At 38.1% G+C, this 115,343-nt stretch carries 114 protein-coding genes, 1 tRNA gene, 2 pseudogenes, 2 riboswitches and 1 other annotated feature (2 of these 120 cut by a window edge); of the genes and pseudogenes, 92 read left to right on the top strand and 25 right to left on the bottom strand.

The genetic code is table 11. The features are described from left to right. From selA to add, 5 genes are all read left to right on the top strand, one after another. Positions 1-747: the 3' portion of an L-seryl-tRNA(Sec) selenium transferase gene (selA, locus tag F3D3_RS06600; protein WP_069872324.1), read on the top strand. It extends 684 nt beyond the left edge of the window; the window shows 747 of its 1,431 coding nt (coding positions 685-1,431); its start codon lies beyond the left edge, outside the window; its stop codon occupies positions 745-747. Between the two features lie 2 nt (positions 748-749). Further along, positions 750-2,645 (top strand): selenocysteine-specific translation elongation factor, encoded by a 1,896-nt coding sequence (gene selB / locus F3D3_RS06595; protein WP_069872322.1) that lies wholly within the window; start codon positions 750-752, stop codon positions 2,643-2,645. 92 nt (positions 2,646-2,737) lie between these two features. Continuing rightward, positions 2,738-2,834: transfer RNA gene (locus F3D3_RS24065), tRNA-Sec, on the top strand. A gap of 67 nt (positions 2,835-2,901) precedes the next feature. Continuing rightward, positions 2,902-3,109 (top strand) — a binding site (T-box leader). 181 nt (positions 3,110-3,290) lie between these two features. Further along, positions 3,291-4,739: a proline--tRNA ligase gene (gene proS / locus F3D3_RS06590; RefSeq protein WP_069872320.1), complete on the top strand. Its 1,449-nt coding sequence runs from the start codon at positions 3,291-3,293 to the stop codon at positions 4,737-4,739. Positions 4,740-4,803: 64 nt separating this feature from the next. Then, positions 4,804-4,903: riboswitch (purine riboswitch) on the top strand. A 40-nt stretch (positions 4,904-4,943) separates the two neighbouring features. Then, positions 4,944-5,939 carry an adenosine deaminase gene (gene add, locus F3D3_RS06585; RefSeq protein WP_069872318.1) on the top strand — a complete coding sequence of 332 codons (996 nt, stop codon included), beginning with the start codon at positions 4,944-4,946 and terminating at the stop codon, positions 5,937-5,939. Here add and F3D3_RS06580 read toward each other — a convergent pair. The 3 genes and pseudogenes from F3D3_RS06580 to F3D3_RS25165 all read right to left on the bottom strand — a co-directional run. Then, positions 5,923-6,312, bottom strand: coding sequence for an aminomethyltransferase beta-barrel domain-containing protein (locus F3D3_RS06580; protein ID WP_069872317.1), 390 nt, complete (start codon positions 6,310-6,312; stop codon positions 5,923-5,925). The two genes, add and F3D3_RS06580, sit on opposite strands and share 17 nt — an antisense overlap. A gap of 117 nt (positions 6,313-6,429) precedes the next feature. Beyond that, positions 6,430-7,476, bottom strand: coding sequence for a YhcG family protein (locus F3D3_RS06575; protein ID WP_069872315.1), 1,047 nt, complete (start codon positions 7,474-7,476; stop codon positions 6,430-6,432). Positions 7,477-8,084: 608 nt separating this feature from the next. Further along, positions 8,085-8,252, bottom strand: a pseudogene (locus F3D3_RS25165) (asparagine synthase-related protein); the annotation flags it as partial. Between the two features lie 346 nt (positions 8,253-8,598). Here F3D3_RS25165 and F3D3_RS25160 point away from each other — a divergent pair. The 3 genes from F3D3_RS25160 to F3D3_RS06560 all read left to right on the top strand — a co-directional run bounded on the left by F3D3_RS25160 (position 8,599) and on the right by F3D3_RS06560 (position 9,721). Then, positions 8,599-8,853: a polymorphic toxin type 44 domain-containing protein gene (locus tag F3D3_RS25160; RefSeq protein ID WP_084388866.1), complete on the top strand. Its 255-nt coding sequence runs from the start codon at positions 8,599-8,601 to the stop codon at positions 8,851-8,853. Positions 8,854-8,982: 129 nt separating this feature from the next. Next, on the top strand, positions 8,983-9,342 hold the full coding sequence (locus F3D3_RS06565) for a DUF5412 family protein (protein WP_207645352.1): 360 nt from the start codon (positions 8,983-8,985) through the stop codon (positions 9,340-9,342). A gap of 187 nt (positions 9,343-9,529) precedes the next feature. After that, positions 9,530-9,721, top strand: a complete 192-nt coding sequence (locus F3D3_RS06560) for a hypothetical protein (protein ID WP_069872311.1) — start codon at positions 9,530-9,532, stop codon at positions 9,719-9,721. On the opposite strand, the gene mnmA is transcribed toward F3D3_RS06560, so the two are convergent. Beyond that, positions 9,705-10,766, bottom strand: coding sequence for a tRNA 2-thiouridine(34) synthase MnmA (gene mnmA, locus F3D3_RS06555; protein ID WP_255364380.1), 1,062 nt, complete (start codon positions 10,764-10,766; stop codon positions 9,705-9,707). The genes F3D3_RS06560 and mnmA overlap by 17 nt on opposite strands. 467 nt (positions 10,767-11,233) lie before the next feature. Between mnmA and F3D3_RS25155 the strand changes: the two genes are divergently transcribed. Together F3D3_RS25155 and F3D3_RS06550 are read left to right on the top strand one after the other, a co-directional pair. Then, positions 11,234-11,488: a polymorphic toxin type 44 domain-containing protein gene (locus tag F3D3_RS25155; RefSeq protein WP_084388865.1), complete on the top strand. Its 255-nt coding sequence runs from the start codon at positions 11,234-11,236 to the stop codon at positions 11,486-11,488. A 129-nt stretch (positions 11,489-11,617) separates the two neighbouring features. Beyond that, positions 11,618-11,977 (top strand): DUF5412 family protein, encoded by a 360-nt coding sequence (locus F3D3_RS06550; RefSeq protein ID WP_207645352.1) that lies wholly within the window; start codon positions 11,618-11,620, stop codon positions 11,975-11,977. Positions 11,978-12,110: 133 nt separating this feature from the next. Here the strand turns inward: F3D3_RS06550 and F3D3_RS06545 are convergent, their stop codons facing one another. Then, positions 12,111-12,989, bottom strand: a complete 879-nt coding sequence (locus tag F3D3_RS06545; RefSeq protein ID WP_069872305.1) for a DegV family protein — start codon at positions 12,987-12,989, stop codon at positions 12,111-12,113. Between the two features lie 83 nt (positions 12,990-13,072). Next, entirely contained in the window at positions 13,073-13,597 is a 525-nt protein-coding gene (locus F3D3_RS06540; RefSeq protein WP_069872303.1) for a CDP-alcohol phosphatidyltransferase family protein, read from the bottom strand. A 118-nt stretch (positions 13,598-13,715) separates the two neighbouring features. Between F3D3_RS06540 and F3D3_RS06535 the strand changes: the two genes are divergently transcribed. Next, positions 13,716-15,137, top strand: coding sequence for an NAD(P)/FAD-dependent oxidoreductase (locus F3D3_RS06535; RefSeq protein WP_069872302.1), 1,422 nt, complete (start codon positions 13,716-13,718; stop codon positions 15,135-15,137). Here the strand turns inward: F3D3_RS06535 and lipA are convergent. Further along, positions 15,134-16,027, bottom strand: a complete 894-nt coding sequence (lipA, locus tag F3D3_RS06530; protein ID WP_069872300.1) for a lipoyl synthase — start codon at positions 16,025-16,027, stop codon at positions 15,134-15,136. The genes F3D3_RS06535 and lipA overlap by 4 nt on opposite strands. A gap of 170 nt (positions 16,028-16,197) precedes the next feature. On the opposite strand from lipA, the gene F3D3_RS06525 reads away from it, so the two are divergent. The 4 genes from F3D3_RS06525 (at position 16,198) to F3D3_RS06510 (ending at position 19,415) form a co-directional block, all read left to right on the top strand. Further along, entirely contained in the window at positions 16,198-16,998 is an 801-nt protein-coding gene (locus F3D3_RS06525; protein ID WP_069872298.1) for a transporter substrate-binding domain-containing protein, read from the top strand. 93 nt (positions 16,999-17,091) lie between these two features. Next, positions 17,092-17,844 (top strand): amino acid ABC transporter permease, encoded by a 753-nt coding sequence (locus tag F3D3_RS06520; protein WP_069872297.1) that lies wholly within the window; start codon positions 17,092-17,094, stop codon positions 17,842-17,844. After that, positions 17,841-18,572, top strand: coding sequence for an amino acid ABC transporter ATP-binding protein (locus F3D3_RS06515; RefSeq protein ID WP_069872295.1), 732 nt, complete (start codon positions 17,841-17,843; stop codon positions 18,570-18,572). Before F3D3_RS06520 ends, F3D3_RS06515 begins: the two co-directional genes overlap by 4 nt. Before the next feature lie 99 nt (positions 18,573-18,671). Next, a complete protein-coding gene (locus F3D3_RS06510; RefSeq protein WP_069872293.1) occupies positions 18,672-19,415 on the top strand; it encodes a transposase in 744 nt (247 codons plus the stop codon). 256 nt (positions 19,416-19,671) lie between these two features. On the opposite strand, the gene F3D3_RS06505 is transcribed toward F3D3_RS06510, so the two are convergent. Then, positions 19,672-21,096 carry a transposase gene (locus tag F3D3_RS06505; RefSeq protein WP_069871022.1) on the bottom strand — a complete coding sequence of 475 codons (1,425 nt, stop codon included), beginning with the start codon at positions 21,094-21,096 and terminating at the stop codon, positions 19,672-19,674. 163 nt (positions 21,097-21,259) lie between these two features. Between F3D3_RS06505 and F3D3_RS06500 the strand changes: the two genes are divergently transcribed. Then, the gene (locus F3D3_RS06500; RefSeq protein WP_069872292.1) at positions 21,260-21,520 is read left to right on the top strand and encodes a GlsB/YeaQ/YmgE family stress response membrane protein; all 261 of its coding nucleotides are present in this window, start codon (positions 21,260-21,262) and stop codon (positions 21,518-21,520) included. Between the two features lie 42 nt (positions 21,521-21,562). On the opposite strand, the gene F3D3_RS23280 is transcribed toward F3D3_RS06500, so the two are convergent. Together F3D3_RS23280 and F3D3_RS06490 are read right to left on the bottom strand one after the other, a co-directional pair. Then, the gene (locus F3D3_RS23280) at positions 21,563-21,988 is read right to left on the bottom strand and encodes a hypothetical protein (RefSeq protein WP_084388863.1); all 426 of its coding nucleotides are present in this window, start codon (positions 21,986-21,988) and stop codon (positions 21,563-21,565) included. Further along, positions 21,985-22,245, bottom strand: a complete 261-nt coding sequence (locus F3D3_RS06490; RefSeq protein WP_069872290.1) for a hypothetical protein — start codon at positions 22,243-22,245, stop codon at positions 21,985-21,987. Before F3D3_RS06490 ends, F3D3_RS23280 begins: the two co-directional genes overlap by 4 nt. A 544-nt stretch (positions 22,246-22,789) precedes the next feature. Between F3D3_RS06490 and F3D3_RS06485 the strand changes: the two genes are divergently transcribed. The 12 genes from F3D3_RS06485 (at position 22,790) to F3D3_RS06430 (ending at position 31,663) form a co-directional block, all read left to right on the top strand. Continuing rightward, on the top strand, positions 22,790-23,332 hold the full coding sequence (locus F3D3_RS06485; RefSeq protein WP_242877097.1) for a transposase: 543 nt from the start codon (positions 22,790-22,792) through the stop codon (positions 23,330-23,332). A 52-nt stretch (positions 23,333-23,384) separates the two neighbouring features. Further along, positions 23,385-23,672, top strand: coding sequence for a DUF5946 family protein (locus F3D3_RS24055; RefSeq protein WP_069872288.1), 288 nt, complete (start codon positions 23,385-23,387; stop codon positions 23,670-23,672). A gap of 203 nt (positions 23,673-23,875) precedes the next feature. Then, entirely contained in the window at positions 23,876-24,265 is a 390-nt protein-coding gene (locus F3D3_RS06475; protein WP_069872287.1) for a VOC family protein, read from the top strand. A 16-nt stretch (positions 24,266-24,281) separates the two neighbouring features. Then, positions 24,282-24,860 carry a recombinase family protein gene (locus F3D3_RS06470; protein ID WP_069872284.1) on the top strand — a complete coding sequence of 193 codons (579 nt, stop codon included), beginning with the start codon at positions 24,282-24,284 and terminating at the stop codon, positions 24,858-24,860. Between the two features lie 72 nt (positions 24,861-24,932). Further along, on the top strand, positions 24,933-25,238 hold the full coding sequence (locus tag F3D3_RS06465) for a helix-turn-helix domain-containing protein (protein ID WP_069872283.1): 306 nt from the start codon (positions 24,933-24,935) through the stop codon (positions 25,236-25,238). Beyond that, complete coding sequence (locus F3D3_RS06460) at positions 25,238-26,359, top strand: ATP/GTP-binding protein (RefSeq protein WP_069872281.1); 1,122 nt, start codon at positions 25,238-25,240, stop codon at positions 26,357-26,359. The genes F3D3_RS06465 and F3D3_RS06460 overlap by 1 nt, the downstream gene beginning before the upstream one ends. Then, positions 26,356-27,081 carry a DUF3226 domain-containing protein gene (locus tag F3D3_RS06455; protein ID WP_069872279.1) on the top strand — a complete coding sequence of 242 codons (726 nt, stop codon included), beginning with the start codon at positions 26,356-26,358 and terminating at the stop codon, positions 27,079-27,081. Before F3D3_RS06460 ends, F3D3_RS06455 begins: the two co-directional genes overlap by 4 nt. 43 nt (positions 27,082-27,124) lie before the next feature. After that, entirely contained in the window at positions 27,125-27,583 is a 459-nt protein-coding gene (locus F3D3_RS24585; protein ID WP_242877096.1) for a DUF1801 domain-containing protein, read from the top strand. A gap of 265 nt (positions 27,584-27,848) precedes the next feature. Then, positions 27,849-28,541 carry an iron-sulfur cluster assembly scaffold protein gene (locus tag F3D3_RS06445; RefSeq protein WP_069872277.1) on the top strand — a complete coding sequence of 231 codons (693 nt, stop codon included), beginning with the start codon at positions 27,849-27,851 and terminating at the stop codon, positions 28,539-28,541. A gap of 11 nt (positions 28,542-28,552) precedes the next feature. Continuing rightward, positions 28,553-29,554, top strand: a complete 1,002-nt coding sequence (locus F3D3_RS06440) for a GGGtGRT protein (protein ID WP_069872276.1) — start codon at positions 28,553-28,555, stop codon at positions 29,552-29,554. Positions 29,555-29,766: 212 nt separating this feature from the next. Further along, on the top strand, positions 29,767-31,506 hold the full coding sequence (locus F3D3_RS06435) for a transposase (protein ID WP_069872274.1): 1,740 nt from the start codon (positions 29,767-29,769) through the stop codon (positions 31,504-31,506). Further along, positions 31,484-31,663, top strand: coding sequence for a hypothetical protein (locus tag F3D3_RS06430; protein WP_069872273.1), 180 nt, complete (start codon positions 31,484-31,486; stop codon positions 31,661-31,663). Before F3D3_RS06435 ends, F3D3_RS06430 begins: the two co-directional genes overlap by 23 nt. 200 nt (positions 31,664-31,863) lie before the next feature. Here F3D3_RS06430 and F3D3_RS06425 read toward each other — a convergent pair whose 3' ends face one another. Further along, entirely contained in the window at positions 31,864-32,316 is a 453-nt protein-coding gene (locus F3D3_RS06425) for a hypothetical protein (RefSeq protein WP_069872271.1), read from the bottom strand. Between the two features lie 205 nt (positions 32,317-32,521). On the opposite strand from F3D3_RS06425, the gene F3D3_RS06420 reads away from it, so the two are divergent. From F3D3_RS06420 to F3D3_RS06405, 3 genes are all read left to right on the top strand, one after another. Beyond that, positions 32,522-33,154, top strand: coding sequence for a hypothetical protein (locus F3D3_RS06420; RefSeq protein WP_084388862.1), 633 nt, complete (start codon positions 32,522-32,524; stop codon positions 33,152-33,154). Continuing rightward, positions 33,145-34,059: a nucleotidyl transferase AbiEii/AbiGii toxin family protein gene (locus tag F3D3_RS06415; protein ID WP_242877095.1), complete on the top strand. Its 915-nt coding sequence runs from the start codon at positions 33,145-33,147 to the stop codon at positions 34,057-34,059. Before F3D3_RS06420 ends, F3D3_RS06415 begins: the two co-directional genes overlap by 10 nt. A 520-nt stretch (positions 34,060-34,579) precedes the next feature. Continuing rightward, on the top strand, positions 34,580-34,816 hold the full coding sequence (locus F3D3_RS06405) for a hypothetical protein (RefSeq protein WP_069872268.1): 237 nt from the start codon (positions 34,580-34,582) through the stop codon (positions 34,814-34,816). Positions 34,817-35,311: 495 nt separating this feature from the next. Here the strand turns inward: F3D3_RS06405 and mgtE are convergent, their stop codons facing one another. Then, positions 35,312-36,358 carry a magnesium transporter gene (gene mgtE, locus F3D3_RS06400; RefSeq protein WP_255364379.1) on the bottom strand — a complete coding sequence of 349 codons (1,047 nt, stop codon included), beginning with the start codon at positions 36,356-36,358 and terminating at the stop codon, positions 35,312-35,314. A 75-nt stretch (positions 36,359-36,433) separates the two neighbouring features. Here mgtE and F3D3_RS23270 point away from each other — a divergent pair. The 4 genes from F3D3_RS23270 to F3D3_RS25150 all read left to right on the top strand — a co-directional run bounded on the left by F3D3_RS23270 (position 36,434) and on the right by F3D3_RS25150 (position 40,736). After that, positions 36,434-37,482, top strand: a protein-coding gene (locus F3D3_RS23270; protein WP_242877094.1) for an IS630 family transposase whose coding sequence is annotated in 2 segments (ribosomal slippage) — positions 36,434-36,943 and positions 36,946-37,482 — 1,047 coding nt in all. Because the reading frame shifts where the segments join, the coding sequence is not laid out codon by codon here. 1,247 nt (positions 37,483-38,729) lie between these two features. After that, positions 38,730-39,575 (top strand): site-specific integrase, encoded by an 846-nt coding sequence (locus F3D3_RS06385; protein WP_069872265.1) that lies wholly within the window; start codon positions 38,730-38,732, stop codon positions 39,573-39,575. Further along, positions 39,568-40,443, top strand: coding sequence for a transposase zinc-binding domain-containing protein (locus F3D3_RS06380; RefSeq protein ID WP_069872263.1), 876 nt, complete (start codon positions 39,568-39,570; stop codon positions 40,441-40,443). Before F3D3_RS06385 ends, F3D3_RS06380 begins: the two co-directional genes overlap by 8 nt. Then, positions 40,347-40,736: a transposase gene (locus F3D3_RS25150; protein ID WP_374700067.1), complete on the top strand. Its 390-nt coding sequence runs from the start codon at positions 40,347-40,349 to the stop codon at positions 40,734-40,736. The genes F3D3_RS06380 and F3D3_RS25150 overlap by 97 nt, the downstream gene beginning before the upstream one ends. Positions 40,737-41,014: 278 nt before the next feature. On the opposite strand, the gene F3D3_RS06370 is transcribed toward F3D3_RS25150, so the two are convergent. Next, complete coding sequence (locus F3D3_RS06370) at positions 41,015-42,157, bottom strand: hypothetical protein (protein ID WP_139132038.1); 1,143 nt, start codon at positions 42,155-42,157, stop codon at positions 41,015-41,017. A gap of 76 nt (positions 42,158-42,233) precedes the next feature. Next, positions 42,234-42,356, bottom strand: a complete 123-nt coding sequence (locus F3D3_RS24900) for a hypothetical protein (RefSeq protein ID WP_255364377.1) — start codon at positions 42,354-42,356, stop codon at positions 42,234-42,236. A gap of 189 nt (positions 42,357-42,545) precedes the next feature. Between F3D3_RS24900 and F3D3_RS06365 the strand changes: the two genes are divergently transcribed. From F3D3_RS06365 to F3D3_RS24050, 3 genes are all read left to right on the top strand, one after another. Beyond that, the gene (locus F3D3_RS06365; RefSeq protein WP_242877093.1) at positions 42,546-44,078 is read left to right on the top strand and encodes a SulP family inorganic anion transporter; all 1,533 of its coding nucleotides are present in this window, start codon (positions 42,546-42,548) and stop codon (positions 44,076-44,078) included. A 133-nt stretch (positions 44,079-44,211) separates the two neighbouring features. Then, a complete protein-coding gene (locus F3D3_RS06360) occupies positions 44,212-45,555 on the top strand; it encodes a PLP-dependent aminotransferase family protein (RefSeq protein WP_069872258.1) in 1,344 nt (447 codons plus the stop codon). Positions 45,556-45,710: 155 nt separating this feature from the next. Next, positions 45,711-45,956, top strand: a complete 246-nt coding sequence (locus F3D3_RS24050) for a hypothetical protein (protein ID WP_207645351.1) — start codon at positions 45,711-45,713, stop codon at positions 45,954-45,956. Here the strand turns inward: F3D3_RS24050 and F3D3_RS06355 are convergent. Further along, positions 45,915-47,312: a 6-phospho-beta-glucosidase gene (locus F3D3_RS06355; RefSeq protein ID WP_069872256.1), complete on the bottom strand. Its 1,398-nt coding sequence runs from the start codon at positions 47,310-47,312 to the stop codon at positions 45,915-45,917. The genes F3D3_RS24050 and F3D3_RS06355 overlap by 42 nt on opposite strands. 268 nt (positions 47,313-47,580) lie before the next feature. Between F3D3_RS06355 and F3D3_RS06350 the strand changes: the two genes are divergently transcribed. Then, positions 47,581-48,771, top strand: coding sequence for an HD-GYP domain-containing protein (locus tag F3D3_RS06350; RefSeq protein ID WP_069872254.1), 1,191 nt, complete (start codon positions 47,581-47,583; stop codon positions 48,769-48,771). A 78-nt stretch (positions 48,772-48,849) separates the two neighbouring features. Here F3D3_RS06350 and F3D3_RS06345 read toward each other — a convergent pair whose 3' ends face one another. Then, the gene (locus tag F3D3_RS06345; protein ID WP_069872252.1) at positions 48,850-49,362 is read right to left on the bottom strand and encodes a methyl-accepting chemotaxis protein; all 513 of its coding nucleotides are present in this window, start codon (positions 49,360-49,362) and stop codon (positions 48,850-48,852) included. Further along, positions 49,331-49,606 (bottom strand): hypothetical protein, encoded by a 276-nt coding sequence (locus F3D3_RS24045; RefSeq protein WP_069872250.1) that lies wholly within the window; start codon positions 49,604-49,606, stop codon positions 49,331-49,333. The genes F3D3_RS06345 and F3D3_RS24045 overlap by 32 nt, the downstream gene beginning before the upstream one ends. A 220-nt stretch (positions 49,607-49,826) precedes the next feature. On the opposite strand from F3D3_RS24045, the gene F3D3_RS06335 reads away from it, so the two are divergent. The 17 genes and pseudogenes from F3D3_RS06335 (at position 49,827) to F3D3_RS06260 (ending at position 61,810) form a co-directional block, all read left to right on the top strand. Next, positions 49,827-50,129 (top strand): DUF2089 family protein, encoded by a 303-nt coding sequence (locus tag F3D3_RS06335; protein ID WP_069872248.1) that lies wholly within the window; start codon positions 49,827-49,829, stop codon positions 50,127-50,129. A gap of 1 nt (position 50,130) precedes the next feature. Then, positions 50,131-50,532 carry a hypothetical protein gene (locus tag F3D3_RS06330; RefSeq protein ID WP_069872246.1) on the top strand — a complete coding sequence of 134 codons (402 nt, stop codon included), beginning with the start codon at positions 50,131-50,133 and terminating at the stop codon, positions 50,530-50,532. Between the two features lie 146 nt (positions 50,533-50,678). Beyond that, positions 50,679-51,998, top strand: a complete 1,320-nt coding sequence (locus tag F3D3_RS06325; RefSeq protein WP_069872245.1) for a serpin family protein — start codon at positions 50,679-50,681, stop codon at positions 51,996-51,998. A 75-nt stretch (positions 51,999-52,073) separates the two neighbouring features. Then, positions 52,074-52,973: a YafY family protein gene (locus F3D3_RS06320; RefSeq protein WP_069872550.1), complete on the top strand. Its 900-nt coding sequence runs from the start codon at positions 52,074-52,076 to the stop codon at positions 52,971-52,973. 98 nt (positions 52,974-53,071) lie between these two features. After that, positions 53,072-53,527 (top strand): GyrI-like domain-containing protein, encoded by a 456-nt coding sequence (locus F3D3_RS06315; protein WP_069872243.1) that lies wholly within the window; start codon positions 53,072-53,074, stop codon positions 53,525-53,527. Between the two features lie 258 nt (positions 53,528-53,785). Beyond that, positions 53,786-54,784, top strand: coding sequence for a 2-hydroxyacyl-CoA dehydratase (locus tag F3D3_RS06310; protein WP_069872241.1), 999 nt, complete (start codon positions 53,786-53,788; stop codon positions 54,782-54,784). Continuing rightward, positions 54,781-55,575, top strand: a complete 795-nt coding sequence (locus tag F3D3_RS06305; RefSeq protein ID WP_069872239.1) for an acyl-CoA dehydratase activase — start codon at positions 54,781-54,783, stop codon at positions 55,573-55,575. Before F3D3_RS06310 ends, F3D3_RS06305 begins: the two co-directional genes overlap by 4 nt. Then, a complete protein-coding gene (locus tag F3D3_RS06300; protein ID WP_069872237.1) occupies positions 55,562-55,990 on the top strand; it encodes a 6-carboxytetrahydropterin synthase in 429 nt (142 codons plus the stop codon). Before F3D3_RS06305 ends, F3D3_RS06300 begins: the two co-directional genes overlap by 14 nt. Further along, on the top strand, positions 55,987-56,655 hold the full coding sequence (gene queE, locus F3D3_RS06295) for a putative 7-carboxy-7-deazaguanine synthase QueE (RefSeq protein WP_069872235.1): 669 nt from the start codon (positions 55,987-55,989) through the stop codon (positions 56,653-56,655). Before F3D3_RS06300 ends, queE begins: the two co-directional genes overlap by 4 nt. A 1-nt stretch (position 56,656) precedes the next feature. Then, on the top strand, positions 56,657-57,238 hold the full coding sequence (gene folE, locus F3D3_RS06290; protein ID WP_069872233.1) for a GTP cyclohydrolase I: 582 nt from the start codon (positions 56,657-56,659) through the stop codon (positions 57,236-57,238). Between the two features lie 32 nt (positions 57,239-57,270). Then, positions 57,271-57,936 carry a 7-cyano-7-deazaguanine synthase QueC gene (gene queC / locus F3D3_RS06285; RefSeq protein WP_069872231.1) on the top strand — a complete coding sequence of 222 codons (666 nt, stop codon included), beginning with the start codon at positions 57,271-57,273 and terminating at the stop codon, positions 57,934-57,936. Positions 57,937-57,972: 36 nt separating this feature from the next. Continuing rightward, positions 57,973-58,119, top strand: a pseudogene (locus F3D3_RS25145) (GNAT family N-acetyltransferase); the annotation flags it as partial. Between the two features lie 26 nt (positions 58,120-58,145). Then, a complete protein-coding gene (locus F3D3_RS25140) occupies positions 58,146-58,274 on the top strand; it encodes a YoaP domain-containing protein (protein WP_374700066.1) in 129 nt (42 codons plus the stop codon). A gap of 125 nt (positions 58,275-58,399) precedes the next feature. Then, positions 58,400-59,071 carry a response regulator transcription factor gene (locus tag F3D3_RS06275; RefSeq protein WP_069872227.1) on the top strand — a complete coding sequence of 224 codons (672 nt, stop codon included), beginning with the start codon at positions 58,400-58,402 and terminating at the stop codon, positions 59,069-59,071. A 92-nt stretch (positions 59,072-59,163) separates the two neighbouring features. Further along, the gene (locus F3D3_RS06270; protein WP_069872225.1) at positions 59,164-60,069 is read left to right on the top strand and encodes an ABC transporter ATP-binding protein; all 906 of its coding nucleotides are present in this window, start codon (positions 59,164-59,166) and stop codon (positions 60,067-60,069) included. Between the two features lies 1 nt (position 60,070). Next, a complete protein-coding gene (locus tag F3D3_RS06265) occupies positions 60,071-60,901 on the top strand; it encodes an ABC transporter permease (protein ID WP_069872223.1) in 831 nt (276 codons plus the stop codon). 9 nt (positions 60,902-60,910) lie between these two features. Next, positions 60,911-61,810, top strand: a complete 900-nt coding sequence (locus F3D3_RS06260; protein ID WP_069872222.1) for a sensor histidine kinase KdpD — start codon at positions 60,911-60,913, stop codon at positions 61,808-61,810. Positions 61,811-61,892: 82 nt separating this feature from the next. Here the strand turns inward: F3D3_RS06260 and F3D3_RS06255 are convergent, their stop codons facing one another. Beyond that, positions 61,893-63,761 (bottom strand): carboxylesterase family protein, encoded by a 1,869-nt coding sequence (locus F3D3_RS06255; protein WP_084388859.1) that lies wholly within the window; start codon positions 63,759-63,761, stop codon positions 61,893-61,895. Between the two features lie 430 nt (positions 63,762-64,191). On the opposite strand from F3D3_RS06255, the gene F3D3_RS06250 reads away from it, so the two are divergent. Next, positions 64,192-65,046: a sulfide/dihydroorotate dehydrogenase-like FAD/NAD-binding protein gene (locus tag F3D3_RS06250; RefSeq protein ID WP_069872546.1), complete on the top strand. Its 855-nt coding sequence runs from the start codon at positions 64,192-64,194 to the stop codon at positions 65,044-65,046. Beyond that, positions 65,036-66,415, top strand: a complete 1,380-nt coding sequence (gltA, locus tag F3D3_RS06245) for an NADPH-dependent glutamate synthase (protein WP_069872221.1) — start codon at positions 65,036-65,038, stop codon at positions 66,413-66,415. The genes F3D3_RS06250 and gltA overlap by 11 nt, the downstream gene beginning before the upstream one ends. A gap of 95 nt (positions 66,416-66,510) precedes the next feature. Here the strand turns inward: gltA and F3D3_RS06240 are convergent, their stop codons facing one another. Beyond that, positions 66,511-67,167, bottom strand: coding sequence for a DMT family transporter (locus tag F3D3_RS06240; protein ID WP_069872219.1), 657 nt, complete (start codon positions 67,165-67,167; stop codon positions 66,511-66,513). Positions 67,168-67,280: 113 nt separating this feature from the next. On the opposite strand from F3D3_RS06240, the gene F3D3_RS06235 reads away from it, so the two are divergent. The 13 genes from F3D3_RS06235 to F3D3_RS06180 all read left to right on the top strand — a co-directional run bounded on the left by F3D3_RS06235 (position 67,281) and on the right by F3D3_RS06180 (position 78,302). Beyond that, a complete protein-coding gene (locus tag F3D3_RS06235; protein WP_069872218.1) occupies positions 67,281-68,681 on the top strand; it encodes a PLP-dependent aminotransferase family protein in 1,401 nt (466 codons plus the stop codon). Positions 68,682-68,789: 108 nt separating this feature from the next. After that, a riboswitch (TPP riboswitch) is annotated at positions 68,790-68,894 on the top strand. 104 nt (positions 68,895-68,998) lie between these two features. Continuing rightward, positions 68,999-69,193, top strand: coding sequence for a sulfur carrier protein ThiS (thiS, locus tag F3D3_RS06230; protein ID WP_069872216.1), 195 nt, complete (start codon positions 68,999-69,001; stop codon positions 69,191-69,193). 5 nt (positions 69,194-69,198) lie between these two features. Then, a complete protein-coding gene (gene thiF, locus F3D3_RS06225) occupies positions 69,199-69,831 on the top strand; it encodes a sulfur carrier protein ThiS adenylyltransferase ThiF (RefSeq protein WP_069872214.1) in 633 nt (210 codons plus the stop codon). A 28-nt stretch (positions 69,832-69,859) separates the two neighbouring features. Beyond that, positions 69,860-70,633 (top strand): thiazole synthase, encoded by a 774-nt coding sequence (locus F3D3_RS06220; RefSeq protein WP_069872212.1) that lies wholly within the window; start codon positions 69,860-69,862, stop codon positions 70,631-70,633. After that, positions 70,630-71,805, top strand: a complete 1,176-nt coding sequence (thiH, locus tag F3D3_RS06215) for a 2-iminoacetate synthase ThiH (RefSeq protein WP_069872211.1) — start codon at positions 70,630-70,632, stop codon at positions 71,803-71,805. Before F3D3_RS06220 ends, thiH begins: the two co-directional genes overlap by 4 nt. Further along, complete coding sequence (locus tag F3D3_RS06210) at positions 71,799-72,410, top strand: thiamine phosphate synthase (RefSeq protein WP_069872209.1); 612 nt, start codon at positions 71,799-71,801, stop codon at positions 72,408-72,410. Before thiH ends, F3D3_RS06210 begins: the two co-directional genes overlap by 7 nt. 8 nt (positions 72,411-72,418) lie before the next feature. Further along, the gene (locus F3D3_RS06205) at positions 72,419-73,903 is read left to right on the top strand and encodes a PLP-dependent aminotransferase family protein (RefSeq protein ID WP_069872207.1); all 1,485 of its coding nucleotides are present in this window, start codon (positions 72,419-72,421) and stop codon (positions 73,901-73,903) included. A 200-nt stretch (positions 73,904-74,103) separates the two neighbouring features. Further along, complete coding sequence (locus tag F3D3_RS24040) at positions 74,104-74,298, top strand: hypothetical protein (RefSeq protein WP_175438314.1); 195 nt, start codon at positions 74,104-74,106, stop codon at positions 74,296-74,298. After that, a complete protein-coding gene (locus tag F3D3_RS06200; protein ID WP_069872205.1) occupies positions 74,234-74,476 on the top strand; it encodes a hypothetical protein in 243 nt (80 codons plus the stop codon). The genes F3D3_RS24040 and F3D3_RS06200 overlap by 65 nt, the downstream gene beginning before the upstream one ends. Next, entirely contained in the window at positions 74,476-75,600 is a 1,125-nt protein-coding gene (locus F3D3_RS06195; protein WP_069872204.1) for an aminotransferase, read from the top strand. The genes F3D3_RS06200 and F3D3_RS06195 overlap by 1 nt, the downstream gene beginning before the upstream one ends. A 51-nt stretch (positions 75,601-75,651) precedes the next feature. Further along, positions 75,652-75,909 (top strand): hypothetical protein, encoded by a 258-nt coding sequence (locus F3D3_RS06190; protein ID WP_069872202.1) that lies wholly within the window; start codon positions 75,652-75,654, stop codon positions 75,907-75,909. 287 nt (positions 75,910-76,196) lie between these two features. Beyond that, the gene (locus F3D3_RS06185) at positions 76,197-76,664 is read left to right on the top strand and encodes a hypothetical protein (RefSeq protein WP_069872200.1); all 468 of its coding nucleotides are present in this window, start codon (positions 76,197-76,199) and stop codon (positions 76,662-76,664) included. A gap of 171 nt (positions 76,665-76,835) precedes the next feature. Further along, a complete protein-coding gene (locus tag F3D3_RS06180; RefSeq protein WP_084388858.1) occupies positions 76,836-78,302 on the top strand; it encodes a DEAD/DEAH box helicase in 1,467 nt (488 codons plus the stop codon). 128 nt (positions 78,303-78,430) lie between these two features. On the opposite strand, the gene F3D3_RS06175 is transcribed toward F3D3_RS06180, so the two are convergent. Further along, positions 78,431-79,360, bottom strand: a complete 930-nt coding sequence (locus F3D3_RS06175) for a metal ABC transporter solute-binding protein, Zn/Mn family (protein ID WP_069872198.1) — start codon at positions 79,358-79,360, stop codon at positions 78,431-78,433. Between the two features lie 107 nt (positions 79,361-79,467). Between F3D3_RS06175 and F3D3_RS06170 the strand changes: the two genes are divergently transcribed. The 6 genes from F3D3_RS06170 to F3D3_RS06145 are packed head-to-tail and all read left to right on the top strand — an operon-like array spanning position 79,468 to position 84,882. Next, a complete protein-coding gene (locus tag F3D3_RS06170) occupies positions 79,468-80,151 on the top strand; it encodes a metal ABC transporter ATP-binding protein (protein ID WP_069872197.1) in 684 nt (227 codons plus the stop codon). After that, positions 80,138-80,944 (top strand): metal ABC transporter permease, encoded by an 807-nt coding sequence (locus tag F3D3_RS06165; RefSeq protein ID WP_069872195.1) that lies wholly within the window; start codon positions 80,138-80,140, stop codon positions 80,942-80,944. The genes F3D3_RS06170 and F3D3_RS06165 overlap by 14 nt, the downstream gene beginning before the upstream one ends. Positions 80,945-80,989: 45 nt before the next feature. Continuing rightward, entirely contained in the window at positions 80,990-81,430 is a 441-nt protein-coding gene (locus tag F3D3_RS06160; protein WP_069872193.1) for a Fur family transcriptional regulator, read from the top strand. A 4-nt stretch (positions 81,431-81,434) separates the two neighbouring features. Then, positions 81,435-82,406: a GTP-binding protein gene (locus F3D3_RS06155; RefSeq protein WP_069872191.1), complete on the top strand. Its 972-nt coding sequence runs from the start codon at positions 81,435-81,437 to the stop codon at positions 82,404-82,406. 11 nt (positions 82,407-82,417) lie between these two features. Next, the gene (locus F3D3_RS06150; RefSeq protein ID WP_069872189.1) at positions 82,418-84,010 is read left to right on the top strand and encodes a permease; all 1,593 of its coding nucleotides are present in this window, start codon (positions 82,418-82,420) and stop codon (positions 84,008-84,010) included. An 11-nt stretch (positions 84,011-84,021) separates the two neighbouring features. Further along, positions 84,022-84,882 (top strand): TIGR03943 family protein, encoded by an 861-nt coding sequence (locus F3D3_RS06145; RefSeq protein ID WP_069872187.1) that lies wholly within the window; start codon positions 84,022-84,024, stop codon positions 84,880-84,882. Between the two features lie 10 nt (positions 84,883-84,892). Here the strand turns inward: F3D3_RS06145 and F3D3_RS06140 are convergent, their stop codons facing one another. Then, positions 84,893-85,774, bottom strand: coding sequence for an AraC family transcriptional regulator (locus F3D3_RS06140; protein WP_069872185.1), 882 nt, complete (start codon positions 85,772-85,774; stop codon positions 84,893-84,895). A 273-nt stretch (positions 85,775-86,047) separates the two neighbouring features. On the opposite strand from F3D3_RS06140, the gene F3D3_RS06135 reads away from it, so the two are divergent. From F3D3_RS06135 to F3D3_RS06095, 9 genes are all read left to right on the top strand, one after another. Continuing rightward, positions 86,048-88,057 carry an ABC transporter substrate-binding protein gene (locus F3D3_RS06135; RefSeq protein ID WP_069872183.1) on the top strand — a complete coding sequence of 670 codons (2,010 nt, stop codon included), beginning with the start codon at positions 86,048-86,050 and terminating at the stop codon, positions 88,055-88,057. Between the two features lie 133 nt (positions 88,058-88,190). Further along, entirely contained in the window at positions 88,191-89,186 is a 996-nt protein-coding gene (locus F3D3_RS06130; protein WP_069872181.1) for an ABC transporter permease, read from the top strand. Positions 89,187-89,189: 3 nt separating this feature from the next. Further along, on the top strand, positions 89,190-90,314 hold the full coding sequence (locus tag F3D3_RS06125) for an ABC transporter permease (protein WP_069872180.1): 1,125 nt from the start codon (positions 89,190-89,192) through the stop codon (positions 90,312-90,314). Positions 90,315-90,349: 35 nt separating this feature from the next. After that, entirely contained in the window at positions 90,350-91,366 is a 1,017-nt protein-coding gene (locus F3D3_RS06120; RefSeq protein ID WP_069872178.1) for an ABC transporter ATP-binding protein, read from the top strand. Next, positions 91,359-92,378, top strand: coding sequence for an ABC transporter ATP-binding protein (locus tag F3D3_RS06115; protein WP_069872176.1), 1,020 nt, complete (start codon positions 91,359-91,361; stop codon positions 92,376-92,378). The genes F3D3_RS06120 and F3D3_RS06115 overlap by 8 nt, the downstream gene beginning before the upstream one ends. A 9-nt stretch (positions 92,379-92,387) precedes the next feature. Further along, positions 92,388-92,918, top strand: a complete 531-nt coding sequence (locus F3D3_RS06110; RefSeq protein ID WP_069872175.1) for an HAD family hydrolase — start codon at positions 92,388-92,390, stop codon at positions 92,916-92,918. 16 nt (positions 92,919-92,934) lie between these two features. After that, positions 92,935-94,032, top strand: a complete 1,098-nt coding sequence (locus F3D3_RS06105) for a glycoside hydrolase family 105 protein (RefSeq protein ID WP_069872173.1) — start codon at positions 92,935-92,937, stop codon at positions 94,030-94,032. A 9-nt stretch (positions 94,033-94,041) separates the two neighbouring features. After that, positions 94,042-97,059, top strand: a complete 3,018-nt coding sequence (locus tag F3D3_RS06100) for a glycoside hydrolase family 38 C-terminal domain-containing protein (RefSeq protein ID WP_069872171.1) — start codon at positions 94,042-94,044, stop codon at positions 97,057-97,059. An 83-nt stretch (positions 97,060-97,142) separates the two neighbouring features. Further along, a complete protein-coding gene (locus F3D3_RS06095) occupies positions 97,143-98,804 on the top strand; it encodes a hypothetical protein (RefSeq protein ID WP_069872169.1) in 1,662 nt (553 codons plus the stop codon). Positions 98,805-98,845: 41 nt separating this feature from the next. Here the strand turns inward: F3D3_RS06095 and F3D3_RS06090 are convergent, their stop codons facing one another. From F3D3_RS06090 to F3D3_RS06075, 4 genes are read right to left on the bottom strand one after another with little or no spacing between them, the layout of a single operon-like run. Continuing rightward, the gene (locus F3D3_RS06090; protein ID WP_069872167.1) at positions 98,846-100,600 is read right to left on the bottom strand and encodes a type I restriction-modification system subunit M; all 1,755 of its coding nucleotides are present in this window, start codon (positions 100,598-100,600) and stop codon (positions 98,846-98,848) included. Between the two features lie 9 nt (positions 100,601-100,609). Beyond that, positions 100,610-101,728: an AAA family ATPase gene (locus F3D3_RS06085; RefSeq protein WP_069872165.1), complete on the bottom strand. Its 1,119-nt coding sequence runs from the start codon at positions 101,726-101,728 to the stop codon at positions 100,610-100,612. After that, positions 101,725-103,005 (bottom strand): restriction endonuclease subunit S, encoded by a 1,281-nt coding sequence (locus F3D3_RS06080; RefSeq protein WP_069872164.1) that lies wholly within the window; start codon positions 103,003-103,005, stop codon positions 101,725-101,727. The genes F3D3_RS06085 and F3D3_RS06080 overlap by 4 nt, the downstream gene beginning before the upstream one ends. Further along, positions 102,998-106,003: a type I restriction endonuclease subunit R gene (locus F3D3_RS06075; RefSeq protein ID WP_069872162.1), complete on the bottom strand. Its 3,006-nt coding sequence runs from the start codon at positions 106,001-106,003 to the stop codon at positions 102,998-103,000. The genes F3D3_RS06080 and F3D3_RS06075 overlap by 8 nt, the downstream gene beginning before the upstream one ends. Positions 106,004-106,452: 449 nt before the next feature. Between F3D3_RS06075 and F3D3_RS06070 the strand changes: the two genes are divergently transcribed. The 6 genes from F3D3_RS06070 to argH all read left to right on the top strand — a co-directional run. Then, complete coding sequence (locus tag F3D3_RS06070; protein WP_242877103.1) at positions 106,453-108,177, top strand: ABC transporter ATP-binding protein; 1,725 nt, start codon at positions 106,453-106,455, stop codon at positions 108,175-108,177. Further along, a complete protein-coding gene (locus F3D3_RS06065) occupies positions 108,161-109,945 on the top strand; it encodes an ABC transporter ATP-binding protein (RefSeq protein ID WP_175438312.1) in 1,785 nt (594 codons plus the stop codon). Before F3D3_RS06070 ends, F3D3_RS06065 begins: the two co-directional genes overlap by 17 nt. Positions 109,946-110,099: 154 nt before the next feature. Further along, entirely contained in the window at positions 110,100-111,149 is a 1,050-nt protein-coding gene (gene rsmH / locus F3D3_RS06060) for a 16S rRNA (cytosine(1402)-N(4))-methyltransferase RsmH (RefSeq protein WP_069872157.1), read from the top strand. Between the two features lie 64 nt (positions 111,150-111,213). Continuing rightward, positions 111,214-113,319, top strand: coding sequence for a sigma-54-dependent Fis family transcriptional regulator (locus F3D3_RS06055; protein ID WP_069872156.1), 2,106 nt, complete (start codon positions 111,214-111,216; stop codon positions 113,317-113,319). 177 nt (positions 113,320-113,496) lie between these two features. Beyond that, complete coding sequence (locus tag F3D3_RS06050) at positions 113,497-115,056, top strand: Na+/H+ antiporter NhaC family protein (protein WP_069872154.1); 1,560 nt, start codon at positions 113,497-113,499, stop codon at positions 115,054-115,056. A 50-nt stretch (positions 115,057-115,106) separates the two neighbouring features. Continuing rightward, on the top strand, positions 115,107-115,343 hold the 5' end (the start) of the coding sequence (gene argH, locus F3D3_RS06045) for an argininosuccinate lyase (RefSeq protein ID WP_069872152.1). 1,140 nt of this gene lie beyond the right edge of the window; 237 of the gene's 1,377 nt are visible here — the first part of the coding sequence; the start codon lies at positions 115,107-115,109; its stop codon lies beyond the right edge, outside the window.

The following is a 115,343-nucleotide window of genomic DNA, read 5'->3' as shown; positions in this document are numbered from 1 at the left end:
GCGCTCTTAAAAGTGCACACTAGCAATTATCGCATCTTAGGGTTTACAGAAGAAGTGGCTTTAGATGAATTGGCGGTGCTGGGGAGAACGTATGATATTCCCGTTATTCATGATCTGGGAAGTGGTGCTTTAATTGATTTTGCCAAATTTGGGATTGAAGGCGAGATGACGGTTCGCGATAGTGTGGCTTCTGGCGCGGATATCATCTGTTTTAGTGGGGATAAACTCTTAGGGGGACCACAAGCGGGCATCATTATTGGCAAAAAATCATTCATCGAAAAAATGAAGCTCAATCCGTTAACAAGAGCTTTTAGAGTAGATAAATTGACTTTGGCGGCACTTGAGGCAACGCTTAGACTTTATTTTGACACAGAAAAAGTGATGACTCAGATTCCATTACTTGCGATGATGACGCTGCCAATAGAAGTGATTCGAGAAAAAGCAACGCGATTGTGCACTTTGTGCTCAGATCAAAATGAAATGTGTCATATCTCTCTTGAAGAAGGCAATTCTCAGGTGGGGGGAGGCTCTATGCCTCTTCAGGAGTTGCCAACAGTGCTTGTTAAGCTCAAACCTATGGACCTTTCCGTAAAGCAATTGGAAATCGCTTTGAGGCAAGCTCAAACGCCAATTATCGTCAGAATTCAAAAGGATCATATACTATTGGATGTCAGAACGATTGATGCGCACGATTTTGAATATATATCAAATGAAATCAAATGGATTTTAAAAAACCAAGAGGTATAGATGTGAAAAATATCATTATCGGAACGGCAGGTCATATAGATCATGGTAAAACAGCTTTAATACGTGCACTCACTGGCATTGAGACGGATCGATTGAAAGAAGAGAAAAAGAGGGGCATTACTATAGATTTAGGATTTGCCTACTTGGATTTGACTGATGGTGAACGCGCTGGAATTATAGATGTTCCTGGTCATGAAAAATTCATAAAAAATATGCTCGCGGGCGTCGGCGGCATTGACATGGTTTTATTGGTAATTGCCGCTGATGAGGGCATCATGCCTCAAACACAGGAGCACTTGAATATTCTTTCTATTTTACAGATTAAAAAGGGCATTATCGTTTTGACAAAGAGGGACTTGGTGGATGAAGATTGGCTCGAAATGATTCAAGGGGATATCCGAACTTATGTGACAGGCACCTTTTTAGAGGATGCCCCTATTGTACCTGTATCTGCAATAAAGGGCATCGGTATAGATACCTTAAAGCAAGAAATCAATAAAATGACTCGCGAGATCAGGCCAAAGGATATAAGCGCATCGGTTCGAATTCCGATAGACCGGGTTTTCACTGTGGATGGATTTGGAACGGTTATTACAGGCACGCAGGTAGAAGGTACTTTAACAGTGGGAGATGTTTTGAGCATTTACCCTTATAAGAAACTTTCAAAGATCAAAAACATTCAAATGCATGGTAAAAATGTTGAGAAATCCTATGCAGGTCAAAGGGTTGCCGTCAATTTAGCCAATGTGAAAACAAGTGAGATTCACAGAGGGGATGTCCTTGCGAAACCAGATTCCATGTATGTGACGATGTTGCTTGATGTCAAATTGAGTTTACTTCACGATATGCCCAGAGCACTTAAAAACAGGGCGCGTATTAGATTTCACCATGGTACAGGCGAAGTAATCGGACGTGTAATTTTACTTGAAAACGAAACGCTAAAAGAGGGCGAGCACACGTACGCACAACTTAGACTAGAAGAAGAAGTGGCTGTAAAGGCAGGAGATCACTTTGTATTACGGTTTTATTCACCTGTGGATACCATCGGTGGTGGCGTTGTTCTAGATGCCAATCCCTATAAGCATAAGCGTTATAGAGCAGATGTTCTTGAAGCTTTGTATGTCAAAGATACGGGTGAACTTGAGTCTATTCTAGAGCAGACCATAAAGCAATATAGCAAAATGTTACAACCCATTGATTTCATAGCCATTCAGTTGGGAAAAGAAAAGTCTGAATTACAGCAAGGGCTTGAGAGCCTGCTTAAAGAAGAGCTCATCGTTCAAATTTCTGAACAGGTCTATGTCCATATGGATTTTATAGATGAACTGAGACAAACGCTAACAACTGTTTTGATGCAGTATCATCAAAAGAATGCCCTTAAGACGGGCATAGGGAAAGAAGAATTTAGAAGCCGCGTATTTAAGTCAGAGGTTGGGAAACTTTCGACGCCTTTAATTCAATATTTTGTAAATGAAAAAGTCATTGAGGTCAATCAGAATATTGTTGCGCTCGCGGGATTTGAAATCACGTTTACCCTTGAAGAAAAAAAGTATCTGGAGATGATTGAAAGGCAATACGAAGAAAGTGCCTTTATGCCACCTTATATAGATGCGCTTATCCAAACCTGTCCGAAGGGCCTTAAGGGGCACTTATTGATTCAAACCTTAATTGACCGTTCTATTTTAGTTAAAATAGATGCCAATATTTGTTTGCATCAGAAAAGGTTTGAAGAAGCACTTTTGAAAATAAAAACTTATATTCGTGAAAATGGGAAAATGACTCTGGGCGAATGCAGAGATATGCTGGGAACCTCTAGAAAATATGCACTTCCAATTTTAGAATATTTAGATCATCAGAAGATCACTAAAAAAATAGAGGATTACAGAATTTTACTTTAGAATCTTAGCGCTTAATGATCGAATAAATATGGCTTTGAGTGATGAAATAGGGTATAATGGGTTAATGTTCAGTGGAGACTAAACAGCATCTTGGGAGTGGATGGGTTCTGGTGTGCCCTCTGGTCTTCAAAACCAGTTTGAGTAGTTAATAGCTGCTTAGGTGGGTTCGATTCCCACACATTCCCGCCAATGAGATAAAATGAGGTTGACAAACTTTTGAAGGCGTAATATATTAATAGGTATAAATGAATAAGTGAATTTGACTGTGAATGGGCCAGTAAATCAACGTAGTGTTAAAGAGAATGAAACTCATCGGCTGAAAGGTTTCTAACCCAAAATTGATTGAACCTACCCTGGAGTTTGTGATGATAAATCATACGGCACATCCCGTTACGATGTTTGAGTGAACAGAGTGTATTTTGCTTTGTTAATTAGAGTGGTACCGCGAAGTTTTCGTCTCTATTTTTTATAGAGATGAGGGCTTTTTTTAATGTAAATGAGTCGTGGTATAAAGTTTTAGTGTTGCAATCCGATAGGCTTGTGCAAGTGTTACGAAGGTAGCGAAGCGGACTAAGTATACGCTTTGATAGTTTCAGTATGATCAATTTAAGTGCAACTGCACGTGATTTAAATAAGGAGGAGCTCATGGGTAAAAATAAGGATAAAGAATTTGTAAAAGACATCACCAAAATGGAAGACGATTTTCCACAGTGGTATACAGATGTGATTAAAAAGACGGATTTAGTGGATTATTCACCGGTTAAAGGATTTATGGTCATCAAGCCGTATGGATATGCACTTTGGGAAAATATTCAAAGTTTCCTAGATCGAAGATTTAAAGAAACGGGTCATGAAAACTGCTACTTCCCGCTTTTAATCCCTGAAAGTCTTCTCAATAAGGAAAAAGAGCATGTTGAAGGCTTTGCGCCAGAAGTGGCTTGGGTAACACATGGCGGTAGTGAAGAACTTGCAGAAAGACTCTGTATCAGACCAACGTCAGAAACTATTATTTGTGCCATGTATTCTAAATGGTTAACGTCTTATAGAGAATTACCTTATCTCTATAATCAATGGTGCTCTGTGGTTAGATGGGAAAAAGCAACACGACCTTTCCTCAGAACTTCCGAGTTTTTATGGCAAGAAGGTCATACTTTACATGAAACAGCAGAAGAAGCTCAAAAAGAAACGCTTCAAATGCTTTCAATTTACAAGGAAATGGCTGAAGATTTATTGGCAATTCCTATGGTAGTGGGTAGAAAATCAGAGCGCGAAAAATTTGCTGGTGCCGAGGCAACTTATACGATTGAAGCCTTGATGCACGATGGAAAAGCGCTTCAATCGGGGACTTCGCATAATCTGGCGCAGCATTTCACAAAAGCATTTGACATCAATTTCCAAGGCAGAGGTGGCGATTTGGAATATCCGCATCATACTTCTTGGGGTGTTTCTACAAGATTAATTGGAGGCGTGATCATGGTTCACGGTGATAATCGTGGTCTGGTTTTGCCACCAAGACTTGCGCCAATTCAAGTGGTGATTGTGCCAATTGCTCAGAAAAAAGAAGGTGTTTTAGAAAGAGCAGAAGCGCTTAAAAAAGAACTTGTATCTAAGGGAATTCGTGTGAAATTAGATGACAACGAGAACAACTCACCAGGGTGGAAATTTAATGAATACGAGATGAAAGGGGTTCCGATCAGAATTGAAATTGGACCGAGAGATATAGAAAATGGCGTTGCAATGGTGGCAAGAAGAGATAACTTTGAAAAAGGACCTATTGAGCTTGATGGCATTGGGGATAACATGGTGAAATTATTGGATCAAATCCACGATGACATGTTAAGCAGAGCGCGTGTGAGTCGTGATGAGAAGACGTTTACATTTGAAACCTATGAAGAGTTTAAACAAAAAATGATCGAAACCCCAGGTTTCGCAAAGACGATGTGGTGCGGTGAAGAAGCTTGTGAAGAACGTGTAAAAAACGAAACTGGTGTTACTATCAGGTGTATTCCATTTGAGCAAGAAAACTTAGGGGATGTATGTCCGTTCTGTGGCAAACCAGCGCAGCATATGGTTTACATGGCGAAGGCATATTAAGAAGACTAAAATAAGTTTCAGAACATTTCAACAAAAGAATTGACGTGGGGTCGATAATTTTGTAGAATATAAATTAATAAATCATCGTATAACCCCGTTAATATGGTATGGGGGTTTCTACCAAGCACCTTAAACGCTTGATTACGAGGAAGATGCAGTGCGCATTTTCTTCGTAATCAGGCGTTTTTTTATAGGAGGAATCAAATGGACGTATTAAAAATGCCTAAAGTGGAGTTGCACTGTCACTTAGATGGGAGTTTAAGACCTGAAACCGTGTTGGAACTTGCAAAAGAAAGCCATATAAAATTACCAGATGAAAGTATTAAAACGGTTAGAGAAACGCTCATTGCACCAAGTGATTGTGATTCGTTAGATACTTACTTAAAGCGGTTTGATTTGCCGATAAAAGTCATGCAGACTGCTGAAGCACTAGAGCGTGTCTCTTATGAACTCATGGAGGATGCCGCACTTGAAAATGTAAAGTATATTGAAATCAGATTTGCCCCTCAACTTCATATCGAAAAGGGACTTGATTATAAAACGATCATTGAAAGTGTTGTCAAAGGTATAAAAAGGGCAGAAGGAAAGTATGAGATCAAGGGGAATGTGATTCTCTCTTATATGAGAAATAGCGAAGTTCAAGGTATTTATGATGTCATAAATTCAGGTCAAACCCTTTTAGGCAAGGGTGTTGTAGCCTTGGACTTGTGTGCCGGCGAGAGAGATTTGTTTTCAAGGCGTTTCAAAGAGGCATTTTCATATGCAAGAGGATTAGGCTATCACGTGACGATTCATGCAGGCGAAACAGGGATTGCTCAGAATATGACAGAAGCCATTCAGCTATTAGGTGCAGAACGCATTGGGCATGGTGTTGCCATGATGCATGATCCAGAGGCTTATGAGTGTGTCAAGTCAAATGGCGTGTTCTTAGAATGTTGCCCGACCAGTAATTTACAAACAAAAGCCATCTCCCATATAAAAGCGCATCCAATTGCAGCGTTTTATGAAGAGGGCATACTGGTAACGCTCAACACGGATAATCGAACGGTATCTGGGACGGATATGACACGTGAATTTCAGCTTGTTCACAATGCCTTTGGCTATGATTCAGGGTTTGATAAGCAAATTTATAAAAACAGCGTCAAAGGTGCTTTTGCAGATGAGACCGTTAAAAGGTGGCTGCTCACTCTACTTGAGTGATAATGCCTCCCCCAATCATAAGTGTGTCTTGATAACAAACCATAGCCTGTCCACATGAGGGCGCTCTCACAGGAGATTGAAACGTAATCTCAGCGGAACCATCTGGTTGTGGCATCAAAATCCCCTCGTAAACCGCAGACCATTGACTGACGATCACTTGAACTTTCATTGGGAATGTATGATATGAATTTATGAGATTAAAAGATTCAGCAGTGAGTTTGTATTTAAACAAATCACTTTCCCCACCTAAAATAACAGTGTTCGTTTCAGCTGAAATGCCTATGACTACAAACTTGCCTGAGAGTTCTTCAGCAAGTTTTCTTTTTTGTCCTAGTGTATAACTGGCGATACCTTGGTGATAACGTTCCCGCAATTACCGAAGTCACTCCTTTTGACCCTTAGGGCAAAAGTGGCGCTGGCCTTGCCTCGCAAGGGCTGTGTCATCAGAGTGATTTAGGTAATCGACGTGTTAGCCGGAGTTCTTTTTACGTTATTTCTCATTCAGTCTATATTTAGCACGTTCTATTGCTTTGTGAAGTTTCTTTTCCAGTACCTCTTTTGGTGGTAATTGAGTCAAATACTGTGCAACATGAATTCCACTTTTATCTAATTCTAATAATTCAACTGTCTCTTGAGATTTCTCAGCACACAATATAATTCCTATCGGTGATTCTTCACCTTCATTTTTTTCATTCTTATCTAACCATCTTAAGTATAACTCGATTTGTCCTTTGTGCTCAGGTTTAAATTCTCCTAATTTCAATTCAATTAGCACTAACCTTTTCAACTTTCGATGATAGAACAATAAGTCGATATAGTAATCTCTGTCACCAATTGTTATTCGTTGCTGTCGCCCAACAAAAGTGAATTCTCGGCCAAACTCAAACATAAAACTTTCCAATTCAGCTAAAATTGCATTTTCTAAGTCTTTTTCACTGTACGTATCTTGTAACTCTAAAAAATCTAAAACATATGGATCTCTTAAAAATAAATCAGTAGACATTTTCCCATTATCCATTAATTCTGCTAAATCATTAGAAATTGTCTGATCTGGTTTCTTCGATAATACTGTACGTTCATACAACATAGAGTTTATACGCTCTTTTAATACACGAACACTCCATCGTTCATTCACTGAAATAGTAGCATAGAACTCTACTTTGAGATGATCATCTATACGAATTAATTCTACAAAATGAGACCAACTTAATTGTGCAGACAGTGTCTGCACAATTCCCTCGTTAGAGAAAACATCATAAAATTTAATCATATTGAATAAATTACGTTTACTGAAACCTTTACCATATTCAGATCTTAGCTGATCACTTAATTCTTTCACAACTTCTTGTCCATATTCAGCCCTATTATCAAGCAACACTTCTTCTCTTATCTTTTTACCAATGTTCCAATATAGCACAACCATTTCCGAATTCAAATTATATCTTATATTGTCCTTTGTCTTAAGAATCATATTAGATATTGCTGTATATATTTTATTGGAATTAACACTGTTATTTATAGCTTTAACATCACTCATATCACTTAGTCTCCTACAATACTTTATACTTCTATTTTACCATTTCGAAGACTATAATAGTAAAACGAATTTCGGCTAACGTTCCCGCTATTTCCGAAGTCAACCGTTCTCGCTGGGCGCTTGGCGACATTCTTGCCCTAAAAAAAATAAGTCACTTTTGCAAGAATGATGACAAGCGCACAGTGAGAATTGGCGCAATCGTTGCTTCCCTTTCGCAACGATTGTGACGATAGGTGATTTTGGAAATAGGCGTGTTAGCCGTTGCCACATGCTCTTAGTCTTAATTTGGTATCATGCATTAATGGTGAGACGCCTTAGGGGCTCGCCATTATCTTAACTTTGATCACAATGGACCAAACCGTCTTTTCATATCTTTTCTATATTAGTTACAAGCTTTTGAATATAATATTTTTTGCTCAATTTATTCATCTGCTTATATTATACTTTATAATGTGTTCGTGTGGTTGCGGTTAACTAAGAAATTGCCGGACTTATCCACAAAGCATCCACGGATCATGGCACTGCTGCTTTTTTCCTTGAGAAATCGTGTATGTTGTTTATGTGAAATAAAACAGATGCCCAAACTGTCTTTTTTTTGAGCTGTTTTGATGCTCAATTCCCAGCGCCTCACAAACGCGTTTTGCGTTTTCGATTTCTTCGAGTTGATGCTCAAATAGGTACATCGTCACACCTATAACCTCGTGATTCTGTTCTTTCAATAGGAGTGCAGTGGTGCTACTGTCTATGCCACCACTCATGCCTACAGCAATTTTCATGTGAAGCCTACCTTTGCTTATATAATTATATTGGTTAGAGTGTTGCTCAACTTTTGAATTTTGATACTCTAACTTGTATTTCAATTTTTTTAATGTTCCAATAGACATTATAACGCATCAAGGTTAAAAATGCTTTTAAATTTAGTGTAAAGATAAGCGCTTTTGATAGAATAGTGATCATGAAAATGTGTTTTTGAAGTGAACGGGAAATTAAAGTTTAATTAGAAAAAAATAAAAACACTACCAATAAAGCATGTAAAATGGTAATGTTAAGCTGAATTTAGAAAATGAAATAACAGCTGAATATAGTCGATCTGGTGGAGAACCCCTTTGATTTTTATGGAATATCAACAAGAAATGCTTCATTGATATATGTTATCTATGGGGGGGTACAAACATTGGAAATCTTCATTATGGTGTAGTTGGAAGTGTTCTATTTGGAAGCACTACGTTAAAATCGGCAGCTGGTATGTATCAGATTTATAGGGGGACTTCAAGTTTCAGTTATTTTAGTTCGTACTTTTATGATCCCAATGATACTGCAGATATAGTTACCGGAATTGGCTATCATTCATCGAGGAATTTAAATAAAGTATTGTAATTGAAAATAGCAAGAACGCTTAATTTTTAGTAAATTAAGCGTTCTTGCTTGTAAATTATGAAACGGATAAGTGAAATCACTGTCATCGCTTTTTATACCACAAGCAATAGTAGTAGAATGGAGATTGATATGAAAAAAATAAACAGAAAATACAAATGGGGATTTATTTTAATATTTATTGTGTTTGTAATTTTATTGGGTGCTAATTATTTCTTTTGGGATATAAATACAGTCCCTAAAGGCGAATATATTGGTATGACAGTATCTCCAAATGGAGCATATGAAATAAAAGCATATGTATCAAATAGTCATTCTACGGTGGCACCTGGAGTTAGATGTGAGTTGATTTTCAATAACAGAACTAGAAATATATATTGGAACTATAGAGAAGATACTGCTGAGTTTGTATGGATAGATGATGATACGGTAGAAATAAATGGACACCGACTGGTGTTACCAGATGAAATATATGATTTTAGAAATAAGTAATCAAATTAAGCACTATATTCACGATAAAGCCCCCCACATATAACTTATGCAGATTCTTCTGCAGGCACGAGGACTGGGAACCGAAGTATGAGATCAAGGGGAATGTGATTCTCTCTTATATGAGAAATAGCGAAGTTCAAGGCGTTTCAAAGAGGCATTTTCATATGCAAGAGGATTAGGCTATCACGTGACGATTCATGCAGGCGAAACAGGGATTGCTCGAACGGTATCTGGGACGGATATGACACGTGAATTTCAGCTTGTTCACAATGCCTTTGGCTATGATTCAGGGTTTGATAAGCAAATTTATAAAAACAGCGTCAAAGGTGCTTTTGCAGATGAGACCGTTAAAAGGTGGCTACTCACTCTACTTGAGTGATAATGCCTCCCCCAATCATAAGTGTGTCTTGATAACAAACCATAGCCTGTCCACATGAGGGCGCTCTCACAGGAGATTGAAACGTAATCTCAGCGGAACCATCTGGTTGTGGCATCAAAAKYCCCTCGTAAACYGCAGACCATTGACTGACGATCACTTGAACTTTCATTGGGAATGTATGATATGAATTTATGAGATTAAAAGATTCAGCAGTGAGTTTGTATTTAAACAAATCACTTTCCYCACCTAAAATAACAGTGTTCGTTTCAGCTGAAATGCCTATGACTACAAACTTGCCTGAGAGTTCTTCAGCAAGTTTTCTTTTTTGTCCTAGTGTATAACTGGCGATACCTTGGTGATAACCTAAGAAATTGCCGGACTTATCCACAAAGCATCCACGGATCATGGCGTTGCTGCTTTTTTCCTTGAGAAATCGTGTATGTTGTTTATGTGAAATAAAACAGATGCCCAAACTGTCTTTTTTTTGAGCTGTTTTGATGTGCACTTTTTCAAAATATTGACGCACCGTCTTTTTTGAAGAAATGCTTCCCAGTGGGAAATAGAGCCTTGAAAGTGTCTCTTGTGTCAGATGATAGAGGTTATACGACTGATCCTTCTTGGCATTAATCGCACGATGAAGTTCATATTCTCTTTGGATTTCATTATAGTGAACTCTGACGTAATGTCCGGTTGAAAATGCCTCTGCACCGAGCTTGATCGCGTCCTCTATGAGCCTGCCGTATTTAAAAATACGATTGCAGTGAAGACAGGGATTAGGCGTATGTCCTTTTTCATAAGTCTCTATGAAGTTGCCAATAATCACGTCTTCAAAAGCTTTTCGGTAATCCAAGATATGATGCTCAATTCCCAGCGCCTCACAAACGCGTTTTGCGTTTTCGATTTCTTCGAGTTGATGCTCAAATAGGTACATCGTCACACCTATAACCTCGTGATTCTGTTCTTTCAATAGGAGTGCAGTGGTGCTACTGTCTATGCCACCACTCATGCCTACAGCAATTTTCATGTGAAGCCTACCTTTGCTTATATAACCCTTGAGGAGATGTCCCCCACTTCTCTAAGTGGGGGTTCATATTCCTAATTCAGTGGGAGTCCAAACTTCCACTGAATGCAATCCGATAGGATTGTGCAAGTGTTACGAAGGTAGCGAAGCGGACTGAGTATACGCTTTGAATTATATTGGTTAGAGTGTTGCTCAACTTTTGAATTTTGATACTCTAACTTGTATTTCAATTTTTTTAATGTTCCAATAGACATTATAACGCATCAAGGTTAAAAATGCTTTTAAATTTAGTGTAAAGATAAGCGCTTTTGATAGAATAGTGATCATGAAAATGTGTTTTTGAAGTGAACGGGAAATTAAAGTTTAATTAGAAAAAAATAAAAACACTACCAATAAAGCATGTAAAATGGTAATGTTAAGTTGAATTTAGAAAATGAAATAACAGCTGAATATAGTCGATCTGGTGGAGAACCCTTTGATTTTTATGGAATATCAACAAGAAATGCCTCATTGATATATGTTATCTATGGGGGGTTACAAGCATTGGAAATCTTCATTATGGTGTAGTTGGAAGTGTTCTATTTGGAAGCACTACGTTAAAATCAGCAGCTGGTATGTATCAGATTTTTCAGGGGACCTCAAGTTTTAGTTATTTTAGTTCATACTTTGATGATCCCAATGACACTGTAGATGTAGTTACCGGAATTGGCTATCATTCATCGTGGAAATTAAATAAAGTATTGTAATTAAAAATAGCAAGAACGCTTAATTTTTAGTAAATTAAGCGTTCTTGCTTGTAAATTATGAAACGGATAAGTGAAATCACTGTCATCGCTTTTTATACCACAAGCGATAGCAACAGAATGGAGATTGATATGAAAAAAATAAACAGAAAATACAAATGGGGATTTATTTTAATATTTATTGTGTTTGTAATTTTATTGGGTGCTAATTATTTCTTTTGGGATATAAATACAGTCCCTAAAGGCGAATATATTGGTATGACAGTATCTCCAAATGGAGCATATGAAATAAAAGCATATGTATCAAATAGTCATTCTACGGTGGCACCTGGAGTTAGATGTGAGTTGATTTTCAATAACAGAACTAGAAATATATATTGGAACTATAGAGAAGATACTGCTGAGTTTGTATGGATAGATGATGATACGGTAGAAATAAATGGACACCGACTGGTGTTACCAGATGAAATATATGATTTTAGAAATAAGTAATCAAATTAAGCACTATATTCACGACAAAACCCCCACGTATAACATACGCAGGTTCTTCCGCAGGCACGAGGACTGGGAACCGAAGTATGTTATATGTGGGGGTTCGTATTGCCTTTAGTACGATTTAAATTGTTTAATCTTCTCTCTGATCACCCAAAAAAGCCACCGCAATCATATTGGGTCCAACATGAGAGGCAATCGTCATGGAGAGTTCTGATACCATAATTTCACAAGGATTAACTTGTTTCTGGATCATTTCCTTAAGAAGTGCAGCATCTTCAGGACAATTCCCATGTCCTAAAAGAACTGTGCCATTTTCACGATCCATCAAATGCGTTTCGATTTTAGAGACCAAGAATGACATCGACTTTTTTCGACCGCGGACATTGCCGTATGATTTCAATTTACCCTCATGGTCTACAATAAGTGTCGGTTTGACATTTAATACGTTGCCAACCATCGCAGATGCAGGTGAAATTCTGCCCCCATTTTTAAGGTAATTCAGATCGTCCACCCCAAACCAATGGTTAAAATTCATGCGATTGTGTTCTACCCAATATTTGAGTTCGTCAAGTGTATAACCTTCATTTAGTCGCTTGATCACTTCTACCACAACGGCCCCTTGACCAATTGAAGCAGAAAGCGTATCCACGAGTTCAATTTTAGCGTCAGGATAATCTTCTAAGACTAAAGATTTAGCCACACATGAGCTGTTGTAAGTGCCGCTCAACCCTGATGAGAAACCAATATATAATAGTTCGTGACCTAATTCTATGTTTTTCTTAAAGGCTTCCTCAAAACGATATGCGTTTATCTGTGAAGTCGTAGGCATGATGCCCTCTCTTAAATAATTATAAAAAGTGTTGTGATCAAGTGTTTGTCCCAAATCATCTATATAATCGACACCGTTTATATGCACTGGCATACCGAGGACCTCGAGTATATCTTGATGTGTCTCAATATAGTGAAGTGGTAAGTCACAACAAGAATCAGTGATAATTTTTATACTCATAGTTTACCCTCCTAGTTCATATTCTATTTTAATGTAAATTAGGCGGATATTCAACATAAGACGTTTGATATTTTGTTAATTAATCAAATTTTAATCTTGGCGGTATGTTTATAGTGGATGACATAGGAAATAATAGCGGCTACTTTGAGCAGCATTGAAAAATAAATGCCGTAGAGTAATAGATGGTTTTGGGGTGACCAAAGTAAAAGCAATATAAAAAAGCTAAAAGAGACCGTGGCAAGTTTTCCAAAAATATTTGAGGGGATTGCCATCTGCTCATGTTTAAAATAGAGTATCACACCGCTAAGGACTAAAAATAATTCTTTGAGATACATAAGGACTGTTACCCAAATGGGAAGTACATTTTTCAAGGTCATACATGTGAGCGCAGATAAGAGCATAAATTTATCTGCAAGCGGATCAAGAAGTGTTCCGATGACTGTGATGAGCTCATATTTTCGAGCAATATATCCGTCTAAAAGATCGGTGAGTGCTGCCACAATAAAGACGGTAAGTGCGAGCTCACCATTATCCTGTAAATAAGTAAAAATAAAAAGGGGAACTAATAGGATTCGAAAAGCCGTTAATAAATTAGGTATATGGCGCATTTTATCACCTCCTTATACACCCTATACCCAAATTTTATATTATAATAGTAGTAAAAAAGGTCCATTTTTTACGTAGGATTAATAACAGAGAATGAAACCAATGCTTTTAGGAGGCTTTATGGAGTGTTTTAAGATTGCTATTATAGGTGCAGGTGTTGTGGGAAGTGCCATTGCGAGAGAACTCTCTAAATTTGACATCAAAACAGTTTTAATAGAAAAAGAACATGATGTTTCACTGGGGGCTTCTAAGGCAAATAGCGGTATCGTACATGGAGGGTATGCTGGAAAATCAGGGACCCTTAAAGGAGAACTGTGCATAAGAGGAAATCAAATGTTTGAAGCATTGAATAGTGCACTGAATTTTGGTTATCGAAGGACAGGTGCCTATATGCTTGCTTTTTCTGAAAGAGATTTTGAAGTGATTCAGCATCAGATTCAAAATGGTGTTAAAGTAGGTGAGTCAGGTTATGCGCTTTTAGACGAAAAAAAATTAAAGGAAAGGCTTCCACATGTTTCAGATCAAGCTATTGGTGCGCTTTACATTCCAACAGTTGGCGTCACATCACCCTACGAGTTCACAATCGCTCTTGCTGAAAATGCCATTGAAAATGGCGTGACCTTAAAATTGGATTTTGAAGTGGATAAAATTCATAAAGATAAGACGGGATGCTATGAAATTACAGCCACTAATAGCGATACTCTTTTAGCGGAGATCATCATCAATGTAGCAGGTGAGCACAGTGATAAAATCGCAAGACTTTTTGGTGACGAAAGTATCAAACTGCTTAAACGCAAAGGGCAGTATATCCTCTTTGGGAAAGATCAGTCCTACCTCACAGATCAAGTGATCTTTCAGTTGCCAAATGATAAGGGCAAGGGGATACTGGTAACGACAACCTATCATGGGAATCTAATGATTGGGCCAGATGCTGAAGATATGAGATTAGATGTGAATAAGGATACCTCTGTTGAGTCTCTTGAATATGTCATTCAAACCGCAAGGAGATCCATTCCGAATATCAACCTAAAGAGGGCACTTACGACATTTTCAGGGGTTAGGTCAATGTCTGAAACAGGTGATTTTATAATCAGACCTTCTGAAATAGAAGGTTTATTTCATGTGGCTGGAATTGATTCTCCAGGTTTAACGTCTTCACCTGCCATTGCGAAATATGTGGTTGAAATGCTAAAAAATGCAGGTGTTGATTTAAAGGATAAAACCTATTTTAAAGCGGACAGGGCGCCACTTATAAAGTCACAAAAACAGGATTCTAAGATGATGTGTCGATGTGAGGGCATAACGGAAGCAGAAATTAGAGATTGCCTGAGCAGAGGTATTCCGGTCGATACGACGGATGCGGTGAAGAGACGTGTGAGGGCTGGCATGGGGAACTGTCAAGGGGCATACTGTAGACCGAGAGTTAAAGCTTTATTAGCAGAAGCACTAGATTTACCAGAAGCACAGATAAAAACACGGACTGAAACGCATGTGGCGCCAACCCGTGTCTCAATAGAAGTGATTCGCAATCTAAACGTTTAGGCGTTTGAATTTTTGCTTAAAGTATTAAAGACATCCAGCGCATTGTAAGAACTTCTCACAAGAGGTGAAGAAGCCACACTTGAAATGCCAATTGATGTTGCGTATTTACCGTATGCCACAAACTGGTCTGGATGAATATACTCAATTAACGGTGCATGGTATTCTGACGGTGGGAGGTATTGTCCAATCGTTAGAATATCCACATGAACTGCTTTTAAATCTTCTATGAGCGCATAGACTTCATCTCTGTTTTCACCGAGGCCAAGCATAAAACCAGATTTGGAAAAAATAGTGGCGTCATAGGATTTGATGCGTTTTAAAAGGGTGAGACTCTGCTCATAATCCGCTTCTGGCCTAATGGCGTCATAGAGGCGTGAGATGGTCTCTACGTTGTGATTGATAATGTGGGGTTTTGCATCCATGACGACTTTAAGTGCGTCGTAGTCGCCTTTAAAGTCAGGTATGAGCACTTCGATGATCGTATCAGGAGATGCATCCCGAATGGCGTTAATCGTGCTTGCGAATAAACCTGCACCACCATCTTGAAGGTCATCTCGCGTAACAGAAGTGATCACGGCATGTTTGAGCTCAAGTGCCTTCACAGCCTGAGCAACTCTAAAGGGTTCATTGAGATCTGGCGGCGTGAGCTGACCACTTTCGATGTTGCAGAAACGACAATGCCTTGAGCAGACATTACCCAAAATCATAAAAGTAGCTGTTTTTTTAGAAAAGCACTCTAAACGGTTTGGACAGTTAGCGCCGTCACATACCGTGTTAAGATTTAGCGATCGAATCAAAGTGTTCACGTGATTCAAGTTTTTTGGATTTTCAATTTTGACTTTAAGCCATTCAGGTTTTCTTTTTAGAGCGTTTTTTTCTAAAATTGCCATAAATAATCTCCCTTTTTGTGTCCTTCTCATTTGATATTAGCAGATTTTGAGGCTTATAAAAAGAAGAAGCTTAAAGAGGCTTTGTTAAATTTCATAAATATCTGAAATTCAGCGTTAGAATTAACATTTATTAGGGTATAGGTATTTCAAGTACACTATGGAGGTCACTTATGAAAAAACGACTGGCAATAATACTCATATTTGTTTTTGTTTTATCGGGTTGTGCTGCTAAAGCAAATGATAAAACCATTGAAAGCAATGTTTTAAAAGTAGGTATGGAACTCAAATACCCACCGTTTGAAACCAAAGATGCGGATGGAAATCCAGATGGGGCATCTGTAATGCTTGCAAAAGCACTTGGAACATATCTCAACATGGAGGTTGAAATCGTTGATACGGCCTACCTAAGTTTGATTCCTGCACTTGAGCAGGGCGACATCGATATCATCATTTCATCCATGACCATCAACGAAGAGAGAGAAAAGGTCGTTGATTTCTCAGATCCTTATACGAACAGTCAGTTGATGATGTTGGTCTATAAAGACTCTAAGGTTCAATCTGCAGCGGATCTCAATAACAGCGAGGTGATTATTGCCTCTAAAACGGGTACGATTGGAGCGCTTTGGGCTGCATCAAATGCACCTGACGCTAAGATCCTCAACATTGATGAAGAAGCCAGTGCTGTTCTTGAAGTGGCACAGGGAAATGCAGATGTGTTTATCTACGATCCACTTTCAATTATCAGGCACCATGAGAATTACAAGGATACCACACGTACGATTTTGGAACCGCTGCCGAATACTAAAGGGTGGGGGATTGCCATGAGAAAAGGTGAAAACGAACTCAGAAATCAAATTAATGAATTCATAAAAAAGGCCAAAACAGATGGTACTTATGATAAAATTAGAGAAACGTATTTAAAAGAAAAAATGCAAGAATTTGAACAATATAATCTTGAATTTTTCTTCTAAACAGGACAAAAACTGATGAAAGAGCTTAAAGGAAATATACTTTGCTTGATGAAGTGTCTCTTTTAAGCTCTCATATTAAAAATGAGGGATGACATGCAATTAATCAAGAAGACAGCGAACTTTTCAGCAGCATTACTACTTTATGTTCTGTTTTTTTACTTCGTTATGGTGAGATCACTCGATAAAGGCATGGACTATTCTGTCTACTATGAATATAGAAAAGTCATTTTTAACGGATGGCTCACAACAATTGCCATTAGCCTTATGGCGCTTATTTTGGCGCTTGTTGTTGGTCTGATCTTATATTGGATGAGCATCTCTAAATTTGGCGTCTTAAGATATCTACAAGAGATACACAAGGTGATTATCTTTGGAACGCCGTTAGTCGTAATCGCCATTGTGGCCTATTACTATATCGGGCATGCATTCAATGTGAGGTCCAAATTCTGGGTAGGTGTCATTACTTTGGCGCTTTATATAGGTGCCTATATAGCAGATATATACAAAGGTGCTGTGGAATCCATCCATATCAACCAATGGCAAACCGCTAAGATGTTTGGATTTACCAAGGTACAGACTTATCGCTATGTGGTTTTTCCGCAGGTTTTGATGACAATTCTACCACCACTTGCGGGTCAATTTGCACTTACGATAAAGGGAAGTGCTTTGCTATCTTACATGTCTACCGATGAGTTTCTGAACACGATTAAAACTGTACAAGCCATCAGCTTTAGGATTTCAGAAGGGTTTATCATCGTTACATTAGGCTATCTTCTGTTGACAATCCCACTTATTTTACTCGTAAGATATCTAGAGAAACGTATGAATTATAAGGTGATCAAATGAATTTAGAGCTGAAACATTTAACAAAAATGTATCAAGGCAAAACGGTTTTGGATGATATTTCATTGAACCTAGAGCACATACAAATTTTAGCGTTATTAGGCGCCTCTGGTAGTGGTAAATCCACATTGCTCAGGTTAATTGCAGGCCTTGAGCCCTTTCAAAAGGGGGATATTATAGTCAACAACAATTCCATGGGGACTTCGTCATTAGATCAATACAGAAAGAACGTGGGCTTTGTCTTTCAAGATCACAATTTGTTTTCACATCTTTCGATTATGGAAAATATTTTATTGGTTCTTGAAAAGGTGCATAAGAGGAAAAGAGAAGATGTCATTAAACCCGTTTCAAAGTTGCTTGAAAGGTTTGGACTTATTGAGCACGCACATAAATTACCACATCAAATCAGTGGGGGACAATCTCAAAGGGCTTCTATTGTAAGAGCTTTAGCCATTCAACCAGAATTGATACTCCTTGATGAACCCACTTCGTCATTAGATCCTGTACTCACCTATGAAGTGCTCAGTGCCATTAAACAACTGGCGGAAGACCAAAAAGATTTTATCATAGTGACACATGAAATTGGATTTGCCAAGAGTGTTGCGGATTATATTGTGTTCATGGAAAATGGCAAAATAATAGAACATGGACAGCGCTCCATACTCGATCATCCAGAGAGTACAGAGCTCAAGCGATTTTTAGATAAAGTACTCACCTTTATACCGACATAAACTCAATTGTAAATAAATTGTGAATTAAAAGGGACGGTACTTGAATTTTTAAAAAAGTGTGATAAACTAAGATCATACAAGAGATTGAGTGGTGATAATATGGCACGGAAAGCAAGAGCTGCAGAGGTGTATGGTCTATATCATATTTATCAATCGGGAGGTGATCATAGGAAGCTTTTTGAATCCCATGTAGACCGCCAAAAGTTTTTGGAGATATTGAGTAGGGCGAGACAAAAATTTGGCTTTAAACTCTACGCCTATTGTATCAAAACGGCCGACCAATATCATTTGATTGTGGATACAAATGGCAGCGATTTGGCAAAAATGATGAAATCGATCAATATTGCTTATGCAATGTATGTTAAATGTGATGGCAGACTCTTTAAGGATCGTTATAAGAGCGAAATGATAGAGACCCCACAGGCTCTAGCACAGATCATGGAAAAGCTTCATAGAGAGACGCCAAATAATGCGTACAATAGTTATTGTGTTTATGAAAGTCAAATGGATTCTAAAATGTTAATTGACATTGAGCCTTTATCCGTACTCACAGAGGCGCAGGTTATAATCGAAGATGCTGTTTCGGTATGTAATCGCAATAGAAACTCAGAGGAACAACCCTGTGAGAATTGCCTAAAGGATCTTGACGAAGCCCAAAGGGCACTCATAGAAAAAGCTTCAAGTGAAGGGTATACCTTATCCGAAGTTTTTACGGATAAAATCATTCGAAATCAATATATTCATTATTTTAGAAAACACAGTTTATTATCATTGAAGGCGCTTGGTCAATTGTTTGGTGGTTTAACCGAATCTACGGTCTGTAAAATATTAAGTCAGAGATAAAATGCTGACGATTAAGGTTCAGGCTCAGGCGTAAGCGTCAAATAGATTTGTAACGAAAAAGTATTGCATGGCAAAGTCATGCAATTAAAAATAAGTTGGCATTCAAGAACCGTCCCTAAGGCGTTGGTGCATAAATGGATTAGATCGTTGCGAAATAAAAACCAAAGTTATCCACAAGCAAAATTGAAATATCTAAAAAAGTTCAAAAAAAAAGCGCAACAGAATAAAGACTTACTCAATTTCGCAGTAAGTTATTCTATGCAACCATAGTTTTTATAGACAAATGACCAATGTTTAATTTACTTTTATGAATGATAATGAAAGCAATCAATTGTGTGATGCCAGCTAAAAAGATGTTTGATTTCAGGGTTAAGGTTTTATTGACTTTGGAAATATTGATTTGCATAAAGGATTTAAGTTGTGCGATGGTTCTTTCACAAACCGTTCTTATTTTGTAAAGATTGATCCATTCATTACTATTTCGAGGCATAGCAGCATTGAATCTGAAATTATGGTGAACAGTGATGTTTTTAATTCTTCCATATGGTGAATTGGTACAAGGATTATCACAATCAAGAATAACGGATTTTACTGAATCAGACATTGTAAGAGATCTTTTAGGGCAAATAAACTGAATACGATCTGCTCTATTGGCTCCTTTAATCACCCCAGCATAGGTCATTGGTAACTCAGGATCGTTGGGACAAGTAGGGATACCGTCTTCATTAAACAGGGGTTGAGGCAGCGTAGAATTATTTCGAGGATTAAGGTTGATGATAGGTATGATGCCTTTTTTGTAAAGATACGCATAATTATCAACTGCATCAAAGCCTGAATCCCCAAGAAAGTAGTTGAATTTAGAATCTGGGTGTAAATCGAAAAACGTTTCAAGTGAAGGGATAAGAGATTTAGCATCATATTCATCTTTGATTTCTTGAGGCGTAAGGTTAAGCTGTAGCGTATTGTCGGCATTATAAAAATTAATATCTCGAATTAATCCAAACCCGTTGGTAGCGAGGATGACCTTTTGATAGTATCCGAAATGCCCATTAAGATAAGTCAGTTTAGCTTCAGGGTTAGAAGAACTTTGTTTTGGCATCTTTGATTGGGCATATTTTTCTACATCAAAGGTCTTGTCGTACTTATGAGATTTAGCGTAAGTTTTAACGGTTTTAAGAATAGATTGATAGAATTTAGGGTTATTTTCCTTAACGTATAACTCGAAACCAGTTGTATCGGTAATGAGTATTTTGGCGAGGCGATCATCTGCATCTATTGCAAAATCAGAGGTAAAATCAACAAGATGATGAAACATTTCGAGGATTTGGTCATAAAAGAGAGTCTTGAACCTAGAAAACTGAGAGGGATGAGGTGCTCTGGAAAAGCCTAGAAATTTTCTAAAATCACTTGAAATGTTGATGATAAAAATGAGAGTGGAAATGGTAGGTAGACCGAGCAAGTTGTAAAAGATAAATGCTTTGAGCATACCTTCAAGTGGAAAATCTCTGTTTTTTCCAACATTAGAGTAGTAAACACTGTAGAAAGATTTTGGAATAACATCATCTGTGTCAATAAACTGGTTAAAAAGAGAAAAAAGTTGATCTGATTTGTATGAAGTGAGTTCATCAAACTCAGCATCAAGATCAAACAGGGAAACCTGATTAGAAGCAGAAATTAGCATTATTACCTTCCTTTCTTTTGAGTATGAGTTATCAACAGGAACACACCTTATTTATACCCAAAATGGAGGGTAATATGCTATTTCTATAAATAAAAGCAAGTATTTTCAATGCTTACAGAGTTTCGCAAGAAACTAAAATATGAATTAAGAAGGAGAAATAAAAATGGGAATTTTATCTTGGATTGTACTAGGAGCATTAGCAGGTTGGGTTGCGAGCATGATAATGGGCAAGAATTCATCAATGGGATTACTCACGAATATAGTTGTTGGTATTATAGGAGCGTTTATAGGTGGTTATGTAATGGGTCTATTTGGCGGTGGGCAAGTGACCGGTTTTAATTTGCAAAGTTTTTTAACGGCATTAGTAGGAGCAGTTATTCTCCTTGCTATTGGTAATCTCTTTTCTAAGGGAAGAGTAAGATAATATTAATTCCTGAGTTTAGGACTTATAGATTATAAAACCACTTCAAACGTTGGAATTCATACGTTGAGGTGGTTTTATTTTTGTCCGTTTTTTCAGGTTTATTGATAGGTCGAGTTTGGTACAGGCCCTAAACTTGGTCAAGGTCATATTACTCTTAAGCGTTGGTAATTTTAACGTTGAGGCCAAGTCCAAGTAGGCTTGAGAACCAACGCGGTCCGTTTTTTTCTCAAAAAAGTGGGCAAGGTGTTCGACTATATCGTCTTTTAGTTCGTCAAGCACATCTAAGACATCGTCAAGCAAATCAAGTCTCACCGGTTCAATGCCTGCATAGGCGTTCTGATCATTAGTACAGGCTAGAATACTGGACGGCTTCGAGCATCGGTGTGCAATTAAATAGTATAGTGCCTGGGCTACAGCTTCGGCGCTGCGCTTGCGTGAGCGTTCAGTAAAGAAGTCGTCCATGTTCATCGCTTGCCATATTTGTTTGACCACGGCATGGCCAAATCGGTACGACGGGACAACTTCACTGGGTTTTGTGATATCAGTGACTGGGACGCTTTAACTTTGAGTTTGGCGACGATATCAGGATCATAAGCAAGCATACGCTCGTAATTGCCAAGTGTTTCTATGACCTTAATCTGCTTTTTCTGAGTACCGGGAATCCTTGTGTCTTCTCTAAAATGGATGACTCTAGCCTTGCCTGCACCTGTAATCGCAACGTACATCTCCTCACCTCACGTTTTAAGAGGGGAGTTCTCCTTCTATGACACGTCTGATCATGTGGTCATCGATAATCTTCTTGTTCATTTGGCTGGCGTAGATAAGGACATGGGTGCATGCCTTGTTTATTAGCCTAGCAGATCCTGCTGAGAACTGATAAATAGCTTGGAGTGCACTTTCAGAGAAGATTTCATTTTCTAGTCCTGCATAGGTTAGATGCCTTTTGATTAAGCATCCATGACGGATTTAGCCATGCGCTTAAACCGGCAGTTGATGTCTACACGCTGCTTAATGGCGGCATAGGACTGCATGTTAAGGCGTTCCCAGAGTTCGGATTAGCCCACAAGAATCAGTGACACGGGGCTCTGCGCATCCATTTGAAAGTTAAAGTTATCTGTAATTACAGATAACTTTAATTTCGTTAAGGATGGCAACTTTGGCATGCCCTATCTTCCTGAAAAACTGTATGCTGAACTTCGACGTTTGTCAATGTTCAGGGAACAGCTGATCGAGGATAGAATCCGATCTCTCAATAGGCTACATCGTGAGATGAAAATCTATTTTCCAGAGTATAAGGACGCACTTGGGAATTTTGACGGGGTATTCAGCTTGTTACTACTAAAAGCAGCACCATTCCCTGAGGACCTTCTTTTACTAGGCACTGATGGTATAAGACAGATTTGGCATGATGCTAAGCTTAGGGGACGCGGCTATAGCAGAGCAGATGAGATCTTGAGATATGCCCGTGAAAGTGTTGGCCTGAAAAATGGTGCCAATGCCAGCAGAATGGCTTTAAAGTGGTTTGTCGAAAGGATTATAGACCTAGATGAACAGCTTGCAGAGATTGAGGATCAACTCAATCAAAAGTGCATGGAAATCCCATACACCGAGAACATCCTTGAAATATCAGGTATTGGCAGCAATACACTTTCTGGCATACTAGCAGAGATGGGCGACATATCTCAATTTGATGATGTAAAGGAAATACAAAAGATGAGTGGTTTAGGGCTTGTGGCCTGTAGTTCAGGTAAGCACAAAGGAAAAACTAAGATAAGTCATAGAAGACGCAAACGACTTAGATATTGGTTATGATATTTCGAGCAACATAACTCACAAACTAAATCATGAAGCTGGTATTGACTCTATGACCATTTTTCTCTGTGTCGATGCACATGCCTTGCAGCATGCAGAAATACATGGACGCTGGAATAACCACTTTCATCTTACACGGTTAAATCTAATTCTTAATGAAAATATAAAATGGAACTACAAATTATCACCGTTACTTAGTGAAGTTGTGGATTCGTATAAAGCTTCTCGATTAGAAGAAAGAATAATACCACCTGAAATAGGAAAAAATGGGAACTCTACCGTGTTAGATGTATGCAATACATCTGATGGTGAAGAATATATAAAAGTGGTATATAGATGAGCGCTAGAAGTCTATAACTCATTTGAAAAAGGATATGATATAGCTGAGAAACTTTCCAATATATTTAAAGATAAATTCCTGTAAATTGAAAGGTCCAAGGTATAACATAAAATCGTGAATATTAATAAACGGGCAAAACTGGTTAAAATAGAATTGTTTTGTTCGTCATAGAGAAAGAAATCTACCGAAGAGGAGGAATACAAATGTACAAAAGTGGTTTAACAGTCTGGTATAGTGTTAAAGATATTGAGGTTACAAAGGCATTCTACTCAAATAAACTTGGCTTTGAGCTGTATTTCGATGATAAGGATGGAGGAAATGTGATTATGTCCACAAATACAGCCGATTGTACAATTGGGTTTTCTGTTGCTGATGAAGTAGTTCCATCCACTTCTTCATTGGTTTTTGAGGTCGAGAATATTGAGAAGGCTTATGAGACTCTAAAAAGCAGAGGGGTAGAATTCATTGGTAGAATTGAAACGGTTCCAGGTATGACCAAATTAGCAACCTTTGTTGATCCAGATGAAAATATTCTGATGTTGTCTGAAACATTGGTAGAAGATCTTTGGATCATGAAAAAGCGACGCGTTTAGATACAGAACCCAAGTTGTGAGAAAGATATTTGAATTGTATTTGCAAGGTTTAACACGCGTACAGATTAAACTGTATTTGGAACCGGTGGACATTAAAACAGTTACTGGTAAAAACACTTGGGATACAACCACTATTCAGAAAATGCTTAAGAATGAGAAGTACAAGGGTGATACCTTGCTTCAAAAGACATTTACAGAAGATTTTATGACGGGTAAGAAAGTTAAAAATACTGGACAAAGAACTCAATATTTTGTAAGTGAAAGTCATCCTGCAATTGTTGCTGTAGAAGTCTTTGATAGAGTTCAGGATGACATGGCTAAGCGTTCAAGAGTGATTCATCATGAAGATGGCACGGTAAGCCTAAACGATAGCAAATACAATGGAAAATATCTTTTAGGAAATCTGCTTGTATGTGGCGATTGTGGTGCTTCATATCGGAGAAGGACTGAAAGAGGAAAACTTGCTGATCTATTTGTTTCTGGGGTCTATGATGAAAATATTATAATGGAAAAAGTCGTTAGTATTTGTATTCATCATAATCGTTTGGTTATAAAGATTAAAAGTGATGAGAATTATATAAATATGCTTTATTAAATATATATAGCGTTGACAATATATTTAATAAGATATACAATGAACTCATAAGATCAGATCAGGAGGTTCACAATGAGCGACTTACAATCATATCTCGATAAAGCACTAAAAGAACTTCAACTGGTAGAAACGGATGATAAACCAATATTTCTGGATTATGATATTGAATCAGAAGTATGTGAATTAATAAGTACTGTTCGCACGCAACTTGGTATTACTCAAAAACAACTGGCAGAAAAATCGGGTGTTTCTCAAGCTAATATCAGTAAAATTGAAAATGGAAGCTATAGACCCAGTATTGCAACACTTAAAAAAATTGCTGATGGGCTTGGTAAACGGTTAATAATTGAATTTGCAGACCGTGAGGAGGTGTTGTAATGGCTATTCATATAGAAAGTATAAATATCGGGCATTTTCGTGGAATCCATAATCTTGCCGTCGAGAGTTTAAATCATATTAATATCATAGCGGGTGACAATAATAGCGGGAAAACAAGTGTGTTGGAAGCCATGCTACTACTCAGAAATCCAAATGACTTTACTAATATACTGAGGCTCGCACGGATGAGAGATACAACTGCATTCTTTAGTGGCACGCCAGTATATGAAAGCTTTATCAATTTGTTTCCTCAAGATACATTGAAAAAAGAAATAGAACTCTATTCAATTTGCAAGGGTGAAAGCGTGGGATATAGATTACTTGGTGAGCAGAAAAAGATCATGATGGATCCAGAAGATGTCATGAAAAAACTATACCCATCTAAACGCAGTCGCGTTATACGTGATATTGACACAGATCTTGTTGAAGTGGAGGCATTTAGTGGTGAACTTATATACGAAATTTCAGGACACAAGAAAAGCTTAGATGTCGAAATTGATGCATATGCTTCAACTTCAGGAAGAGAAATCAAGAAAAACAACTTTTTAAATATTGTTTATCTCTCACCAACAGATCATGTTCGAGGATTCGTATTTGATCGTATTTTACGCAATGACGGTTATAAAGAAATATGCTTGAGAATACTGCAATTATTCGATTCTGAAATTGTGGATCTTTTAATATTGAAAAACGAAGAAAATGGTCGATCAACTGAATATATTAAGCACACAAAACTAGGTAATATGCCGATATCAACATATGGCGATGGTATTAAAAAGGTTTTGTCTTTAGCTAATGCTATTGCTCAAGCAGCAGGTGGTGTGCTACTCATTGATGAAGTTGAAACGGCTATTCACTCAAAATATTATGATGACATTTTTAAATTTTTAGTAAAAGCTTCAATGCAATTTGATGTTCAGGTTTTTGTAACAACACATAGCATCGAAGCGATTGATGGATTACTTGCTACACAAGATTATGAACGGCAGGAGCAAAGTGACGATATTAGTGTGCTTACTTTTAAAAAGGATAACAAAGAACTGAAAACCTATTCTAGGATTCTAACGGGAAGACATGTTTATGCAAACCGTGAACTGTTTGGGTTTGAGGTACGCCTATGAATAAGTTGATTTTATGTGAAGGCAAAACAGATGCTATTCTGCTCAGCTATTATCTTGAGAAAACATGTGGTTGGACCCACCGAAATGCGCCAAAAGGTTTGGATATTAAAGCTGATGAAACCAAAGGTGAATCTGTTTATTGGTATCGCAAAGAAAATGAAAGTCTTTTAATTTGTGGCGTAGGTGGAAAGGACAATTTTAGAAGTTTCTTTAGAGATAAAATCCAGTCGGCTATGGTTGATTCTGGTGCTTTCGCAAGAATTGCAGTTGTTACAGATCGAGATGATCGACATGAAAAATCGATTGTGGATTCGTTCTTGTCATCGCTTAATCCGATTATTGCAACTATTGAAAATGACAAGTGGATATCGAATCGTTATGAAAATAGCTATAAGCAAGAATCTAATGTTGATTTTCTGTTGGTTATAATTCCTTCTGAAAATGAAGGTGCTTTGGAAACTCTGCTGTTAGAAGCAATTTCAGAAAAGGAAGAAGATAGAGCGATTGTTGAAAGAAGCATTTCCTATGTAGATGAAATTCATCCAATTGCCAGCAAATATTTATCAAAAAACCGATTAAAACTCAAAGCCTACTTAGGTGTAACTTGGTCAATTCAATATCCTGAAAAGCTCTTTTCTTTTATTGATGAACAAATTCGTTCAGTGAAGTGGGAAGAGTCCAAAGTTCTTGAAAGATGTTTTGAACAGCTTAAAAGTATTTAGTTAATTTGATAGGTATACGAGATATTAAAGCGAGGAAATGAAAATGGAATTAGTTGATAAATATTTAGCTTCGCTAGATGAACCTAAAAAAGAATGGGTCACTTCAATGGTGAACTTCATGCGTGAAGTCTTCCCAGATGTGAAAGAGAGTTTAAGCAATAAAATACCAACTTATAATGGGGAGGGTTACTTCATAGCATTTGCCGCCCAAAAGAATTATTTTACTTTCCACACTGACGATATGATGGATGCATGCAAAGAGATTGTGGATCACCATAAATCCATGCAGTCGCCAAGAGTATCCGATATTAAGGCATTGAAAAAATGGTCAAAGGTACCGCTAAATGTACAGGCATTACTTGTTGGAAATGTGTTTTGTTCCAAATGTGGCGTTACAACAATTGTGGATTATGGTATTCATGAGGATCGATTTGGCGTAGTTTTAAATGGTTTTTGTCAAAAATGCGGTGGCAGAGTAGCAAGGATAGTTGAGGATTGTTGATTTAAGCAAAATCAAATCGTGCTGAAGGTGTTGTTAACTGGCTACAAGTTGTAGCCGTTTGAATTACTTTTCATTTTATCTTTTAGTTTGCTTTCAACTGTCCGATTTTTCCAGACAGTTGATTCATTCAGTAATGAAAAGAAAAGTACATTTACTTTAAAAACCTTTAGCTGTGATTGAGTATAATAGAGAAGTGAAAAAACACAGTGAAGGTTGAGTAAGTTTTCATAACTTATCAAATAGATTAAAACAAGGAGGCTTTTAAATGATTTTATCTCATGAAGTTGAACACATGCATTGTGTTGTAAAAGGCGTTGACCACGGCCCATCACCCATTCCGCAGGAAGGCAGGTGGACTCAGGTAAAAGAAATCAAAGATATTTCAGGTTTGTCTCACGGCGTAGGCTGGTGTGCACCGCAACAAGGCGCATGTAAACTAACCTTGAATGTCAAAGAAGGGATTATCGAAGAAGCACTGATTGAAACGATTGGGTGTTCAGGCATGACGCACTCGGCAGCAATGGCCGCTGAAATTATAACAGGAAAGACGATGCTGGAAGCTTTAAATACGGACCTTGTATGCGATGCGATCAACGTTGCCATGCGTGAAATATTCAAACAACTTGCCTATGGGAGAAGCCAATCTGCATTCTCAGAGGGTGGACTCCCTATCGGTGCAGGTCTAGAAGATTTAGGGAAAGGACTTCGTTCTCAAGTGGCCACGATGTATAGTACAAAAGCAAAAGGTGTCAGGTATCTTGAGATGGCAGAGGGATACATTGTCAGAATAGGACTTGATGATAATAATGAAGTGATAGGTTATGAATATGTCAGCTTAGGCAAGATGATGGAAGCCATTCGAAAAGGAGAAGACCCTAAACTTGCCTATGAGAAAAACTTAAGTCAATATGGTCGATTTGATGAAGCAATTCTTAAAATAGATCCAAGAAAAGAATAGGAGGTTTTTATATGACAATTCAATTTGAAGGTTATGATCGCAGAATAAATACAATCAATGAATCCCTGAATCGATTTGGGTTTGAGAGTCTCGATGAAGCACATGCACTATGTATGGAAAGTGGAATTGATGTTGATAAAATAGTGAAAGGCATTCAAGGTATCGCATTTGAAAATGCAGTATGGGCCTATACCCTTGGCGTAGCAATTGCGATTAAACAAGGAAAAACAGTTGCTCATGAAGCCGCAGAAGCTATTGGAGAGGGCTTACAAAGTTTTTGCATTCCAGGGTCGGTTGCTAGTAACAGATTAGTAGGCATTGGGCATGGCAACTTAGCGGCCATGCTTTTACGAGAAGAAACAAAATGCTTCTGTTTCTTAGCAGGACACGAATCATTTGCAGCGGCTGAAGGAGCCATTGGCATTGCCAGAACAGCCAATAAAATCAGAAAAGAACCCCTTAAAGTGATTCTCAACGGACTTGGAAAAGATGCCTCATATATTATTTCTAGAGTGAATGGGTTTACTTATGTCAAAACCCAATATAATTATTACACGGGCGAACTCACCATTGAGCAGGAAAAAGCTTTTTCAACAGGTGACAAGTCAAAGGTCAAAGTCTATGGCGCAGACGATGTAAACGAAGGCGTTGCGATTATGGTTCATGAGGGTGTTGATGTTTCTATTACAGGCAATTCAACCAATCCTACTAGATTTCAACATTTAGTTGCCGGGACTTACAAAAAATGGTCAAATGATAATGGGAAGAAATACTTTTCAGTAGCTTCGGGAGGCGGAACTGGAAGAACACTTCATCCTGATAATATGGGTGCTGGTCCAGCTTCTTACGGATTAACGGATTCAATGGGGAGAATGCATGGAGATGCCCAGTTTGCCGGATCATCATCCGTTCCTGCTCATGTGGATATGATGGGTTTCATTGGTATGGGTAATAATCCTATGGTAGGTGCTACCGTTGCTTTAGCGGTAGCTGTTGAAGAAGCACAGAAGTAAGTCATATGAAAATAAATCATCGAAAAGATTTGAAAAAGGGATTTGGCGAATTACGCTTAAGTGCTAACTTCCCAAAACTGTCATACTCAGAGTACTCATTATAGTGCTCTAAACACCTAAAAATACTAAATTTTACCACGATTTCACTTGCAAAATCGTGGTATTTTTGTCATAATTATTGAGTAGGATATCATTCTCAATGGAGGTGCGAAATGTATTACAATTTTCTTGTTAAAATCCCTGAAAATACCGGAAAGATTTCTAAAAACAAACGTGGAAATACAACCTATATCGAATTCACCTATGGAAGAAAATATAATCCCGATAAGAAGTATAATGTTCCTCAGAGAACAACGATTGGAAAAATGTCATCTAACGATGATACCATGATGTATCCAAATCCAAACTTCGAAAAATACTTTCCCGATGTAGCACTTCCAGAAGAAAAGGATGAGTCATCAAGAAGTTCCTGTGTTAGAGTTGGGGCTTATCTTGTTATCCAGAAAATCGCAGAAGATTACAAACTCTTTGACCATCTGGGCAATTGGGATGAACGGGGCAAAGGTCTCTTACTTGACCTTGCAGCATATTCGATTGTTTCAGAAAATAATGCAGCTCAGCATTACCCTGAATATGCCTATAATCATCCCCTAATGACACCGGAACATAAGATTTATAGTGATTCAACAATATCCAGATTCTTAACTGAAATCACAGCAGATGATCGCGTGAATTTCTTAAACAACTGGAATGAACATCGAAATCATGATGAAAGAATTTATATTTCTTATGACTCTACCAATAAAAATTGTAAAGCCGGTGATATTGAAAAAGCAGAATATGGTCATCCCAAGAATGATGTCGGTGCACCTGTTTTCAATTATTCTATTGCTTATGACATAAGTAATCAAATTCCATTACTGTATGAAAGCTATCCGGGAAGCATTGTTGATGTATCACAGTTGCACTACGTGATAGATAAATTTCAAGGATATGGCTATAAGAATATTGGCTTTATACTAGATAGAGGGTATTTCAGCAAAGACAATATAAAATATATGGAATCCTGTAACTATGATTATGTCATCATGGTTAAGGGGAAAGCATCCTTTGTGCACCAACTGATAACAGACCACAAGGGAGAGTTTGAACTAAAAAGAGCCTGCTTTATAAAGGAATATCTTACCTATGGCACAACAATTAAAGCAAAACTCTATACGGACGATGATCATGATAGCTATTTTCATCTGTATCACAAAACAAGTAAGGAAAATGCAGAACTTACGCAGTTAGAAACTATGCTTCAGCGTATGGAAAACACAATGGAGAAATATAAAGGAAAAGAAATCACTTTTGGAAGTCCCTATGAACATTACTTTGACCTGACTTATCATGAAAAAGCGGGTGTACGTAAATTTTATGGTTATAAAGAGCGAGCAGATATCATTGAAAAAGAAATGCAACTCTGTGGATACTTTACTATCGTGACTTCAAAAAATAGGTCTGCCCAAGAAACTCTTGCACTTTATAAAAGCAGAGACGCATCAGAGAAGCTATTTTGCAGCGATAAGTCATTTTTAGGAAATCATTCGCTCAGAGTATCTGGAAATGATGCCCTCGAATCAAAGGTTTTTATTGAATTTATAGCACTAATCATTCGAAATAAAATATATACGTTGCTACGAAAACGAATGGCAGAAATGTCAAAGAAGCCAAACTATATGACGGTTCCTGCTGCGTTACGAGAACTTGAAAAAATAGAATTAATCAAACAGCCCAAAGGCCATTATAAGCTTGATCATGCAATTACAGCCACTCAGAAAACGATACTAGGCGCATTTGGACTTGATGAAGATACCATACGTGCAAAGGCAATCGCTGTCGGACAGGAACTTGCAAAGTCTGCAAGTCCAGAAAAGGCGGAAGAAGATGGCTCGGACCAAAACGACTAAATCGATCGATGCAAAAATAGTTGAGATAGAGGAAAAACTCAGAAAACTCAAAGAAAGAGGTGACAAAGTTGCAACTGAACTCGATGAACTATACGTAGAGAAGCAGAAACACGAAAACGAGGAACTCTTAGCGACAATACAAAACAGTTTGTTTTGATCTTTCTTCTTCAACGACAATGAAATGGCCATACCCATTGGCATCATATCCCGTTTGTATGACCTTTCCCGCAATAATTGAGACAAGTTCAGTACCAGTTGGTTTTGCAATATCAATTTCTGCATGAAAAGTTACTTCTTTCGATATCGGGTCTAGTCTGTCGCCAAATGGACTCGAAACCGCATTTTGCCAATCCTCTTTTATAGGACTTGGAAAACTAATGAAATTTCCTTTACTTGAAATAAGTGCCTCAAAAAATCTTCTTCATCTTCATTTAATTTGGCAGTGAAGATTTGATTTAAATCGCTGGTATCCAGATTAATTTTTAGTATGTACCAATCATAGGCTTCTTGCTTAGATACCGCATTCAGCTTATCCTTAGAAGTTTCAAATTTCAGTCTTGGCTTTTTTGTTTTGTCAGATCGATGAATTACTTTTCTCGCTAATGAAACACCCTCATCAGTCGCTAATACAGCTGAATTCTCATCGGATTCCTTGTAATCATCTAACCGTCCATAATTATCTGTTGAATGCTTAATCGCATATGGTAATGCAAGCCCTTTTTGACGCAGTTGTTTTTTATTGAAATCTTGGGTTCTCAACTTATTTTGCTTCTTGATTGGACTTTTTTCTGTACCTAGCTTCGTTTTCATTTTATCTTTATCAAAAGTTTCAGTAACACCTTTGACACTTGATGGTCGCTGATTGTACTACTAATGTTGTTAAGGACACAGCAATATAAAAACACCTCATATCACATTTAAGTGCGGCAGAATTGAATTGACTTTTTACTGAGAGTTTAATATAATTATTGTATAAAAATGCCGCAATGCGACATTGAATGAGGTGAATGTGTATATGAATGATATAGAAAAATGGAAGGTGAAATTTGAACGAATCTTGGAATATAAGAGAAATGAATCAAATAGAAATATGTTAATGAAGAGGTCTGAACTTCAAGGGTTGAAACTATATCAAAAAGATATTAATGAGCTTGTTGAAAAAGGATGTCTAGAAAAAGTAAGACAAGGCTGGTATCAAATTGTTTATAGAGATGTTGAAATGAATGAGGCATCGCTGATTGCGGCAATGTTTCCAGATGGCGTCATTTGTATGTATACTGCGTTATTCTATTATCGATATAGCGACAGAACGCCTCTTGATTGGGACATTGCAATAGATAGAGATACATCAAAATCTAGATTTAAGATAGATTATCCCTATGTTAAACCTTATTACATGGAAAAGAATCACCTTGAGTATGGCGTTACAGAAGCAACGTTTGAAGATGTAAAAATGAAAATTTTTGACAGAGACCGATTGTTGTGTGAATGCATTAAAAATGAAAATAAAATGGATAAAGAGACATATAATAAGGCGATACAAGCCTATATCAACGATTCAAATAAATCTATATCTAATTTAATCAAGTATGCAAAGCAGCGTAACATGCTGAAAAAAGTTAGTGAAAGAATTGGGGTGTGGTTATAATCGCAGATCGGGCTGCTTCTGTTTTAGCAAGATTAAAAATCAAATCAAGGGAAACGGGAAAATCACTTCAACTACTCCTTCAACTTTTCTGCCAAGAAGAATTTTTAAGGAGATTGTCTCGTTCACAATATAAAGACAACTTGGTTTTAAAGGGTGGCTTATTTATCTATACGCTAACAAATTTTGAAAGCAGAGCAACTATTGACATTGATTTTTTGCTGAGAAGAATTCCAAATAACTTGGAAGACATTAAGCGGATTATAGACGAAATAATCGGAACAGATACAGAAAATGATTTCATTGAGCTAGAGTCGAGGGGATTTGAAATCATATCAGAGCATCGTAAGTACAGTGGTTTTAGTTTTCAGATCATAGGGAAGATCAAAAACAGCAAAACGCCATTTAATGTGGATATAGGTGTGGGTGACGTGATTATACCAGAGGCGGAAAGTAGAAATATACCTGTTCAATTATCACAATTTACATCACCAGAAATATTATCTTATTCGCTGGAGAGTACGATTGCCGAGAAGTTTGATGCCATTCTGCAAAGGCTTGAGTTAACCAGTCGGATGAAAGATTTTTATGATATTTGGTATTTGGCGAATATGTTCGATTTTGAGGGCTCTAAGCTTCAAGAAGCAATTTTTGCAACTTTACAAAATCGAGGCACAGTTTATGAAGAGAATACTTTTTCGAACATCATCGGAATGGATGAGAATCCAGATATGCAAAAGAAGTGGAAAGATTTTATACGTAGACTAAAGTTGCCTTTCATTGAGTTTACAGAAGTGTTAAGTCTATTGGACCTCTTCTTGTCGCCAGTATGGCATGCTATACTTCGGGAAAAAAAATTTACGAAACATGGAATGCGACGAGTCATTCTTGGAATTAGTAAATTGTGAATAGGACTACGCAGGCAGACGTCATGTCATGTTTGACTTTGACGTTAGGTCAATGAATATAATATATTTATAAGATGGTCGTCAGAGGATTGGTGATTGAAATGAGCGATTTGATAAAAATATCCGTGTTATATTTGAAAAATTGAGTGAGTATGGTTTTTTCTTTGAAGGTCTGAAAGATTTCAAAATAAATAAAGTAGATGTAGAAATTTCCTATCCTTATAATCCTAATATTTTGACGGTCCTCAAATCGATAGCGGATAAAGTTAATCATACAAATAGGCTTACTGATTTTTACAGCTGTCATTATAAGCTTTTGAAAGATGATATGTATACTGCTGATTATGGACTAAGGTGCTGATATAACCCTTGAGGAGATGTCCCCCACTTCTCTAAGTGGGGGTTCATATTCCTAATTCAGTGGGAGTCCAAACGCCCACTGAATGCAATCCGATAGGATTGTGCAAGTGTTACGAAGGTAGTGAAGCGGACTGAGTATACGCTTTGATTTGCTGATAAAATGCATACTGAAGAAGAAAAGAAATTTGTATATGAGATGGATGCCATACTTAAAAATAGGGGGGATTTCTCTCAAAAGCTGGATTGGAATGAAGGTCCAACTTATGTTTACTATGGCAAAGAAAGTGAGTTGAAATCCAAAGGCCCATATCAATTTCTAATGGTATCGTGGAAGACGAAACTACTATTATTCTTGCGCATAAGAAATGCTGCAAAATGTATGGCATATTTGATGTAATGCGCCGTTTTATTTTAGTCCGAGAATAGAAGACATTCCATACTATTTTGAACTGGTCAAATTAGGTTTAAAGAAGTGATTACCATGTGATTGGAGAAATTTATAATTATACAGAGTGGCTGTATAATTGATGGATTCACAAATACTTTATTCCGCCAAGACCTCACTAGGTCTTCACGTCATCATTATTGTCTCCTCAAGGCACGTGGAAGCGATAATTCTGATGACACGTAGTGGTTCGAACACGAAAAAGTAGAGTTTGACTACAACAGGTAGTGGTTTAAAGCCGATTTTGAGGCAAAAAAACAGCTCAAAAATGACGTTTCTTGACCCCAAAAAAAGGGCTAAAATAGGGTAGATTCGTACAAGAATAGAAAAGAAAAATTACAGTTTAAATACCATAATTAAGTATCTTTACTTCAATAAAAAAAGCTGAAACGACTATGGAAATCACAGAAGTTATCAGCTTTCAAGTATTTGATGGTTGAAAAGTTTTTACAATAAGTGGGGTAAAAAAAATTTTGCCAATCCTAAAAAGATGAAAAAACCACCAACATCTGTAGCAGTCGTCAAGAAAATTGAGGAAGATACTGCTGGATCAAGTTTAAGTTTTTTTAATAGCAATGGAATTAAGAATCCAAAGAACCCAGCAATAACAAGATTTCCTATCATTGCTATAAAGATTATTAAACTGAGAAATAGGTTTCCATATCTTAGATATAACACAAAACCGGTAATAAATCCAGTAGTAGCACCATTTACAAAGCCAAGGGCAATTTCGTTAAAGATATACTTCCAATCCTTTTTAAGATTAACTTGTCCAAGCGCTATGCTTCTAATAACGATGGATAAAGTTTGAGTGCCGGCATTCCCGCCCATTCCAGCTACGATTGGCATAGCTGCTGCCAATGCAACTACTTGGACAATAACGTCCTCAAACAAACCGACAGTAAAGGAGGCCAGAAATGCTGTTGCCAAATTTATAATCAGCCAAGGTAATCTTCTACGAATTGAAACTGCAAGTTTACTTCCTACGGCTTCATCTTTACTAACACCGGAAAGCATTAGAAGGTCTTCAGTTTGTTCATCTACAATAACATCAATTATATCATCAACTGTAATTATACCTAAAATAATATGCTTCTTATTAACAACTGGGATTGCTTTCAAATCGTATTTTGATACAAGAAGCGAAACTTCTTCCTGATCAGTCTCAGGGTAAACATATAACGCATTTTCATCCATAATAGATTCAAGAATTGAATCATCTGGAGCAATTAAGACATCTCTTAAATCTGCTGTGCCAATAAGTTCATTGTGTTGATTGACAACAAAAATAGTTTCTATGACTTCGGTTTTAGGACCAATAGCCTTTATTTTTACAAAAGCATCTTTTATAGTCAAGTCACTTCTTAGTGAAATATACTGGGTGGTCATAATACCACCAGCAGAATCTGACTTAAAACCTAAAAGCATTTGAACTTCTTTTGAATCACGTTCTTTCATGTGTTTCAAGAAGTTTTTCCGCTGGTTGGTATCTATATAAATTGAATTAAAATTTTATAAAAATCATCCGATATATATCATAACCAAAACTACTATGTGAGGATGAACCCTATGAATAAACGCAAGCCACTAACTCAAGAACAAATAAAAGAACTTTTAGAAGCAATGAGGTCATCAAAAATAAAACGTGAATATCGTCGAATTCAAGCTATCTATTTATACGGAACAGGAAAAGAGGTCGGAGAAATCGCTGAAATAACACAGTTGACTCCTGTTACGATTTCAAGATTATATACAAAGTATCGTAGTATAGGTCTTAGTTCAATCCCAGATGCTCCACGCAAAGGTAGACCAAGTCGGTTAACCGAAGAGCAAGAGGCTACAATAAAAGACCTCATTTTAAACAAAACCCCCGCCGATGTTGGTTTTGTAGCTAATTTCAATTGGACAGCTGGAATTGTAGCAGAATATATTTTGAGAGAATTCAAAGTTCAATACAGCATCAAAGGTATCACGTTGATATTGTCTAGACTGAATTTATCATTCACACGTCCTACGTACACGTTAGCTAAAGCTGATCCCCTAAAGCAAGAGCAATTTCGCAAGGCATTTATTGATGTTAAAAAAAATTGATAAACGGTGAAATCCAACACATACTATTCGAGGATGAATCTATGATTCGAGATTACCAAGCGATCGGAGCTACATGGTTTGAACGCGGCAAACAAAAAATCATAAAGACGTATGGAAAGCATCGTGGCGTAAAACTAGTGGGCTGTTTAGATTATGAGAGTGGAGATATCTATTGTGAAGAGCACGAAACATACGATGCACAAACATTTCTTGGTTTTCTGAACAATGTACTTGAACGGTATTCTGGTAAAATTGTTATGGTTCTTGATAATGCAAGGATACACCACGCCAAGTTACTTCAGCCTTTTCTTTTAGAAAATTYCCATCGACTTGAGTTAATGTATCTACCTCCATATAGTCCAAATCTAAACTTGATAGAAGGTCTCTGGGGTTGGCTTAAAGAAAAAGTCATCAACAATGTTTTTTATAACAAGACATATGAGATTAGAAAGAATGTCTCTGCTTTTCTAACAGAAATTGCAAAACATCCACATATTATTATAGATCGGTTATGTGTCCAATTGTAAATTATTAAAATTTAATTCAACTTATATAGTCAAATTTATGCGCCTTGATTTTTCTAGGTGTTCAAAATGCCCTTTAGAACCTTCTAATTGTGATACTGTCATGCAAGAGGCTACACCACATATTGGTGCAGGTTAAGCTTTTGAAACTTAATAGATTCTTACACGTCCAAATGATTGAATGTACTTTCATGGGGAGGGGGAATCTATGTCATTGTATCAATTTTTCTATGGATTCACAATCTCATTTTTACCTTTTGTAAGGCGTTTATTCAAAATCTGTTCTAAAAAACCTAAAGAGCAGATCATTGGATACCCAAAGATAATGGTGACGCGGCTTCGCCCAACACAATGTTCCTAAATCACATTTTATGCCTCCTTGAGGCTTATTTTTTTGTGTGATTTAGAAACATTACTTTATGTTATACGATGCCGCATGCACTTAGTCTTTAAAATACATCGCGCTTTAACGGTGGGGCACCTTAGGGTCTCGCCGTTATCTTTCCTCTGATCACATTTACCCAATACTTCTTTTTTCTTTTATAATCGTGATGATTCTTAGACAATTATAAAATATGCCTTAGTATCATCTACTTGCTCATATTAAATTTTCAACTTTCTTTGTGCGGTTTCGTGATAACGTTTCCGCTATTTCCGAAGTCACCGTTCTCGCTGGGCGCTTGGCGGCATTCTTGCCCTAAAAAAAATAAGTCTCTTTTGCAAGAATGATGACAAGCGCACAGTGAGAATTGGCGCGATCGTTGCTTCCTTTCGCAACGATTGTGACGATAGGTGATTTTGGAAATAGACGTGTTAGACGCTGTCGCATGCTCTTAGTCTCMATTTGGTATCGTGCATTAATGGTGGGGCGCCTTAGAGTCACACCATTATCTTGCCCTTRATCACAATGGACCAAACCGTCTTTTCTGATCTTTTCAAAATGARTTATAACAGTTTGAATATGGCATACTTTRATCAAATATATTCGTCTGTTTTGATTATACTTCCTAATGTGTTCGTGCGATGGCGGCTAACGTTCCCGCGGTTACCGAAGTCACTCCTTTTCACCCTTAGGCGAAAAGTGGCGTAGTCCTTGCCTTGCAAGGGCTATGTCATCAGAGTGATTTAGGTAACCGGCGTGTTGGACGAAACCGCTACCGCGGTGACTTTTTAAATCTTTTTGCCCTAGACATATAGTGCTTTCTTTAGATATTCTTATTCTGAATCTAAAAGAAAAGGMGCTATTTTTTATGTCTAAATTATTATCTAAAATGCAAATGGATATGGAACTCAGAGGTTTMAGTCCAAAGACTGTCACTGTCTATCTCAAAGGGGTTAAGAAGATTTCGAAATTTCACAACTTGCCACCTGAGAATCTCACCTATGATCATGTTCGCGAATTTTTACATGATGCAATTACCAGTAGAAAGCTCAGTCGATCTTATGTAAATTCAAACTACAGTGCCATTAAATTCTTCTTCGAAACTACTCTTGGTCGTGAATGGAATATGGTCGATATTCCTAGRGTRAAACAACCGTCTAAGCTTCCAATTGCTTTAACACCCRCACAGATTCACGCACTTTTTGACTCTGTCACAAATCTTAAGCATAAAACCATGCTTGTAGTCTGTTACTCTTCGGGTTTGCGCGTTGGGGAACTTATGAACCTYAAAGTCTCTGATATTCATTCAGATACGATGCGCATTCGCGTCAGAGATGGCAAAGGACTCAAAGAACGCTACACGCTTCTTTCGAAAAGTGCTCTTGATCTTTTAAGAATTTACTACAAGCAATATCACCCTAAAGATTACCTTTTTCAAAGCTTCTCAAAAGGCAAACCATTGACGACGCGGAMCATTCAAATGGTGTTTAGGACCAAGTGTGATCTCTTRGGATTTCCTAAAGAAGCCACGATTCACAGTTTAAGACACAGCTTTCAGGCACATCTGCTTCTTGCCGGAACCAATGTTGTCGTTATTCAAAAACTGCTTGGTCATTCTAAGCTTTCAACGACCACTGTCTACCTTCATTTAACTACCGCTGACGTGACTAAAGCCATTAGTCCGTTTGATAGTTTGGAGGTTTTTAATGCCTAATCTCCAAGATATTTTTGTGCGTTTCTTTGAGGACTATTGTCAAACCCACAMTCCCTCATATGATCAATATAAAGTCATGAATGCTCTCATGGCTTGTCGTACTTCTAAACTGGGGGGACATCATAATGTTTGCACAAATTGTGGTGAAACTTCTATTGCTTATAATTCTTGTCGTAATCGTCATTGCCCACTTTGTCAGTCTTTCAAAAGAGAAAAATGGCGTGTTGATCGCAACTCTGAACTTTTAAATGTCCACTACTTCCATGTGGTTTTTACTGTCCCTGAAGAACTCAATCCAATTTTCTTTGCCAATCAAGCTTTGATGTACAATTTGATCATGAAGTCTGCTTCTAAAACGCTCTTGTCTCTAGCTGCCGATAAAAAGCATCTAGGAGCTCAAATTGGTCTAACTGGTATTCTCCACACATGGGGTCAAACACTTTCTTATCACCCGCATGTTCACTTTATTGTACCCGGTGRGGGGCTTTGTACTAAAACCATGCGCTTTAAAAAAACCCGAAAAAATTATCTAATTCATGTTAAAATACTCAGTCGTGTTTTTAAAGGCATTTTTATGAAAGCCTTGAAAAAACTTTTTTACGAAGGTCAATTACAAGGTTGGAATACAAATGAATGTGCATCCGCTTTGGACTTTCAAAATAGAATCGATGCTGCCTATTCAAAAGCTTTTGTAGTTTACGCCAAAGAAAACTTTGACTCACCTACTCACCTACTCACGTGGTTAACTACTTATGTCAGTATACTCATCGTGTGGCCATTTCCAATCACCGCATCCTCAAAGTCACTGATGATCACGTCACTTTTAGATATAAAGACAATAAAGACTCCGGAAAAACCAAACAAATGACACTTACTGGCACAGAATTCATACGCCGGTTTTTAATGCATGTWYTGCCTTCTGGCTTTGTGAAAATTAGACATTATGGCATTCTCGCTGCTAGAAACAGGCCCACAAAGCTTGCTCACTGCCAGCGCATTATGAAGATTATTCCTTCTAAAAAATCCAGTGATTATACTGCACTTGAGTTTCTAGTCAAATTTATGCGCCTTGATTTTTCTAGGTGTTCAAAATGCCCTTTAGAACCTTCTAATTGTGATACTGTCATGCAAGAGGCTACACCACATATTGGTGCAGGTTAAGCTTTTGAAACTTAATAGATTCTTACACGTCYAAATGATTGAATGTACTTTCATGGGGAGGGGGAATCTATGTCATTGTATCAATTTTTCCATCGATTYACAATCTCATTTTTACCTTTTGTAAGGCGTTTATTCAAAATCTGTTCTAAAAAACCTAAAGAGCAGATCATTGGATACCCAAAGATAATGGTGACGCGGCTTCGCTAGGCACAATGTTCCTAAATCACATTTTATGCCTCCTTGAGGCTTATTTTTTTGTGTGATTTAGAAACATTACTTTATGTTATACGACGTTTGAAATTCATTATGCTGAAAATAATATCATGTTCATCTCCAGTATAATAAATAATTCTTTTTACCAAATCTATGTCTAACCTTGTGTCGTTGTCTAATAGAAATTTAAGCATTTCTTTTGCATGCTTTTTACTTCTATTCCTCCTCATATTTAAAATAAATGTCACGAACATAGTCCCGACTGTATATGGAACAAAGAGTATGGAAATCATCCTTGTGAAAGTTCCCTCATTTATTTCTTTTACATCACTAATAAACTTCGTTCTTTCTTCAAATCCAATTGTTTTTTCACTTTGAATTTCATTTATAAGATTTTCTTTATGGGATTCCGCAAATTTATATATATGTGGAGACCACAAAAAAATTAACATTCCAATACATACGACATATATATTTAAAATTTTATAAGCTTCTTCTAATTTGATTAATTGATAAGGTGGCGTCAAATACAATATAAAGATTTGAAATAACAAAGAAATTAGAGAAAGGCCAAGTATATATTTCAAATTATATTCAATAAAAACTGGTAACGATAACATCAGACTATAGTCAAAAATACTACTTGGAAGTGTAAATGCCTTATCAGTAAATGAACTTGAAATTGCCAAAAAAGTTACTTCGACAAAAAGCATTGTTATAATCAAAAAAAATACCCCTTGCACGCTTGTAATTAAAATTGAAATGGCTTTCATAAAGTAACTATTTTTAACGATTGACAAATATAAAATCATTGGTAAAAATACTAATGGTAGAAGGACAAGAGTTACTTCATTTGGATACTTATTGAGAATACTATATATCCTCTCAATTTGTGCCAAATGTAAAAAATTAAGCATACTTGCAATCAATAATGCTAAAAAGGAAATATCCAATATTTGATTTCCTCTTTCTTCTTGGTCTTCAGAAAACTTAATTGGGAAGATATGAATATAATTCAACAGTTTTAAATTGTAATATCTTCTACCGATTCGAATAATGCATAAAACTATTCCTAAAAAAATCAATATTTCTGACAATAATATATTACTTGATGCACCTGTGAATATTACAAGTAGTGAAATAAAATAAATTAATATCACACTGTTCAATTTGAGCAATATGTTAACTATTGACATTATTATTTTCAAAAGTATTCCTCCGTTTCAAATGTTGTATAACGTCCATATCCCTGCCCTCCAAAAATAAAGGCTATTTTTTACATTATCATTTTACCATACCACCACAACCAGAACAAACAAAATAAGTGTCCTGTAAAATAAGTTTGATGCCCAATACTAAAATAGCCATAAAAACTGCCCAAGATGGTTTTATAATAGCCCCTGCCATTGTAGTAGTAGGTAAAAGACCATCCCTTTCGGATAATATATCCTCGTGGGAAACTTACTGCGGATTATCCTGCGTGGATGACCTTACGGGCCCCATTTAAAAATCCAACTTTCCGCATTTTATTCTATGTCTTAGCCACAATCTATGTTATAATAACAACTTATGAGTTGAAAATTTGGAGGTAAGAAATTGATATTAAATGAAACAACAGGTCAGAAAATGAACATCAAAAATGAAATTTTATCGGGACTTACAGTGTCACTTGCACTTGTACCAGAGGCAGTGGCATTTTCTTTTGTAGCTGGGGTTTCACCACTTGTGGGACTTTATGGCGCGTTTATGGTAGGTCTAATTACTGCGATGCTGGGTGGAAGACCTGGGATGATTTCTGGTGCCACTGGCGCAGTTGCTGTGGTTATGGTAGAACTCGTCGCAAGCCATGGCGTAGAATATTTGTTTGGGGCAGTGATATTAATGGGCCTCATACAAATACTCGTAGGTGTCCTTAAACTGGGGAAATTCATACGAATTATGCCACACCCTGTGATGATCGGGTTTGTAAATGGTCTTGCAATCGTCATATGCCTAGCGCAGCTCGATCAATTTAAAGTTGAAAATTCAAGTGGGGCCTTAGTCTGGATGCGTGGACAAGAACTAATGATTATGGTGGGACTCGTGCTTATGACCATGGTGATCATGTATCTTTTGCCAAAGCTGACAAAAGCGATTCCTTCTGCTTTATTTGCAATTCTATCCGTAGCAGTCCTTGTCAATGTATTTCATATTGATACGAAGAGTGTTGGAGATGTTGCCGCAGTGGGTGGGGGACTTCCACAGTTTCATATTCCGAACATGCCACTGAATTTAAAATCCATTGAAATCATATTGCCATACGCCTTTATATTTGCCGCAATTGGGCTTATAGAATCACTTATGACCTTAACGCTTGTCGATGAAATTACGAATACACGTGGTCGTGGGAATAAAGAGTGTATTGGGCAAGGTCTTGCTAATATCGTCACAGGCTTTTTCGGGGGGATGGGTGGCTGTGCCATGATCGGGCAAAGCATGATCAATATTAACTCGGGTGGTCGTAATCGGCTATCTGGTATTTCATCGGCGCTGTTCTTACTAGGGTTTATACTATTCGGCTCAGCATTAATTGAAATGATTCCCTTTGCAGCACTTACAGGTGTTATGTTCATGGTGGTCATCGCCACTTTTGAGTGGTCCACGTTTAAGATGATCAAAAATATCAAAAAAACAGATGCCTTTGTAATCCTAATTGTTTCGGGTATAACAGTGGTTGAAGACTTAGCGGTAGCGGTTGTTGTAGGTGTCATTGTATCCTCACTGATATTTGCTTGGGAAAAAGGGAAGCGTATAGATATCATAGCTTCAAAAGCAGTGGATGGGACCAAAGTTTATGAGGTCAGAGGGGCGTTGTTCTTTGCATCCTCTCGTAATTTCATAGAGGGTTTTGATATTGCAAACGATCCAATCGAAGTGGTCATAGATTTTATGCACGCACGTGTATTTGATCACTCAGGGATTGATATCATCAATAACCTTACCGAAAAGTATAAATCAGAAGGCAAGATCCTGCACCTTAAGCATTTGAGCAGAGAATGTTACCAGTTTATTCAGAATTCTAGTGAGGTTATAGAGGTCAACATCATAGAGGATCCCAACTATCATTTGGCGCTTGATGAGTTGGCCTAATCTTTTCAGCTTTTAAATTGCATATAAAGTTCTTATTTGATATTATGAAATTGACTTTTGACACTCTGACCATATTGAGTGTCAAAAGTCGAAAGAATAAGCGCTGAAAAAGCTGAGAAAGCGTGTTGTATAAATGTATAAATATTTAGAAATTGCTCAAAATATTGAGCAGCAAATAAAACTCAATAAGTTTGGACCCGGTAAAAAATTGCCATCGATTCGGTCTATGACTAAAAGGTTTAGCTGTAGCATGTCTACTGCGATTAAGGCTTATGAAGATTTAGTGGATCGGCATATTGTCTATGCGGTGCCCCAAAGTGGCTATTTTGTAGTTGAGGCCACTCTGATTCCCCCTGAAAGGGATTTGGCGTTGATTGATTTTTCCACAGGGGTGCCACGTATTGATGAATTGCCCAATGATGATTTTAAACATTGCCTCAACAGGGCGGTGGATATTTATAGCCATATTGCCTTACATCCCGATATTGAGGGGATGGCATCTTTAAGACAATTGCTCGTAACCTATCTTAAAGAATATCAGGTCTTTTCTGCTTATCAAAATGTTTTTATTAACTTAGGGATTCAGCAAGTGCTTACGATTTTATCGCAAATGCCATTTCCTAATAATAAGGACGTTATATTAATTGAAGAACCCACTTATGCGGTGTATATCATGTTCTTAAAGCAAGCTGGGATCAAAACTTTGACCATTGCAAGAGATGAAAATGGTCTTGATCTCAATGTCTTAGAGCATTTGTTTAAAGTTGAAAACATCAAGTTTTTTTATACGGTCCCGAGACATCACAATCCACTTGGAACGTGTTATTCCAAAAAAACGAGAGAAAAAATTGCAAAACTTGCCAAGAAATATGATGTCTACATTGTTGAAGATGATTATTTAGCAGAAATGGACTTTAATCTCAAATACGATCCCCTATATGCTTATGGGGATCATTACCATCATATCTATCTAAAAAGTTTTTCTAAAATTATACCGTGGATTAGAATTGGATTGTGCGTGATGCCCACTCACCTTATAGACACTTTTCGAGCGTATAAGTGGAATCATTATTACTACTCCTATGTGGCCTCGTCGATAGTGGCTCAAGCCACACTGGAAATATACATTAAGAATGGCATGATCAGCAGCCATATCAACCTTTTGAAAAAGCAATACGCCAGTAAAATAGAATGTTTAAAATCAGCAATCGCTCAGTTAGAGCCTTTACCAGAAGGGTGCAAATGGTCTTATGGTTCTGGTTATTATGTCTATATAGGGTTGCCAGAGCATCTTGATGAAAAAAGGCTCATCGATAACTTAGAAAAGAAAAGCATTAAGGTGAGTTCAGGTTCACGTCATTATTTAAACGCATCCTCATATAAAAAGGGGATTCGAATATGCATCACCCGTGCAAACAATGAACAAATAGCACGAGGCATTCCTACCATCATGGCGGAAATAAAGAAATTGATATAACCCTTGGGGAGATGAACCCCCACTTTAAGAAGTGGGGGTTCATCTCCCTAATTCCGTGGGAGTCCAAACTCCCACGGAATGCAATCCTATAGGATTGCACAAGGGTTACGAAGGCAGCGAAGCGGACTGAGTACATGTTTTGATCGTATATGGATATGAAGTTAAAAGAATGGGCAAAAAAAGAACTGCTGACAGGGGTCAATAGTTCTTTTTTCTATTTTACATGTTTGGTTAGGATGTCAAAAGTCAGTTTCGCATTCCCCCTCAACCCTATGCTGTATCGCGTACTTCCTGTAAACGACATCATAGGGGAGAGGGGGGCTCAACTTTTAGATTTTGATCCCTTAACCCTGTTTATGTTATTTGAAGAAATTTGGAAGATAGCGCTTATGGGCTTGTAACATTTCTTCAAATATTTCTGATGCCATTGTATCTGAGGGGACGAGGGGGTTATTGTTAAGCGCTGTGATGGCAATGTTTTTATTGCCAGTAACAGCGGCTTCACAGACTAAGGCTTCAAAGGCTTTTATGTTTTGGATTGTGCCGCGAATCGTAGGCGATAGTTCACCAATTGCGATGGGCTTAGGGCCATCCGCTGTAATCATAGCAGCAATTTCCACACCACTGTTGTTGTCGATACCACTTACAGCACCGTTGTTTTTACAGTTCACATATTGAATATCGCCTTTATCTGTATAGATTGAAGCGATTAAATTACATGCAGCATCGCTGTAATGTGCACCACCACGTTTTTCAAGTTGAGGGGGTTTGATGTTAAGATTTTCGTCTTTGTATAGTTCAAACAATTCGGCTTCGGTGCGCTTGACCACTTCAGCACGAACATTGCCCTGTTTAAATTCTTCAAGCTCCATCTCGAGCATCTCCTTGGTATGGTAGTAATACATCATATAGCCACAAGGAACCGCCTGAATACCGCGAAGGAATGCTTCGCTAAAAGGCATGAGCATAGGTGTTTTAGAAAGACTTTCTTCTGGCTTATGTCCCTCCTTGCCTATGTTTTCGCGGCTGGCTTTCATCATTTTCATTCTTTCTTTAATCCCGTATTCTTTTGAGAATGCAATATACTTTTCGAGGACTTCTGGCATAACACTTTTGCCTTCTAAAAAGACGTCCGTCGCAAAAAAATGATGGTTCAATCCTGCTATTTGAAGCCGCAGTTTTTCAGGGGGTACATCAAGCATAAGCGCCAGAGACATTTGCATGCCAATGGGCACATTGCAAAGACCCACGACCTTGGTATGATTTGTATACTTCAAAACAGCTTCTGTGACCATGCCACTTGGATTTGTAAAATTGATGAGCCATGCATCAGGGCAGTATTTTTGAATGTCCTTAACGATGTCCAGTATGACGGGAATGGTTCTGAGCCCTTTAAACATGCCACCGATACCATTTGTCTCTTGTCCAATGAGACCATGGCTGAGTGGAATGCGCTCATCCTTGATACGTGCCTCTAATAAGCCAACGCGGAATTGAGTCGTTACGAAATCAGCATCTGGAAGTGCTTTTGCTCTGTCGAGCGTCAAGATTATTTTCATCGGTAAACCAGCTTTTTCAACCATACGCTTGGCGAGGTTTCCTACGATTTCTAATTTTTCCTGACCCTCCTCAATATCCACTAACCACAGTTCTCTTACAGGCAATTCATCATATCTTTTGATGAACCCTTCTACAAGTTCAGGTGTATAGGATGAACCACCACCTATAGTGACAATTTTTACAGATTTCCGAGTCATTTTACGGCCTCCTATAATTTTATATGTTTAACACATGGAATCCTTATACCCTAATGATATACGATTGGTTTTTTGTAATCAATGTGTAAACAATGCAGCTGTACCGTAACAGTTAAAGGGATATTAGAATGAACCTAAGTGCTCATAGCGCTTATCAATTCAAAAGGAATCGTGTATAATAAAGAGAAATTATAGTTGTTAATAAGTCGAAACAAATACGACATCTAACCCATTGTAAGAATTCTCAAAAGGAAGTGGAGGAACAGGTATGGTAAGGGAGCGCAAGCGTGTTCTTGCAGCATTTGTTATTATCATTTTTTTTATCGGTTTATCTGTACTTGGACTATGGGGATATGCATCTTATCAAAGTACAATTCTATATTCTTATGTTGAGGATGTGTCTTCTAAAGTCTATAAAAATAATGACTTTTATGTGGAGATAGTAGCAGGTGAAGGTTGGCAAATTGATGGGACTGCGATAGGTTTTGGCGCTCAATACGATGGGTATTTTTACAACAAGAAGGGCTCAGAACTTGTGGATTGGAGCATCGACTTTGTTGTTCCAGAAGAAAGCTATATCGATAGTGCATGGAATGGTGTGTTTGAAAAAAAAGAGAATCAGATCCATTTACATGCAGTGGATTATAATACAAATTTAAGCCATGAAAATGCGATTACTTTTGGTCTTGTGATGTATACCAGCGAGCCTTTTACCGTAAATGAGATCAAGGTTAGTGGTTACTGGGATCGTAAGATGACAAGCTATCCAATCTTTGGGTTTCTAATGTTCCTTTTGGTAATTGTTTTGGTGGCTTTAATAACGTATTTGATTTCCGATTTTCGTATGAAAAATATGCGCATCAAACAGGATGAATACAAAGAAATTATTTTACAATCACTTAAAACCTTTGCAAATATCATTGATGCAAAGGATGCCTACACAAAAGGTCATTCTTTACGTGTAGCCAAGTATGCACAGGAGATTTCAAGGCGCATGGGAAAATCGGTGGAAGAACAGGAACGCATCTTTCAAATTTCGTTACTTCATGATATTGGAAAAATTGCAGTTGATGATAGCATCCTCAAAAAACCAGGTAGATTAACACCTGAAGAGCTTGAAAAAGCGAAGATGCATGCGAGTACTGGCGGTGATATTCTGAAAGATTTTACTAAAATTGACGGGATTGAAGATGGTGCTCGATTTCATCATGAAAGTTTTGATGGCAAAGGCTATCCATGCGGGCTAGCTGGTGAAGCAATTCCAGAGTGTGCAAGAATCATTTGTGTTGCAGATGCTTTTGACGCCATGGACAGTGATCGGTGTTATAGAAACAAATTGTCAAGAGAGATCATCTTCAAGGAACTTGAGAATTGTTCAGGAATTCAGTTTGATGGCGAAATTGTAAAGCATATGATTCAAATCATTGAGGATGGATTTTCAACAGAAGATCCTAGTTGAAATGGCAAGTAAGCTTGCCATTTTTTATGCCGTTTTTTGAAGTATATAGCCTTTATTTATAATGATTATATTTTTTTATTAAAGCTGATCTGCTATTTTTTCGACTTCATAAGCAGAATGCGTCAGTTCTTCCATATCATGCGCCACTTCATCAGAAGCACGTAATTGTTGTTCGCCTAAGATGAGGGCTTTGTCAATGGCACTTATAATCTCATCTGTTTCTTGTCTAATCGTGTTGAGTGTATTTTTGATATTCTCAACTGCCAAAGTGCTCTCATCAGCCATTTTTCGGATCTCTTGAGCCACCACGGCAAATCCTTTTCCATGTTCGCCAGCACGAGCCGCCTCAATAGAAGCGTTAAGCCCTAGTAAATTGGAGTTTCGGCCAACGGCACTTACAAAGTTTAAGATCTCTCCAGTCTTATGTGTTTCTTCAATGACGCGATTTCCTTTTTCTTTTAAATAACCAATATGTGAAGATAAAATTTTGGCAGTGGATGCAATTTCCTCCATCATAGCGGTGGTTTTTTCAGTCCCTTCTGAAATCAATTGGGAAGATTCATGCAGTTTGTTTTGAATTTCTAAAGTCATGATGACGACTATAGCGCCAATATAGGTCCCCTTTTTTAAAATTGAGTGCCCTCCAATTTTGAGCACCGATATCAAATGTTTTGGCAGGCGTATAGCCAACGATATTGCCCTCATTATCGCAAATAATAGCGCAACAATCTAAGGGAAATAACTTCAGATAAACTTCTGCTGCATCTACTATGGTTTTCAAATCACTTGAAATTTTAAAATCTTCATTTAAGAGTTCTTTTTCGAGCATAAGCATGTCTCCCCCTAAGTTATATGATCCAGCTATAATTCTATAATTACAACTTTCGAATTCAGTCTAACATTTCTGAAATGTCTGAAAAAGGTCTATTATTTGACTTGAATATCATCAAACGTTTGAATTTGAAAAGATAATTTGATATTTTGTTTTAATAATATTAAACATTGACTTTAATAAAATTAAAGCATATAATCAATTTTATTAAAGGAGGTATCGTATGGCAATAGAAATGGTTCCAGATTGGATGGTCAATCTGGATGATGAAGATGTGTCTTTTTTAAAGAATTTCATAATGGCATCAGGTTCTTTGAAAGAGATTGCCAAACAGTATCATGTGACTTATCCCACGGTGAGACTAAGGCTTGATCGGTTAATACAGAAGATTAAAATCAGTGATGATACGGCTAATGAACCCTATATCGCATTGATAAAACGACTTGCAGTAAATGAGAAGGTTGATTTTGCCACGGCAAAAATCTTGATAACAGAATACAAAAAAACCATAAAGGAGAATAAATAAGATGATGAATACCTTATTAGCGATTATTTTTTTTACATTCATATTAGGTGGAAGCGTAGGCTTACAAATCTTTTTATCTACGAGACAAAACAAATGGCTTGGATTGATAATCCCTATTATTTGTTTTATGTTGTCACTGTTAATTGTGGCGAATATAGCTGTGTTCACGACGTTTACGACAACCTCAAAAACGGAAATCGTTAACGGAGAAGTGATTAATCAAGGCGTTGTACAGTCTCAGACTTCAAAAAAGAGTTTAGGCGAAATACTGGCGATGGTGATTCCCGTATTTATTATGAGTAATTTATCCACACTGATATTTTATGCAATCTATTTAGGGTGTCGTGAAAAGCGCAAAAAGAATCTGGCGCTTGAAAAGATGCGTATTCAAGATTTAGAGTAGATCTATTTCAATATTTTGGGCAGATAAGCTTCTTTTAAGTTCGATGCCAATGAGAGCACGAAGAGCACGATGGAACTTTTTAATAAGTTCACCCGTCAAATAAAGTGTGTTCAATACCCAATTATATTTTAAAGGAGTGTGGCAAGGTGGATAAAAAAAGGCATAAAATTTTTAGAAGTTTACATATGAGTATGATTGCAGTACTCATTGTATCTTTGATATTACTGGCCGGATGCACAAGTGATCATGGTGAAGTGACGCCTATAAAAGGTTTGGCGCAGACATCGGAAGCTTTTAAAGTTATAAACAACGAGGTCCCTGAAATAGAGGATAGGGTTGAAACAGGTATTATGGCATCTAATCAAATGGGATTCGAATTGATTCAAGAGATGGCGAAAAAAAATCAAGATGGGAATTTGCTGTTCTCTCCAACCAGTCTATCATTTGCACTTGCAATGATTGTAAATGGCGCAGAAGGTGAAACGAAATCGGGTATTTTAGAAGTAATGGGTGATACGGAAGTCGAGCTTAATGAACGTTATAACCTATTAATGAACTATTTGAATGCCCTCGATAAAAAAGAAGATTCGGATGTCCCGGGCATTAAGATGAAAATTGCAAATTCTTTATGGTTTAAGGATACACTTGAGCCTAAACAAGATTTTGTGGATACTTTAGGTGCTTTTTACAATGCACAGGTCTATCGTTCTGATTTTAGTGATCTCAAAACAGTGGATCAAATGAACCAATGGGTTGAAGCACAGACGAATCATCTGCTCAAGGGCACTTTTGACAAAATTGACGCGGAGACCATTGCATATTTGATGAATACGGTGTATTTTAAGGGGACTTGGATTGATGAATTCTCAGAATCGGCAACGCAAGAAGAAACCTTTTTCAAAACAGAAACAGAGACAACCCCAGTCAAGATGATGCATAAAACAAACAGTTTGACATATTACGAAGACGCATCATATCAGATGACAAGTTTACCCTATTATGGCGGTAGCAGCTTGGTTTTGGTTTTGCCAAAAGGAAACTTGGATGATTTTTTAAGTACATTGAAATATGACGATTTTCAAAAGATGATTCAAGCTAATCAAAATGAGATGCAAAGATTAGAGTTGAGTTTGCCTAAGTTTGATTATGAAGTGAGCAATGGTTTAACGGATTTGCTTACGGCTAAGGGCATGGGGAGAGCCTTCTCTAGAACTGAAGCAGAATTTGGAAAGATGATTGAGATTGAGGGCGAAAATTTATATATCAGTTCTATTTTTCAAAATGCACGCATTATACTAGATGAAAAGGGAACAGAAGCAGCCGCAGTGACGGTAGCAGAATTCGCAACAACATCTGCGATGCCGAGTGAACCTGTGACTTTTAAATGTGATAGACCTTTTCTATATATTATAAAAGATGATGCAAGTGGTGCTGCATTGTTTATAGGGCTTGTGAGAGAACCCTAGAAATAAAGTAGGAAAATAAAGAAGGTGCTGCGCGTGATCTAGATGGCAACAGCACTTTTGAAGGGAGGCATTCATTTGAAAACAGATCGCTTATTTAGTATCGTGCATATACTACTCAATAAAGACCGCGTTACGGCTAAAGAGCTGGCTGAAAAATTTGAAGTTTCCACGAGGACGATTTATCGGGATGTGGATTCACTTTCTATGAGTGGCATTCCGATCTACACGGATAAAGGCACAGGGGGTGGCATAAGCCTACTTGAAAATTATGTGCTCAACAAAACAGTTATTTCAGAGGCAGAAAAAAACAGTATTTTATTAGGCCTTGAAGTTCTAGAAGCCACGCATTATGATCAATCCAATACAGCGATTAGCAAGCTTAAACACTTATTCGATGGCGAAAAAAATCACTATATCGAAGTCGATTTTTCGGATTTTAGTAATGGAAGACAACCTAAGATCTTTGAAGACCTCAAAGCGGCGCTTCAAAAAAATCAAACTTTAAAAATGGTCTATCAAAATAATAGCGGGGAAAAAACGGATCGGATCATCGATCCCCTTAAACTCATTTTCAAGCAACAGAGATGGTACCTGATGGCTTATTGTCATAAAAGAAAAGACTATAGAACCTTTAGAATATCTCGAATACTGGATACTGAAATAACCTCTAAACTCTTTAATAGAAAAGATTATGATATTTCAGATCGGGTGCTCATATCTCATGAAATGAATCATATGGAGCCAGTGACGTTAACACTTGATGCAAAAGCTCTATTTAGAGTTGAAGAAGAATTTTCATTGAGCAGGATTGTGCATCATGAGGATAAAGGCATTTTAGTCGTCACGTTTGAGGCAGAACTGGATGAATGGTTACTCCATTACATCATGACTTACGCCGATGATCTGATGGATATTAAGCCAGAATTTTTAAAAGAAAAGCTTAAGGACAAAGCCCAAAAAATAATGAATTTGTAAACTCCACCTAATATGACATGCTGTTGTCATATTAGGTACCTTATAATGTGGTTATAGATACTATAACAGAGACTACAAAAGATAGGGAGAGGTGCTTTATGAATTATGAAATAGTAACACTTGAAGACATAACAGTTGTGGGGCAATCGATCATGACAACCAATGAAAATGGACAGGCGATGTATGATATTGGTGCAATGTGGCAAAAGTTTATCAGCGAAGGGCATTTTGAGCGCATTGAGCATAAAACCACGGGCGAAGGCATTGGCCTCTATACCGATTATGAAGGGGATGTTACAAACCCGTATCGCTTTATGTGCTGTGTGGCGGTTTCAAAAGGGGAACAATCTGGTTTTGAGACGAGAACCATCGCGGGTGGCAAATATGCAAAATTTACAGTGATCGGGGATGCCGTAGAATCTGTTGGCAAAGCATGGCAAGCTATATGGGCAATGGACCTCAAACGAAAGTACGCTTATGACTTTGAACTCTATCATAATGAAAATGGTGACATGGACCATCAAACGATTGATATTTATATCGGATTAGAGTAGCGGCGTTTTTTACGCCGCTTTTTTTGAGGGCTCAATAGGGATATAGAAATACAGCCTTGTTTTTTGTAGGGATGAAAGGTATAATGTACAGGCGGTAAAAATACGCATGAATAAGGTCAAACTAATGGAATAAGACAGTTCGTAACCATCCTGTCTATAAACAAAACTAGGACTTACACTTGTATGAATTACATAAGTGCTTTTTTTGTTTAGGGCGAGCAGGCCCTTTTTTTGTTTGCTTTTTTTGAAAGGAGTATCATGAAAAAGATCGGTTTAACAACAACAGTACCAATAGAAGTGTTGATAGCAGCAGGCTATACGCCAGTGGATTTGAACAATCTGTTCATAACCTCTGCGGATTATTTGGCCTATATTGAATTGGCTGAAAAAGAGGGTTTTCCAAAGAGCACTTGTGCTTGGACAAAAGGCATATATGGCGCTTGTATTAGGCACGATATAAAAGAAGTAATCGGAGTCGTTGAAGGGGATTGTTCTAACACTAAGGCTTTAATTGAAGTCATGAAAATGAAAGGGATTGAGGTTTATCCATTCGCCTTTCCACAAGAACATACGATAGAAGCGGTTACGATGTCGATAAAGACATTTAGTAAACGCTTTGAGATAGACGAAAATACCGTAGAATTCACACGAAAGCACCTCAATAAGATCAGAGCAAATGCTATTGAAATTGATCAGCTTACCTATGACACACATAAGGTCACAGGGTTTGAAAATCACTTGTTACAGCTTTGCTTGAGTGATTTTAATGGGAATCCAGAGGCTTATGAAGCTTTACTAACCCAAAAACGAGATGAGATCAGCAAGCGTCAAGAAAATCCGAAAATGATCCGGCTAGCTTATATCGGCGTACCGCCTATGACTGGCGACTTATTTGACTTTGTGGAAGCGTTGGATGCGCGCTTTGTCTATAATGAAGTCCAAAGAGAATTTGCATTCCCACGGGCAGGTCAGGCAAAAAATATATATGAACAATACTTTGATTATACCTATCCTTATGAACTTGATTTTAGAATAGCAGAAATAGTGAAACAAATTGAAGCACGTCATGTTCACGGCATTATTCATTACACACAGGCATTTTGTCATCGAGCGATCGAAGATATCGTTTTGCGCGATCGGCTGAAGATCCCTATGTTGACGATTGAGGGCGATAAGTTGAATACAATGGATGCGCGGACGAAACTACGCGTTGAAGCCTTTGTGGATATGATTTGTGAAATAGAGGCAGACAAATGAAAATACTAGGAATAGACCTTGGAAGCCGTGAAGTGAAGCTTGTCGTTATGGAAGAGGGCTTTATTATCGAAAAGAAGAAGATCAGTACGATGCAATTTTACAGAGATTATTGCGCGTATAAAGATAAGATTGTTGTGGATTTTGAAAAGTTGAAACTGGGTAAGTTTGATGCTGCCATATCGACGGGATATGGTAGAAATAATGTTGATCTAGAAAGTTTCACAGTAGTCAATGAAGTGAAAGCTCATGTTCAAGGTGCCGTTTATCAATCTAATCTCAGAGACTTTATATTAGTGGATGTCGGTGGACAGGATATCAAAATTATGCAAGTTGAAAAGGGCAAAATGATGGACATGGCCCTTAATGATAAATGTGCGGCTTCATGTGGCAGATATTTAGAGAACATGGCCCAGATTCTTGAAGTGGATATGGATAGACTATCCACTTATGCGGAGAACCCAGTAGCACTAAACTCAACTTGTGCTGTCTTTACAGAGTCTGAGCTCATCGGGAAAATTGCAGAAGGCATCCGCTTAGAGCACCTTTGTGCTGGGGTAAATTATTCACTTTATAAAAGACTTAAACCCATGCTCACTAAATTCAAAGGCAATCGATTGCTTGTGGCAGGCGGCGTTGCCTATAATAAAGCCTTGATCTCGTATTTAAAACAGGATTATCAGAATGTCATTTGTCTGAAAGAGCCTCAATTTAACGGTGCGATCGGGTGTTGTGTTTTGGCGCATAAAAAGAGGCAGAAAAGTAGAGAGGGGGCAACTTATGTACTTTCTTAAATGTGAACATAGTTTTGACAGCGCTCATTTTTTAAAAGATTATCAAGGCAAATGTGCCAATATTCATGGTCACAGATGGCGTGTTGTCGCTGAAATTTATTCTGAAAAATTAGTTGAAGAAGGTATATTACGCGGTATGATCGTTGATTTTGGAGATCTTAAGCGGGATTTGAAAATAGAAGTGGATTACTTTGACCATGCGCTCATTATTGAAAAGGGGAGTATGAAGGCAAAGACTTTAGCGTGTTTAATAGAGGATGACTTCAGGGTTATCGAAGTGATGTTTAGGCCCACGGCAGAATCTTTTAGTGCGCATTTTTATGATCAAATGACCCGTAGAGGTTACAGCGTGAAGAGCATTGAAGTCTATGAGACGCCTACGAACTGTGCAAGTTTTGAAGGGGTGACCTTATGAAGTATCAGGTGGTAGAATCCTTTAGCAGTATCAATGGAGAGGGCCTGAAAGCTGGCGAACTGGCTTATTTTATACGATTTGCAGGATGCAATCTCAATTGTAGTTATTGTGATACGAAGTGGGCAAATGCTGCCGATGTCGATTTCGAGTGGCAGACGAAGGCGCAGATTTATAAAAAGATCAAAGCGGCGGGAATTAAAAATGTCACACTAACAGGCGGTGAGCCTTTGCTTCAAAAGGGGATAAAAGACCTGCTGTCTTTTTTAGATCAGGATGAGCAAATAGAAGTTGAAATTGAAACGAATGGGAGTATTGATTTAGCCCTGTTTAAGGCGCAAGGTTATAAGCGCATTGCCTTTACGATGGACTACAAGTTAGAGGGCAGCCAGATGGAAGCGCACATGTATTTAGCGAATTTTACTGCGCTCACCAAAGATGATGTTTTGAAATTTGTTATCAGTAGTCCAAAAGAGCTTGAGCAAGTGGCTGAAATCGTACGTGATTATGAATTGATAGATAGGTGCCACATTCTATTGAGCCCTGTATATGGCAAGATAGAGCCCCTGCAGATCGTCGATTTTATGAAGGCGAAGCAATTAAATGGCGTGCGTGTGCAGTTACAGCTCCACAAAATCATCTGGAATCCGGATGAAAGAGGTGTTTGATATGATCGATCAAAAAAGACTAGAAAGTGCCTTTAAAGAAATTTTAGAGGCACTTGGTGAAAATCCTGATCGCGAAGGTCTTGTGGATACCCCCGAGCGATTTGCAAAGATGTGCATGGAGAACTTTGCTGGGATAGCGTATTCAAATGCGGAGATTGCCAAGCTCTATGACGTCACGTTTGAAGATGAAACGTATTATGAAGCAGGCACAGACGATTTTGTTCTCATGAAAGATATCGAAATATTTTCATATTGTGAGCATCACTTTGCCTTAATGTATAATATGAAAGTTGCCGTGGCCTATATGCCAAAGCAAAAAGTCATTGGACTTAGTAAAATCACAAGAGTGGCAGATTTAGTTGGAAAACGTTTACAGCTCCAAGAACGCATTGGAAAAGATATTGCTGAGATCATTCAATTAATCAGTGAGAGTGAAGATGTGGCTGTGATCATTGAGGGCGAGCACAGCTGCATGACCACACGTGGAATCAGAAAGCCAGGGGCAAAAACCATAACCAAAACTTTTAGAGGCCGTTTTAAATCGGAACCTTATTTGGCCAATCAGATCATCGGGCTATTGTAAACGTGGGCTGTTATAAAGACGAGGAGGCAAACATGAATGAAAAATTAAAGCGTAAGGCAGTTGTTGTTTTTAGTGGGGGTCAAGATAGTACCACTTGTTTATTTTGGGCTTTAAAGGCGTATGATGAGGTTATTGCCATATCTTTTGATTACGGTCAAAAACATATATTTGAATTGACTTGTGCTGAAAAAATATGTAAAAATAATAATGTAGAGTTTCACGTCTTGGATATGTCTTTATTAAACCAATTGGCACCCAATTCTTTGACAAGACGCGATATTGAGGTCTGTAAAGAAAAGCCGGAGGGCGAACTGCCAAATTCGTTTGTCGATGGCAGAAATCTTATATTTTTAACATTTGCGGCTGTATTTGCAAAGCAAAGGGATATTCATCATATTATAACGGGTGTTTCTCAGAGTGATTTTAGTGGATACCCAGATTGTAGAGATGTCTTTATAAAATCAACGCATGTGACTTTAAATCTTGCGATGGACTATCCATTCGTCATTCATACACCGCTTATGTGGCTTGATAAAGCGCAGACCTGGAAAATGGCCTACGATTTAGGCGTCCTGGAGACCATTAAAAATGAAACCCTCACCTGTTATAACGGGATCATTGGGGAGGGGTGCGGCGCTTGTCCTTCGTGTGAACTCAGAAATAAAGGGTATCGTGAATTTGAGGCAAATTATTTATAAAACAAGGTTTTGGAAGACATTGATTTAATCTAATACATCTGTTGTGCTATTTCAGAGAAAAAAGGTGAAAACTGTGTGGGTAGTAAAAAGCAGTGGTTAAAAGAACGGTTTAAAGATGGGATGGTCTTTGTAAAGCTTGCAGAAAGAGGTAAAGTCTTTATAGAGTATATGCCAGCAGAACGCCATATCGCATCACTAAGCTTGAAACCGTGGAAGAGGCACAAAATGCACCGACGCCATGTACGATATACACGGTATTTATCAATGGAGACTTTATAACAAATGAGGTGCTTACAGAGAAAAAGCTTGTGATGTACTTAGAGCAATATGCTAAATAGATTTAGAGCTTAGGTTGCATTTTGACAACCTAGGCTTTTTTAGAGATAAAAAAAATCGAGTCATTACAATATTAAAAAAATTTGGTAAAATAAACAGAAGCACTTAATTTTTGAAAGGAAACAATATGGCTGTAATTTTAATTGTAGAAGATGACTTGAATATAAACAACATGATTGCAGAGGCACTTACTAAAAACCAATATTCGTGTATACAGGCTTTTTCGGGGACTGAAGCACTTTTAAGAATGGAACAGCAATATTTTGATCTCATTTTACTGGATTTAATGTTGCCGGGAATGACTGGGGATCAGGTTATTCAGAAAATTAAGTCAATAGAGGAAACCTCGGTGATTATAATTTCAGCAAATGATGAATTGGATCGTAAAGTGGACTTGCTTTCAGCAGGTGCGGAAGATTATGTCACGAAGCCATTTGAAATAAAAGAATTACTTGCAAGGATTGCAGTTCAATTGAGAAGAAAAAGCAAAAGGCCTGTGGATACACTCTATACACACAAGGGTTTATCACTCAATTGTGTCACGTATCAGGTCGCTTTAAAGGGATGCGATATAAGCCTTACAAGGCAAGAATTTAAAATTCTTGAACTCTTGATGAACTATCCGAATAAGGTTTTCAGCAAACAAGATATATATCAATATGCTTGGGATGAATACTATGTTGGTGAAGATAAAACAATTAATGTGCACATCAGTAATATGAGGCAAAAATTCAAAAAAGTATCTCGTGATGAGTATATTGAAACCGTATGGGGAATAGGTTTTAAACTTTCTAAATGACATCTTTATGATTTCTTTAACTTTTATTGGCGATATTTTTGTACTTAATCTGTATACTCATAAGTGAGTTAAGCACAAAAGGAGGCGTCGAGATGACCTATTTATTGAGTACAAACTGCCTTACGAAGCAATTTAAAGATTACAAAGCAGTGAATAATGTCAGCATGAACATTAAGCAAGGCGAAATTTATGGCTTTATAGGCAGAAACGGAGCAGGAAAAACAACTTTTATGAAAATGATAAGCGGGCTTACTTTTCCAACAAGTGGAGAGATCTCTTTGTTTGGGTACAGTGACAGCGAGACGAAGAAAATGTTTTCAAGGATAGGGACTCTTATAGAAGAACCAGGGCTCTATCCAACATTATCAGCATATGACAATCTCAAGCTAAAATGCTTGTGCATGGGCATCAACAAAACGCATTATATTTTTGATCTATTAAAAACGGTTGGACTTGCGGATGTCGGGACGAAAAAAGTTCAAAATTATTCTTTTGGAATGAAGCAAAGACTTGGAATTGCTATGGCGCTTGTTGGAGAACCAGATCTTCTTGTCTTAGATGAACCTATAAATGGTCTTGATCCACAGGGCATTGTTGAAATGCGCGAGATGATCCTTAAACTGAATAAAGAACGCAATATAACGATTATAGTATCAAGTCATATTCTCGACGAACTTTCAAAGATTGCAACACATTATGGCATCATCCATAAAGGCGTTTTAATTGAACAATTGACAAGGGAAGAGCTTCTCGGAAAATGTTGCGCGCATATTGAGATCAAATTGGAACAGTCTGAAAAGGCATGTGTTATTTTAGATAGAATGGGATTCACCGAATATAAGATGATCGGGAAAAATACAATCCACATCTATGAAAGACTTGAAGAAACGGGTGAAATAGCCATGACATTTGCGGAGAACAAAATAAAGTTAAGTTCTATAACCGTTGTCAGTGAAGCACTTGAAGAATTCTTTTTAAATCTCACAAGGGAGGCATAGAATGATTAATGTTATTAAAATGGACTTATACAGAATGGTCAAAAGTAGATTTACATGGATCATATTCATCATTATTGGAATTTTTATAGCAGTAAGCGTCCGTACACAGCACCGTGATTATATCTATTTACTCAGTGTCCTTGAAACGGATTCAGAGATGTTTTTCGAACGGTTTCCTTTAGTGACATTAGATTCAGGAGACGAAGTCGTAGATACATTTTTCATGTTTTCTCACCTTTTGCAACAATCTATAGGTTATTTTCTTTCTTTCTTTGTTGTTTTGTTCTCAGTGCTTTTTACGGGATTAGAGAATAGTACTGGCTTTATTAAGAATATTGCAGGGCAGTCAGCGATAAGACATAGGACGATAATTTCTAAGTGTTTCTCCAATTTTGTTTTTTCCAGCATGAGTGTAATTTTAACCTTTGTGGTGACTTTAATAAGCTTCAAATTGTTTTTTGGATATGTCTACTTTGCCATGTATTCACTGCCAGACATGTTGATCTATACTCTGTCACAGATGCTGTTATATGCCGCATTTGCTATTCTCGTCATGTGTATGTCACTCCTTATTAAAAATCAAGCGATCAGTATGGGGATTGGTGCGTTGCTTGCGATAGGCTTTACAAAGATCATCACAAATTGGTTTGATACGGTATTTTCAATAAATCATTTTTCATTCTCTTCACTTTTGATCACTCACAACAGAGTAGCACTGCCTTTGCCTTATGAATTTTCTGCTTATCAGCAAGCCTGGACAGTAGGTGGCAGTATTATTCTAATAGCGATGGCAATCAGTATATTGGATATGAAAAAAAAGGATATTTTATAAGAGGTTTTTATGGTGATCGTGACAATTTTGGCGGTTATAGTAGCATTCATTAGCATTGCAATGCTGATTTCATACAAGAGACAGATTAAAAGCATCTGTCATCAGATGGCGTTTTTAACTAAAAACAGCAGCAATATGATGATTACCCAAAACCTGCATGACGCTGGCATAATGGCGTTAATTAATCAAATCAATACACTCCTTGAAAAAGAGAAAAGTCAGAGGACAGCATATCAAATCAAAGATGCAAACCTCAAGGAGATTATTACCCATTTATCTCATGATATCAGAACCCCCCTAACTTCGCTTGATGGTTATTTTCAGTTGCTCATTGAATCAGACGAACCTACAGAAAAGGAACGTTACGCTGCTGTAATCCAAGGGCGTATAAGAAGTCTTAAAGAGATGTTAGAGGAGTTGTTTACTTACACAAAATTACAGAATGATCATTATAGGCTTGATGTCGTGCCACAGAATATGAATAAAATATTCTGTGACACGGTATTTTCATTCTATGATGACTTTAAACAAAAAAATATTGAGCCTGATATTCAAATAACGGATGAACCGCTAAACGTCATTTGCAATGTTGAAGCCGTTAAAAGGGTAATTCAGAATATGATTAAAAATGGGCTTCAATATGGTGAACAACATATTGAAATTGGACTTGTCAGAGTGGGCAATAAAGCTATTTTGAAATTTAAAAACAGCTATAACAAGGGTGATCATATCGATGTAGATCAAATTTTTGATCGCTTTTATAAAGCAGATCAATCAAGAAGTCAAAACGCCGCGGGACTTGGATTATTTATTGCAAAGGGACTGGTTACAAAAATGGGTGGAGCAATTTCTGCAAGTCTTACGGATGAATTCTTTGAAATTGATATTGAATTTTTATTGGAGCTTTAAAGACCTCGCTGTGAACAAATAGTGTTTACACAAAACACCCCCCTCAACGTAAATTATATTTCCGTATGAGGGGGGTGTCTATTTATTTACCATTATAATGTGCATCAAATGATGTGCTGAAGAATCGACCGGACATCATGTTAGCGATCATATTTTGTTTCTGACCTGTGGGCAGTGTTTTATCTGCATCAATCGCTTTAAAGACTTCACTTTCAATGATATACTCATCTGTCATCCCAAGTTTCGCTTCTTTTTTATCGGCGTCAAGCACCATGAGTTTACCAGCGTTTTCAGCGTTAGACCATGCGGTCCAAACAGGAAGATCAGGGCCATTAGGATTGCCTGTATACAAGAAGTTTTTTAGGTAGGCGTGTAGAGCAGAGACCAGTGCATCTCTGCCTTGGAGATTTTCAACTGTATAATTACTGCTGACGAAAGATTCATACCGGCCTTTTAAAAAGTCCATATCAACACCATGGAAGGCGCCAAGAAGACTTCCGAGTCCTGAACCAATCACGTCTTGATCTTTACCCCATGCAAATCGATAAGCGTATACGTCAGGTTGACCATGGACATCTGCCATAATTTCAGCGGAACGGTCTGCGTTGAAACCGGTGTACAACATACTGCCGTAAGTACTCGCAAAAGTGTATTGAGGCAACAAAACCTCATCAGTAGCCAAAGTACCACCGAAAAGGGCACCGACAAACATAGGATCAGTTCCAGCAAACACTGAAAATTCATCTTCACAGCTGCCGAGTAATGTAGGGACTTTGTTGTAATTTCCAGTTGAGAGTACAGCGAAGCCTTCTTTTGGAAGTACATAGCCATCGGCAAAGAGATGTGGAAATACGGACATTCGAATTGCAGCGTTGTCCATCAAGCCTGTGATTCTTTTTCCTGGTAGACTTCTTAGATAATTTTTTACAGCTTGGGCATCTGTGTTTAACCAAGCTATTGCTTCTGATGCCGTCGCTTTAATACCGTCTTCTACAACTAAAGTTGTGAGTGCTTTTGCATCGATTGCTTGGCCCACAGCAGGATCTGTAACCGTCATCCCCCCACTAATTGCAAAAGCTTTCTGGAAATCGCCCTTGAAGATTGGTGAAATCAAGGCAGCCATGACGTCACGACCACCAGCAGACTGTCCAGAAAGGGTCACGTTGTAGGGATTTCCTCCGAAGGCTTTAATATTGCCATTCACCCAAGTTAAGGCTTCGTGGATATCTAATAAACCAAAGTTGCCTGAATCCGTTAATGGATCGCCTGTTTTTAGAGCGGGTAGATTAATCCAGCCAAGTGCTGCCAATCTGTAGTCTATGGAGACTACAATACTATTTGAAGCCACAGCCAATTTTTCGCCTTTAAAATCTTGACTGGTCCCAGTTTGATTGTTACCCCCATGGATAAATACAAGGACTGGCAAATCTGTCTCAGCTGTATTGGGCCGGTATAGGTTCAAATATAAGCAATCTTCACTGCCTATAATCTCCTTGCCACTGAGTTGCATTGCTTTTTCTTTATAGGATTTTGTTGCGAGCACACCACTCCATTTTTCAGGTGGCTGTGGCGCTAACCATCTGAGCTCGTCAATAGGTGGTGCGGCATAAGGCACACCTAACCATTCTATGCTGAGTGATTCATTGGATAATTGGCCTTCCACTTGTCCGTATGAGGTGGTTTGTAAAATACCTTTTGCATATTTTAAATCTCTCATAGAAATTTGATCCATGATGCTGACGGCTTGTTCAAATGTCAAAAACGCATTAGGTCTGAAAGTGCCATCTGTGTTTGGTTTGATAATCCCTTTTTCTGCCCACTTGTTGATGACGCTGAAAGACCATCTTCCCTCAATATCCCCCAGTTGAGGTGCCGTATCAGCATATACCGCAATGGTTGACAGTAATAGCATAATCGCAAGTGTTACCGTAAATACTTTTCTTCTTAACATGTCTAACGCCTCCCAAATACTTATTTTTCGTTCAAGGAAACAATTTCAAAAAAAGACACAAAAAAAGACCATCAATTTAAAAACAAAGCATCTTTGTCTTCAAATTATGGTCTTGCCCGCGCTTGCAGTCACAATCCATTGTTTCGATATGAACTTAATAACAAAATAGTATCACAGCACTTTTGGTAAGTCAATGGAGATTTATGGGGAAATGTTACCAAAACGTCATAAATTTAAACGTATATTTACGCAAAGACTTGTGAGGATTGATAAAAAGTGCTATTATTTATGAAAACCAATGTATGCGAATGCATAAAAATGTATGGTAATGCATAATGATGTGAAAAAAATTAGAGGCTGCATATTGCATTCTTTTATGGCATATGTAACAATGGATAGAATTATAAAATTTTTATTGGAGGTTACTTCTTTGTATAAAATAGTGTTAAAAGAGACTCTGGCTACGGCTGTGGTTAAGATGATGGTACACGCGCCATATGTCGCAAGAAAAGCAAAAGCGGGACAATTTATTATTCTTAGAGTTCATGAGAACAGTGAGCGTATTCCACTTACAATTGCAGACTATAACCGAGAAGAGGGGTTGATTACCATTATATATCAAGTGGTTGGAAAAGCAACTATGGATTTAAATAACCTCGAAGAGGGCGATTATATTCATGATTTTGTTGGACCACTGGGAAAACCTTCTGAGATAGAAAATCTTAAGAAAGCCATCGTAGTAGGTGGAGGTGTTGGCTGTGCCATCGCTTACCCAATTGTTAAAGCTTTAGCTGAGCAAAATACAGAGGTATACTCTGTTGTAGGCTTTAGGAACAAGGAAATGGTTATTTTGGAAGATGAGTTTGCAAGTCATTCAGATAAGAGGGTACTCATGTCAGATGATGGCTCATATGGTTCAAAAGGATTTGTGACCACGGGTTTAGAAGGTCTTTTAGAAGAACACAAAGATATAGACTGTGTTTTTGCGATCGGGCCCATTATCATGATGAAGAATATTGCAGCAGTCACTCGAAAGTACGGCGTTAAAACCGTTGTCAGCATGAATTCGATTATGATTGATGGCACGGGCATGTGCGGTGGATGTCGATTAACCGTTGGCGGAGAAACTAAGTTTGCATGTGTAGACGGTCCTGAATTTGATGGACACTTAGTCGATTTTGATGAAGCTCAAAGTCGTAATAATATATTTAAGAATCAACCTGCCCATAGTTTTGAGGAAGATAAAACATGTCAATTGCTCAAGGAGGTCGAAAATGGCAAATAAGACTCAAAGAACGCTTATGGCGTTAAAAGATTCTAAAGAACGGATCACTAATTTTGAAGAAGTGGCACTTGGATATACGCTTGAAGAAGCCATGGCTGAAGCGAATCGATGCCTTGAATGCAAAAATAAACCCTGTGTATCTGGCTGTCCTGTTGCAATTGATATTCCAAAGTTTATTCACGAGATTAAAGCGGGCAATTTAGAAAAAGCGTTTGAAGTGCTCTCTGAGTATACTTCGTTACCGGCAGTTTGTGGACGTGTCTGTCCCCAAGAGACTCAGTGTGAAGCACTTTGTGTAAGAGGGCTTAAAGGCGAACCCGTTGCTATAGGTGCACTTGAACGGTTTGTTGCGGACAGTCATAACGGTATTTTGAAAACAGTTCCAAGTGAGACCAAGGGCATAAAAACAGCTGTTATTGGTTCTGGGCCTGCGGGTCTATCGTGTGCAGGCACCTTGGCTAGGCTGGGATATGATGTGACTATTTTTGAAGCGCTGCATGAAACGGGTGGCGTTTTAAGATATGGTATCCCAGAGTTTAGATTGCCTAAAGCAATCGTAGATCGTGAAATAAATGCACTTAAGAAATTAGGCGTTAAAATCGAAAAAAATGTAGTCATTGGCAGATCTCTAGATTTAAAAGACCTTGAAGATGATGGTTTTAAAGCTATTTTCATCGGGACTGGCGCTGGACTTCCTAGGTTTATGAACATCGAAGGTGAAAATTTACTGGGCGTTTATTCAGCAAATGAGTTTTTAACCAGAATAAATTTAATGAAAGCATATGAAGCCAAAAGTGACACGCCTTTATATTTAGGCAGTAATGTTGCTGTTGTGGGTGGTGGCAATGTCGCTATGGATGCGGCAAGATCAGCGAAACGTCTCGGGGCAGCACATGTGTATCTCATCTATCGCCGCTCTGAAGAAGAGATGCCAGCCAGAAGAGAAGAAGTGGAGCATGCCAAAGAAGAAGGCATTGAATTTAAATTCTTATGCAATCCACTAGAGATCCTCGGCAATGAAAATCAGTATGTCTCTGGCATTAAGTGCATTGATATGGCACTTGGAGATGTAGACCAAAATAATAGACGACGTCCTCACGAAGTCGAAGGTTCAGAACACATCATAGCGGTGGACAATGTGATTATGTCCATTGGCACTATGGCGAATCCCTTGATTAAAACACTTGGAATTGACATCAATCATCAGGGGCTAATAGAGACCAATGAAGTAGGTCAAACCAGTAATTTATCGGTTTATGCAGGGGGCGATGCCGTAAGTGGTGCCGCAACGGTTATCAATGCCATGGGAAAAGGCAAACAGTGTGCTTACGAAATTCATAATGAGTTTATGAGTAAGCGTGAAGCGTAATGCGTTAAGTGTAGTGCATAAAAAGCATTAATCTAATAAAAAGGCTGAGTGATATTAAATTAGAATATCATTCAGCTTTATTTACTTTATAAAATTTAGGTCTGAAATAGGGTTTCTTTGTTTTCTTGAGATTGAGAAATGCCAATGAGGATCACTCCGAGTATGACCATTCCGCCGCCAAGCCATTGTAAGGGTGCGATGCTTTCATCCAAAATCCAGTGTGATAAGATCATGGACGTAAATGGCATAAGACCAGAAAAGGCGGCAGCTGCACCTAAAACGAGTATGGTGCCGATGGATTGTCCCAATGTGAAATTTGAAAAGTGAGCCCCTTGAAGGAATATAATCCCTAAAACGGCGCATAAAATCCCTGTTATGGTTTTTAAAGTTGCTTTTTCTTTAAGTAAAGTGTACGCCAAAATACTCGTCAATATAGGTGCTGTTCCGATTAAAACCCCTGCCTCAGTTGAACTGATCCTTTGAAGACCAAAAAGTAGGAAAGCTCTGAATAAGAAAATACCAAAAAATGCTTGTAAGCCAATCATGAGCCAATCATTTTTGCTCATCTGCTTGATGGCTACTTTGATTTGAAAATAGTAAAATGGGAGCAGTAGCACAAGTGCTATAAGTAAGCTTACAGCAGTGATTGTGAAAGGCCCAAGAAAAGCTGTTACAAAACGTGCAGCGATTACTGAGGTGCCAGCAAATATAAAACCAATGGCTAAGTAAAATCCGCCTTTAAATTTTTCCACGTGTTATTTCTCCTTTATTTTGATTTGTAAATATGGTAGAATAATAACATTGAAAACTGGTTTGATACAATATCCAGTTAAACATTATATTTTACATACCAGTTGGAGGGCATATGTGGCAAATCATCTTGAAAAGAGAAAATGAAATTTCATTATCAAGACAACTCTTTTATGCGATGAAGGACATGATTTTAGAGGGGCAGATCCGATCGGGAGAAGCATTGCCATCAAGTCGTGGGTTGGCTAAAGATATGTCGATCTCACGGAGTACTGTTAATGAGGCTTATGATATGCTCGAAACGGAGGGGTATATTGTGACGCATCAGGGTGCTCCCACAAGGGTGAAAGAGGGTCTATACCTTGAAAAACATCAAAAGCATCATGAAGAAGCACTGTTCCCAGTGATCACCTTAGCGGATAAACCGTATAAAGTTGATTTTAAAACGGGGCAACCCGATGTGAGTCTCTTTCCACGTTATGTATGGAATCAGATGATGTACAAATCATTTGAGCAGTTAAGCGACAAAGACTTAGGGTATTTTGGAACCGCTGGGTATGAGTCGCTTAGAGTGGAAATCAGTCATTGGTTGTTTCGAAAAAGAGGGTTATCTGCTAAGCCTCAGGATATTTTTATCACTTCTGGGACGACACAAGCGTTAAGTATACTTGTGACCATGCTATCCAAAGCAGGTTTACCCTTTGCGGTGGAAGATCCTTGTCACAGAGGGCTTCTGGAAGTGATTGAGAACAGTGGAAATTCGATTTTGGGGATCTCTGTGGACCAAGAAGGCATGAAAACTGCACTTTTGGAGGCGCATGATTTTTCTGCTGTCTATGTGACCCCCTCGCATCAATTTCCACTGGGCAGCATTTTAACTGCGGAACGTAGAATAGAACTTATTCGTCTTGCAAGGCAAAAGAAATTTTATATCATTGAAGATGATTATGATAGTGAATTTCGTTACGTTGGTGCATCGGTGACACCACTTTATTCTATGGACAAAGAACAGGTGCTCTATACCGGTTCATTTAGTAAGACTCTATATCCAGCTCTGAGAATTGGATTTGTAATATTGCCACCAAAACTGCATTCGGAGTGGATGTACCTGAGAAAGCATTTGGATGTTCAAAATCCAATTGTAGAACAGGCGGCATTAGCAGAATTTTTAAACCAAAGAAAACTCGACAAATATATTCAGCAAATCAGTCGAATGTATGAGAAAAAACGTAAGGCACTTACAACCTCTATTTATGAATGCTTTGGAGAGCAGTGTTCCATATTAGGTGACGAGACTGGATTACATCTTGTCCTAAAAATACCGGGGGCTCATTTCGATGAATTCTTTATTGAAAAATGCCAAAACGCAGGCATTCGCGTATTTCCAATAGAGCATTATTGTATTTCGAAGGGAAATCACATGGATCAGTTGATGTTAGGATATGGTCATTTGAAGGTCGAAGAGATTCAGAAAAGTGTCTCTAGGTTATATAACTTGATTATGGATACAGAATAAACCACTGTAGCATCTTTAATATCCATAGGGTTACGGAGATCGTTTTTTCTTGCTATTGACGGATTTTTATTAATATACTATAATAATCACGAATCAACAAATTAAAATTGAATATTTTTCGGGAGCTTGTATTTCAGGCTGAGAGGAAGTAATTGAACTTCGACCGTACCTGATTTGGATAATGCCAACGTAGGAAATGTGATTAGATTTTTAAACCCGCAGATGTCCTTACAAAGACATCTGTTTTTTTATGCGATATTATAATGTCGCAATCCACATCAAAAATGAGACCAATTAATTTTAGAAAGGAGATTAAAATGTTTGTAAATGGCGTATTGCATACATTGGAAGAACCAGTGAGCCTAAAATCATTTCTTGAGAGAGAAGGTTATAATTTGACCAAAATAGCCACAGAAATGGATGGTCAGATCGTTTCAAAATCATTATATGAAAATACGATTATATACGATTCAACTCAACTTGAAGTGGTGAGTTTTGTAGGAGGAGGTTGAAAAAAATGCCGGCTGAAAAAACTCTGGAATCCATGCTAATCGCTAGGCATACACCTGCCGTCCATCAAAAAGTTAAAAAAGGGAGGGTCTGTATTATGGGGTTAGGTGGTCTGGGCTCAAACGTGGCCATCATGCTTGCCAGGACGGGCGTTGGTTTTATGAAAATCATTGATTTTGACATTGTAGAACCAAGCAATCTCAATCGACAAGCCTATAGTATCCAACATCTAGGGTTGCCAAAAACGGAAGCTTTAAAACAAATACTTAAAGAGATTAACCCTTATATAATAGTTGAATCTATTCAGGAGAAAGTAACTGCAGAAAATGCACTTTTGATGATCAGTGGTTGTGAAATTGTCTGTGAAGCTTTTGATGATCCTACTCAGAAAGCCATGTTGATCAATACCATATTAAGTAAAAAACCTAAAGTTAAAATAGTCTCAGGTTCAGGTCTGGCTGGGTTTTCAAGTGCTAACACCATTAAAACCATCCGAAAATTTAAAAATCTTTATATATGTGGTGACATGGAAACGGAAGCCACCTCTGAAAGCGGGATCATGGCACCGAGAGTACACATTTGCGCAGGACATCAAGCTAATATGATATTGAGGTTATTAATCCATTTAGAGACAGTATAGTGTGACGAAGGTCAGAAAGTAGGTATTTATGAGAGACAGATTGATTATAGGTGGACATGATTTCGGTTCTAGATTTATACTGGGGTCAGGTAAGTTTTCACTGGACATGACAGAGACGGTTATCCAAAATGGAGGCGTGGAGATGGCTACCATCGCTGTGAGACGTGCTAACAAAAATGGTGAAGAAAATATCATAGATTATATGCCAAAAGGCATTACACTACTGCCAAATACTTCAGGAGCAAGAAGTGCAGAAGAAGCAGTTCGAATCGCAAGATTGGCACGTGAACTGGGCTGTGGAAATTTTATAAAGGTAGAAGTCATCAGGGATTCAAAATATTTGATGCCAGATAATTATGAAACTCTTAGAGCAACAGAAATACTTGCGAAAGAGGGCTTTATCGTCATGCCCTACATGCATCCTGATCTAAATGTAGCGCGTGATCTCGTCAGTTCAGGAGCGGCTGCAGTGATGCCACTGGGTGCACCAATTGGCAGCAACAAAGGCCTACTTACAAAAGCTTTCATAGAAATGCTCATAGATGAGATAGAACTTCCGATTATTGTGGATGCGGGTATAGGCAAACCCTCTCAAGCTTGTGAGGCTATGGAAATTGGGTGTGCAGCAGTCATGGCGAATACAGCTATAGCCACTGCAAGAAATGTCGCTTTGATGGCAACAGCTTTTAAATTAGCAATAGAATCTGGACGTGCGGCTTATTTGGCTGGTCTTGGAAGAGTTCTTGATCGATGTGGAGAAGCGTCCAGTCCATTAACAGGATTTTTAGGTGAAAACCTATGATGAAGACAAATCCAATGACTTATTTAGCCAATATGGAACAGATTGAATCAGATGTTTTTGAAAAAGTACTTTCTAGGGTTTCAAGTTATGATTATACTCAATATAAAGATTGTGATGTGAAGTGTGCGCTCTTAAAGGACACCTTGAATCCTGACGATTTTGCAGCCTTACTTTCACCTGCTGCAAAACCCTATCTTGAAGAAATGGCACAAAAATCAAAAGCGTTAACTCATAAACACTTTGGCAATTCGATTCAGTTGTTTACACCACTTTATATTTCAAATTATTGTGAGAATAATTGTATTTACTGTGGTTTCAATTGCAAAAATAAAATTAAGCGTGGGAAGTTATCTTTGGAAGAAATTAATACGGAACTCAAAACCATCTCTGAAACGGGCTTAAAGGAAATTTTGATATTAACGGGTGAATCTCGTCAAAAATCAGATATTCAGTATATTGGAGAGGCCATCAAATTGGCTAAGACATATTTTTCAACTATTGGGATTGAAATCTATCCGCTTAATTCGGAAGAATACAGCTATTTGAATAACTGTGGTGCTGATTTTGTATCTGTTTATCAGGAAACATACAATCTTGTTAAGTATGAATCTGTTCATTTATCTGGTCCAAAACGTGTATTTCCTTATCGGTTTCATGCTCAAGAACGTGCTTTAATGGGGCATATGTATGGCGTTTCATTTGGTGCACTTTTAGGACTTGATGATTTTAGAAAAGATGCATTTGCAACGGGTATGCATGCGTACTTTGTACAAAGAAAATACCCCAGCGCAGAAATATCTTTTTCCCTTCCAAGAATTAGACCCTATATCAACCATGAGGAAAAGGAGATCAATGATGTAGATGAAGGGGCATTATTTCAAGTGATGCTCGCCTACAGACTTTTCATGCCTTATGCAAGCATCACGATATCCACCAGGGAAAAGGCACATTTTAGAGATCATACTTTGGGGGTTTGTGCGACGAAAATGTCTGCAGGCGTAGTCGTTGGGGTGGGTGGACATGTGGCGGAAATCAAAGGGGATGAACAATTCGAAATCTCTGATCCTAGAAGTGTAGCTGAAATTCACTCAATGATCCTTCAAAAAGGATTACAACCCGTGTATACAAATCATATCACTTCAAAAGGGCTTGTAGGGTGGGGTGTATGGTGATCTGTGTGACGGATCAGGAGTCAATGGGGATTTCTTTTTTAGAACAATTTCAAAAAATCTGTAATGGTGCACCAGATCAAATCATACTTAGGGCAAAATATCTTGACATGCATACCTATGAAAGATTAGCAGAGAAATGCTTAGCCATAGCTTTAGAGAAGCACATAACGCTTTTATTTCATTCTCATTTAACACTTTCAAAAAAACTCGATAATCACAATATTCACTTGCCCTTTGATTCATTTATCTCTAAATATCACACTCTTAGTGACTTTAATGTTGTCAGTGTTGCGGTACATTCAGCAAGAGAAGCACAATTGGCACAATTTTTAGGCGCAACACAAGTCATTGCAGGACATGTATTTCAAACAGATTGTAAGGCGGCTATTGAACCGAGAGGCCTTTCCTTTTTAAAAGAAATCTGTTCTAAAGCTTCAATTCCAGTTATGGCAATAGGGGGCGTTACACCAGAGCGTTATGCAGATCTAATTTCATCTGGTGCAACAGGGGTCTGTATCATGTCCAGTATAATGAACAGTCCAGAACCTAAAGTTTTGATTGATCGTTTTAAAAATATAAAGTTAACTCAATTCAAAATTGAGTAGGTGATCATATGCGCAATATAGCAGCTAAAGTAAACATAGCTCAAATCAACTGGAAACCAGATAAGCAATCAATCGTTCCAATGCATAAACAGATTTATGATTTTATCAAAAGTAAAATTGCATCGGGAGATTGGTCGATCGGAAACAGACTGCCAACTCAAGTGGAAATGGCCAATGCCTTTAAAGTCAATAGAAGTACCGTACTTGAAGCTTATGATGAATTGAAGACCGAGGGACTCATAGAGAGTAAGAAGAGTTCTGGAACGATTATAGTCAACAATACTTGGTCTGTTCTAGCGTCTAAAACACCTCCCAATTGGGATAAATACATCGAAAGCGGTTATCAAAAGCCTAATCTCAATGTCATTAAAATTATCAATGAGCTCAATATGGATTCGAAAATGATTCGGCTAGGTGCTGGGGAGCTCTCACCAGAGATGTACCCCGTGCAATATATGAAATCAATTTATGACCACATGTTGACGGATGTGCATTACATGGGGTATGAAGAGGCAAAAGGCCTCTTACCGCTTCGAGAAGAAGTCTGTAAGTACCTAAAGCCGATGGGGATAGATGTAAATCCCAATAAAGTTTTGATCGTTTCGGGTGTGCTTCAGGCTTTACATTTAATTTCTATGGGCATATTGCGCAGAGGTTCAACGATACTGACAGAGCAAGCTACTTATATTCAATCACTCACCTTGTTTGAATCTCATGGGATCCATTTAACAGGTGTAGCAATGGACGGTGAAGGCTTAGTTGTGGATGACCTTCTTAGAAAAGTCTCTATGAAAAAGCCTGAGCTGCTGTATACGATTCCTAGTTTTCAAAACCCCACAGGGATCTTGATGTCTGATAAACGGCGAAGCGCTATTTTGAAATTATGTGAAAAAGAAAGATTGCCCATTTTAGAAGATGATACGTATAGAGAACTGTGGTTAGATGAGGCACCTGCTGCACCGATCAAAGCTGGGGATCAAGATGAAACTGTTTTGTATATGGGCAGTATCTCTAAGTCATTATCTGCTGGCATGAGAGTTGGGTGGATTGTCGGAGCTGAAAGGGTTATCGATCGGTTAGCGGATATTAAAATGCAGACGGATTATGGCAGCAGTTCCATTTCTCAATGGATGTGTTATGAATTTTTAGCCAAGGGGTATTATCAATCTTTTATCCAGTCCTTAAGGGGTGAACTGAAAATAAAACGCGATTTCACTTTAAAGATCTTGGAACACTATTTTTCGGACATAGCCACATGGCAAAAACCTGCAGGAGGCTTCTATATTTGGCTTACTCTTAATAAAGAATTTCAAATGTATCGCCTATTTGAGTCTTGTTATAGACAAGGCGTTGTCATCAATCCGGGTAATATTTACGATATTACCAGTAATAAAAATATTAGAATTTCATTTTCTTATGCAAGTTTGGAAGATATAGAACAAGGGTTGATTATTCTAGCACGAATGATCAAATTGAACTTAAATAAGCACTAAATATAAACATCTATGTCTAATAATAAGAATTGAGAAATCTCTCAAGGGTTTAATTCTTGCTGTAGTGTATAGATGTTTTTTTGTTGGGTCAATATTTTTTGTTATGTGGTGTCCCTTTTTTACAAAATGTAATATGATCGGAATCATGAACAGTGGCTTATATTTAACGGTATAGTGATAAAGTCTTTAAGGAGGATGCCATGAAAGTTAAAGTATTAAATAAGCATGATGTCAAAGCGTCTCTTCATATGATTTCAGTTATGGATAAAGTGGAGGAAGTCTATCGGTTAAAAGCGAGGCAGAGAGCAGGTCTATGGCCGTTAATTTTTCATGAATTTCAATCAGGGGTCGCCGATATGGATAGAAATCGCATTAAAAGAGGGCGTTATAAGTGAAAAGGACATCATCGGTGAAATGGGCGAATTGATTTTATCTGAAAAAGTGGGCAGGACAAGTGATTCTGATATAACGGTATTTGATTCAACGGGTATAGCACTTCAAGATTTACTCGTTTCAAAATTGGCAATAGATAACGCAAACGCTAAAAATATAGGTCAGGAGGTAGATTTATAATGAAAATTAAAGATTTTAAAGTTGAGAGATGGATGGATGCCTATGAGACGAAATGTGAGATCAATGTGGGAGAAAGCTGTGTGGATTCACTGAGATTGGATGAATTACTCGAAATCTGTGGTCATAGAAATGAATTTATAACGCATCTCATGGCAATGAAACTCACCTATGGTGCGATTGAAGGCTCAGATTATTTAAAAAAGGGCATATTGCGTTTATACAAAGATGTTTCTCCTTCACAGATTACCGTAACTCACGGCACCATTGGTGCCAACTATTTGGTGCTCATGAGCCTTATAGAACCAGAAGATGAAGTGATCACTATTTTACCAACTTATCAGCAACACTATTCTGTACCGGAGTCCATCGGTGCCAAAGTGCATAAACTTTATCTTGATCCCCAAAATGGCTTTTTACCTGATCTTAAAGCACTTAGACACCTTGTAAATGACAAGACAAAGCTCATAAGCTTTGCAAACCCCAACAATCCAACAGGTGCATCCATGGATGAAGCGATGCTTAAAGAAATCGTTGAAATCGCAAGTTCAGTGGATGCGTATGTCCTATCGGATGAGGCCTATAGAGGGATGAACCATGAAGGTGAAAGATTTACAGCTTCTATTGTGGATTTGTATGAAAAGGGCATTAGCACGAGCAGTATGTCCAAGACTTTTGCACTTGCAGGGCTGAGAACTGGATGGGTATGTAGCACTAAACAGGTGATCGAAGCTGTGAATAAAATGCGTGATTACAACCATATCAGTTGTCCCATGATCGATGATTATATAGCAGCTCTTGCACTTGAAAATAAAGATAAAATCATCGATAGAAGCCTTGATATCATAAGAACTAACCTTGAGGTTATAGAAACTTGGTTAAAAGAGAATTCTGGATTTAGTTATTTTAAGCCAAAGTCAGGGCCTGTTATTGTTTTAAAATATGATCTGGAAATGGATTCAAAGACATTTTGCAAGAAATTACTGGATGAAGAGCAAGTGCTCGTAGTCCCTGGAGAAACGCTTGACATTGAGGGCCATTTTAGAGTGGGGATAGGCAATAACACGGATAATCTTAAAGAGGCACTTAAAAGGATTGGACGATTTTATAGAAAATTATGTTCATAAAACAGTCTATATCCATTTTTTAAATCAAACATTTTAAGGAGGTTACAATAATTGCAATATATTTCTATGTTTCTAGTGATTGGTTCTAGTTTATTCTATCATATTTCTCAAAAGTCAATATCGGGGCATTCCGATCCTGTGATTTCAATGCTGATGACCTATATGACGGCTTTGATTGCCACTGGACTCTTACTATTTGTGTTTCCAATGGAGAGAAATAGTTTCTTGGTAGAGCTCAAAACTCTAAACTGGGCGAGTTATGTACTTGGAATCGCAATAGTGGGGCTAGAAATGGGATTTTTATATTAACAAGCGTTGATTGAAAAAACTGAGTTCCATTTTTCTTGCAAAACTAACTTTCGTTTATGCAGTAAAAGCGGAACTTACTTTATTTATTTAAGTTTAAGGTGATTAAAATAGGAAGTAAAAAAGAATATTTTAATATTTGACATTCGTACATTCATATGTTATTAATGGTATCAGATGGCATCTTATAAGATTGAAGACTTTAGAATATGGTCAGATGTTACAATTAAGGTTGATATTTTTTGTTATTTGTTGATTACGCTGAATCTATTAAACACGAGGAGCTGACCATGAAAAAAAAGTGGATCATTTTGATTGTAATATGTTTGATTTATTTGATTTCGTTTACCAAATGCCGATATCTTGCAGAGGATATTATGTATTTTTCCAAAACTAATGAGATGTATGTGTCTTATAAATATTCTATTAGCATTATCAATCATACCTCCATTGCTAAAGATCATGCATTTTGGGGAACTGACAAGAAGACTGGAGCCTTGAAGTATGTCGTATTTGTATACAAAAAAGGTGTTTTTCTAGTCGATGGTAGTGAAGGTGTTACCTATGAAAACGTAAAATCAAGTTCTACTGCTGAAGACTTGGATGTATTATCTATCTATCTCATGACATTAAGTTCATTTTATGCGGACAAGAATATTGTTGACTACATGTACTGGGCCGTTGAATATGAAGATAGTTCGCATATATTTATACGATTTAAGGATGGTGTTGAAGGGTCACCATATCCTAAAAACTAGAATATACTGTGATTTAGTTGTATCCATGAGGTAGAGAGAAATCATTTATGTATATATAAAGAATCAAATCATAAAAACCTTTAATGTTTATCAAAAATATGTTAAACTAGGTGGTTAGTAAGTATCAATTGATATAGAATTGGTTCGTCAGGTTTGGAAAGAGGTTAGAACATGAGTGCAATAAAAGAAGAACAGGCAAAAATAGAAAAACAAGAAAAGAAGATTGAAAAATTTAAAGATTATCCGCTGGATCATCAAATTAAACGTGCGCTTGGTGAGTTGGGATTTAATAGTCCCTTAGAGGTTCAAGCGATCACGATGCCATTGATTTTCGAGGGTAAGGATTTAATCGTGAAATCACAGACAGGTAGTGGCAAAACAGCTGCATTTGCGATACCGATTTGTGAAAAAATCGATGTCGAACTCGAAAGACCTCAGGTATTGGTACTGACTCCGACGCGAGAGCTTGCAGTCCAAGTCAAAGAAGACATGGTGGATATCGGTAAATATAAAGGTCTAAAATTTTGTGCACTCTATGGCAAACAGCCTATGGAGCTTCAGCGTAAAGAGCTCAAACAAAATCCTCATGTGATCGTTGCAACTCCAGGCAGAATGATGGATCATATATTAAATAAAAATGTTAAACTCCAGTCTATTAAATATCTGGTGATAGATGAAGCGGATGAAATGCTACTCATGGGATTTAAAACACAACTGGAAGCTATTATCAATAAATTACCACTTGAACGTGTGACACTTCTTTTTTCTGCAACGATCCCAGAAGAAGTCCATGATTTAAGTCAGATGTATATGATCAGTCCACAATATATTGAAGTAGAATCAGAAGTTACAAATATAGAAAAAATTGAGCAAATCTATTATGCTGTGGATGGCTTGAAAAAAGTGGATTTTATGAAGAAAATGATCAAGCATGAACAACCTGAAAAAACGCTTATATTCTGTAACACACAGCAGCAAGTGGACGCTCTATTTGATATTGCGAGAAAATGGGATCGATCTACTTGTGCTGTACATGGGGGTATGGATCAAAGTGTTCGTATGGAAAAATTGAGGGCCTTTAAAAAAGGGGCGTACAAAACCTTGATTGCCACGGATTTAGCGGCACGCGGGTTACATGTTAGAGGCATTACACATATTATTAATTATGGTGTGCCATTTGATCACGAGAACTATGTGCACAGAATAGGTCGAACAGGCCGTGTAGATGAGGTTGGCATAGCCATAACGCTGGTTATTCCAAGTGAGATGGAGCGGTTTAAAGCGCTTGAAGATTTTCTAGGCTATAAGATACCCTGTAAAGGTGGGCATGTAGAGAAAAAACCAAAAGAAAATCCAGAAAAGAAAAACGCCAAAAACAGATATAAAGAAGGCCCTAAAAAAGGCGCTGATGTTAAAATTCAAATCAATGCAGGTGTGAATAATAGCAATTTAAAAAGAAGTGATATATTAGCCAGCATTAGAAGTATTAGTGGCGTAACCAGTGATGATATTGGCAAAATTGATATGAGAGAAACGACGACAAATGTTGCTATATTAAACGGTAAAGAAAGACTCATCATAAAAGCATTTGAATCCAAAAAGATTAAAGGGAAAATGTACCGTGCTAAACGGGGCTAGGTCAAGAGATTAGAGCATCGAGATTAGAGCACCGAAAATAGAAAAAAATGCCACTGGGATAAGTCGCAAAGCGCACTTTTCCAGTGACATTTTTTTTTCGCATTTCAGCACTGTATAATCTATAGACTCTATTTCAACGCTTCATAGATTTTTTCAAGATTTTCTGTCATGCGCTGAATATAATCTTTGTCATCTTCATGAGAGGCAATTGTATATATGATTTCCACAGTTGCACCGACTTCACTGGCCAGCGTTTCAGAAACTTTTGGACTCACCATGTCTTCGACGAATATCGTCGTGATATTGTTTTCTTTACAGTATTCCACAAGCTCTTTTAGTTTTTTAGCACTGGGTTCACCCGTGGCGAAGACGTCTTGAACACTATTTTGTGTCAACCCAAAATCTCTACAGAGGTATCCAAATGCGGCATGGCCTGTCACAAAATTTTTATGTGTCACAGTACTTAATTTAGTGGCATAATCATTATACAAGGCTTCTAATTGATCGTAGAATTCAGAATAATTGGCCTCATAAAAGGCCTCATTTGAAGGATCCATTTTTACAAGGGCATCCTTGATATTGAGTGCCTCAATTTCTGCATTTTTCAAACTGAGCCAAACATGTGGATCAAACTCTTTCTTTTTTGCGATAACTTCCTCATCTGTGAATTTAATAGGTGTAACCCCGATGGAGGCTTCCACCACGACAAGTTCGCTATTTTCAACGGCATTTAATGTTTTATCAACCCAAGAAGACTCCATCCCCATGCCACTATAAACAAATAAATCGGCAGTATTTAACATTTCAATATCAGAGGCTTTTGGTGAAAAACTATGAGGTTCTGTACCATCGGGAATCATCGATTGAACACTGACCTTATCTTTGCCCACTGCTTCAACAAATTCTCTCATGGCATCGAACGAAACCACGACATTAAGGGGTGTTTCTTTTAGACTAGAATCCCCAGAGGGAGAAACCTTATCTGTGTTGCTATTACAAGCTGACAGTGTGAGTAAAAGCATTAATGTGAGTAAAAAAACAGCACTTTTCTTAAACATTTTTGAACTCCTTTCAAAATTATAGTTGCAAATAGTTCGCATTTGCAACTATAATATAATAGATAACATATCCTGTCAACACCTTAATTTTGAGAAAGGTAAAAAGTATGATCGAAATTCAAAATCTATATTTTTCATATTCAAATCAATCCACATATGTCTTAAACGATATCAATATTACCGTTAATAGGGGGGACTATATTTCAGTACTTGGTGAAAATGGTTCAGGAAAAAGCACTTTGATGAAATTAATTTTAAAGCTCATGACGCCATCCAAAGGGACTCTTAAAAACGATTTTTTAAGAATCGGATACGTCCCGCAATTATTTGATAATTTAAACACACAATTTCCGATTACGGTTTATGAACTCTTAGAGTGTTACCGTAAAACGCTTAAAATCAAAGATAAAAATTGTGTTGCTCAATCTTTGGAAATCGTAAACATGAGTGCTTTTAAAAATGCGCTCGTGGGCACTTTATCAGGGGGGCAAAGACAAAAGGTCTTTATCGCTCGTGCCATGATCGGGCATCCAGATTTACTCGTTTTAGATGAGCCATCAAGTGGAATTGATGTGAACAGTCAAGACGAAATCTATGGATTGATTAAAAACATCAACATCAATCAGAAAGTGACTGTAATATCGGTTGAACATAATCTCAAGGCCGCCATGGATAACTCATCTCATATTTATCACTTGAAAAATGGGAGTGGACATTTATGTAAGCCCGAGGATTACATCCATGATTACGTTAAATCCAGTACAGGAGGCAGAGTAAATGTTTCAATATAGTTTTATGCAAAATGCTTTTATAATTGCGGTGCTGATTTCCGTTTTATGTCCTGTAGTAGGGATGTTTCTAGTGCTGAGGCGATATTCCATGATCGGCGATACGTTAGCACATTCTTCATTAGCCGGCGTGGCGATTGGATTGATGCTAGGCTTTAATCCGATTATAACTGCATTTGTGACGACTTCTATTTTCGGCATATTGATTGAAATTTTAAGAACTTATTACAAAAAATATGCGGAGTTAATCCTTACTGTGATTCTATCACTTTCAGTGGGGATAGCCATTACCATTATCAGTTCTGGCCACGCGAATGCCAACGTGGAAACTTTTCTATTTGGGAGCATTTTAACCGTGACGCGTATGGACTTATGGACCGTTTTAGCACTGAGTTTACTTTCCATGACTGTGATCGCGCTCTTTTATAATCAGTTGGTGTTCATCACATTTGATGAAGAAGGCGCGAAGATTGCAGGCGTTAAAGTGAAGCGTATCAATTATATCTTTGCGCTTCTTGTGGCGGCTACAATTTCAGTTTCGATACAGATTGTCGGCGTTCTCGTGCTGAGTTCACTCATTGCTTTACCCACAGCCACAGCACTACAACTGAACAAGGGGTTTAAAGTGACTTTGGCTTTTTCGATCTTAATCAGTATGATCAATATTATTTCAGGATTATTAATCTCCTATTATATGGATGCAGCTCCGGGGGGAGTGACAGCGATCCTGTCGGTGGTGACTTTGCTCTGCGTAATTGCCTTTCAGAAATTTAAAGGTTATAATAGGCAGAAATGATGAAAGCGGTATAAAAGCGATTGAAAGATGAAGGGAGTTCATTTTATGAAACCGACTGAAGAACGTAAAAAGATTTTAACGGGTGTGGGTATAAAATATTCAAAACAGAGGGACCTTATTTTAGAGTTACTGAATCATTCAGAGATGCCCTTGACTGCAGAAACGCTTTATATTCAGATCCAAGCCGCCGAAATTTCAATGAATTTGTCCACAGTTTATAGAGTTCTGGATTTGTTTACAATGAAGGGCTTGGTGACCAAAAATTATATTGGGGATATGAACAAGGCCCTGTATGAGCGGAATCGAATGGAGCATAAGCATTACTTAATTTGCTTGAAATGTAAGCGCAATATCCCCATATATGAGTGCCCGCTTGAAAAATTTGGACGCTATTTGGAAGAGAAAATGAATATTGACATCGTGAGCCATAAAGTGGAGCTATATGGTTACTGCTCGGATTGTAAGCAAAAGCAGATGGAGGCATGACATAATGAAAACAAAGCTCGATATAATCTCTGGATTTTTAGGCGCTGGGAAGACCACTTTAATTCAGAAACTCATCAGTGAAAAATTATTTGAAGAGCGATTGGCGATTATTGAGAACGAATTTGGTGAAATTGGTATAGATGGAAGCCTTTTGAGAAGAAGTGGTATTGAAATAAAGGAGATCAATTCAGGGTGTATTTGTTGTACACTTGTGGGCGATTTTGAGAGGGCGATAGAAGCAATAATCTCAACTTATCATCCGGATAGGCTGATTATTGAGCCTTCAGGTGTGGGTAAATTATCTGATGTGATCAAGGCGTGTGAAAGCACCTCTATAAAAGCATTAGTGGATATCAACATGATTATTACTGTGGTAGATATTCTAAAATACAAAGCCTACATCAAAAATTTTGGGGCATTTTTTGAAAATCAAATCAGTCATGCCAAAACGATTATTCTGAGCAGAACTCAGAAGGCAGAGGCGTTAAAAATCGCACTTACAGTAGCAGATATTCAGAAGAGAAATGCAAAAGCAAGCATTATTACCACACCATGGGAGGTGCTGGATGCCTCTTTGATCCTTTCAGTGGCTGAAGAAGACGCTTTGTTATCTCTTGAAAATCAATTGAAGGCTGCACACCTTCAGACTGTGACGACCATTCAAGTAGAGGGGCATTATCATAACCACAGTGCAGATGCTGTTTTTGACGTTTGGAGTATGGAAACCCCTAAAACTTATGAGAAAAATGCCATAGAGCAGATTTTAAAGACCCTAGATCAAGAGACCAAGTATGGTCAAATATTACGAGGAAAGGGTATTTTACAGACGCATTCCAAGGAATGGATTCAGTTTAATTATGTGCCAAATGAAACTGGGATTCAAGACGCTCAACCGGATTACACCGGAAGGTTGTGTATCATAGGGAAATCACTAAACCCAGAAGAACTTGATAAACTGTTTTCGATTAACGCATAAGTGAGGTAGACGTGAAGACTCAGATCGATATAATCTCAGGATTCCTAGGGTCAGGAAAAACAAAATTTATAAATGAATTTTTAAGAAAAAAAAGTCCATCGAAAGAAAAAATCGTCGTTATACAATGTGAAGCAGGTGAAACGGAGATTGAAAAAGTACATTTAGAGGTTGATGACGTCAGGCTTTTAGAGACTCAAGCAGAAAACATGCTGACACCAGAATACCTGTATGAGTGCATTTTGAAATATCGGCCCAAAAGAATCCTAATTGAGTACAATGGCATGTTAAAATTAGAGGGTTTGCTAAATCTATTAAATCATAGAAGGCTTAGAAAATACGTTTTCATCGGTGATGTCATCCATACACTAGATACGGTAACCTTTGAACTTTTTTCTCAAAATATCGGCGGGACGTTTATTGAACAAATATCAAATTCAGATGTGATCATTTTAAATCAGGCAGAGTTACTTTCAGAAGAAGGTTTACATGATGTGGTGTCTAAGTTAAACCGCATAAGCCCGTTTGCGGAAATTATGGATTCTAGAGATGTGGTGGATATAAAAGCGTCAACTGGTGATCCAAAACAGTTTGAAAAGGTTTTTAATATTTTTTTTGCTCTGTTTGCCGTTTTTATTATAGGGTATTTGTCTTTTTCATTTTTAAAGAATATGGATTACAATTGGGGCGCACCCATTTACTCGAAAATATTGGTGCTAAATACAGTGTTTTTGAGTGTTCTTTTAGAGGCATTCCCCTTTATTTTATTGGGTGTGTTTATTTCATCCGTAATTCAAGTGCTCATACCCAATGATGCCATCTTAAAATGGTTTCCGAATAACAGCGTATTGGGTTTTGTGGCAGCACTGGGGGCTGGTGTTCTATTCCCAGTTTGTGATTGTGCGGTGATTCCTGTGGCAGCACGACTTGTAAAGAAAGGGGTTCCCCTTGGCATTGCAGTGACTTTTATGCTGGCAGCCCCCATAGTGAATCCCGTTGTAGTGATCTCAACTTTGTACGCTTTTCAAGGACTCCCCCTTGTTGCCTTTTCTAGGCTTATAATCGGCGCTGCAGTGGCTTTAATTGTGGGTTTGATGATAACATTATCAAAATGGGATCAAGAGGTCTTATTAGATCCATATGATGATTTTTATTGTGACTGTGAAAGCTGTTTAGAACTAGAGTCTAATACAGGCTTTATGGGAAAAATAGGAGCTGTTTTTGCACATACGGGCACAGAATTCATCGCTGTGGGGCGCTTTTTAATCATTGGGGCTTTGATCTCAAGTATGGTGCAAGTATTCATTCCAAAAGAAATCGTATTCAGTTTAAGTGACAAACCAGCAGTGACCTTACTCATTATGATGTTAGCAGCTTTTGTGATGTCAATCTGCTCGACTTCTGATGCATTTATTGCAAGAACTTTTGTAAATCAAATGTCAATGGGGTCCGTTATGGGATTTTTGGTCTTGGGTCCTATGATGGATTTCAAAAATTTCTTGGTGTTGACAGGTCGTTTTAAGAAGGGATTTGTGGTGAGATTGACTTTTTTAATAGGAATCATTAGTTTTGAAGTGCTGTGGGTTGCAACGCAGATAATGTTTTAAGGAGTGTATGAATGTATATAAAAGGTTCTAAGCGTATTAATATAGAGGCGGTACTTAAAATAGCAGTTTTGCTAGGATTTGCAGTTCTCTTTTCCAAGATGATTGCATCGGGTGAAATTCACTATTATGTCCACCCGCGGATGGTGCCTTATGTAAAGGGGGGGATTGGGGCTATGGTTGTGATCGCTCTTTTTACCACCAAAGATGTATTTAGAATGAAACAGCATATTAATATAGCGCCCTATTTGTTCTTTTTGATGCCACTTGTGACAGGCTTTGTTCTACCTGTAAAAGTGATGGATGCCACATCGTTTGCTACTGGCATACAGCTCTCGCGAAAAGCACCTGCGCAAGTGGCTATTCAACCGTCTAAGGCACCTGCTATAGAGGTGGCACTTGATTCGAATCAAACCTTTAAAGAGGTTACAGAAACGCCTTCAACGCCTTCAACGCCTTTATCGCTGGATAAGCAATCATTTTCCAAAACCAGTCAAACGGTGGCAGCACTTGAGGGCCAAGTTTTTTTAAAAACAGTGGATAAGCTCTCTTTGGATTTGGATGCAGTTGTTGGGCAAGAGATTGAACTTGCTGGCTTTATATATTTAGAAGAGGGTTTTGAATCAAATCAATTCGTCGTTGGAAGGTATGTGGTGACTTGTTGCGCCGCAGATGCTGAAATGTATGGCATTTTATGTGTGGATGATAGTGAATTAGATCATAAAGCCAACAGTTGGGTACGCGTAAAGGGCATTGTAGAGCAGACGACTTATAGGCGTTCATATGACGATCAAGAAATTGAGATGGCACAAATTAGAGTTAAAGAGATTGAAATCATTGCACCACCAAAAGAACCGTATATTTACTATAACTGAATTAGGCCTGTTACTTATTTTGCTTTCTAAAGGCAGAGGGGGACATATTAGAATGCTTTCTAAAAACGCGGTTGAATTGTGAAAAACTTGAAAAGCCACACTGAAAAGCGATATCCGTGATGTCTTGATCCGTGGTCATCAATAGAAATTGAACCATTTGAATACGCGTTATTTGAATATACTCTGTCAAAGTAAAGCCCGTGACTTTCTTGAACTGATGTGATAAGTAATAATCACTTATAAAGAATTTTTTAGAAATATGGGAAAGCGACAATTGCTCATTGTAATTATTATGGATAAAAGAAGTGATATTATAAATCTTTGCGAGACTTGTGGTCAGCAGAGATTTTTTTTTGTAGACATTCTTAGACTGATTTAAATAGATCAAACTCAAGAATTCTTGAAATTTCTGATGAATCATCAGAGGAGAGAGCACATTACTGGACTTAGTCAGATCATAAATCATATTGAGCTTGCTAAAAATGATTTTTTTTTCAGGGCCTTCAAAACGATAAATCGGAGTAGAGGCATCAAAAAGTGCCAAAAGATGCTTGTAAGACTCTTCTAATCCAGGGATGGCAATAGGAAAATTAAAATTTATAATAAGGCGCTTATTGGGAGCCCCTTGAGGATACTGCGTTTTATGAAGTAGAAGGGGACGAAGCAAAACAATATCTGCACATTTGATATCAAACCAATCGCCATCAATAATATGTCCGGCGCTGTCGTCTAAAAAAACACAGATTTCATAATGTCTGTGGTAGTGTTGAAATTCCATATTGATTTGATAGGAGCGCTCATCGTAATCAAACGCGTAATAAAGAGGATGCATGGGATTATTCAATTCAAATGAATGTGCACGATCATATAGAACGACATTATCAATAAGCATATAGACCTCTTTTTTTATAATTAGTATAATATGAATTGGACCGTAGGGCAAGAACTTACCTCTTATAAGGCACAATTAAATGCCAGCAATGTTATATCCAAGTTAAAATTGTGTTCATTTTTAACAAAAAGACATAAAAAGAGCAAGTAATGCAATGTTTTTGATTAGAAAGGCAAAAAACGAGTGGAAATTGCACTTTGCATTTGTTATTGTGAAAATGTACTTAAGATTAATGGCATGTATGTCTTATGATGATACTCAAGGAGGAATGAGATGAAAAAGTTACTGATACTGATGTTGATCATGACCATGATTACGGCGGGTTGCAGTAGTCAAAATGATTCGAAGTCAAATGAACCAGCGGGGGACGCAGGCGCAAATGCTGTACAAGAAGGTACACCGGACAATACGGCAACAGATGTTGTTTCAACAGACGCTGGGAAGTATGTTTTAAATGAATCTCCAGAGTTAGCTAAAATGGTTAATGCAGGAACTTTGCCTAGTGTGGCAGATCGTTTACCACTTTCTGAGGACATCATGGTAGAAAATGTTGTAGAAGTGGGCACTTATGGTGGTTCATTTAAATTTGCTTATCCAAAGGCAAGTTGGAATACTGGAAAACCAATCGAACAAGGGCTCTTTAGATTTAAGGAAGATGGTTCTGTGGAGCCCAATGTTGCAAAAGGCTATGAAGTGAATGAAGATGCCACCGTTTATACCATTCATTTGAGAGAAGGGATGAAATGGTCAGATGGCGTCGACTTCACAGCTGCAGATAGTGTGTTTTTTTATGAGCATATGTGTTTAACAGAATCTTTTGGAAAGTCTCTATGGGATTGCTTTAAAGTAGATAATCCAAGTACTGGGGAAGAAACACACGCTGTATTTAAACAAGTGGATGATTATACCTTTACAGTGACTTTTGAGTTTTCGAAACCTTCTTTTATAGAAAATGTAGCCATTAATGCCAAGTGGTTGTATGCACCTAAACATTACCACGAGACGATTTTAACTGAGTTTGTAGGCGAAGAAAAAGCGCTCGAAAAAGCAACTGAAATGGGCTTTTCGGATATAAAAGCGATGGGGAAAGAAACAGGCTATTATTATTGGAATGTACCTGGTGTTCCAACGCTCAACCCCTATGTCCTCTCTACCGAAAAAGGTAAAAGTGATACCAACGGTGATTATTATGAGTATATAAGAAATCCATACTATTGGAAAACAGATCAAGCGGGCAACCAATTGCCATATGTCGATAAAATTGAATACACTAAAATTACAGATGAGTCACAGAATTTATTAAAACTACTTGCAGGCGATATCAGTATTGGTCTAGCAGAGTGGAAAGATATTGAAACGGTCAATGAGAATGCGGATAAAGTCGGTTATACGATCAATCAATGGGCCAATTCTCCTTGGTCAGATGTTGCTTCTCAATTACAATTAAATCAAACAGCCCAAGATGATGATTTGAGAAAACTCTTCCAAGACAAAAGATTTAGAGAAGCACTCTCTATCAGCGTGGATCGCGAAGAATATTCCAAATTGATTTCAAATGGATGGGCAGAACCGACTCAAGCGTCGCCAGGGGAAGGGATGCTTGGTTATAGCGAGGCATGGGCAAAAAAATGGACAGATTACAGTCCAGAAAAAGCAGCTCAACTGCTTGAAGAGATCGGCTTAGTCAAAGGCTCAAAGGGCTATTATACTTTTACGGATGGAAAAGAGCTTGTTTTAAATATTACAAGTTATACGGGATCTGGTGCAGATGACACCTATGTTGTTCTCAAAAAGTATTTTGATGCTGTCGGTATTAAAACGACATATCAGCCAGTTGATAAGGATTTACTCAACAATAGATTGACTTCTAATGACTTTGAGGTTGTGTTGGGACCAGTACCGCCAGCAGAAACGATTAATATTATGCTCTTACCAGATACTCTTGTACCTGTTAGAAATTATGCGGCGTGGTATGGTCAAATTGGAACTTGGTACGCTTCAAATGGTAAAGAAGGTTACAAACCAGAAGGCGATTTGTTAGAACTCTGTCAATTATATGATCAATTAAAAGCAACTGCCAACGCAGAGCAACGCACTGAAATTGCTAAGAAAATGTTAAAACTCCACGAAGACAATACCTGGGTTATAGGGTACATGAGCTCAGCGGCAACTTTATGGACTGTTGATAAAAACATTCACAATTTTAAAGAAGTGTCTGTATACAGTGATGAGTTCAGAGGACTTGGGATTGCACATATTGATACTTGCTTCTTTGCTCAATAAACATAGAATTATAGATGTTTGAGGAAGGTGAATTCAATTTAAGAATTCACCTTCTTGCTTATAAAATGTCAATTTTACACCATCGCTATTCTATGGGGGATCCTCAAAATTTATATTGAAAGGGAAATGCAAGATGCTGAAGTATACAATAAAAAGGATTTTTTTATTCATTCCTACAGTCTTGATCATATCTTTTGTCATATTTTTTATCATTCAATTGCCAGAGGGAGACTTTGTAAGCAGTTATGTGGCGAGAATGCAGGCAGAAGGAGAAGTTTTTACAGCACAAGATGTAGCGGATTTGAGAACTCAATACGGTATTGATCAGCCTTGGCTTGTTCAGTACTTCAATTGGATGGAAAAAATTATTACAAAAGGGGATTTTGGTTATTCCTTTGCTTATGCAAGACCTGTATGGAGCGTTATAATGGATCGACTGGTCTTGACCATTATCGTTTCACTCACGATTTTGATTTTCACTTATTTGGTATCCATACCGATCGGACTCTACAGTGCTTTGCATCAGTATTCTGTAGGAGATTACTTTTTCACAGCTCTGGGGTTTTTAGGCATGGCAACACCCAATTTCTTATTGGCGATTATACTGATGTACGTCTCCTTTAAGTGGACAGGAGATCCCTTGCTCGGCCTGTTTTCAACTGAAATGCTTCAGGAAGGGGTTCATCTCTATAATTTTGGTGAATTTTTACAGAGGATGATTATTCCAACTATTGTCATTGGAACTGCTGGAACTGCAGGCATTATTAGAACTGTGAGAGGTCAAATGTTGGATGAACAGACCAAACAATACACATTGACAGCTCGAGCGAAAGGTTTACCTGAATATGTTATTGTTTATAAATATTGTTTGCGAGCAGTGCTCAATCCGGTTGCAAGTGGCCTCGCTAAAGCGCTCTCTAATATTTTTTCAGGTTCTACGATCTCAGCCATCGTTATGAATTTATCGATTCAAGGGCCGGTGCTCTATGCAGCGTTAAAAAGTCAAGATATGTATCTCGCTGGGACGATTCTCCTTGTACAAGCAGTCCTCGTGGTTATTGGAACACTGCTTTCAGATTTAGCGCTAGCGTGGTTAGATCCAAGAATTAGATTTGATAGAAAGGGGTAGGTTATGAGTCTATTTAAGAAAAAAGAAAAATCGGAAGAATCTTATTATTTGGCATCACAATGGACGCTGATTCGGAAGAAGCTCATGGCTCATAAGCTGGCCGTAACCAGTATGATTGTACTGGGTATCCTCTACACAACAGCGTTATTTGCTAACTTTTTGGCCCCTTATGGTCTTGAAGATTTTAGCAGTGATTATAAAAATGCGACACCGACAGCCATTCATTGGATGAAAGAGGGCGCATTTGTTGGCCCACATGTTTATAAGATGAGTTATACCATGAATAAAGAAACCTTTAAAAGAGAATGGGAAGAAGATACAAGTGTCATGTACCCCCTCAAGTTTTTTGTCAAGAGAAAACCGTATAGACTCTTTGGTATAATTCCAAGCGATGTGCATTTATTTGGGACAGAAGCCATAGGCGATGAAGAGCCTCCAAGAATTTTACTATTCGGTGGGGACAATTTAGGCAATGATTTGTTTTCGAGAGTACTCATTGGAAGCCAAATTTCTTTGACCATTCCCTTTGTAGGCACTCTGATCAGTTTTGTTTTAGGGGTTTTTCTAGGGGGCATATCTGGGTATTTTGGCGGAATGGTGGATAATGTGATCCAAAGGGTGATAGAAGTTTTATCAGCACTCCCGACGATTCCGCTCTGGATGGCGCTTTCTGCGGCAATACCACCAGATATCCCTGTGGCACAAATGTACTTGATGATCACGATGATTATTTCTCTGATTTCATGGACTGGGCTTGCAAGGGTTGTAAGAGGTCAGTTTTATGCACTGAAGAATGAAGACTATATTGTAGCCGCACGGATTGCTGGGGTGAGCAATATGAAGATCATCCTCAAACATATGGTCCCTGGTTTTATGAGTTACCTCATTGTCAACTTGACACTGGGAATTCCCAACATGATTATTGGAGAGACCTCCATGAGCTTTTTGGGCCTTGGTATGCGTTCACCAGCTACAAGTTGGGGTGTATTGCTTAAAGAAACACAAGATATTAACAGTGTGGCACAATATCCATGGCGTTTGATTCCTTTGATCGCCGTTATTGTTACAGTTCTGGCGTTTAACTTCTTAGGTGATGGTATGAGAGATGCAGCAGATCCTTATAAATAAGGAACAACAAGATTTCAGAATTGAAAGAGGTTCATATGAATACAATAGATACGATTCTTCAAATGAAGGATTTAACCATTGATATTAAAATTGATGAAGGCACTTTAAATGTTGTCAGAGGCGTTCAGCTGGATATCAAGCGCAATGAAACGCTTGGACTTGTGGGGGAATCAGGCTGTGGTAAAAGTTTGACGAGCAAGTCTATTCTAGGCATAAATAACAAAAAATGTAATTCCAAAGGGGAGATTTTGTTTCAACTGAATCCGGAAAAGTCTGTTGACATGCTTAAATTGAATCCAAACGGCAAGGCAATCAAGAAAATTAGAGGCAAAGAGATCTCTATGATCTTTCAGGAACCGCTTGTTGCGTTTTCGCCTCTTTATACCATAGGCAATCAAATAAATGAATGTACAAGGCTTCATGTGACAAAGGATAAAGTCAAGTCAAAAGCGTTGTCCATAGAGATGATGGAGAAAGTGGGCATTGCAAATGCGAGTAAGCGATATGATCAATATCCTCATGAATTCTCTGGCGGTATGTTACAAAGAGCGATGATCGCCATGTCTCTAGTAAGTGGTCCCAAACTGCTCATAGCAGACGAACCCACCACGGCGCTTGATGTGACCATTCAAGCCCAAATCCTTGACCTTATGAACAATCTTAAAAAAGAAATGGGGATGTCCATTTTATTCATCACACATGATCTCGGAACAGTTGCCAAAATGTGCGACCGCGTTGCAGTGATGTACCTTGGTAAAATTGTAGAGCTTGCACCTGTTCGTTCGCTTTACAAGACGCCCCTCCATCCTTATACAAACGGGTTGCTCGGGTCCGTTCATAGAATCGGGACGAGTCGTGAAAAGAGGCTTTATTCCATTGAAGGGACAGTACCACTTGCCCTTAATTTGCCTAAAGGCTGTGGTTTTTATGATCGATGCCCAAAGAAGATTAAAGGGATTTGTAATCAAAAACAACCGGAATTAAGAGAAAAAAGCGAAGGTCATTTTGTGGCTTGTTTTGCTTGTGAGCACGAGGAGGCAAAGCATGAGTAGAAAGATACTTCAAATTCAAAATTTAACGAAAGATTTCCCCTCCAAAAAGACAACTGTTCATGCGCTCAGTGATGTGAGCTTTGATGTCTACGAAGGCGAAACCATAGGGATCGTGGGCGAATCTGGATGTGGCAAGACCACACTTGGGCGCTGCATTGTAAAAGCGGTAACCGCTACAGACGGTCATGTGATCTATACCAATAAGGAAGGCAAAGATTTTGATTTTCTAAACGTCAATCGGAAAACGATGAAGACACTGCGCAAAGAAATTCAAATGATTTTCCAGAATCCTTATTCTTCATTGGATCCGAGAATGACCGTATTTGATATCATCAAGGAACCTATTATAGCGAATTATCCTAAACTCTCCTATGATAAAGTTGAAGAAATGGTCATTGATATTGCTTCAAAAGTGGGCTTAAACGTGACTTACCTTAAACGTTATCCACATGCGTTTTCAGGTGGACAAAGGCAACGTATTGGCATCGCCAGAGCCTTAGTACTAAAACCCGAAGTGATCGTCTGTGATGAAGCGGTTTCAGCACTGGATGTGTCGATTCAGTCGCAAGTGATCAACTTGCTTAAGGATTTGCAACGCGATATGAATTTAACGTACTTGTTTATCAGCCATGACTTATCCGTGGTGGAATATATTTCGGATAGAGTTGGGGTGATGTATCTGGGTAAGATGGTGGAATTTGCACCTACAACAAAATTGTTTGAACAAGTGAGGCATCCCTATACAGAGGCATTGCTGTCAGCAGTACCCATAGCAGATCCTGACATTGTCATGGAACGCATTCAACTACAAGGCGAAATTCCGAACCCTGCAAATCCGCCGACTGGATGCTACTTCCACACGCGTTGCCATTATTGTCAGGAAAAATGTAAAGTAGAAGTGCCTGTGCTTCAAATGGTTTCAGAAGAGCATTACGTGGCATGTCATTTTGTAAAGGAATTAAAACTTAAAAGTATATTGGATTATACGCAGGCAGAGAATGTAAAGGGCTAGGAGGTCATAATGGAAAAGCGTCTAATTGTATTTATAGATAGTGGCGATACGCTCATCGATGAAAGTACTCAAGTCTATGATGAAAAAGGCATCGTGCTTGAAGCTGAACTCTATGAAGGGGCTAAAGCGTTGCTTAAGGCGCTTCAAAGAGAAGGCTATCGCGTTTGTCTTGTGGCAGATGGGGAATGGGATTCCTTTAAAAATGTATATGAGGGGAATGGGCTAAGAAACTGTTTTGAAGGCTGGGTCGTCTCTGAAAAAGTAGGGGTTCAAAAACCTGAAAGACCGATGTTCGATGCCGCTATGACGGCAATGCATTTAATGGATGTAGACAAACAGCGCATTGTAATGGTGGGCAATAATCTTAAAAAAGATATCGCTGGGGCAAATCGATATGGCCTAGTTTCCATATGGATGGACTGGTCTCCAAGATATTTTCATGAAGTGGAAGAGACGGATTGGACGCCAGATTATACCGTTAAATCGCCAGAGGCATTAATGCCTTTGCTGGAAAAATTAAATGGGCAGTTGAATATTTAAGCAGAAAGAAGGTTTCATGATGGATGTAACAAAAACATATATAGAACAAAAAATCGAAAAATTAATTGATGCCTTTTGTGATATTCTATATTTGGACGATACCATATTTATGGAGAACATGAAGGATAACAGTTTAGCAAATGATGATTTGAGCAAGTATCAATATTGGGAATGGCCTCAAGGGGTTGGCCTCTACGGGATATGGAAAATTTTTGAGCAAACTAAAGAAGTGAAATACCTTGATTTGTTGACAAAGTACTATGACCGTCAACTGGAGAAGGGGTTTCCAGCATTAAATGTGAATACTGTGGCGCCTTTTTTGGCACTCTCTTTTTTGGCAGAATATACAGGGGAAGAGAAGTACATGAAGCCGTGTAAGGCAAGTGCAAAATGGATTTTAGAGCATTTCCCCAGGACCAAAGATGCTGGATTTCAGCATATGACTTCTGATACGGTGAACGATCAGGAACTTTGGGATGATACCCTTTTTATGACCGTACTCTTTTTAGCCAATATGGGCAGAATTTTGGATCAAAAAGTCTATGTGGATGAAGCACAATACCAATTCTTACTTCACATTAAATATTTGCAAGATAAAGAGACGGGTCTTTTTTATCATGGTTGGACTTTTAATGGCAACAACAATTTTACAGAAGTCTTTTGGGGTAGAGGCAACTGCTGGATCACAATGGTCATACCTGAGTTTTTAAGCATGGTGGATTGCGATGCTTCTATAAAACGGTATTTAAAGCAGACCTTGATCAACCAAGTGGCGAGTTTAAAAGAACATCAAAATCCAAATGGCATGTGGCATACCATCGTGGACGATAAAACTTCCTATGTAGAATCCAGTGCGACCTGTGGTTTTGCATATGGGATACTCAGAGCACTTGAAATGGATCTAATAGAACCTTCAAATCTCGAACTTGCAGAAAGAGCATTAGAACCGATTTTAGATTATATTGACGATGATGGCGTTGTAAATCAAGTCTCCTATGGCACCGCCATGGGGCGTGACTCAAAAGACTTTTATAAGAACATTGAACTCAAACCCATGCCTTATGGACAGGCGCTGGCGATATTGTTTTTATTTGAATGGCAAAAAAAAGAATAGGAGATGGACATGAATCTAGGAAGACAATGGCGTCAGAGACTTCAAATGTGGTCAGAAGAACTTCAAAAGTATTTTTATACGCCTTTGCTCGACGTTGAATTTGAAGGGTTTACGACTTTTGAGCACTTGTCATTTGAAAATGCTAGAAAGCAAAAGAGAATCCCCATGTCATCGGGGACTTCCTGGGGCGATAAATGGGAATACGGATGGTTTTTCACACGCGTTCAGATCTGTGATGATCTGATTGGACAACCTGTTGTCATGCGCATTGGCGTCGGTCCAGAGATGCTGGTTTGGATCAATGGGGAAGTGGCGAGTGCCATAGATGGGCAGCACAAGACCCTTATTTTAACGGATTGTGCCAAGGCAGGAGAAGTCTTTGAGATTGCAGCAGAAGCTTATGCCGGTCATGGACCTAGACTAGAAAATGGCGGTCCATATCCTATGACAGTGACACCAGTGCCAGAAGTAACGGCGCATCAAGTGTGCATCCAATGTTCGACGGTGGGCATTTGGCATGAAGCCATCTACCAAGCGTGGATCGATTATGAAGTGCTTTATCAGATATTACAGTCACTGCCAGAGCACGCTTTAAGAGCGATGAAAATAGAAAAGGGCTTAAAAGCATTCACCTATAAAGCTGATTTTGAGCTTGATCCTGTGGCTCGAGAAGCGAGTATCATAGAGGCGAGAGCTTGTTTAACGGCGTTATTAACCTGTGTGAATGGTTCGACGACACCCACCATGAGTGTATTTGGCCAATCGCATTTGGATTTAGCTTGGCTATGGCCAGTTGAGGAAACCAAAAGAAAGAGTGCTAGGACTTATGCCAATCAATTGAGGCTCATGGAACGCTATGAAGAGTACCAGTTCTTGCTCTGCGAACCCCCTATTTTAGAATATTTAAAACAATACTATCCAGAAGTATACAGTCGTGTTAAGGCGAAAGTAGAAGAAGGCCGCTTTATACCAGAAGGTGGTCTCTGGGTGGAGGGGGATTGTAATTTGCCTTCTGGAGAGACGCTGATCCGCCAGTTTTTATGGGGTAAGCAGTGGTTCCAAAGTGAATATGGTGTAGAGACGAAGATGGCTTGGATGCCAGATACATTTGGGTTTTCAGCTGCGCTTCCACAGATCATGAAAGGCTGTGACATCCCCTATTTTGCGACCCAAAAATTACTCAGAGCTGATCCAGAGACAGAACCCTTTCCCTATAATCTCTTCTGGTGGGAGGGGATTGATGGCAGCAAAGTATTGAGTCACCTCTACAAGAAAAACAACGCACGTCTTGAACCCAAATTGCTCATTGAGCGTTGGGAAAAGGATCGAAATCAAACAGAGGATATCGATAGCATGCTATTTCCTTTTGGGTTTGGCGATGGGGGCGGTGGTCCAACACGGGATATGTTGGAGATGTACCGAAGACTCAAAGACCTTGAAGGTGCTCCTAAATGCGTGATGGAGAGCCCGATCCACTTTTTTGAACGCATTGCAGAAAGCGATGTTCAAAACATTTACACCGGTGAACTTTATTTAGCTTGGCATAGGGGCACTTATACCTCTCAAGCGGCGATGAAGATGGGCCTTAGGAAAGCAGAAGTAGCCCTTAGAGAAGCTGAATTTTGGGCAAGCATTTATCTGATGGAAAACGGCAATCTAGAGGATGGGACTAAAGAAAAGTTACACGAATTGTGGTCTTTGTTGCTCTTCAATACCTTCCATGATATTTTACCTGGGACTTCTATCCGTAGGGTACACGAAGAAGCTGAAAATGACTTTAAACGTGTTATAGAGGAGAGTAAAGCGCTTCTCCACGATCTTCTGAGGAAACGTTGCAAAGGCAAGGAACCTGTACAAATGCTCTATAATGCGCTTAGTTTTGAAAGAACTTATGAAGGTCATGTGATTCCAGCTTGTGGTCAAATTGAAATGCCTAAAGCGGCAATGTCTGCGTACCTTGATGAAGAGATGTGTGTCACAGCAGTAGAGGCGGGCTTTTATTTAGAAAACAATGCGATCCTCGCCTTGATTGACCATACGGGTAGAGTGATCAGCCTCAAAGATAAAAAAGAGGGCAAACCGCAAGAGGGTGAATGGCTATCAGCACCAGGCAATGATTTCATCATGTATAAAGATGTAAACGGGGTTTATGATGCTTGGGAATTGGAGATTATGGCCAAGGAAATGCCCGTAAAACTCAGTGAAAAAGCGGAAATAAAAGTAATTAGGCGTGAGGGCTGTGTTGGGGTTTCTGTGGAAAGGCAACTCAACAATTCTCTGCTCAGTCAAGAAATTTTATTAAAAAGAGGTGCAAGGCGGCTTGAATTTCAGACTACAATAGATTGGAAAGAGCGTCACAAATTACTAAAAGTGGCTTTTCCAGCGAACCTCTATGCTCAAGAAGCCATCTGTGATATCCAATTTGGCTATATCAAAAGACCACTTCACAAGTCACGCCAGTTTGAGAAAGACCACTATGAGGTCTGGCATCACAAGTATTGTGTCATAGCGGATAACAGCCATGGACTTGCATTGCTCAACGACGGGAAGTATGGCTTGAGCTTTGAGAGGCATACCATACAGCTCACACTCCTAAAGGCACCCGTCATTCCAGATATGGAAGCCGATCTTGGGACGCATCACTTTGTATACGCGTTATACCCCTACAGAGGTACATTTGACGCAAGTGATGTGATTCAAGAAGGTTATGACTTGAATTATCCGCTAGTAGTGGCCGAAGGGTTGAGCACGCAGGGCGGTCAATCTTATTTTGAGGGCTTAGCAGATCATATTGTGGTTGAAGCATTAAAACCTTCTGAAACATTTGAAAATGCAATTGTTGCGCGCCTATACGAGGCAAAAGGAAAACAGGCACGGACTTTTCTTAAAGTGCCGCCACAGATTAAATCAGCCGAACAGGTCAATCTTGTGGAGCGCCCTGTGGCATCCCTTGAAATGTCACAGAACCGAATACCGCTAGAATTTAGACCTTTTGAAATCAAGACCATCTTGCTCAAAATGAAGTGATTTCACACACAAGGGTCAGAAAAATAAAAAGTTTATAGCGCCTTATTACAACGTTAAATCGGGATAGGAGGTATCAAACGCATATGTATAAACATTATCAAATGATTTTACAGGAGGCCAATAGAAGGGCCCAAAAAGCCATGTACAAGCAAGTTCTAGATGTGGAAAGCCCCTTTTACGGCGGCTTTAGGAATCCGCATCATGTCATTCAAGCTAAGAATAGCATCTATGAAATCACAAAACTGGCGATGGTCTATTGCCATGAAGCTTCTGATTACTATAATGACGAGACCGTTTATAAAAGTATGGTATTAGGCCTCACTTATGTGGCGTCTGTACAACGAGAAAATGGGTTGTTCGATTATGTAACATGCAATTTTGATTCCGCACCAGATACCGCTTTTTGTCTTAAAAAGTTATTACCGGTCTATCAATACCTCAGCGTGGAGCGCTCTGTTAAAAATCAAGAACCACTCTACAAAATGCTAGAGGTGATTATTAAAAAAGGGGCATATGGTCTCCTCGAAGGCGGGTTTCACACCCCGAATCACCGCTGGGCAATTGCATCGGTTTTAGGCATCTGCGCAAACCTATTTAAGGATGAAGCCATGAAATCTGCGATGGACAGTTATCTCATTGAGGGCATAGATTGCAATGCGGATGGTGAATTTGCAGAAAGGTCCGCTGGCAATTACAACCGCATCAACAACGACGCCATGATCTGGCTCACAGAAGCTACGGGCGACCCCTCTTACGAAGCTTATGCGCTCAAGAATCTCCAGATGATGCTCACATATATAGAGCCTGATGGTAGCGTTTTCACTGCCAATTCGACCCGATTTGACAAGGATGCCAAGGTATATCCTAAATATTACTACTGGCAGTATCTCTATTTGGGGCAAAAATATCATAAGCCTGAATTCTTAAGAATGGCAAACAAGATCATGGCGATTGTGGCAGAAAAACAGATCACGGCACCCGATTTCTTGATTCATTTTATGAATCATCCCGAATGCATCGAAGGCGAAATTGAAGGCGAAGGCGAAGTTGAAGGTGTTTATGAAGTTCAGGAAAGTGTTCATTATTATCAGGCGTCTGGCATTGGCAGATATTTGAATAAAGATATCAGTTTAACCGTGCTTAAGGACAAGTCAAATTTCCTTTATTTTAATAACGGCAGTATAACACTTGAGCTGAAATTAAGTGGCAGTTATTTTGAACACAGAGGGTTTAAGCCTGATCAAATTGAACTGATAGAGGGCAAAACGTTTAAACTGTCTCAACAGATGAAGGGCTGGTACTATCTTCCGTTTAAAACCGCACAGGCGACTGCGGATTGGTGGGCAATGGATCACAGCAAACGTGAAATCAAAGCGGGACCGACCTTGAACCTTACAGTATGGGTGACACCGATAGAGACAAGTGTGGATGTACGAATAAAAGTGGATGGCCCCGATCAAGCGCCTTTTAGAGTGGAAATGGCACTTGCAGGGATTGAAACCATCGAAACAGAACACATGGCGATCCACGTGACGGGTTCAGAAGCATTGGTGATCAAAGAGGGCATGGTAGAGGTGAGCAACGCATCCAGCAGCATGATAATTGGACCTGCCTTTGGCAATCATCGATTTATAGAAGGTAAAGAAGACAGTGATGCGAAGCATCCAGGCTGTGCAACCGTTTATTTCACAGATTATACCAGTTTTGAGCGTCAGTTTAGGATACAAAACTTTAGATTAGGTTAGTGTTTAGGCGGACAGCTACAGCTGTCCGCTTTTTTTATGGGTTATGGGAGTTCACGCAATCCTAGCGCTTTTAAAAATTGATTATGGTTTGCCTTAGCTTTTTTGATGTTTTCTTCAATGGCAGATAAATCTTCATTTACTTTATTAATGTCGATGATTTCTTCATCAGCTGCGGTGTTGACATATCTGGAAATATTCAAGTTGAAATCATGTTTCTCGATTTCTGCCATTGAAACACGGCGAGAATATTTTTGATCATCTTCTTTTCGATATTGATAGGTCTCAATGATTCTATCAATATGTTCTGGTAAAAGAATATTTTGGCGTTTACCTTTGTTGTAATCATCGCTTGCGTTGATAAATAACACATCGTCAAATTTCTTGCACTTTTTTAGAACAAGAATGCAGACTGGAATACCAGTAGAGAAAAATAGATTAGCAGGTAAACCGATGACGGTATCAATATTGCCATCCTTTATAAGCTTTGTTCTGATTTTTTCTTCGGCACCACCACGGAAGAGAACACCGTGTGGTAGGATAATTGCCATCGTCCCCTCGTCACTTAAAAAGTGAAAGCCGTGTAATAAAAATGCAAAGTCAGCTGCAGATTTTGGTGCAAGACCATAACCTTTAAAACGAAAATCCTCTGCTAAGGTATCGTTTGGCTCCCATCGATAGCTAAAGGGCGGATTTGCAACTACTGCATCATACTCAAGTTTTTTTGCGGGATTCATCTCATTTAAAATATCCCAATCATTCAGTAGTGAATCACCGTGAAAAATCTGGAATTCTGAATCTTTTAATCCGTGGAGCAACATATTCATACGTGCTAGATTATAAGTCGTAATATTTTTTTCCTGCCCGTATATCTGTCCAATAGAATTTGATCCGAGCTGTTTTCTGACATTGATGAGTAGCGACCCTGAACCACATGCAAAATCAAGGACCCTCTTAAGATATTTCTTTTTCCCTGTACTTGGATCTTGACTGTCAAGCGTAACGATCTGGGAGAGAATCGTTGAAATTTGCTGAGGTGTGTAAAACTCTCCAGCTTTTTTACCAGATCCCGATGCAAATTGTCCGATTAAATATTCGTAGGCATCTCCCAAGATATCACTTTCATTAGGAAATTCTGAAAGCCCCTCAGCAATTTCAGTTATAATGGAACATATCATTGTATTGCGAATATCATAAGTTTTCCCAAGTTTATCAGAATCAAGGTTTACTTCGGAAAATAAGCCACGAAATGTGCTATCAAAAGATTCGTTTTCTATGAACTTAAAACCTGCTTGCAAGGTCTTTAAAAGATGTTTGCTTTGTGTACGCGCTAATTCATAAATATTGCTCCAAAGATAATGTGGCTTGATTACAAAATGAACTTTTCGACGCATTTGCTTCTCAAATGTAGTGACTTGATCTAAATTGTTACTATACCAGAGCACAAGTGGTGTCAATTTTTTTGTTTCTAAAAATGCCAAATGATCGTCGGGGATCGTCCTTTTTGCCTTATCTACAGATTGCTGTTGGTAAAAATAATCTGCCACCTGTTCTTTTAGCATGTCAATCTTCTCATCTTGTTTATAAGTTTGACAGATGATCTTTATTTCTTCTTCGCATTGTGTATAATCCTTACCAAGTTCTTTCTTCGCAGCTTCCTCATAGTTATCGGAAAGATAGCGCAAGAAAAGAAACGATAGCATGTAATCACGGAAGTCGTCAGCGTTCATTGCACCACGCAGTTTATCGGCAATGCCCCATAGGGTTGCACCTAGTTGTTTTTGTTGATTATCGTTCATTTTTATCCTCTATTCTTCGCTAAATAACTCAGGATTGAATCGATAGGATTCCATATATCCTTGTAATATTTTTCTAAATACTTCTTTGTTATCTTCAACCATTTCGATGGGTTCAAAAAGTGAGTAGTTTCCATGGCTTAATATATTCACATATCTCGCAAAGGTAATACCGTCTTCGTCATACTCATCACGCTTAATACATTCAGTGAAGTCTTTGAAACCGTGAAAGGATGCTGCCTTCTCGAGAATATTACGCAGAATGTTAAAGTGATAAGTATAAAGTCTACCAGTATTTGCTGCTATACTTAACTCTTTGATTAAGGCAACATGATTAAAAAATGGTGTATCCCCAGTGTCTTGAATTGAGAATTCATCTGTTTCTTTGTTTTTTGAAAAAAAATAATTTTTCCCTTTTATTTTTTTAAACTCATTGTAGATTACATTAAAAAATAATGAATGATGTGAGGATATAACTACTTTAATTTCTTCTTGGCTTTTTAACAATTGTGCTAGATGGCTGGCCACCGCAATAGCGTTGTTGTCATCTAAAGAAGAGATAGGATCATCAATGTAAACATATTTAACCCATTTGTATGCCTGTTCTCGGTCCACTACAAGTTGCAAAATTGCAAGAAAAAAGCACCAAACGAAAATGTTTTCTTCACCGCGGGACACTTTAATATTTTCTATTTTTTCACTTTTACCATTTATTATTACATCTCTAGAAAAACTAATAGTCCATTTTTCATAATTAATAAAAAAATCAAAATCACCATAACGTCTCAAAAATGGGCGAATGCGACTTTCCATTTCAAGATCTCTCAATCCATCAAAAAATCGAGAATTTCTATTGAGAATTAAATGTCTATCGGCATCTCCAGTTAAGTCGTTTTCCCATGAAAAAAGATCTTCCGTAAAGGCATTATAATAAAGCGTGTCTGCTGTACTTGCACCCGTTTCAGAATTCGTTTGTTTCCCTATATCTTTAAACACACCTGAAAGTCTAGTTTTCCCTGTACCGTTGTAGGCAAATAGGAGCACATATTTTTTGCTATCTAAAAGCGTTCTAAAATAAGTTGAAAGTGAGTTTAAATCTGAAAAAGAAGTTGTTGTAGGCTGAGAACTCATTTACTCACCTCCAAAATAAAAGGAAAAAGCCCTTGTGTTAAACCTTTTTTATGGAATTTTAGGGCTTCAATTTTTTCAACTTGTGCAGAGATAAGTTTGTCTAAGCTAGACAGGCAGTCCGCTATTTTTTCTTGCTCTTCTATTTTTGGAACAGTCATTTGTAGATTTTTTAAAGAATCAAGTGCAATACGCTTCCTTGTTGAGCCTGTAGAATTATTTTCAATGATAGAACGAAATGTACTAGAATTTATTAATGAATATATAAAATATAGATTATATATATCTTTATTAACTACAATACGAATACCGTCTGAGCACATTAAATAGCGTGAATGGACGTTGGGAACTATACACGCTCTGCCAACTGGATCTCCCATTTTTGACATTATAATTTCATTAGGATATATATTGCAACTTAAAAGTTCATCTGCTTTCTTTTTAGAAGTGAAAATGCTATAATTATTAATAAATTTTCCGTCTCCAATATTTTGAAGTTGAATGACACGTATACCATCATTTGTATAATCAGAAGATTTCAAATTTGAACCAAATGGACCTCCTGTAAAACTCCACTTTATTTTTTTATCTACAATATCAATTAGAGAGACATTGTTCCAATCATCCACAAACTCTGGAAATCTCCACTGAGGTAGAGTTTTACCCTCGGCAGGGAATAACTTTTGCATCAATCCTTTTTTGTGTCTTTTAAGAGCATCAAGCTTTTTAGCTTCTACAGTGATAAGATCATCCGTTGAAGATAAGCAGTCTGCAATTTTTTGTTGTTCTTTTTTATCAGGTTTTGGAATCAAAATGGAAGAAAATTGGCTGTAACTGACCATTTTTCCATCTCTTATGCCTTCCAAGTCCTTGTTTAAATCTTGAATGAATCTATTTGTCTTGAAATAATGCTTATAATATTGGTCAACTATATCAACTTTTTTGCGTAAAATGATATATGCAGGGCTGCAAATACCGTGAAACATGGAGTATTCTATACCGCCTTGAAAGGACCTCAGGCTTATTATAAAATCTCCTATTTCAACAATTTTATAACTTTCAAGGCTTTTTTCTGTAACAGATACATTATAATCAATATGATTTCTAGGAATTGCGCCATACTCTTGCGTAATAGCAAGTATTGGCAAATCGGAATTGTGATTTTTATTACTAATGGGTTCAAAAATCAAATTTCCATTTCTAAAAACAATGTCATCTTTAGCCTTAAATTCTGGAAATCTCAATTTTGGCATTAATGTTGTTTTTTCTTTTTTACTCATATGCTTTTAACCCCACAATCTCACGACCACCTGCTATTTTTTTAAGAAGTGGAATTAAATCACCCATCAATTCCAGTTCTTTCTGGGTTCTATCTCTCCAGCCAAGATCAAGCGGCTCAAGAAGGTCGCTTAATTTTTCACCGTCAAATATCATTCGGTCAATAATTTCATTAATAAATGATTGTAAATCTGAAGGCTTAAGTCCATGCATTGATGCAATCTTAACAACCTCTGTCACGGTTTTTTCTTCTTTGAATTTTTGATATCCAACTCTTATAGCTTTTTCATCCAACCCCTTGCCAGCTTCTAAGGTGTCAATATATTCTTCAATATCCTTTCTTTCTTCCATCAAGTTAGAAGTAGAGGCTATGAGGTCGATTAATTCCTTTTTAGTCATTTTTTCTTTTGTTGGCACATCAGATTGCGTGTACTTAGAAATAAGCGCCATAATATAATCGTAGTCAATTATGGCAGAGGAAAATAGAACAAACTCAAAATCTAGCTGTTCAACTTCTGGAACCTTATTGTCTAAATCCTTTCCTTGCTGTGACTTTAACTGTTGTGCAGTTTCAATATATGCTCCTCGGAATGCACGTAAAATATCTTCTGGCAACAATTCATCTATCTTATGGGTTTCGTCCTCTTTTATATCGGTATATTGATCAAGTTGTGTTTTAAGACGTTGCACTTCTTTGAATTTATCAATAAATTCAGCACGTGCTGTATCACCTTTTAAATTACTCACTTTTTCTGGTTTACACTCTAATCCTTGAGATGCCATGAATTTCTCAAGAGCCAACACCGCTTTTTCAAGTTTTTCAACAACAATTGGCGCAGGATCAACAAGCCAAATTTCCTTTACCTTCTCACTGTTTTCTTTACCTGAAAATAATTTTATAGCTTCATTAACCTCGTCCTCATGGCTTCTAAAATCAATTATGTTTCCATAAGGTTTAGTAGGATTTAAAATACGATTTGTTCTTGAAAACGCTTGTATTAAACCATGATGTTTTAAATTTTTATCTACGTACAAGGTATTCAAATATTTCGAATCAAACCCTGTTAAAAGCATATCTACAACAATTGTAAGATCAATTTTATTTTCGTGTGGGTAGTCTGCATTTGTATATTGCTGATCTTTGATACGCTTTTGCACATCTTGATAATATAAGTCAAATTCGTTTATGCTGTGGTTTGTACCATATGCATCATTGTAGTTTTTAATAATCTCTCTAAGAGCTTCTTTTTTCATATCTGGTTCTTGTTCGTTATCAAGCTTCTCTTGGATAAGGTCTTCTTGGAGTTGATTTACATCCTTGTTACCTTCAGCAGGTGGAGAAAAAACACAGGCAATATTAAGGGGGCTAAAGTTAACATCACTCCTTTTTTGTTCTGCTTGCAGTTCTTTAAATAATTCAAAATATTCAATAGCATCATTAATACGAGCTGTAGCAAAAAGCGCATTGTAACGTCTGTTGTAAGTTGCGGCATTATGTTTTGCTAGAATAGCTTCAACAACCGCTTTTTTGCTAATGGTGGAGTCTGCTTTTGCAGCTTTTATAACATCATCAGGCTTAAAATAATCAATATGAAACCTTAGAACATTACCATCATCAATCGCATTTGTTATGGTATAAGCATGTAATTCTTTTTCAAAAACATCTTTTGTAGTTCTATAAGAACCAATAGTGCCGTCAATTTGCTTGTAGGTAGAGTTGTTTTCAAAAATAGGCGTCCCAGTAAAACCAAAAAGTTGAGCCTTTGGGAAAAAACGCTTTATTGCATCATGGTTATCACCAAATTGAGAGCGGTGGCATTCGTCAAAAATAATAGCAATACGGTTGTCACTAAGTTTCATCAAACGTTCTTTATAGGTTAATTCGCCTTTTTTCTTTTTCTCTTGGTTTCTTTTACTATCTTCATTGAGTGCAAGTCCAAGTTTTTGGATAGTGGTAACGATGACTTTATCTTTATAATCATCAGAGGTGAGTCGCCTAACTAAACTTTCAGTATTTGTATTTTCTTCAACACAGCCTTCTTGAAATTTATTAAACTCTAAACGGGTCTGTCTATCGAGATCTTTTCTATCCACGACAAATAGACATTTTTCAATATTCGAATTATCCTTTAAAAGTGTAGATGTTTTAAAGGAAGTTAAGGTTTTGCCACTGCCAGTGGTATGCCAAATATATCCATTTCCTCGATTTTGTGCAATGCAATCTATGATTGCTTTAACAGCATAAATCTGATAAGGGCGCATAATCATTAACTTTTGCTCGCTCACAACAAGCACCATATATCGGCTGATGAGCTGAGCAAGTGTACATTTTGGTAAAAATCGATCTGAGAATTCATAAAGATTCGTTATTTTTTCATTTTTCTCGTCGGCAAATTCATATATGGGCAAGAACCTTTCATCTGCATTAAAACTGAAGTGTTCCTTGTGATTATTGGCAAAATAATACGTCTTTGTTTCATTGCTCACAATAAAAAGCTGTATAAAACAAAGGAGTGAGTTGGTGTAACCATTGCCTGGATCGTTTTTATAATCTACAATTTGTTCCATTGCCTTTTTAGGCGTAATCGTAAGCGATTTTAATTCCACTTGTACTATAGGAACACCATTTATAAGTATAATAACATCATAACGATGATTGCTGTTTTCCGTATTTATCCTAAGTTGAGTGATCACCTCAAAATCATTTTTGCACCAGTCTTTAATATTAACGAGCGTGTATTGCAGCGGTGTATCATCGTCACGCTTAAAAGTATTAATCTCTCGTAAAGTTTTAGCCGCAGTGAATACATCTGCGGTAATAATACTATCTTTGAGACGTGCAAATTCTGAAGGACTTAACTTAACACGATTTAGTTTCTCGAAGTGTTGCTTAAAATTAGCCTCAAGAGATGCTTTATCTCTAATATCGTCACGATATGTGTACTTTAAGTCTTTAAGCTTTTCAATAAAAGTGGACTCTATCTGCCTTTCTGATTTCATAGCCTCTCTCCTCTCAGACCATTTAGTATCGATTAAACCATGATTGTATGGGAATGTATTTTTAATTATTAGAGCTCATTTCTCAAGTGCTTCATTTAATTCAGTATAGATAACACTATCTATAAAACGTTTAAATTGCAGCGCTATACAAATTGAAGTATATCATATGCGAGAGCATTTTGCAATTCACAAAATTCCATATTATGTTAAATTTTCGAATGAAAAAACCCCCTTAGATCTCACTCAAAGTGGCTTTCTCATATGTCATTTGTCTTTGATCTTAAATTCTCTATTTGCCTTTGTGATCACTTGTATTTTCTCAAAGTTCTTTTTTAGTCTCCAAAAACAATTAGCAATTAGACACCAAAAAGTTTAGAATATTAATGAGGGTTAGGGGGTCAAAAGTCAGTTTCGCATTAACTCTAACCAATGAGGTGACTGTATTGAAAGTGTATGGACGATTTGTAAAAAAACACTGGGGTTCATTTTTACTCGCTGTGTTATTTCTTGGACTTGAAACGTGCTCTGATTTAATGCAGCCCCTATTGGTGTCCAAACTGATAGACCAAGGGATTGCTTTAGAAAATAGGGCAGTCATCGCACATTATGGGCGTTTAATGCTTGGCATGACACTTATCGGCATGATCGGTGCATTAATGCGCAATTGGCTATCTTCAAATGTTTCGTTTTCTATCGCCATGGAACTGAGAGCATTGCTCTATGAAAAATTACTGACTTTTCCAATGTTGAAAGTGGAAAATTTGGAAAGAGGTTCGCTAATTACAAGGCTAACCAGTGATGTGACGCAAGTTCAACTTTTTATCAATGGCCTTATGAGAATTTTTCTTAAAGCGCCTCTACTTGTCATGGGCAGTTTTATCATGGTTTTAAATCTCAATCGGCGTTTTTTAATGGTCTACCTTGCCGTGATCCCACTTGCGATTGCACTTGTCTATGTCAATTTAAAGATAGGCTATCCCCTGTACGCTCGGATTCAACGTGTGCTGGACAGTTTGAATCAGCGCACCATGGAGTTTTTAAGCGGTATTCGAACGGTTAAAGCTTTCAATCGTTTTGAGTATGAAAACAGTAGATTTCACCGCATCAGTGATGATTTAAGACAGATTACCACCAGAACCATGCGGATTATGGCGGCGTTTGGTCCTGTAATTTTACTGGCGGTCAATATGGCCATTGTAGTGGTGCTCTATAGGGGGAATACTTGGGTTCAATCTGGAGAAATCGGTATTGGTGAAATTGTGGCTTTTATCAATTACATGACCCAATTTTATTTTGCACTCTCCATCATTACACGTATTTTTAATGTATTTGTAAGGGCGAAAACATCTGCTACAAGAATTTCAGAGGTGCTTTCTTATGAAAGTGTAGATGAATCCAAAGCGGATCAAATACCTGAAGCCCTTCATTTGACGTTTGATGAAGTTACATTTCGATTTGGTGAAGGTGAAGAGACACTCAAAAATCTGAATTTTAGAATAGAACATGGACAGAGCATTGGCATACTTGGCTGTACAGGATCGGGAAAGACGACGTTGATCCGGCTGATTAATGGCATCCTCAAACCGACATCGGGTGAAATCAGGCTTGGTGATATCGATATGGCACAAATCCCGAATGTGTTTCTAAAAGAGACCATAGCTTATGTACCTCAAAACAATATGCTTTTTTCAGGAAGTGTTGCAGACAATTTAAGATATGGCTGTGAAAATGCTTCAGATGAAGCCATGTGGCACGCGCTTGAACGCGCCATGGCCGAAAAATTTATCGCACATATGCCAAATCAACTGGAAACCCTCATCGGCAAAAATGGTGTCAATATATCGGGTGGCGAAAAACAACGTCTTGCCATAGCCAGAGCGATTATTCATAAGCCTAAAATATTGATCTTAGACGATGCCACCAGTGCACTGGATGTGCTTACGGAAAGAGCGCTTAAACACAATTTGAGAAAATTAGGAGATTTGACCTTGATCATAGTGGCTCAGAAGATAAGTTCTGTCATAGACCTTGATCGCATTATCGTACTCAATAACGGCGCGATTGAAGCGTTTGGCACTCATGCAGAACTCCTTGAGACATCCGATACCTACCTTGCCATATACCAAGCGGAAATTGGTAAGAATGGAGGTGAGCCTCATGACTCAAAGTTCTAAAAAAGGCAATATGAATGGAATGTCCAGAGCTTCAAGCCGGTTTGGAAATAAAGTGAGACCGAAATCACTTAAAGAGACTTTTAAAAGACTTTTGGGGACTTTCATCTCCGAGAAAAAAGCCCTTATTGCAGCTGTTATGATGGTGTTTATCGCCACAACTGGAACGATCACTGTGCCTTATCTGATCGGGAGAGCCACCGATGCCATTTTGGATAGAGAGACGTTACTTCTCAGTAAACTGGTTTTAATGCTACTTTGTATTTATGTGCTGATTTCGTTTTTAAACTGGTTGGGTGAGTTCATGGTGACAAAAGCTTCCCAAAACAGCGTTCATAAACTCAGAACTCAGCTTTTTGAAAAGATGGAATCATTGCCGCTTGAGTATTTTGATAAACGATCTCACGGCGATCTCATGAGTCGTTTTACAAATGATATCGATGCGGTGAGCAGTGTTATAACTCAGGTGACGATTACTTTTCTCACAAGCCTCTATACGGTTGTGGGGATTACCCTTTTGATGATTTGGCTTAATGTCGTTTTAGCGATGGCGGTGCTCATCAGTGTGCCCCTTATTTTTGGTCTTTCAAAGATGATTTCTAAAAAGACGATTCATCAATTTAAAGGGCAACAAAGAGCACTTGGTAAAATCAATGGCATGGTGGAGGAAACGGTTTATGGACTGGACATCATCCAAAGCTTTGGCAATGAAGCCACTATGCTCAAACGCTTTAAAATAGCAAATCAAGAAGCTTATCAATATGGGCGATCGGCACAAATCTGGAGTGGGCTGCTCATGCCTCTGATGAATGTCATCAACAATTTGACGTTTTCGATGGTGGGGCTATTTGGTGGTTACTTGGTGATTAAGGGTCATGTGACGGTGGGTGTGGTGACAAGTTTTATTGCCTATTCAAGACAGTTTGTACGCCCCCTCAATGAACTTGCATTTATCTACAACAGTTTGATGTCCGCTATAGCAGGTGCAGAACGGGTCTTTGAAGTATTAGATGAAGTTGAGGCAATCAAAACATCTAACCAGGAAAGAACACCCGTTGAAGGGCATATTGCGTTTGAAGCGGTGTCCTTTAGCTACGCATCTGACGTGCCCGTCCTTAAAGCGATTAATTTTGAATTTATGAAGGGACAGCGTGTGGCGATTGTGGGTCCAACAGGTGCTGGGAAGACGTCCATCGTCAATTTGCTTTCTAATTTTTACAAGGCAAATGCGGGTCGTATACGCGTGGATGGCAAAAATATATTAGAATACGACTATGCGCATTACTTGAGCCAATTTGGCATTGTGTTACAGGATTCCTATCTTTTCAGCGGTTCTATCTACGATAATATTCGGTATGGTAAATTAGAGGCCACAGATGCTGAAATTAAAGCCGCCACAAAGCTCACTGGGGTTCATGAGATGATTAATAAATTGCCTCATAAGTATGAGACCAAGCTGACTTTTGGAGGGCTTAACATCAGTCAGGGAGAACGTCAGCTCATTACCATTGCAAGAGCGCTCATGGCGAATCCTAAAATTTTAATCCTCGATGAAGCCACCAGCAGTGTGGATTTAAAAACTGAAAAAGAAGTGACAAAAGCCATGACTGAACTTCAAAAAGGGCGGACTTCAGTGATCATAGCTCATAGACTGAGCACCATTAGAGATGCTGATCTCATCCTCGTTGTAAAGGAAGGACAGATTATAGAACAGGGTAGCCATGAAAGTCTTATTCAGCAACAAGGGTACTACAATCAAATGTTGAGTTAAATAGAACTATGTGGTATTATTTGCTAAGATTAAACAGGAAAAAAAATAAAGTGTATTTAGAGCAAACGAATTGGCATTTAAAAAGGACACTTACTATGGTATGATTTAAGGAGTATTCTAGACATAAAATTATAATAAATAGTGAGGTTACAAAATGTCAGATCAAGAACAAACACATAAAAGGCGTGTTAGATATAAAGGGACTCACCCAAAGTCATTTAAAGAAAAGTACAAGGAACTACAGCCAGAAAAATACGGCGACACAGTAGCACATGTCATTCAAAAGGGCAGCACACCAGCGGGCATGCACATATCCATTTGTGTCAAAGAAATATTGGATTTCTTGCAAATCAAACCGGGACAAACGGGGCTTGATGCGACACTTGGTTATGGCGGACATACGCTTGAGATGCTTAAGTGCTTAGACTCAAAGGGGCATATGTATGCACTAGATGTAGATCCTATAGAATTGCCGCGGACGAGAGAAAGATTGGAAAAACTTGGTTATGGTCCAGAAATTTTAACCATTAAGCAGTTGAATTTTGCCAATATAGATCAGGTCATAGCGGAATCAGGCCTATTTGATTTTGTCTTAGCGGACCTTGGCGTTTCTTCCATGCAAATAGACAATCCAGATCGAGGGTTTTCTTATAAAACTGAAGGGCCTTTGGATTTACGCTTAAATCCTAAGAAGGGCATATCGGCGGCTGAACGGTTAAAAAAAATACCTCAAGAGGAACTCCACGGCATGTTACTTGAGAATGCAGATGAACCCTATGCTGAGGAAATTACACGTGCGATTATGGCTAACCTAAAAAAGGGCAAAAGTATCTCGACTACCACTGAGCTTCGACAAATCATAACGGATGCGCTTAAATTCATTCCCTCGAGCACAAGGGAGGAAGCCATTAAAAAATCTTGTCAAAGAACTTTTCAAGCGCTGAGAATTGATGTAAACAGTGAATTTGAAGTGCTGTATGATTTTTTAGAAAAACTGCCAAAAGTGCTTGCAAAAGGAGGCCGTGTGGCGATTCTTTCTTTTCATTCAGGTGAAGATCGTCTGGTTAAAAAATCGTTTAAGAGTTTACAACGAGAAGGGGTCTATAGTGAAATTGCGCCCGAGATCATCAGACCGTCCGTAGAAGAATGTAGTATCAATAGTCGAGCACGCTCCACTAAAATGCGATGGGCGATTAAAGGCTAATAATTTTAAGCTCATGGAAGGCGTTCCTCTTCTATGAGCTTTTTTGTACAAGAAGGGGTAACAAATGATGAAAGAGATCGCGGTCATAGCTTATGAAAAAGAATATGCATTGTTCATTAAGGCCTGTTTAGAAGTTTATTTTGGAAAATATGCAAAAATTAATGCCTATTCGGCATTTGATATTGATCGAAAACGATACGTTGAAGAAAAATATATCGTTATATCTGCATTCACCATGTTTAAAAAAGTACATGAAAAGATGAGAGACTCTGCGATCTTCCAAGTAGTCAAATTTGCGTTAAGCAACCAGCAACTTGAGTATTTAAAAGCATTACCGACAGATCGTAAAATTCTGCTGGCGAATATAGACTATAGAAATTGCATGGAAGTGATCACACAGATTTACGAAGCAGGATTCAAAGAGTTAGACATAACGGCTTATTTTGGAGATGAAAAAAGCAGAGATAAAAGTATTCGTTATGCAATAACACCAAATGAATTGCAAATGGTCCCAAAAGGCATGGAAACCATCATCAACATTGGTGAAAGAGTTCTCGACATTAATAGTGTGATTGAGCTAGCGGATAAGATGTGCATTGAAGGCGTTTTTAGTTCTGATGAAGCAAGACGTGCAAGAAATAATGTGATTTCGACGTCTAGAGGCATTGAAAGATTACTCGGTGAAAACGAAAAAATGATTGATCAAATAAAAGCGCTTATTGAGCTTATGGAGGATGGGATTATCCTGACGGATTTAATGGGTCGAATCTATTTAGCGAACAACACAGCGAAAGCTATGCTCAGAAATCAGTCAGAGATAATAGAAGGATTTGCAATTACAGATATTTTACCTGAACTCAAGTTAAACACAGACGATAAAAACCACAAAAAATTGGAGAGTATTTTATCATTTGGGGGTGAAAATTTTATCGTTCAGATTTCAACTATTTTTTCTGAGCAAACGCGAAGAGGCAATATCGTTACCCTTAAGAATTTTGATGAGTTAGAGGATAAACAACATGGTATTCGATCGCGCATTATTGGGAATAAGCATGTAGCAAAATATATTTTTGAAGATATTAGAGGGGAAAGTGAGCCAATCAAAGAGGCTATAATCACAGGCAAACGCATGGCAAAATCGGATGCTTCGGTATTTATTATGGGCGAGAGTGGCACTGGAAAAGAAGTTTTTTCTCAAAGTATACACAATATGTCTAATCGAAAAAAGTACAGTTTTGTAGCGGTGAATTGTTCTGCAATTCCGGACCATTTATTAGAAAGTGAAATGTTTGGTTATGAAGAAGGTGCTTTCACAGGGGCAAAAAAAGGCGGAAAAATAGGATTGTTTGAATTGGCACATAAAGGCACTATTTTTTTAGACGAAATCGGTGAAATGCCTTTGTCTTTACAGAGTAAGTTGCTCAGAGTGTTAGAAGAAAAAAGAGTTTCTAGAGTAGGGGCACTGAAGTTAATCGATATTGATGTAAGGGTTATTGCTGCCACAAATAGGAACATAAAAGATTTGATTCGGGAAAAAAAATTTCGAGAAGATCTTTACTATAGATTAAATGTGCTGCCTTTAGACGTTCCCGCATTGAGAGAAAGAAAAGAAGATATTCCATTGCTTTTAGAACATTTTATGAATACGATGACCAGAAATTGGACTTATTCAGATGAGGTGATGAGGCAACTTTGCGATTATCAGTGGCCTGGGAACATCAGAGAACTCAGAAATGTTGTGGAGTATCTATCGAGCTTAGAAAAGGCCTTTATTGATGCAAAGGATTTACCCCGATATATTTTTAGTGAAAGTGTTCACCATGAGCAGCGGAAAAAAGCAGCTGTAAGAGCGCATTCATATAGTGGAAATCTTGATTTTATATTGAGAGAAGGGCGAAAAATAGATCTGATTGAAGGTATTTTAAAGACATTAAACTCATCTCATAATTCAAAAGAAAAATGGGGCAGAGTTAAAATAGAAGAGACACTCGCCTCGCAAGGCTATGCACACACTGAAACTGAAATAAGAAATGGTCTAAGACTATTAAATGAGATGGGTTATATTTTTTCCTCAAGGGGGAGAGGTGGCAGTAAAATCACAGAAAAAGGTTGCGCGCTATTAGGGGATTTGGACCAATTTAAAGTTCGTGTTGAGAATACTTCCAAATAAAATAAAGAGGCGTAATGTAAAAACAAAAGGTTTAAATGGTCTTTTAAAAGCCAATTAAACCTTTTGTCATATAAAAAACGGCGTGAAAGAGCTTAATTTCTTTGGCATCGTATTTGCAATGTTATAAGTTAAGTCATGGCGCTGATGACATGTATCCAATTAGAAGGGGGAAACAATATGGAAACAAACTATGGCATATTATCGTTATTGCCGATTTTATTGACAATCGGGTTAGCCATCAAAACACGGAAAGTGATTGTGTCACTTTTGGCAGGTGTTTTTACAGGGGTACTAATACTTGTGGGTGGAAATCCGATGACCGCAGTAACCACTTTGCTCAAAGATTTTGTGTTAGCACAATTGTTAGACAGTTATAATGCAGGGGTAATCTTATTATTGGTTTTTATTGGCGGGTTTGTGACTTTGGTGGAGAAATCTGGAGCTGCAGAAACGTTGAACCGAAGTGTTGCAAAAATTATCAACAACAGACATAAAACGCAAATAGCCGCTTGGATCGGTGGCATTATTGTCTTTTTTTCAGATCTTGGAACACCCCTTATTGTGGGGCCTGTTTTCACACCACTTTTTAAGAAAATGAGAATTTCTAAGGAGAAACTGGCATGGATCTTAGATACTACCGCTTCTCCAGTTTGTATCTTAATTCCCTTTATTGGATGGGGTGTCTATTCTATGGGCCTTATCCAAACGGAATTGGATGCACTTAATATAACCCATATCACTGATTTTAACGCATTTGTATCGGCAATACCTTTTCAATTTTATGCAATTTTAAGTTTGCTGTTAGTCCCAATAGTTGCGATTTCAGGAAGAGAATTTAGTGCCATGGCAAAGGCAGAACAGCGTGCAATGCAAGGTGTCTTTAGCACCTTAGAAGATGGCGTTGAAGAAAGACAAGAGATGATATTAAACAATGATGCTTCACCGCTTTTGTTGCTCATTCCACTGCTTGTCCTTTTTGTGACCTTATTCGGTCTTTTAATTCCTCAAGGGTTTCCATTCACGCCAGTACCGGGAAGTGCGTTTAGAATTTCTTTGATGACGGGGTACTTATTTGGAGCCATTTCACTGATTCTCTTGATGAAGTTTTTTAAGCTTAAGTCTCTCAGTGACGGGATCTCCATGTATATCAGTGGATGCGGCAAGTTATTCGATGTTATTATGATGCTGGTCTTAGCTTGGAGTTTAAGCTCAGCGGGTAAGCTACTTGGCACGTCATCTTATATTGTGCAGCTCGCACAAGATAACATACCTGCATGGTCCATTCCCGCTATTATTTTCTTAATAGCAGCATTGATCTCCTTTTCCACGGGAACTTCATGGGGGACTTTTGCCATTATGATGCCAATAGCCATCCCAATGGCAATCGCACTTGGAGCGCCTCTATATGTGACCATAGCAGCCGTTTTATCGGGCGGGTTGTTTGGAGATCACTGTAGTCCTGTATCCGACACAACCATTCTTTCTGCAACGGGGGCAACTTGTGGTTTAATTGACCATGTCAAAACGCAATTGCCATATGCACTGATTACAGGTTCGATTTCATTAATGGGTTTTGTAATTGCAGGAATTTATGAAAGCGTGATCGTGACCTTACTCTGTATTTTGATGCTAATTGCTGTCTATTATGCATTATCCAAAACTAAAATTGGAACCAAAATCGCCAATTTAACGATTGAAGAAATAGAAAATTTAGAAAGACTTGAAAGTGCAAAGTAAAAAGTATACCAGTAGAACAAAGCATACCATTATGAGAGGAGACACAATTAATGGCTAATTTATGGGGTGGTAGATTTTCCAAACAAATGGAAAACATCACAGCAGATTATAATGAATCAATTAGTTTTGATCACAAGCTTTACAAATATAGCATCATGGGCAGCATCGCTCACGTCAAAATGCTTGCACAACAGGGCATTGTCAGTGAAGCTGTTTCAAATGAAATTATAAGAGGCTTAAATATTGTCGAGCAAAAAATAGACCAAAATGAAGTTGCTTTTAAGATC

Origin of the sequence: Fusibacter sp. 3D3 (genome assembly GCF_001748365.1) — a bacterium.
Lineage (GTDB): Bacteria > Bacillota > Clostridia > Peptostreptococcales > Acidaminobacteraceae > Fusibacter_A.
Note: the sequence above shows the minus strand (reverse complement) of the source record. Positions and strands in the feature narration are given on the sequence as shown.

What these genes read in the sequence shown, in the direction of transcription:
- F3D3_RS06330 (WP_069872246.1), top strand. Translation starts at nt 50,131, where the DNA reads ATGATGAATACCTTATTAGCGATTATTTTTTTTACATTCATATTAGGT.
- F3D3_RS06100 (WP_069872171.1), top strand. Translation starts at nt 94,042, where the DNA reads ATGAATCTAGGAAGACAATGGCGTCAGAGACTTCAAATGTGGTCAGAA.
- F3D3_RS06255 (WP_084388859.1), bottom strand. Translation starts at nt 63,761, where the DNA reads ATGTTAAGAAGAAAAGTATTTACGGTAACACTTGCGATTATGCTATTA.
- F3D3_RS06435 (WP_069872274.1), top strand. Translation starts at nt 29,767, where the DNA reads ATGTATTACAATTTTCTTGTTAAAATCCCTGAAAATACCGGAAAGATT.
- gltA (WP_069872221.1), top strand. Translation starts at nt 65,036, where the DNA reads ATGGCAAATAAGACTCAAAGAACGCTTATGGCGTTAAAAGATTCTAAA.
- F3D3_RS24585 (WP_242877096.1), top strand. Translation starts at nt 27,125, where the DNA reads ATGGAATTAGTTGATAAATATTTAGCTTCGCTAGATGAACCTAAAAAA.
- F3D3_RS06265 (WP_069872223.1), top strand. Translation starts at nt 60,071, where the DNA reads ATGATTAATGTTATTAAAATGGACTTATACAGAATGGTCAAAAGTAGA.
- F3D3_RS06360 (WP_069872258.1), top strand. Translation starts at nt 44,212, where the DNA reads ATGTATAAATATTTAGAAATTGCTCAAAATATTGAGCAGCAAATAAAA.
- F3D3_RS24050 (WP_207645351.1), top strand. Translation starts at nt 45,711, where the DNA reads ATGAAGTTAAAAGAATGGGCAAAAAAAGAACTGCTGACAGGGGTCAAT.
- F3D3_RS06315 (WP_069872243.1), top strand. Translation starts at nt 53,072, where the DNA reads ATGAATTATGAAATAGTAACACTTGAAGACATAACAGTTGTGGGGCAA.
- F3D3_RS06235 (WP_069872218.1), top strand. Translation starts at nt 67,281, where the DNA reads ATGTGGCAAATCATCTTGAAAAGAGAAAATGAAATTTCATTATCAAGA.
- F3D3_RS06305 (WP_069872239.1), top strand. Translation starts at nt 54,781, where the DNA reads ATGAAAATACTAGGAATAGACCTTGGAAGCCGTGAAGTGAAGCTTGTC.
- F3D3_RS06165 (WP_069872195.1), top strand. Translation starts at nt 80,138, where the DNA reads ATGTTTCAATATAGTTTTATGCAAAATGCTTTTATAATTGCGGTGCTG.
- F3D3_RS06515 (WP_069872295.1), top strand. Translation starts at nt 17,841, where the DNA reads ATGAATTTAGAGCTGAAACATTTAACAAAAATGTATCAAGGCAAAACG.
- F3D3_RS24045 (WP_069872250.1), bottom strand. Translation starts at nt 49,606, where the DNA reads ATGCTTATGCTCGAAAAAGAACTCTTAAATGAAGATTTTAAAATTTCA.
- F3D3_RS06345 (WP_069872252.1), bottom strand. Translation starts at nt 49,362, where the DNA reads ATGACTTTAGAAATTCAAAACAAACTGCATGAATCTTCCCAATTGATT.
- F3D3_RS06420 (WP_084388862.1), top strand. Translation starts at nt 32,522, where the DNA reads ATGAATGATATAGAAAAATGGAAGGTGAAATTTGAACGAATCTTGGAA.
- F3D3_RS06260 (WP_069872222.1), top strand. Translation starts at nt 60,911, where the DNA reads ATGGTGATCGTGACAATTTTGGCGGTTATAGTAGCATTCATTAGCATT.
- queC (WP_069872231.1), top strand. Translation starts at nt 57,271, where the DNA reads ATGAATGAAAAATTAAAGCGTAAGGCAGTTGTTGTTTTTAGTGGGGGT.
- F3D3_RS06055 (WP_069872156.1), top strand. Translation starts at nt 111,214, where the DNA reads ATGATGAAAGAGATCGCGGTCATAGCTTATGAAAAAGAATATGCATTG.
- F3D3_RS06505 (WP_069871022.1), bottom strand. Translation starts at nt 21,096, where the DNA reads ATGCTAATTTCTGCTTCTAATCAGGTTTCCCTGTTTGATCTTGATGCT.
- F3D3_RS06350 (WP_069872254.1), top strand. Translation starts at nt 47,581, where the DNA reads ATGGTAAGGGAGCGCAAGCGTGTTCTTGCAGCATTTGTTATTATCATT.
- thiF (WP_069872214.1), top strand. Translation starts at nt 69,199, where the DNA reads ATGCCGGCTGAAAAAACTCTGGAATCCATGCTAATCGCTAGGCATACA.
- F3D3_RS06185 (WP_069872200.1), top strand. Translation starts at nt 76,197, where the DNA reads ATGAAAAAAAAGTGGATCATTTTGATTGTAATATGTTTGATTTATTTG.
- F3D3_RS06075 (WP_069872162.1), bottom strand. Translation starts at nt 106,003, where the DNA reads ATGAAATCAGAAAGGCAGATAGAGTCCACTTTTATTGAAAAGCTTAAA.
- F3D3_RS06520 (WP_069872297.1), top strand. Translation starts at nt 17,092, where the DNA reads ATGCAATTAATCAAGAAGACAGCGAACTTTTCAGCAGCATTACTACTT.
- F3D3_RS06500 (WP_069872292.1), top strand. Translation starts at nt 21,260, where the DNA reads ATGGGAATTTTATCTTGGATTGTACTAGGAGCATTAGCAGGTTGGGTT.
- F3D3_RS06445 (WP_069872277.1), top strand. Translation starts at nt 27,849, where the DNA reads ATGATTTTATCTCATGAAGTTGAACACATGCATTGTGTTGTAAAAGGC.
- F3D3_RS24055 (WP_069872288.1), top strand. Translation starts at nt 23,385, where the DNA reads ATGACCATTTTTCTCTGTGTCGATGCACATGCCTTGCAGCATGCAGAA.
- F3D3_RS06125 (WP_069872180.1), top strand. Translation starts at nt 89,190, where the DNA reads ATGAGTCTATTTAAGAAAAAAGAAAAATCGGAAGAATCTTATTATTTG.
- F3D3_RS06115 (WP_069872176.1), top strand. Translation starts at nt 91,359, where the DNA reads ATGAGTAGAAAGATACTTCAAATTCAAAATTTAACGAAAGATTTCCCC.
- F3D3_RS06135 (WP_069872183.1), top strand. Translation starts at nt 86,048, where the DNA reads ATGAAAAAGTTACTGATACTGATGTTGATCATGACCATGATTACGGCG.
- F3D3_RS06065 (WP_175438312.1), top strand. Translation starts at nt 108,161, where the DNA reads ATGACTCAAAGTTCTAAAAAAGGCAATATGAATGGAATGTCCAGAGCT.
- F3D3_RS06485 (WP_242877097.1), top strand. Translation starts at nt 22,790, where the DNA reads ATGAAAATCTATTTTCCAGAGTATAAGGACGCACTTGGGAATTTTGAC.
- F3D3_RS06455 (WP_069872279.1), top strand. Translation starts at nt 26,356, where the DNA reads ATGAATAAGTTGATTTTATGTGAAGGCAAAACAGATGCTATTCTGCTC.
- add (WP_069872318.1), top strand. Translation starts at nt 4,944, where the DNA reads ATGGACGTATTAAAAATGCCTAAAGTGGAGTTGCACTGTCACTTAGAT.
- F3D3_RS06105 (WP_069872173.1), top strand. Translation starts at nt 92,935, where the DNA reads ATGATGGATGTAACAAAAACATATATAGAACAAAAAATCGAAAAATTA.
- F3D3_RS06220 (WP_069872212.1), top strand. Translation starts at nt 69,860, where the DNA reads ATGAGAGACAGATTGATTATAGGTGGACATGATTTCGGTTCTAGATTT.
- F3D3_RS06430 (WP_069872273.1), top strand. Translation starts at nt 31,484, where the DNA reads ATGGCTCGGACCAAAACGACTAAATCGATCGATGCAAAAATAGTTGAG.
- lipA (WP_069872300.1), bottom strand. Translation starts at nt 16,027, where the DNA reads ATGGCAATTTTAGAAAAAAACGCTCTAAAAAGAAAACCTGAATGGCTT.
- F3D3_RS06460 (WP_069872281.1), top strand. Translation starts at nt 25,238, where the DNA reads ATGGCTATTCATATAGAAAGTATAAATATCGGGCATTTTCGTGGAATC.
- F3D3_RS06535 (WP_069872302.1), top strand. Translation starts at nt 13,716, where the DNA reads ATGGAGTGTTTTAAGATTGCTATTATAGGTGCAGGTGTTGTGGGAAGT.
- F3D3_RS06355 (WP_069872256.1), bottom strand. Translation starts at nt 47,312, where the DNA reads ATGACTCGGAAATCTGTAAAAATTGTCACTATAGGTGGTGGTTCATCC.
- thiS (WP_069872216.1), top strand. Translation starts at nt 68,999, where the DNA reads ATGTTTGTAAATGGCGTATTGCATACATTGGAAGAACCAGTGAGCCTA.
- F3D3_RS24900 (WP_255364377.1), bottom strand. Translation starts at nt 42,356, where the DNA reads ATGGCAGGGGCTATTATAAAACCATCTTGGGCAGTTTTTATGGCTATT.
- F3D3_RS06205 (WP_069872207.1), top strand. Translation starts at nt 72,419, where the DNA reads ATGCGCAATATAGCAGCTAAAGTAAACATAGCTCAAATCAACTGGAAA.
- F3D3_RS06160 (WP_069872193.1), top strand. Translation starts at nt 80,990, where the DNA reads ATGAAACCGACTGAAGAACGTAAAAAGATTTTAACGGGTGTGGGTATA.
- F3D3_RS06270 (WP_069872225.1), top strand. Translation starts at nt 59,164, where the DNA reads ATGACCTATTTATTGAGTACAAACTGCCTTACGAAGCAATTTAAAGAT.
- rsmH (WP_069872157.1), top strand. Translation starts at nt 110,100, where the DNA reads ATGTCAGATCAAGAACAAACACATAAAAGGCGTGTTAGATATAAAGGG.
- F3D3_RS06095 (WP_069872169.1), top strand. Translation starts at nt 97,143, where the DNA reads ATGTATAAACATTATCAAATGATTTTACAGGAGGCCAATAGAAGGGCC.
- F3D3_RS06120 (WP_069872178.1), top strand. Translation starts at nt 90,350, where the DNA reads ATGAATACAATAGATACGATTCTTCAAATGAAGGATTTAACCATTGAT.
- F3D3_RS06155 (WP_069872191.1), top strand. Translation starts at nt 81,435, where the DNA reads ATGAAAACAAAGCTCGATATAATCTCTGGATTTTTAGGCGCTGGGAAG.
- F3D3_RS06310 (WP_069872241.1), top strand. Translation starts at nt 53,786, where the DNA reads ATGAAAAAGATCGGTTTAACAACAACAGTACCAATAGAAGTGTTGATA.
- F3D3_RS24040 (WP_175438314.1), top strand. Translation starts at nt 74,104, where the DNA reads ATGAAAGTTAAAGTATTAAATAAGCATGATGTCAAAGCGTCTCTTCAT.
- F3D3_RS23280 (WP_084388863.1), bottom strand. Translation starts at nt 21,988, where the DNA reads ATGAACATGGACGACTTCTTTACTGAACGCTCACGCAAGCGCAGCGCC.
- F3D3_RS06130 (WP_069872181.1), top strand. Translation starts at nt 88,191, where the DNA reads ATGCTGAAGTATACAATAAAAAGGATTTTTTTATTCATTCCTACAGTC.
- F3D3_RS06085 (WP_069872165.1), bottom strand. Translation starts at nt 101,728, where the DNA reads ATGAGTTCTCAGCCTACAACAACTTCTTTTTCAGATTTAAACTCACTT.
- F3D3_RS06510 (WP_069872293.1), top strand. Translation starts at nt 18,672, where the DNA reads ATGGCACGGAAAGCAAGAGCTGCAGAGGTGTATGGTCTATATCATATT.
- F3D3_RS06170 (WP_069872197.1), top strand. Translation starts at nt 79,468, where the DNA reads ATGATCGAAATTCAAAATCTATATTTTTCATATTCAAATCAATCCACA.
- F3D3_RS06175 (WP_069872198.1), bottom strand. Translation starts at nt 79,360, where the DNA reads ATGTTTAAGAAAAGTGCTGTTTTTTTACTCACATTAATGCTTTTACTC.
- F3D3_RS06425 (WP_069872271.1), bottom strand. Translation starts at nt 32,316, where the DNA reads ATGAAAACGAAGCTAGGTACAGAAAAAAGTCCAATCAAGAAGCAAAAT.
- F3D3_RS06195 (WP_069872204.1), top strand. Translation starts at nt 74,476, where the DNA reads ATGAAAATTAAAGATTTTAAAGTTGAGAGATGGATGGATGCCTATGAG.
- F3D3_RS06140 (WP_069872185.1), bottom strand. Translation starts at nt 85,774, where the DNA reads ATGCTTATTGATAATGTCGTTCTATATGATCGTGCACATTCATTTGAA.
- F3D3_RS06540 (WP_069872303.1), bottom strand. Translation starts at nt 13,597, where the DNA reads ATGCGCCATATACCTAATTTATTAACGGCTTTTCGAATCCTATTAGTT.
- folE (WP_069872233.1), top strand. Translation starts at nt 56,657, where the DNA reads ATGATCGATCAAAAAAGACTAGAAAGTGCCTTTAAAGAAATTTTAGAG.
- F3D3_RS06490 (WP_069872290.1), bottom strand. Translation starts at nt 22,245, where the DNA reads ATGTACGTTGCGATTACAGGTGCAGGCAAGGCTAGAGTCATCCATTTT.
- F3D3_RS06110 (WP_069872175.1), top strand. Translation starts at nt 92,388, where the DNA reads ATGGAAAAGCGTCTAATTGTATTTATAGATAGTGGCGATACGCTCATC.
- F3D3_RS06210 (WP_069872209.1), top strand. Translation starts at nt 71,799, where the DNA reads ATGGTGATCTGTGTGACGGATCAGGAGTCAATGGGGATTTCTTTTTTA.
- F3D3_RS06300 (WP_069872237.1), top strand. Translation starts at nt 55,562, where the DNA reads ATGTACTTTCTTAAATGTGAACATAGTTTTGACAGCGCTCATTTTTTA.
- F3D3_RS06080 (WP_069872164.1), bottom strand. Translation starts at nt 103,005, where the DNA reads ATGAGTAAAAAAGAAAAAACAACATTAATGCCAAAATTGAGATTTCCA.
- F3D3_RS06565 (WP_207645352.1), top strand. Translation starts at nt 8,983, where the DNA reads ATGAAAAAAATAAACAGAAAATACAAATGGGGATTTATTTTAATATTT.
- proS (WP_069872320.1), top strand. Translation starts at nt 3,291, where the DNA reads ATGGGTAAAAATAAGGATAAAGAATTTGTAAAAGACATCACCAAAATG.
- F3D3_RS06180 (WP_084388858.1), top strand. Translation starts at nt 76,836, where the DNA reads ATGAGTGCAATAAAAGAAGAACAGGCAAAAATAGAAAAACAAGAAAAG.
- queE (WP_069872235.1), top strand. Translation starts at nt 55,987, where the DNA reads ATGAAGTATCAGGTGGTAGAATCCTTTAGCAGTATCAATGGAGAGGGC.
- F3D3_RS06440 (WP_069872276.1), top strand. Translation starts at nt 28,553, where the DNA reads ATGACAATTCAATTTGAAGGTTATGATCGCAGAATAAATACAATCAAT.
- F3D3_RS06550 (WP_207645352.1), top strand. Translation starts at nt 11,618, where the DNA reads ATGAAAAAAATAAACAGAAAATACAAATGGGGATTTATTTTAATATTT.
- F3D3_RS06465 (WP_069872283.1), top strand. Translation starts at nt 24,933, where the DNA reads ATGAGCGACTTACAATCATATCTCGATAAAGCACTAAAAGAACTTCAA.
- F3D3_RS06200 (WP_069872205.1), top strand. Translation starts at nt 74,234, where the DNA reads ATGAATTTCAATCAGGGGTCGCCGATATGGATAGAAATCGCATTAAAA.
- F3D3_RS06050 (WP_069872154.1), top strand. Translation starts at nt 113,497, where the DNA reads ATGGAAACAAACTATGGCATATTATCGTTATTGCCGATTTTATTGACA.
- F3D3_RS06525 (WP_069872298.1), top strand. Translation starts at nt 16,198, where the DNA reads ATGAAAAAACGACTGGCAATAATACTCATATTTGTTTTTGTTTTATCG.
- F3D3_RS06545 (WP_069872305.1), bottom strand. Translation starts at nt 12,989, where the DNA reads ATGAGTATAAAAATTATCACTGATTCTTGTTGTGACTTACCACTTCAC.
- thiH (WP_069872211.1), top strand. Translation starts at nt 70,630, where the DNA reads ATGATGAAGACAAATCCAATGACTTATTTAGCCAATATGGAACAGATT.
- F3D3_RS06405 (WP_069872268.1), top strand. Translation starts at nt 34,580, where the DNA reads ATGCATACTGAAGAAGAAAAGAAATTTGTATATGAGATGGATGCCATA.
- F3D3_RS06145 (WP_069872187.1), top strand. Translation starts at nt 84,022, where the DNA reads ATGTATATAAAAGGTTCTAAGCGTATTAATATAGAGGCGGTACTTAAA.
- F3D3_RS06475 (WP_069872287.1), top strand. Translation starts at nt 23,876, where the DNA reads ATGTACAAAAGTGGTTTAACAGTCTGGTATAGTGTTAAAGATATTGAG.
- F3D3_RS06575 (WP_069872315.1), bottom strand. Translation starts at nt 7,476, where the DNA reads ATGAGTGATGTTAAAGCTATAAATAACAGTGTTAATTCCAATAAAATA.
- F3D3_RS06090 (WP_069872167.1), bottom strand. Translation starts at nt 100,600, where the DNA reads ATGAACGATAATCAACAAAAACAACTAGGTGCAACCCTATGGGGCATT.
- F3D3_RS06335 (WP_069872248.1), top strand. Translation starts at nt 49,827, where the DNA reads ATGGCAATAGAAATGGTTCCAGATTGGATGGTCAATCTGGATGATGAA.
- F3D3_RS06275 (WP_069872227.1), top strand. Translation starts at nt 58,400, where the DNA reads ATGGCTGTAATTTTAATTGTAGAAGATGACTTGAATATAAACAACATG.